Origin of the sequence: Oceanobacillus manasiensis (genome assembly GCF_000724085.1) — a bacterium.
Lineage (GTDB): Bacteria > Bacillota > Bacilli > Bacillales > Amphibacillaceae > Oceanobacillus_B > Oceanobacillus_B manasiensis.
This window is the reverse complement of the sequence record NZ_CCDL010000003.1, coordinates 57,672-173,014: the sequence shown is the minus strand read 5'-3', so window position 1 is coordinate 173,014 and position 115,343 is coordinate 57,672. Positions and strand designations below refer to the sequence as shown.

The window sequence follows — 115,343 nt, the reverse complement described above, 5'->3', positions numbered from 1 at the left end:
TTCTTTGAAGGCAGCTCCGTCAATCATGGTGTGGGTAATACCAGGATTAAGAACACTCATCATATTTAGTGCTTGTACAACGTCTGGGCAGTTATGACATGTAAGACTTACATACGTTTCAAAGTGATACTCACCTTTAACATTTTTCACTTGGTCAATGACACTTTGATCTACTTTGGGAGCTCTTCCGCTAACTTGTAGTAAAGCGAGTACTAATGATGTGAACTCATGTCCAAGCGGAACGCCAGCAAAGGTTACACCAGTGTCTTCACCAACACGATTCACACTAAAACTAGGTGTTCTCTTTAAGCTTGCTTTTTCGACTGTGATCTTCGATGACATAGAAGCTATTTCATCAACAAGCTCCTGCATCTCTTTAGATACATCATCGTCACCTGTATCTACTTTCAGTACAATATCACTTTCAAGTAATTGCAGGTATTGGTCTAGTTGTGCTTTAATGTTTGATTCAAGCATGCTTATCGCACTCCTTAAATTTTACCTACTAGGTCTAGGCTTGGTGTAAGTGTTTCAGAGCCTTCTTCCCATTTAGCAGGGCAAACTTCACCAGGGTTTTTACGTACATATTGTGCTGCTTTGATTTTGTCAACAAGCACACTTGCATCACGGCCAATGCCGTCTGCATTAATTTCTACTGTTTGAATAACACCGTCTGGATCGATGATGAAAGTACCACGATCTGCAAGACCTGATTCTTCGTTTAGTACTTCGAAATTACGAGAAATCGTTTGGGATGGGTCACCAATCATTGTGTACGTAATTTTACCGATTTTTTCTGAAGTGTCATGCCAACCTTTATGAACAAAGTGCGTATCAGTTGATACAGAGTATACTTCTACTCCAAGTTCTTTAAGAGTTGCATATTCGTTTTGTAAATCTTCAAGCTCAGTTGGGCAAACAAAAGAGAAGTCTGCTGGGTAGAAGCATACTACGCTCCATTGACCTTTGAAGTTTTCTTCTGTTACATCTACAAAGTCACCGTTAAAATACGCTTTTGCGTTGAATGGTTTTACTTCTGATCCGATTAAAGACATGTTAAATTCCTCCTATAGGTAAATGTGATTATTAATAATAATTATTCTTATAAAACATAGACTATAATATATTGCTCATTATTGCAAGGGATATGCAAGAAACAAGCATATATTTAACATAATGGACATATTCGCTTTATGAAAGCGTTATCATTTAGTTATTCTAAATGAGACTAACTTGCTATTTTGCCAAATTAATTGTTCTGGAAATAAATGCAGAATTGTTCCATTATTGCTATAATATAAGGAAGGCTTTTAACATACATATTATTGTAGTTAAATTTACTTTTTAATCATTTATTATTAAATTTTGGAGGGTATATAATGGGCTTTCTTGACGGACTAATGGGAAATGCTTCAAATGTAGACAAAAGTGAAATAACGAAGGAATTTGGCAAATTATTAGTAGATGGTGAGGAAGTAAATGTCGCATTTAAGATATTAAGGGATTTATTTATTTTCACGGATAAGCGCTTGATTTTAGTTGATAAGCAAGGGATAACTGGTAAAAAAACTGAATTCCATTCTATTCTGTATAAAAGCATATCGCATTTTAGTATTGAAACGGCCGGAACCTTCGATCTTGATGCCGAACTCAAGATATGGATATCCGGGAACGTAGAGCCGCTTGTTGCAAAAAACTTCAAGAAAGATGACAGCATTTATGATATTCAAAAAGTGCTCGCTGCTGCTTGTGGCTAAATCGTGATAGTACAAACCATATGTTAAAGGGCAGCATATTGTTGCCTTTTTCTATTTTCTCGTAAAATCCCAATAGAAAGGAGCCAATATGCTAAACAAAATCGCAACTGTAATATTAGGATTTATTTTAGTTATCGGTATATCATTAATGTTGTGGGAACATTTTACCACTCTGACCTTTGGAGAGGTTACAAATGGCTTGCTCGCTAGTGATGAATCTATAGAGCAAGTGGTTATTATCGACCGAGATCCTGGTTCTTCGTATCACTCAAAAGAAGCTCATTTAAGTGGAGCATTTTATGATTATATGTTGGAAAGAACTTCGTATACCAAGCTAAAAGAACAAGATGGTTCTACAGTTAGACGGTACTTTATTGAGATTAAAACAGACCAAGGTAACCAGTATCCTATTTATATTAGTGAAAGGGATATTCAAGTGAAAGGTCAAAACTATGAAGTCGTCGGAGAAAATCATATAGTATATTATATAGATTCTACTCATTTTGACTGGGAATAAATTAACAAGTGTTATTATAAAAGTTATTAAACTACTTAATGAGGGCGATTCAGAGAAAGTAGGAGTTATATAATTAATACACCTTGATTATACAATTTGAAAAAAGCATGGCTATTTCTACTCTATAACTAAATAGCCATGCTTTTTAATGCGTCTAAATCTTGAGCGCTAGCCTTTTTAAACGTTCATTACTACCCATTATTAACTAAACGAGTTTTATAATTTCCGTTAGTATTTAATCTGCTGAGCTAGATAGAAAAACAAGGCATGTTGCAGTTGACATTATTTTTTTAGTTAACGCAACTTTTTTTGATTCGTAAACGATTCTATGAAATAATATACATATTATTTGCTACATTACTTATTAAAGCTTTACTGATTATAAGACACGATGGGGGAAAAATATTGAAGCAACTATTTACTAAGAAAAATATTATTATATATAGCATATTAGCTGTTTGTTTTATAGGATCACTACTTTTTGTGCATAACAATTATTCTTTCTATGATCGTACGATTGTAAAAGTAGTAGAAACGAATCTAGAAGATATTACGGAAATATCAGATATGCATCAAAATGAGGATCAAATATATACTCAATCGATTACTGCGGAAATTAAAAACGGCGAAGAAAAAGGACAACTTATTCAACTAACAAATAAATATTCAGATTCAGCTGCTATAGACAATGAATATAAAGCTGGAAAGGAATTATTTGTTAAACTAGACGCCAATCCAGATTCTAATTCAGAATTAACCGGCTCCATCAAGGATATAAAACGGGATAAGTATCTTTTAATCATCACATGGTTATTTATCTTTACATTACTTATAGTTGGAAAGCGACAAGGATTCTACGCTCTAATCAGTTTAGTAATTAGTGCCATTATATTAGCCATTGCTATAGAGGTTTACGTGAATACAGCCAATATCAGTTTATTAGTGATCTGTGGAATCAGTATCATATTATTTACTATCATCTCTTTATTACTTGTTAATGGGTTTAATGAAAAATCATATGCAGCCATCCTTGCAACGCTGTTGGGAACATTTCTTTCATTATTAATTACTTATCTTGTCATGCTGTTCACTTCCGAGCAGGGGCTCCGTTATGAAGAAATGCAGTTTCTAACACGTCCTCCGCAATTAATCTTTATGGCTGGATTACTAATTGGAGCACTAGGCGCTGTTATGGATGTAGCCATTACGATATCTTCTTCTCTTTTTGGACTGTATGAAAAGGATAACAACATATCCATAAAAGCACTTAAAAAGTCAGGGTTAGATATCGGAAGAGATATAATGGGGACCATGACTAATATTTTATTTTTTGCTTATATAAGTGGCTCTATTCCCATGATGCTTTTATATTTAAGAAATGGATCGAACTTATCATTCACTTTTTCTATGAATCTATCTTTAGAATTAGCACGTGCCTTATCTGGAGGTATTGGTATCGTTCTAACTATTCCGATCGGTCTATATACTACGATTTATTTTATTAATAAAAAGAGGTCTAAACCATGAATACATTAGTATGTTTAGCTGCTATTTTATTTCTTCTCATGATTCTTATTGGAGGGAAGAAAGGAGCACGTTCTTTTATTGCTTTATTTTTAAATTTTGGTGTACTCTTTCTCACCATTCTTTTCATGTTGGATCCTAGTGGGAATCCAATCATATTGACATTAATTTCATGCGTCGTAATAAGTTGTATAAATCTATTTTATATAAACAAGGTTAACGTTAAAACGAAAGCTGCTTTCATTTCTACCATCATAACGGTAACTATTCTTATATTGTTTATTGTGGTTACAACAAAGGTAACCATGATACAAGGTTTTGGTGAAGAAGAATCAGATGAACTTAGCATTTATACCGTATACATTGGTGTTGACTTTGTGAAAATAGCTACTTCTGTCATTATTATGAGTGCAATAGGCGCTATTACGGATATCGCGATCTCTATTTCATCACCCATGCGAGAAGTATTTCACCATCATCCAACGATTACTAAAAAAGAATTATTCAATTATGGAATGGCAATTGGAAGAGATATATTTGGAACAAGTGCGAATACGTTATTTTTTGCATTCTTTGGAGGTTATTTAGGGTTGCTCATATGGTTTAACGACCTATCCTATTCTGTTGGAGAGATTGTAAACTCAAAAGTATTTAGTGCGGAAATGGTAACCATACTTTGTGCCGGAATTGGTGTAGCATTAACCTTTCCAATTACATCGTGGGTTAACACCTTTTATTTATTAAAAATGAAAAATGATGATAAAGATTCACAGACCAGTACAGAAGATTAATTCGTCTAGATATGGCTGGTTCAATAAAAAAGATAAAAAAGTCATGGCTATTTTTCACAAGGTAAGCCATGACTTTTTCATTCAACTCACTTATTTCGCATTCTCATCTGGTTGATGAATACCAAATGTGTTTCCTTCTGTATCAATATAATACCCTTGCCAAGCCATTCCTGGAAGTGCATATTTGGGCAATGCTACCCGCCCTCCATGCTCTAAAATCTTTGATTCAGTTGAGTCATAATTCTCTACGTTCATTGTACAAGCAAATCCATTCAACGCTTGATGCGATTCTGGAGGTGGTCCTTGGCGTTGCATTAAAGCTCCATTAATACCAAGCACATTGTCCTCCCCTGTTACAGCACCAACATAAGGCATGCCAGCATATTCACTCCAGTCTTCAAATGTCCAACCAAATACCTCGCCATAAAACTTCTTTGCCCTCTCCATGTCATCTACATGAATCTCGAAATGTACTAATCTACCCATAATATCCTCCTTATTATGAATCGTTTTATTGTTCTCTCCGTAATCTAGTAAGAGTTTTACTATATCTAGAACTCTTATTACATTATGGAAAGGATTCACGAATTTCGTCTTTTTTAGATTTAAGATTTACTAAGAAACCGGCTCTTCGCTACATCTCCAAATAGCTCTTTAACGCGTCTAAGTCTTTAGCGCAAGCCTTTTTAAACGTTCCTGCCATCATCTTACCGAAAAATTTTGCCACGCCAGTGAGCCCCGTAATTTCCCCATACAACGTAATGTCAGAATAATCGCCTGACGATTCAATCATGTATGTAAACAAAAATTCGCCTTTACCTGTGGATCCTTTCGTTCCATCACAACGAAGTACAATTTTATCTGGCTCATGTAGTTCGACAACCTCAAAATGTTCGGTTGCCTTTGTACCATACATCTTTCTCGTTTCTTTCCATTCACTTCCCACACGTATAGGCCCGTTATCTAACCGTTCTATTCCAACTAATCCTTGCATCCATTGTTGGGCAGACTCAAGGTCAATCAAGCCACTGTAAGCTGTTTGTTTGTTCACTTGGATGGATCTATTTACTTGAAAATTGATACTCAAATTACACCCCCCTTTTATATTGATAGCAAAAGCTACTCATTCTTCAATGAACAATTTTGTTATAATTATAAATTCAACATAAAAGACCTTTTCTCCTTCTCGAAGTCCTGCATACATTATTGATTATGTTGTGAATTGTTGGTAACTCTTGATTAGTTGTTGTTAAATTTAATTTCAGATATATACTAAATGTCAATTTTCTACCCGTTCCACTTCCACAGAAGAAATCCCCGTAATTCTTACCACTTGTCCTTCTCTCAATTCAATTTTACTTTCTGTTGAAACGGATTGACTGCCAATCATTTCTAAAATTTCTGCTTCTCCATTCGGACTAAGGATAAAAACGTGTCCTAAACCGCCTACAGGATTTATCGTATAGCTGCCAGGTTCGATATCGGTTCCGACGTGCCAGATTCCGGCAGACAGTTCATTGGAAGGCTCCATTTCCACCCCTACGAAAGCAGCTGCACTCTCCAGTCCATCAATTCTTATAGTATGAGATTCATCCACATCTGCATAAAAACCTCGCACTCCAGGATAGCCGATGATTTCATGGATCAGAAGATGGCCCTCTTCATCGTAGATAAAAATGTTTCCAGAAACATCGCCGGAAAACCAGTACCTTCCCGTTGGTACCGTGAATTCCTCTTCATTCGTTACATCAAAATAATAGTCTTCTTCTATTCCCTGATCTGTCCTGTCCTTCTCGCTTATATCAAATATCGTTTCACTTATATTCATTTCTTCTAGCATTTCTTCTTTTTCTTCTCCTATAATCTCATGGTTTTCCTGGTAGCTCTTTGCTTTTTCAGAGGGTGCGGCCTGGAAAACAGGAGATGTGCAGCTGGATAAAAGTAGCAAGCTACTGAAAAGAATAATGATTACCGATAAACCTCGCACTAATGTCAAACCTCCTCCACTTTCCCGTGTGCTATTAATTAATCTAACTATGAAAATATTTTTCATAAAATTCTATGGTTCCAAGTGGGCCAATTGTAATTTCACGGTTAAACGGAAGAAGCCGATCTAACCATTCTGCCTGACGCTCCATAAGCATATCTTTAATGGGGATACATAATAAATGATTCGCAATATAGTGATGATCATCCGGCAAAGCGTATGTTTTTTTCACAAGCTGATACTGCTCTTCTTCCAGTGAGATTTTAATAAATGCCTCACTGTCTCCATGAAAATGCTGTTCGTGAATAATCTTGCCGTCTTTTAAAAACAGCACCCGATCTGCATATAAATCAAGGTTCTCCAATAAATGAGAAGCTACAAAAATCAATTTATCCTTCTTTTTCATGTCATCTAAACGTTGTGATATTAATGCCACATTGGACAAGTCTAAGCCATTCATGACTTCATCCATAAGCATCATCGGTGTGTCAGCAGCTTCCATCATGGCAAAACACAGTCGTTGCCGCATACCCAGTGAGTATGTTCGCACCTTCTTTTTTACATAATCAGTCATATGTAATGATTCTACGATGGAAGGGAGATGCTTTGTCGTCTTCTGCCACATAGTTGCATACAATTTCATATGATCAAGCCCCGATAATTCTTCAAATAAATCACTTTGATCAGGGAATGTTGCCAGCTGTTTATGGATACGTATTTCTTCTTTTTCCGATCTGTATGTATGTTTTTCCTTAAAGCTTACCGTCCCGCTATTTGGTTTTAAAAAATTGGCGATGACATTAAACAAGGTGGTCTTCCCTGTCCCATTCGGGGCGACTAAACCGATAACTTCCCCTTTATCAGCCGTCAATGAGAGCTTATCAAGCACTTTTTTATCCTTATAAGCTACTGAAACATCTTTTAATTTAAGCATATCGCTTCTCCTCCGTCATATTTCGATTGCTTCCTTTATATGAACGCCACTGTATCAGTTTCAGAGCACCTGAGATCATCACCACGAAAACAGCGAGCCAAATCATCGCATAGCCATAATCTATTTGTCCGTTCCCAAATTGGACAGCTACATCACCTGAGAGAACCCCGGAAATATCAATAATTTTAATCGGGTGCAACCAAGCCGTATTCCATCCGATCATCAAGAACAGGTCGGGGATGTAAAAGATAATAAGTGCTATCATTACAGTGGCATACGAATTTTTAAAAAGGGTATTAAAGAGTGCAGCTGTATAATAAAGTAAGATGACAATAAGAGCAATTGCCAGCAGAATATATATATAATATTGGAATGCAGGTATCGCTACATAGTCATTGTTCATAAAAATCATCACGGGGTAGGATAAATTCCCAAAACCCGCCTCCCGAGCAGCAATATAACCTCCTGCTATAATCCCGGCTGTCAAAAAGACCATCATATACAAAAAGTGAATCATTACTTTTGCGTGTATTTTATTCATAATTGAGAGTGGAAAGCCTTTCATGACTGTCTGATGCTTTTTTTCATACAAAAGTATTTCACTTCCGCTGATTATCATAAATAATAGAAAAAACAATCCGCTGAGTATACCTAATGCATGCATGAGATAATCTGTTGCGACAAAAGGATCCGGCTCAAGCTGGATTTGATTTTCCAACGCATGTTGCAAAAATGCATTGCTTTGTAAAACTTCTTCTTTCGGAATAATATATTGTGAAGGGATTCCCTGGTTGTCCAATTCATGGACACGCAAACGTAATTCATTTAACTTGAGTCCGTTTTCGATATATTCTTCATTCGTCTCATCCAACCCAACGAAGGCTAAATAGTAGAGCTGATAATTTACTAAAGAAGATTGCTCCAGGTAAATTTCATGAATTTCTGCCCCTTCTGGTGTTTCTTCCTGCGACAATGGAAACGAATCAAATGTAGCATTAATCATCTCCTTCTCACTTCTTTTTTCACTTTCAATTGTTTCTACTTCCGTGTCACTGTAATAAAAAAAGAAAATCGGAAAAAAGAGTGCGAGAATTGCACCCAAAAATAAATTTTTACGATTACGGACCATTAATTTTGTTTCAAAAAGAAAATACTTCCAGAACATAGATATTTCCTTCCTTGGCTTAAGTATTGGCGGGCTAAGCGTAAAACCTGCGTTTTTTGATTAGCTTTGATACAAAAAATAAAGTGATTTCTATTAGAACAACTGTAATTAATAATACTGTAATCCCTTTTGCATAAGTGATGGTATCGAGATTAAGAAGAAAGATTTTTTCTCCTTTTACGACATTGCCAAATTCAAAATAGGTTTGCGGAAAGTTGCTGACATCCATTCCGAATAGACTTTTCTTGATTCTGGAATAGTAGAATTGCTGGGAAAATAATACGATCGTTCCGATAAACAGGACAATCCACTGATTTTTGAATAGTAGGCTAAGTACCGTACTTAATCGAGTGAAAAGGTAAATAAGAACAACCATCAGACTAGAGGTTTTCAGGAGAAAATCACCGAAAGCAATAAACGCATAGTCTTCCCTCATCATATTTCCGTTGGTTTTAACAACAGGCACGGAAATGTTAGAAAAACCAAACCCGTTTAAGGCCGTTATAATGCCCATTCCTGCAAGCATTAATATGAACAAGACAGCTAAAGTGTACGTAAAAGAGGTGAATGATTTTACGTTCAACTGCCTATACCAAGGCATGGGAAGCCCCTGTAGCAATGTTTTGTAACCACGATTCACTGTAATGATGTCACTGCTGAAATAAATGACTGCAAATAAAATAAGATAAGTGACTGGACTCAAAAGCGCATTTTGCATCGTTTGTACAGTGGTTTTTTGTTCAATCATAGGGTAGGTTATTGGTTCATCCTGTTCTAAATGCGCCTCATAACTAAACAGTGTTTGCTGATACAAGTGCATCATGTCTTTCACTGGAAAAGGAGACATGGCATATTCAGCTGCCATATCGTCAAAAAAGCTACTGAAACCTGATTCATGGGAATATGTCAGCAGATGTAAAAACCTTGTAAAGTCACCATCTTCATAAGCGTGTTTCATCTTGTTATGTAAACGGTAGTTATACTCTGTTGTCGCATAGATCGAATTTCCGGTAAAATTACCAAAACCTGTCGAGCCTCTGGCCATTCTAGCTTCCTGTTGTGCGGCCATCAGTTCCAGTTCCTGCTCCTGAAGATTGGGATTAAAAGAGTCCGCGGTTTCCTGGTTGGGCTGAATAATAAAGCAGTAAGCAAGCAGTAAAATAAATAGGAAACCAATAAAAATATTGTTTTTCCTGCTTTTTAACATAAGCATAAATTCATGTTTAAATAACGAACGAATCATTTCATTACCCCTTTTTATGCAGAGATATTCTCCGTTGCACCGCACGTAAGTTTTACATGCTTGTCCCGTAACAAAAGCGCTAGTGCCTGCTTTTAGACGTACGGCTTTCGCCCCGAACTATGGTGTGGTTCTACTTATCGAACATTCTTATGTAAAAAGAATGTTAAAATCATAGCTCGTGGCGAAATCTGACAACGAACTATAGTTCAATTTTTTGTCTAAAAAGGGATTTACTGAAGTTTTGTATGTATGTATTGTCGATAACAGAGTCCCATATGTATAAACTTGTAAAATTTTCTCACTATTGCTAATTTACTACATTACGACTGTGATGTATACACCTAAAGACACAAATTCATCTTTGGCATCGTTTGTTCTGGTCCCAACCTAAGATAGTTCACAATGAATATAAAGTGGTTATACATAGAGAATGCGCTTGAAGAGGGAATCTTCTTTCGGAAGTTCTTTAAAGGGGATGTCTTCAACATGCATCCCCTGGAAAACCGCTCCCTTGATAGAGAAAAAAGGCACTTTTTAGCGCCTTGTCTCTACTTCTCACTTATTCATTATGGCATTACAATTTAACGGTGTTGATCGATTAAGATTGGATTACCGTCCGGATCTTCTATTGCAATATATGCAGGTCCTTCTGTTGATCCATCAGCTTCTTGAGTTAATTCGATACCCTCTTCCTTCAACTTCTTTTGTAGTTCGCGTACATCCGTAAAATCATCTAGATTTTCAGCATTGCTGTTCCAACCTGGGTTAAATGTAAGAGCGTTTTTCTCAAACATTCCTTGGAAGAGACCAATTACTGTATGTTCGTTCTTCATGATAAGCCAATTTTGATTAATATCCCCGCCTAGTGTGCTAAATCCCAGTTTTTCGTAAAATGCTTTTGATAGATGAATGTCCTTAACATTTAAACTTACAGAAAACGCTCCTAATTTCATCGTGTCTCTCCCTTTATTTTCGTATTTGTTTATAGAATGTATTGTAAAAGGTAACTCAAAAGGCATAGCTGGCGAGTTACTTCTTGGTACATCTGATTGCTTCTTATACTAAGTCCAACGAAAAGTGAATTTAGTCAAAAGGAAAAACGCTGCGCTAAGGACTAGTAAGACAATGATATTTCCAAACATCGGTAATTTTACATCTAGATCAAACAAGACTTCATGAAAAAGCTCAGCTAGATATGTGAATGGAATGAAATAAGAAATGGTATCAAACACATCTGGTAGGATATGCAATGGGAGCATTGCTCCACTAAGCATGGCAAGTGGAACCATTCCAAAACTTAATACACCTGAAGCTACTTCGGTATTATTAAATATTCCTCCAAACAAAAACCCAAGCGTTAAGATCATCAACAATCCTATTAACCCAATCAAAATGAACGGCAGAACATTTCCTAAACTAATAAAACCCATGAAAAATCCTAGAATAGTAAAAATCAAAATTTGCATAAACCCTAAAATTAACCGAACTAAAATTTGCGAGAGAATAAATGTAAACTCATTAAGAGGTGTAGTGTTTAGCGTTTTCAATATCCCTTTTTGCCTCATCTCAATTAACGGCACAGAAGTACCCATAAAGCCAATAGACAAAAGGGCAAAAATCAAAATACCCGGAAATAAGTACTCGATAAATGATAGTCCTAACTCTTCAGATGGCTCAATTACAATACTCATCCCACCAAACATAGCTAAAAAGAAAAAGGGAAATAATAAAGAGAAAAAGAAAATTTTTGGATCCCTGTAAATCCCCTTCATACCACTTGAAACTAAGTATTTTAAAGCTACTTTATCTACCACCATATTAATCAATCTCCCCTCGTAATGACGAGCCGGTTAAGATTAGAAATACATCCTCTAATGTATCGTTCAGCGTTTTTCTGTATGTATTGATAATTTCCTTCGGTGTTCCTGTAGCAACTATCTTTCTATTATGTAGAATAGAAATACGGTCACAAATTTTCTCTGCTTCTTCCATACTATGGGTCGATAATAATATGGAATAATTCTCTGTTTTAACTTTTCGCAACACTTTCCAAATTAATTGTCTTATTTGCGGATCTATCCCTGTTGTTGGTTCATCTAAAATAATGAAAGAAGGATTACCAATTAAAGAAAGCGCCACTAATAAACGTTGTTTCTGCCCTGTAGATAAACTTTTGATACGCTTATTCTTTATACTCTCTAAATCTAAATCATTTATTATATCGTTATAAGCTAGTGGCTCCCCATAAAAGCTAGCAAACAATTGCATTGTTTCGTGAACAGACAACCTTGGAAACAAATTAGCTTCTTGCGGCTGAATCCCTACCTGTTTGATGATCTCTTCTCTATCTTGTGAAATATCAAGTTCACCAAATTTAATCGCGCCTTCATTGAATGCCCTAAGCCCAACCATACATTCAATTAAGGTTGTTTTACCAATACCATTCCTCCCTAAAATGCCATGGATCTCACCTTGATTAATGGTTAGAGATAACTGGTCTAATACAATATTATCCGCATACTTTTTGGTTATATTTTCAACAATCAAGGATGGTTCACTCGGTAACACTTCTTCATTTGGAATAGTGCTCATATTATCCTCCTCCAACATCATTTATCTTGCGGGAATAACATACAGTCTGATTACCTAAACAGCCGTCCCTTGATTGTTAAGGTTACGTGTATAATAGATTATTAAAAACTTGGAAGTTCTCACAGTTGGTAAGATGTTCTGAGTTGAATAAAAGTGGAAATCTGTTAGCCATAAAGCTGAGGAAGAATTTTCAGTTAACATAACTACAAGTCGGTACTGCTATTATATTGTAAATTTTCAAACATTTAAACCTTATTTTTTATTAAAATTAAAAAACTCTTCTTTCTGTCGACATTTAGCATTTAATAGATGTTGGCTTTGACAGTATGATTATTAGGGTTACTATATAATTAAAATAACTGTTTTCTTAAGTATATAATGTTAGCTTTGCTTGCATAAACACCATAATCAAAAGGCCTTTAACATACATTTTCTGTATATTAAAGGTCTTAAGTAATGCGCTATTAAGATTTCGCAAGTTTAATCTTTTGAGTTCAGTTTATTTCTATTTACCGTAATTGGAGGTTGCTCCATCCAACTATTGTCGATCATCAGATTTGCTCCATCCTCTACATATAACGAAACATCCATTAAACATTTTGCATATAGCATTCCAATATCTTTTCTTCCATTTAGTGATAACCCATTAGCATATTCTCTTATCTTCATCGAAAACATATCTATTTTATGAGCGACCATTAGTTTATCAGAAAATGGAGGTATGGTAGACGACGTTACCATGTGGTCTAGATAAGTAGGTGAAGGTAAGTAATCATCATGAAGTTTCTTTGATAATAATTCAACATGTTTTTTATTAATATTTTTCCCACGTTCTAGATACTTCTTTACACGTTTATCTTGCGCACCTTGGCTAAATCCAATTATAAGCGCTTTACTTGTGACGTCATTGTTAATATTGTCAAATAAATGTGCAACTTCTAGTCCATGAAGTGGTCTTATATCTCCAACATAACCATTTAAAAAGCTTTGGTTATGGAGAAACTCAACTTCTTTCGGATTTGGTACTTTAGGCGCGTTCATGAGCTTCCCTTTTGATTGCAAAATATCATTTGTTTTCCTAATCAATTTAACCGTATCATTTAGACTTTCAACAAAGAAATCTCTTATGTCCTTATTGGTTACGATAGCGATCGCAGCAGTATAAATGCTCATCCCGGCTTTTCCGGTATACTGTAAATAATACAGGTAGAATTCATCAATAAAAAGTCTCGGTGCCTTTAAGTTTACGTCTTCATCCGAAAAACCTACTGGTACAGGAAAACCTTCTTTTTTAAAGAAGCCTTCTATCTTTTTCACAAACATTTCAGCTAAGCCGAAAGCATATTCTAATACCTTTTTAACTTCCTTATCTTCTACATGGTTTAAGTAAAAGCGAAGCACACATTTTGCCATTGTATTCCCAGTATATGTCGCCCAAAGTTTTCCCATTTCTGCTGAAGTTAAATTTGAGATACCCGTATTCATAACAAAAATTCTCCAATCAATATATCCTTTTCATATATTGTGGGCTATTTAGTAAAAAACATGTGTACCAACGAAAAACACTTTCGAAAAAATTTATCATAATTGAGGTTTGCCCATCTGTTAAGGATCTGCTAATCATAGAAGCAAATTACTGCAAATTGTAAAAATATACACCCCTACTAAAAACATGTTTTAGTCCTTCTTGCGTTTTAATATTATTTCAAAGAAGGAAGCTGTGCCATATCCTTTTGTACCTGGAGCGAAAATTTGGACTAATTCCCATCCTTCCTTTTCGTGTTCGTGGATAATGGAATGATAGTCTTCTTTGGGTTCTAGTTTGAAGCTAGATAAATCAACTTTGACAAATTTGTGTTCATACATATTAAGAGCCTCCTAGGTTAGGTGTTATAATAAGTACTTAAACAAAAAAGACTATTTTCCTTCCTATTTTATGATATCTCAAACCTTGACTATGTTGTGCACCCCACGTTTTAAACTTGTAGTGAGAGGAAAGTGAGACCCATGTATAAAATAAGTGAATTCGCAGAAATTACCGGTTTAAGTAAAGAAACCCTCCGCTACTACGCAGAGGTAAAAATTCTAGAGCCAGCATATATTGCCCCACACAATAATTACCGATACTACGATGACGGCAGCTATTTCTTAGCAATTCTTTTAGGAAAACTTAGAAGGTTTGGATTTACAATTCAGGAGATGATTTCTGTCATGGAGGATGAATCTTTCTCTCATTTAGAGGACTTACTATTGCAAAAGAAAGAGAAAATTCAACTGCAAATGGAAGATCTTCGCCAACAAACAGAGGAGATTGATGAATTTTTAAAATCTGGAAAGGAAGATGTAAACGATGATTGAATGGAAAGAAGAAACGATTATTGACAGGGATATTGAAACGATTTGGAGTCTGTTTTCAGACAAAAACATAAAAAAAATCATGCCAAAGGTCGAAGAACACACGTTAGTAGAAAAGACAGAGACAGAAGTAGGCGCAAAGCATCAACAAAGTTATCGTGAAGGAAAAAGAGTCGAAACATACATCGTGGAAACATTAGCATATGAAGTTACACCAATGAAAAAACATAAAAAAATTAGTTTTATTATTGGGAAGGCCTTTGAAATTAATCTTAACTTTACCCTAGAAAAAATCGATGACAACCAGACGAAATTCATTTATTCCGGACATAACAAAGGTGTCAATTTTGTTGGTAGAGCAATGATGAAGCTTGCAAACAAGAAAGGAAACGAGCAAGTTGTTCAAGACTTTCTAGAAAGGGTGAATCGGGAAGCAATGAATCTTGAGTCGTGATGGAATGGAAGATGGTTGCTATTGAGGCATTACATAATAGGGAAAAGACACTAAATTAGCGTCTTTTCCCTACTTTTTTTAATGATCATAACGGTGTTGGTCAATTAAGATTGGATTACCATCGGGATCTTCAATTGTGATATATGCTGGACCTTCTGTTAAGTTGACTTAAATAACAAGAAGCTCTTCTTTTTGTCTACTAAATAACCTCCAGCAATCATTAGACAATTAGAAATACAAATAGCCTAATTCCTAGCCAATTAGCCTCCAAAATTTTATTCTTCTGTCAACAAGACGATATCCTCTAATATATCTTCTTTCTTCACAGGCTTATCAGAGAATGCCATGTCATAAAGGGCGCGTATGTTGCTTTTTTCATCTAGTAAATACATGGTGGTAGAATGATATAACACCGTATCATCCTCTATCTCATATTGCATTTGAAATTCTTTAGCAATTTGCTTTGTGTTTTCCGGGGTGCCCCTTAGCCACTTCCATCCTTTCGTGTCGGCTTGAAAATTTGCTGCATAGTCGGTGATTACTTCAGGGGTATCATTATCTGGATCAAGCGAAATACTGACAAGCTCCACTTTATCGCCAAATAAATTCTCTTCCTTCAACATAGTCTGTAATTCTTTTAAATCGACCATTGTTAATGGGCAAATATCTGGGCAATCCGTAAAGAAAAAGGCTACCAATTTGGCCTTTCCATTCGTTGATTCAAATGGCTCTCCATGGACGTCGTCTAACTGAAAGGCATTCACTTCATCAAGAATAGGCAACCCATCGTTATTTGGCCATAACCAGTAAACGAGGAAAAACCCAGCTATAACCAAACAAACCACAAGTAGCTTACCTGTTTTCTTCATCTTTCATCACCTCCCAGCAGATAGCTGTGGGATAAGTCAGTCTTCATTATTATTTTTTAATTCCAGAAGATGTTTTTCCTTGGAAGCATGAACCCGAATAATTCCCCACATTCCTTGTTCAATATCCCAGCGAATATTACCAGAGCGATACATGTAATCCCCTGGATAGTTATACAAACTACCAGCACCATAGTGCAATGGTAAATCTACTGTATGACCCGTCACAATCTCACCTTCTATGGATCTTACCTCGGAAGAAATATCTTTATCATCATTATTCCAATAGTGTCCATGGATATGGAAGGTATGGGATCGTCGGCGTTCGGATGGATTTACTAACCTTATTGTTATCGGATCACCTGGATACGCTTCAAACAATGGGGTTGAAGGATCGCCAAACACCTTTGAACTGAATAAATCCTTAAGCTCGGGATACTTTAGCAACCTGTTGATTAATCGTTCTGTACGATAATTAAATCCTCTGGAACCATTATCATACGTGTCTACTAAATCATCACTATCTTCTGGATCTACACCACCTAAAATGCCGTCTACCGGGTCAATAATTAGGTTTCCTTTTCGATCGACCAATCGTGCCCCATCATACATAACAAGAACAAACTCCCTTGTGTCTAATAAAAAAGGATTTCTTAACACAACATTAGCACCTGTTTCCACTTCTTCTCCCGAAAAAGGATCTAAATAGACCGTTCCTTTCGGCTCCGCTATAAAGGCACCATACGTACCAAGGGAGCGATGATTTCGAATATCCGCCATATCCCATAACCCACAAGCTCCAACTGGATTGTCTACATACCATTTATAGGTGACGACATCACCAGGTGCTACTGTTTGATCAGGATTGAAGCCAACTGTTTCTCCCGCCGATGTTTTCACATCATAATCAAGAAGCTGAGCATGTAACGATATTCGGAGAGATGGTGGATAAAACGCCTGCTCTTTTACAGGTGGGTATTTCCAAATGCCGTCTGGATACGGAAATTCACCACGCTCCAGTCGAGACGTCAGATTTATTTCCACTACATCACCTTGGTTGGCTCGAATAATAAGCGGCTCGGGATTTTTACCATTTAATATTTCTTCTACATCCTCTTCAAGGGCAAATACAATTCCAAAAGGATCCCGTTCACCCCAGTTACTATAAATAATTGGTGTATGAAAAGCGACGATATTAAAGGATTTTACTGGAGCATTTACAGGTCCTGGCGATGTAACGACCTCAGCCTTTGCTGGAGCTTTTCCCGTCGGTTCCGGAAGGGCCTTCGTGCGTTTGGGCGGACATTGGCGGTCTGGCAATGGAATAAGAAAATCCACTTCTTCATCAAATGCCCGTATTAACCCCCATAAGCCGTTCCATAAATCTTCTTCCGTTTCAAATGTCCACAGATAATCTCCTGCTCTTGGCACATCCATTTGTAATGTAAAGGATTCAGATATACTAATGTGCTGCTGGTCTCTAAGCTTCGTTTCAGAATCGGGATATTCTGCTTTCCAGCGTAATCCATGTACGTTAAAACTGTGTGATTCTTCTTGGGCCCCCTGTAATAGCCTAATCCGAATAGGATCTCCCTCATAGCTATGTAGAATAGGGGTGATCGGATCTCCATGAACAAACGAGCTAAAAGAATAGGCTGGGTCTTTGTCTTTACCTAAACGGAATTGGAGCGGTTCGTTTTTATAGTTGACCCCAAATAAACCTGGGTCATCCTGGGAACTAGGAAATTCCGGTGGTTGGAGTGGACAACCATCCTTATCAAAAAGCAAGGCAAAATCATGCACCATCAGGACCATATCCCGGTAATCAGGAATAAGCGGGTGAACAGCAGTAATTTGTACGCCATGATCCACTTCTTCCCCTGTCTTAGAATCCAAAAATGAGCTGAACCTAGGATGCACAACCCCTGTCCCAAAGACACCATGCTGCTGATGAAAACCCGGAAACAAATGATCGTGAAAAAACCATGCTTTTAACTCCACATCAGCGAAGTATTCGTATCGTATCGTTTCCCCTGATAAAACACTAGAATCATAGTTCCAGCCTACATTTGACCCATCTGAGGCAAGCACATCAAATTTCACAAAGTGAACATGGAATGATGCTTCATACGCTCTTGTCACAAGCTGGAACGCATTCCCAGCCGCCACTTCAGGAAGACAATTCGTAAAGTTAATCCGCACACAGCTGTTGGCTGTCATGTGAAGGACTAATGGTTCCGGTTCCTTCTTCCCGCTTAAAACATCTTCCCTATCCTCATCTAAGACATAGATTCTCCCAATTGGATCATTCCAACCTTGCCTATTGTATACAATAGGCAGTTGAATAAGGGAAACATTAAACTCCTGCACTACTGGGTTCTCAGCTATAGCACAGGCGTCTGCAAATACGGAACCAGGCCTTGGGTTTGGTATCGCTGCATTCTTTTCCAGCTTTGTCATGTCACGTCCGCCAACAATTCCAAGCGGTGGACGCGGTGCTTTACAGCCAAGCTTTCCTGGAATAAAGTTAGGGAAACCTGGTTTTTCTTTTGTTGGCATAGGCGGGCATGGACGGTCTGGCAGTGGCTGTAATTGCGCGATCGGTTCACCATTTGGATAACATTGACTGCCATCCTGGAGCGTATCAAAAATGCGGTTTAATCCCCACATCCCTACACCGAAATGGGGATAAAGATGACAGTGAAGGATGGCATCTCCAAATGCCCCTTGAAGAGAGCCTAATCCGTAATGTGGTTGAACAGTGTACCAGGATTGTGGACTCACCGCTTGTGCATCCAAAATTTCTGACTCCGTATTTTTTGGATCTTTCGACCATTGGTGAACATGGTAATGAAAGGCATGGGTCTCTTTAACACCGGCATTTACAAGCCTAAATTTCACAGGGTCCCCGCGATACCCCCGCAAAATTGGCGTGGCAGGATCACCAAACACCCATGAATCATGGTGGACCTCCTCCCCTTCACAATCAGGGCAAACTACCCCTTCCTCTAATAAGCGAGCCCGGTTTTCCATAGGTTCATAGCGATAATTTATAGCATGGGTCGATTCCCGCTCTTGATTCGTCTCAGGATTTAACGGTCGATTCCCTGTGACATCCTTGGTGGGCATTTCATCGTGAAAAATAAAGGCATATTCTCGGTAGGACGGCAAAAAAGGGTGATGTACATCAGCATAAACCCCACTGTTTAAAGGTCCACCTGTCACAGGATCGGTCCACCATGAGCCACGTGGTTCAACAAATAAGCACCCAAACATCCCATTAATATTGGTTCCCTCATCACTACTATCTGGATCACCTAAATCGGAAAACATATAAACACCTTCGTGATTGACCTTTAGTGTATAAAGAATCTTCTCGCCTGTTTCAGCCAGAGAACTTGGGTTTAAGCCAACATTGGCACCATCGGAATTTAGAACATTATAATCTGCTTCTTGAAAATGCATCCCTGTTGCATAATGGATTTGGTTTTCAAATAAAACCTCCACCTCATCCCCTACATTCGCTCTGATGCAAAGGGGTTCCACCAAGCTGACAGGGCTGAAAGGATTTTTTCTTACTAATTCCTTCACTTTCTGTTCGTTTTCCTTTAAGACATACATCATCCCATCACGGTTGTAATCACCAAAATTATTTAGCACAATTCGAATCGATATTGCAACAACATGATAATGGCGCTTCATATCTTCCCCCCTCGGTGACTTAGTAATCATCCCTTAATTCAGGGATTCTTGGTTGCCCTTTTTGTTGGATATAGAAAACTTCGATCTGGTGGATGTGGACATACCACTGCCGATTTTCTAGTTCAGAAATGGTTGTGACTTTCACATCAACTACAGCCTGGTCCTCAATAACCTCCACCAGTTTTCCAATAAAAATATAGGGAAAGGATGGCGTCATAATGAATATGTTTTTACCAATTCCTTCAATAAACTCCTCTACAAGCGCTTGATCATGGAGTACATTGACGGTAGGGTACTCCCATTCTGTATTAGCTTTTTCTTGACTCATATCTATTCACCCCCCCTTATTACGTTAGTGGAATTCTTTCATTACAATCAAAGTCTGGTGTAAAATGCGCAATTTTTTCTAATGGAATACTTAGTGGTGTGGGAAAGTTAAAAAATGGGGCGTTTACCATTTTGATATTTACTGGAAAAAGTGTAAGCTGACCTTGTTGAACATCCATTATCTCGCCACAAAACACTGGACGAAAGGTTTGACCAAATAAATTCAGCTGATCCGATTCTGTTACTAGGAGTATACTTTCTCCCTTAAGGGCTAATAGTTCTCTAAAAAAACGATCTTCTATTTCTTCATTATCGATAGCTGGTTTCTTTTCCTTTACCATGAAACTCCCCCTCCTTTAAGTTGCCGTTCTTCTATTTTTGTTATAATGCTTAAAACCATATGTTACCAAGCTTAATAAGCGAATGGTTTCCATATATCTTATCTCGCTAAATTCGATTTCTTCCTTTCTCCCCATCAACGTAATAGTTAATTTCTCATCGGAGCCAATTATCTTACCAAGCTTTTTAGCATCTTCATCAAACCAAACATGCACCCACGTGTCTTTCCATGTATTTAAATTCGTCTGTAAGGTTTCTTCAAAGAATTGTTGTTTCAAATTATCACGCTTTGCAACGGTATCTCCGAAGTTACGTAAGAGCTTGGTACGCAGATTATTGTCATAGAGATAATGCTGATGGGTATTAGAATAGGTAGGAATACCGTACACAATATTAGCTGATTCAATAACCGAATAAGGAATCCACACGCGCTCTTTTAAATTGGTGATCATGACAAAATCTCGCCCAACCGTGCTTACTTTCCCCTCCTTGTAATGGGATTCCGTACCAATCGTAAAATAAACTTCCACCTGTTGATTCCGTTTGGATTTAAAGAACTTCCGAAGCGTTAACAGCTTCCCTCGTTTTTTATTATGCTGTGATATATGTAAGATGTTCGCTCGGTCCATATATTCCATTAGTAAGCGTGTCTCTTCTGTCGTTGTAATGGTAGTTGGTGAGGTAAGTCCCTCCCCCCTCCGTTGATTCCGTTCATTAATCACATCTTTCTTTCTTGCTTCCTGTTTTCTTTGTTCAAGTAAAGACTCCGTATAATCATTTAAGTGGATTCTTCTTTTTAATTGGTCCTTATCTTGTTTGGTTTCCAGTCCGTTCTCCTCCTTTCAATACCTCGATCATTCATACTCGCAAAGAATAAAATAACAGACCAAATGTGGTCATAACCAATCCCGTGCCAAACAAACTAAATAGAATCATCGTTTTCTCTACATCGGTAAAATAGGAAGCAGGTAACCCGCATAATGCTGGGTTTTCCACTACAGCCCCAAACATGGTCCCCATGATGGCACCAAGGGTCCCTTGAGAGAATCCCCCCAATAACGACTGGAATCGTACGAGTGCTCCATACATGATTCCTATACTGCCACCTACCAATGTAGAAATGATGGCGAGTGTACTTAGATTGAAAGGAAACATAAAAAAAAGCATCATAGCAAGATTGAAGGAGAGAATGCCACTACCGACCATTGCCATTACCATTCCAAAACGGTCCGTAAATAATTTCCTTTTTTTATACATGACGAAATAAAAGGAAAGACCGAGCATACCGTTCGCAATAAACAGGATGATAAGAAATTGGGTTATATTCAACTACGCGTCTCCTCTCTTATGTATTTTTAGCGGAAAGGAAAACGAGTAGCAGAGAAATCAGGAAAACGACTTCAATAAACACGAGAAAAAAAATACTGTTATTGGCCGCTGCTCCCACCATTGGTGCCATCATCCCCATCATTAAACCATTTATATATCCTGTTAAAAGCGTTTGGTAGTCAAATAACGCACCAAAAATGGCCCCTATAAACATCCCTATTACGACGGTGATCATGGTAACGATGACAAATTTTAATGGAAATTGATAAATGAGTAGGACTCCTGTGGCAATGGCACCAAATCCCCCTACTAGCATGGAGATATTCATCCCTAGTTGAAAGCCAATAAGCTTCCGGATTTTATAAAGGTATAAATAAAATAAGATGATAAGAACGAGGTTTCCATACAACACAAACCCTAAATTCCCCATTATCACTGGTCTTCTCCCCCAAACTTCCCATTTAACCCGGAATAACCGGCCGTTTAAAACATGAAGTGAAACCGTGATGGGAGTAAACGAACGCTAACACGCCGATTTGTTCCACTAACAATCAGTGTGAAGAACGAAACTCCCACTGATTGAAGTCTCACTTTATAATTGCTATGTATTTAGGTGCTTGGACTATTACCAGCAATCAAATCTTTACAATGAACTAATTTAGTCATTTGCCCAACAACAAAATCAACTAATACCCATACACTAGGTGTATGCACAGAAGTAAAGGGGGTTGGTGACAATTCCAACTTATAATAAGGTTTATCCTACTGCTAAAAATTTGAACGATCATAAAGTTTGGGATGATATAGAGTGCTTAGAATCCGAATTCATCCAAGGAAAAAGAGCCTTTAACTGTCCAGAAGTCGTTCCTGCAAATGCGGAGGATGATTTTTGTTTGCCAAAAGACTGCCCAGAACGGCTTCCACAAAAGAAATTCCCATCAGCCAATACTGCCTTCCCTCCTAAAGAATTTGAGGAGATTAGGGAGTGCATTGAAAGGGCGAATGAACTTCTTCTCGCACTTGCTGTGGGTGGAGATGATGATGAGGCTGGTGAGGAGGCCGATGAACCGAATGAAAGAGCACTCCAACAAAGCCTTCGCACGTTACGTAAGCTCTTTGTAACCGTACATTTTAACTGTAAAGGGAAGAAGGAAGAGATATCAGGGTGTTTTATTGATGCGGGGTTAGATTTTATTATTATCGAAAATGCGAATACTGGAAACATTTCCATTATCCCTACTACAAGGGTTCTATCTATTCAGTACGATAAGAAAGAAGAAGCTACTACTCAGCAGCTTGAACAAGAACTACTTACAATTAATCCTTGTTTAAGACGTAAACTAACGTTTCATTTCGGGGAAACTGTTACGAGGAGCCCTTTTTTAGTCAATCTATTTTTTGGCTTGAATTTGAGTATGTTCTTGGAAAGTTATGTAGGGTATTACTGTTATGTAAAAACGGATATTGATAAATATGAATTGGATGGAACGTTAGAGATGGTGAAGGAAAATTTCATGTCGATTAGTAAGTATGGGGAAAAGTACGGGATTGATTATGATGTGGTTTGTGTGATTGAGTTGGAGGAGTGAAATACTACGAAGGCCTAGTAAGATTTATAATTACCGTTCCGGAAATACATTCGCTTTCCGCGGGCGGCTGGTGAGCCTCCTCGTGCTTTACAGCACTGTGGGGTCTCACCTATGCCTTTTAATCCCGCTGGAGTCTTCATGTATTTCCTCCACTTTATATAAGCTCTCACCTATTAACAACATAATAACCGGAATATGATTAGTGGAGAGACCATCATGTTCCGGTTTTTTCTTTAACTGTTCATGCTCAACTAGATTCGCTTGATAGTTCTAACACTACTTTACATCCTTTGTGGCGGAATAGTTTGTAAGGGAGGTCATTGGTTAATCCTGCTAAGCGTAGATAAATTCGCCCATCGCAATATGGGATGACTGGGTCCTTGATGTTGTCTTTTTTGAGGCGACAATGGCAATTTTGATGTTGCCGATGACAATCCGAGCAACGTCGTTGATGTTTTTTGTTATCGCATGTTTTCTCAAGGTCTACATTGTCTAGGCACTTGTTTCTACAATGTGGATCTACCCACTTAATATTCGTAATCCATTTTGTTAACACTCTAATCGTTGTATTATCACTTTGCTGCAAATCTACATAATCCATTCCAATCCTAGAGATTATTCCTTTTTGTTCATAGACACGGAGTGGGGTTGCACCTTGTCTAATTTTCATACTCAACCTCCTTTTCACACTTACTGTAAAGTATGAAATGGAGGGCTTTCTTGTTCATTAGAATACTTTTTTAACGTAAAAGGATTGGAGTCATTGTAGTCTCCAATCCTTTACTATTCCTCTCGATTGTTTGTAATGCCCTAAAAGAATCCGCCAATTATATTGTACAGTTTGATACATGTTAGGACGGTAAATAATAATTCACTAAGCGAAAGGACAATTTTCGAAAGTTTGTCACTTCTAAACGGATTGTCAATTTGCCTAGATATAAGAGATAGATAAGTGTTATAGTAAAAAAAGCATAAATAGTGCACCTAGAATTCCATAAAGGGTGATTAACGCAACAGGTTTACCAAATAAATGCAGTACTATCGGTGGGGAGGTTATCCAAAAAAGATAAAACTTGTAGGACTTTGTTTTGCTAACATCTTCTTGTCTCACTCCAGCGTGGCGAGTGGTTCGGATGAAATCAGTAAACTAATAAGAAGCACAATTCCACACCTCTAAAATTGACGTAAAGGAATAACAAAATAAGACCTAACTCATTAAGAGATAGGTCTCATTTTATACATTTTAAACCTTCACCAACATATTACCAACAAGTTCTAAATGGTGTTTAATTGAATAACGCTTTAGCATTCCTAGACCAGGATAGTTACCATTTTTATAACACTCTAATAATTCATTTATTCCTTCTGTATCAATTAATGCTGTTTCATTTTGGTTATACCAATCTATGAATTTATAAAGAGCTTCACCGAATTTACCCGCTTGGTCAGCCCGATTTTCATTTGAATCCGATACAAAATGCCTCACCCATAAATTCTTCGCTTCATCGGGATAAAGAATATGAAAAGCAACAGCTTTAGCACCGAATCCGCTTTCAGTATATTCTTCACCTACAATAGAATAATCAGAAAAACCTAAGAATCCTTCTTGTTCAAAATCTAAATGGTCTGAAGAAAACCACTCAACTTGATGATTCAGATATTCAGCGTTAGGTGTACGTTTTATAAAAGAATCTCTTAAGATGACTCCATTATTATTTGCAAATCTTCTCTTGAGGGGCTTTATGTCAGCAACAAAATTATACCTTGCTTCATTTTCAGCAAACATTACATCATAAGTATCTAAATGTCTTAAATCACTGTGAAAAACCGCTGTTTCCCGCAGAGTTCTTTCACATCTGTTAACAAGTTGGGGCAATTCTTCTATAGCTGCATTCGAGTTCAAGTAATAACCAATAGTCGCATTCTGTTCTCCCATAAGTTCTAAAATTTCTTCCATTAGTTCTTCATTGTCATTTAAATCGTCCACAAATGTTCCTACACTGGGATTCATTATCATAATCAATTTTCGGTTATCATCAAGTAATCCCCTTACTGTACTCACCAACTGTGTAGAATATTTAACTGGCTCGATAACTGGTAATACTTCTCCTGACAAAACATTAGAATCTTTCAAATCTCTTAGTGCAAATAACTCGTGCTGTTTACCTCGTAAAAACGGAAAATACATTTAAATGCCCCCTTGTAAATTATTTAAGAGCCTTTCAAATTTTTCACGATTTAAATGTGATTGGTAAACTAGCCATCTTAATTCCAAAGGCACTCTCTTTAAATATTCTACATCAAATCTGTTTATCCTTCTTAAAATCTCCTTAAATACTAGTTTTTGGGATTTTTCTAATTCTAATTGTTTATACACGTCTAAGTATGCCGAATATCTGAAGATAGGTTTTACCTCTGGAACTTCTTTGAATTGATTTTCAATTAAGTCCTCATACTCTTCCTTCCTTAAAAGCCTGAAAAGATTTTCATGTTTCAATTTGCTGACGTCATCTTTTGCAAACTTTCTAATACTAATAGTGTTCCTCTTGGTTAATACCATAATTCCTACACTTGTATTTTTAACTAAGCGGTACACTTGATAATAGTAGTTCTCCGAAGTTAGTACATACACTAAAGAAAAGACTTTATAATAATCTTCAATTTGATATATCAATTTGTCTAATGTGTCTAAGTCGGTTTTAATCTCTACAACAAAAGACTTTTTCTTATTAATTATTGCAAAATCTGCCTTTGAATTGTCGATCTCAAATTCACTTAATGCAACTGTTGTATTTAAACTATACCTCCCTAAAACACACTTGTTGAAAAGAGTATTTTTATAGAAGAACTCATTCCTATAAGAAAATGCCATTTCTTTATATAAGCTTTTGGAATTAACTAATTGTTTCGATACTTTCTCATCGATATCTTTTTCAATTAGCTTTGTAATTGTTTTTTTATTAAACCAATCATTAAATTTTGCATTTTCCATCTAACCACTCTTTTCTTTTATGTTATTCATGTTTACTTTTTTCATATTTTTTAATTATTTTATAAAAAGAGTTCTTTTTTAATTGTAATATAGTAGCAAATTGAACTCCTGTAATTATTTTGTCCCTCCACGCTTGATAGTTTTTTTCCAAGTCCATTCTTTGTTTCTTGCTCAGTGTATCTAACTCTAGTTTGGGTCTTCCTAAATGCCTTCCACTTGCTTTTGCATCTGCTATACCTTCTGCTTGTCGTTTTCTAATATTTTCTCGCTCCCGCTCAGCAACAAATGACAATACTTGCAGTACCAACTCACTAACAAACGTACCTAATTGGTCTTTATATTTTGTAGTATCTAGCAATGGCATATCTAAGACTTTTATTTCTGCCTTAATATCTTGAGTAATTTCTTCCCATTCTTTCTTAATTTCCTTAGAGCTACTACCAAATCTGTCTATAGATTTTATATATAGTAAATCACCTTCTCGCAAGCATTGTTTTAGAGCTTGATATTGCGGTCTGTTAAAATCCTTACCGCTTTGTTTATCCATGAAAATGTCACATTCATTTATTCCCAATTTCTGAATTTCTTTCAGCTGTCTAGCTTCATTTTGATCACTGCTAGATACACTTAGATATGCAAAAGTCTTATTACTCATAATTAATCCGCTCCATTAGGCATGTTGTATGTTAATCATATCCATTTAGTTTGTAAATGTATATAATAGTTTATAAACGTTTTTAAATATTACTCATACCTTTATAAAAATTTGTAACTGCTAAACTAAATTGAACTGTTTTTGCTCGTTAGAACTGAACACTTTCTACTCAAATCAACGCCCATCAGTTAGACTTAATTAGTAAACTACATGTTGGAGGGCTGGGAAGGTGTCTTAATTAGAAGTGATTGTATAAGTGCATCAATTGAAGAAGCATGGTTTTAAAATTGCTGCTATAGCTAGAAAATGTAATCTATCGCGAACAACTGTGTATGATTATTTGGAAAGAGATTTTGAAGAAGTTTATAAGTGGGTGGAGGAAATGAAAACGAGAAAGCGAAAATTAACCTTCATCAGGACCAGATTCTAAGTTGATTAAAGGAACATCCTGATCTGGACTATAGTCATAAACACTACCACGAACATTATCATCGATATCATCTTCAGTAGGATCTACGGGAGGTTCGATCGTTTCCTTGAATTCAACGTTAAACCCTAAGACGTTTTTATCCGCAATAGCTTCTTTAATGGTATATGCATGTAGATGTTCACCAAAGATTTCTCGTGTTTCAGGGAATTTTGGTGTACCGGTATAACCAACCCAAGCAGAATTAGGAATAGCTTTTCGGATTGTTTCGAGCATACCTTCCGTCATATTGCTTAACCCTCTCTGTAAAATTCCACCACTCTTTCTGCGTAAAAGTAGGCCCCCGGGGGTCAAAAAATCCCCCGAACATAAGTCCGAGGGAACATAAAACACACTTCAATTTTCACCTAAAGTCTGCTAAACCTATTGATACCAAGCTATTTTAACTCTATCAACGCCACGCACTCGACGTGTGTTGAGTACTGTTAGTAGACAATAAATAAGAGTATTGGAATTCACCTAACTAACTTTTATTGTGAATATTGTTCTTTAATAAAATACATTTCACCCTCAATCATCTAACGTAGGGCCCTACTGTTCTCGTTCAAAAGGGAACACAGCAATAATTGTAGCTTTAGCTGCAAACAGATTCATTAAATTTAACTAATAAAGAGATATTTGGGCTTTACAATCTCATTTTTACTGATTGAACTTTTTTTTAATTCGTCCAGATAATTATCATATGTATAGTCAATAGAATTTAAGATTTCTGTTATTCTATAGTGTGGATTCTCACACATATAATAAATAACTAAACCTATTAAATTGTTGTTGTATTTATATAATCTTAATGCCTTGCAATTTAAATCTGTCTTGGTTTCTCGTCCTGAGTGAATTAACATATTTCTCGCTCTATATATCCGAACTAAATCATAATTGATTTCTTTATTCCTAAGTTCTATTTGTTTTGCTAACTCTTTAGGTTTCTCAAGATATAAACCTATCTCAGCAATCTCTTTCGAGAGTATTGCACTGAATTCTAATTCTGAAATGAGTGATTTACCTTTTTGTGAGATGAACTGTATTAGCTTATTTAAATCGTATTGATAATTATCATCCTTTTTTTTGCATTGAAGAAATTCGTTAACGATAGGGATATCTCTATTTCTTTGATCGTAAATGTGACTCCAAAATACATTTATTTTGTCTTTAAGGAAATATAAACTTACCACTTTAGGAACTATATCTTTTACTTTGGAAATTATACTTCCCCCAGATTCTTTAAATGTAAGCATGTATTCTAGTACCGCCCATAAATTGATTATTTTATTTTCTTGTGATTGAGTTATTTGGCTTTTAATTATGTTTAATGCCCTTTGAATATTGAAAACTTCTTGCGAATTTATATTCTCAGTGAATACCTTCTCTCTGTAACGTATAAAATCCTTAACATCTTGTATCTCTCGATTCTCAGTATTATCAAACAATATCTCTGCGTCATGAGATATCTGATCTTCTTTTATCCTGATATTTTCAAATGTTCCATCTGGTTTGGCACAAATAATTCTATCCATAAACAACTTCATATCTGATAAAGAAACATAATTAATCATTTGAAAATAAGAATTGATTGAATTTAATATGTTATCAAGTCCTTTATAATAATCCTTTGTCTGAATTTCAATGTTACAAATGTTGTATCCTTTAGCATTTTGTAAAAAGGTCTTATTCTCAACTGATTTTAGACCTTTCTCATCTACTTTAGATAATGTAAGATTGAAATCAATATTCAACTTATTTTCTACGAAATACTTGTTCTCTAACACATTAATGTAGTAAACAAATTTTTTATCCTCTTGCTTTAATTGCGCAAACATATTTAACACATTATTTATATTAGGCTCGTCAATATTCATTCTACCGAGGTTGCTATTATACCAGGAGTTTAAATATTTCAAAGAATAGCCGTCATATAATAATTCATTTATAATGAAGTGAATTGCTTTCTCTACTTGACTAAATCTAGTATATTTCTTTACTTGCTCAACTATTTGAGAATAGATATTAGCCCTATCTATTTTTTTAATGAGTGAATTACACAAAGTGAATACTTGAGAATAAAATAAAAAATTTTCTTTTTTATTTTCTAATTGATGTACAAGTAAACCTAACTCCTTGCTGTAGGGACTGTCCTCATATAAAATATTACTTTTAATGTAATAAACCATGGCTTCCAGATGTTCATTTCTAGCATTACTTAGTTTATCCAATTGAAGGTTTGTATTTATATCCTCATGGATTTCGATATAATCAATGAGTAACTCTCTGATACTAGGCATAAATATTTTCGACAATGACTTATTGTCATTCTTTATGTAATATTTAAATCCGTTTATAAAATATTTCTTGGCATTGAAAGCTTCGGACAATTTAAACAATCCTTTCTTTATCCATATAAATAATTCAGAACCCATTGGCATAATATAAGAACAGAAAAGAGTACTTCTCTCTTCTGAAATGGATCACTTCGGTGATTCCCCCAGAAGATGCCAGTGCTCTTTTTATTATAGATTAAATCCTTATTGATTTGAATTAATGTTTACTCATATTTGCGTTTGACAGAGATATATGTTTATGTTATGTTAATAACATAAACAACTTGAGAAAATGAGCGCTTCTCTCCTTTGAAATGGGTCACTTCGGTGATTCCCCCATTGGATGTTAGCTCTCTTAATATTATAAAAAACACCTCTTGTTATAGGTTAACTATAAACAAGAGGTGTTTTTATATTCAAAGCAAAACAACTTTTCAACGATAAAAGATAAATTAATTGAGAGTCATTAAACAACTATCTTATAAATTTCTAAAGATCAGACATATTTTTTAGTATCTTAATTTAACATGGTCCTATATATGATTACCTTCACCACTTTAAGTATCACAGCATTTTTTGTACTTCTTCCCACTTTCACAAGGTGGATAGGCTACACTAAGTTGGACAGATAAAATGAGGGCCTGTAAACTTAGACTATAACTTAAGGGAGCGTGACTACGATGACACGTCAACGTCGAACTTTTACACCCGAATTTAAACTGCAATTAGTGAAGCTTTATGAAAATGGTAAACCGCGTGCAGATATTGCGAGAGAGTATGATATCACGCCTACTGCGTTAGATCGCTGGATTAAAAATCATCAAGAAACAGGTTCATTTGCCGCCAAAGATAATCGTTCTGAAGAAGAGAATGAACTAGCTCGGTTACGTAAGGAAAATCAACGTCTCATGATGGAAAATGATATTTTAAAGCAAGCAGCGCTGATCATGGGACGAAAATAGATGTGATTCGAAATAACGCTCACATTTATTCGATATTAGCAATGTGTGACGTCCTCCAGATTCCTAAAAGTACGTATTACTATCATGCCAATTCACACGGCCGACGTGTGCTTAAAATGGAAGATAAAGAGATTTCTCAAGAGATCTCCCGAATTTTTAAAGAAAGCCGAAACAATTATGGCACGCGCAAAATAAAGAAAGAATTAAGTAGATTATCACAGCCTAAACACGTATCACGGCGTCGAATTGGCCGTCTAATGAATGAACTTGGGCTTGTATCAAACTATACCGTAGCCCAGTACAAACCGCATAAAACATCAAGTAATGAAGCGTTGATAAAAAACGAATTACAACGTCAATATGAACAAGACAAGCCGTTGGCTGTCATCGTGAGTGATTTAACGTATGTCCGCGTTGGAACAAGATGGCATTACGTATGCTTATTTGTGGATCTTTTTAACCGTGAAATCATTGGCCGTAGTGCGGGTGCTAATAAAAATGCAGAGCTTGTCTATCAAGCTTTATCGAGCATCAAAGGTAACTTGAACGACGTTCAAATGTTCCATACAGATCGTGGGAAAGAGTTTGATAATAAGCTTATTTCGGAAGCACTTGAAACATTTGGCATCCAAAGATCGCTGAGCATGAAAGGGTGCCCTTATGATAATGCCGTGGCTGAGGCGATGTTTAAGGTATTCAAAACAGAATTCGCTAACAGTGCCCATTTCTATTCTCTTGAACAGCTCGCTATTGAACTGGATGATTATGTGCATTGGTTTAATAACATTCGAATTCACGGAACGTTAGACTATGTAACACCGATGGTATTCAAACAACAGCCACTATAAATTTGGTCCAGTTTAGTGTTGACATACCAGAAAGATACCTCCCATTAAGAAAGCATGTAATTTTAGTTATATGAGTGCCCACTCATAATTGATTTCTTATCGTAGCAAAAATCAACATTATTAAGTTGATGATTAATCAAGTATGGATTTCTATTAAAGGTTGATCTTCCTTGTTCAGAAATTAAATAAAGATTTTTCTTTGCCCTAGAACCAATTACGTAAAGTAATCTGTTAGAAGCTGAAATTTGCTCATGTGAAGGTTTACCAATAATTTCGTTCCAGTGCGGAACATAGCCCCATAAAAGGCCGAATGCAATTACTGTTTCAAACTCCTCACCTTTTACACCATGACATGAATTAATTACTACCCCTTTGGACGGTTCCATCATACTTCTAAAATAATGAATATCATTTGGAATACCCTCAAACTCTTCAAGCATGTATCTCTCCTGAATTCCACTAAAAAATGAGTTCCATTGCTTCATTAGTTTTTCATGATTATAGATATCAATTTCTAATTTTATAAATAATGAAGAAAATGCTTTTTCTAAATATAGGATACCATCTTGTTCATCTATATAAATACCGTTTACTAATTTTAAAAACTTCCTACAATCATCATTTTCAATTGAGAACGCCGAACCAGTATATAAGTTTAGACTATCAATTACTTGTTTACTCCATCTTAAACGACTCATATACAAATCTGGAGACGGCGAAGATAAAAACAGCCTTGATAACTTAAAAAAGAAATTGTCAGCGTTACGTGGTAATGGGGTTAACCCAGGAGCTTCAAACGGAACATTTGGTAATAGTGACTTTAATTTCTTTGAAATGGACGTTAAAAACACCCACCTAGGTGCGATGATACATATTTCACTTGGTTTTACTCCTTCTTTTAAATTCATGTCAACTATTTTAGCAATTTCTTGGTACAATTGATTCTCGTTAATAGTTTTATTTAAAACAATTGCCCCTTGATCCTCCGCATAACTAGCTAGTGAGTCAATGTATAACCCTGTGGATTGAAAGTTACTAAAAAAATCCACTATTCTTTGAGTAGACCGATAATTACCACTTAATTCTAGCTCGTTAACTCTACTCCCTATTTCTTCTTCAATTTCATACTTATTTTTAGCTATCCCCCCTAATGAACTGTAAATTGCCTGATCAGGATCTCCCACAAGAAACAGCTGGCTCATACCATTCTTTGCTCTGATAATTTCGCCTAGGATAGCATATTGTAAATCTTGCGTATCTTGAAACTCATCCACAAAAATATAAGAAAATAAGCTTGATAGTTGTTTACTAACTTTGGAATTCTCTTTTATAAATATATATGAATAGTATAATAACAAATCAAAGTCTATAAATTTTTCTTTAAGTAGTTTACTATGAAATTCTTTTGCCAAATTGTTTATAGGAGCTTTGCTATTACTATACTTTCCGTACCTATTTAGATTGGTTCTAACACTTTTATAACGTGGTATTGAATGTTGGGCTTTTAATTGATTTAACAAATTAATCGTCATGAATTCATCAATAACTTGGAAACCGTCTTTTAAATCCTTTATATAACCCGCGTATGGTTTCAAAATCCATTGATAACAAAATGAATGAATAGTTCCGGACCATAATTGTTCTGTAGAAATACCAAGTTCATCTATTCGTTTTTGAACTTCTTCTGCAGCTCGATTAGTATATGTTAATGCAATTACATATTTTTTCCTTGTATTCATTTTTTCTAATTCATAAGCAATTTTTCTTGTTAATACCCTAGTTTTCCCACTGCCTGGGCAAGCGATTACTAAAGTATTACCCTGACCTTTAACTGCTCTTTTTTGCTGATCACTTAATCCCTCTAACACCCCTCACATCTCCTCACTTAATAATTTGTAAAAAGATAAAAATTGATCATTAGATGCATGTTTTTCAAACAGTTCAACTAGTAAAGAAACTGTAATCTCATTTTCAGGTATTTTTACTAGCTCATTATGGATAGCAGTCAATTCAGAGTACTTTAATTCCGTACCTTTTTTCACGCGATATGTCCCCATTTTAATTAAATGTTTTATTCCCATGTGACTAGAAGCAAAGGAAATTGCATTTAAAATATAATTAGGAATATAAGTTTTAATAGATAAATGTTCTGCAACTAACAAAGCAAACCATCCTTTTCCAACAACATTATCTGCCAACCTTAGTATTTCTAGACCTTTAACAGAATCATCATCTGAGGTTAGCTTGTTTTTTGATTCTTCAATTGAATCCTCCTTTTTATATATCTGACTTAAACAATTTGTAATTTCCCATTCATTGCCTTCCAAAATAAAGTCAATTTCAAATGTATGCTCTGCGTAAAAAGTCTCTATAAAATCATTATCCTTACAATATTTATCCAGAGCTTCTTTTCTTTCTTGACCTTTCGTTTGGGAATTCCTGAATTTTTTATTTATTCCCTTATCTTTAGAAGAATCCTCTGCTAAGGGAAGAATGGATTTATCATGGTCTGTTATAATTGCACACTTTCTTCTTATCCTATCTTCATGGAATAAATTTGCAACATGAGTAAATACGGTGCTACTCACATTAACAACACTAACACCAATTTCATCAAGCAATAGTCCGGTTACTTCTTTAAACATTGCTGGTATTAAGATGGCTTCCGCATCTCCTTCAACTAATATAATCCCTTTCGCAAACAAAAGTGTACTTCTTATTGCATCAAGATAACGTTCTATACGGACACATTCTTGAACTGTCAAACCATTACTCGGATTGCATACATATGTACTGTTTCTTTCCTTGGACAATACATTAACAGAACTAATTTTGCTGGCTGATGAAATATGTGTTGAATGAGTTGATGTTATAACTTGTGTATTTTCAAACTGATACTTATCAAAGATTGTTTTCTGAACATGCGTATGTATATGCGCTTCTGGTTCTTCAATTAATAAAAAATGTGCAGCCTTTTCTTCAGTTGGTTGCTTGTATTCGTATTCAAGCAACTTAAGGGTTATATATATTAAGTTGGCACCACCAAGACTTAAATCTTCTAATTTCCCTTGATGTTGTAATTCCTCTCCATCATCAACCCATAAAGCCAATGACCCTAATAGTTTTGTTATCTCTTCTGGAAGCTCTGATTTTATACTAACTTTCGGTGCGTATGTATAACCTACGGTGTCATTTAACATAGTACTGACTCTATTCGCAAGTTGTTTTATTTCTCCTAGACCACTTATATAATCATTTAAATCACTCACTTTACTAGTTAGGTCTTTAGATTTTTCAACTTGTATATCATTTGCAGCACCTCTTAATAGATTTAACAAAGGACTCTGCCTTGTTTTTTTCATCTCTGCAGAAACATTTCTAAGTGCCTTAATAAAAGTACAAGCAATTTCATTTCGAATTAAAAAAATTTGAGAAGTTTGAATTCCTAATTGATCATTCGTCTCGTCCTCTGGATTAGGAAAAATTATATTTTCAAAATCACCTACAAAACTTTTGTAGATATCATCATTAGAGAAATCCGCTTTACTTCTAAAAGAATATACAACCTCATAATCATCAATCGTGATTGTTTCTAATATCCCGTTTAACATATCTTGATCTTTTCCCGGATTTTCCGATAACTCGTATAATTGCTTTCTTATTCTCTTCTTTGGTCGATAGTAATAGCAGTAAGAACCACTATTACTAAATTCGTCAATGTCCTCTAGCTTATGAGCCAACATACTGGCGCCCTCACTAGAATTCAATTCATCAAATTCAATCTTAATTATTATCCATTGTCCCTTCCACTGCTCAACTTCTCTATTAAAATCACTTTCTAAAAGCTTTGCAGCGTTTATGGACAAGTTGTTATCCAATAATAAGCGAATAGCATAAAAAGTATTCGTTTTACCAGCTCCATTCTCCCCAATAATCGTGTTTACGCCTTTGTTAAAATGAAATATACTGTTTTTAAAATTACGAAAGTTTCTTATGGTTAATTTGGAGATATACATAGATTTCACCTCGAAATAATAGAATTTTCCTAATATTTTATATCCATATCTTAACATTTTACGTTTGAATAGTATAATGATTAAAACTTTTTATTACTTATTAATGGAGTCATACATAAGCGTGTAACAATGACCGGTTTAATGGATTAGATTATTACCCCAAAATAAATGAACAAATTACCCTCAATTTGCAGAAACACAAATTAAGTACTTACTTCTTATAATAGGCTACTTTAACAATCTACAAATCCACTCTAGAAGCTAAAGCGGATAAGCTTAACGATATACTAGACGTATTTGTTACCCTTTTTGATACAGTAATTAAAAGAGGCGGTACAAAATAACCCTCCTCTCTTAATCGCTAAATATGAAATTAATATTTTAGATAGTAGTATAATGTTAACTAACCTATCTAACGTGCTACCTGTGTAGTGCAAAATAGAAGTACAGAGATGTGCAACCAAAACGTACATAACTCTGCACTTCTTTTTTAGATAAAAAAAAGCCTTGCCAGCCATCCAAAATAACTCTACTGTAGTTGGTGTCGAATCAAAACAGTGGAGGTCGAGAGGATTGCTAGCAATGACTAAGATTAATCATATCAAAACTTTAAGAAATCATGAAGACATATCTATAAATAAAATTGCCCAAAGGGCTCAAGTGAATTGGCGTACCGCCAAGAAATATGCGGACGAAGACCAGGTTCCCCAAGAGAAACAAGTAATGAGAAAAGGAATGATGTATGAAGAACATTGGGGAGAGATTGTCACGGACTGGCTTATTGAAGATCAAAAACTAAAGCCAAAACTGAGAAGGAGAAACAAGACCATTTTTCAAGAACTTCAAACGCATGGGTTTACTGGTTCCTATAGGACCGTTTCCTACTTCATAGCTGAATGGAAAGAGGGAAAAGGAAATTCAGATGACGTTAAAGATAAGAATAGTGAAAGACTAAATCACCCTCCGGCTGAAGCTCAAGTGGATTTTGGAATAACAGAAGCTGTGAAAGATGGAAAATTCATCGATGTCCACTGTTTAATAATGAGCCTGCCTTATAGTAATGCAGCTTTTACCATCCCTCTTCCAGGGGAAAACCAAGAATGCTTTTTATATGGGTTAAAGAAAAGCTTTGAACTACTGGGTGGCGTACCACGAAAGCTTAGAATTGATAACTTGAAAGCCGCCGTAATAAAAGCAAGGAATAAGGATGGCGAAGCCATTTTTACAGATGAGTTTCTTCAATTCGCTAATTTCTACCGTTTTGAAATCCAAGCATGTAATGTACGTAAGGGCAATGAGAAAGGACACGTTGAAAATAAAGTAGGGTATGTAAGATATAACTTTGTAACTCCTTCTCCAGTCATAGAAAGCTATGAAGATCTAACTACTATTTTAAGTGAAAAACTGGCACAGGATCGGCAACGCATTCATTACGCAAAGGAAGTTCGTATTCAAGAACTACTTGATGAAGAATTGAATCATGCCTTAGCTCTTCCGGAGGAAGATTATCCGATTTTCAAAGAAACGAAAGTAACAGCTAACAAGTATGGAGAAATCACTATAGACAGTATGAAAGAACATATTCCAAAAGGATATAATTTCAGTTATCTTCATTTGATACTCTATTGGGATAGATATAAAGTGGTATCTCCTTACGGAGAGATTCTCCATTCAGACTATCGGCCATATATGAACAAAAACCGAAATATACCTTGGCTTTCCATTATGAGAGCCTGGGCTTCTAAACCAAGATCGGTTCCTTACTCAAGATATAATCCATATTTGCCTGGCCGAATAGCAGCTTATCTAAGCATAGAGCCTCTTACATTAAGGAAAGAGCGTCTACATTGGTTAATCAACTTATTAATTCAGTATGATATGGAAGAGGTTAATGACAAGTTTTATGATCTTCTACAACAACAACCAGAAAGAACCTTTGATTCTACTTCTCACCCGTATGACGTTGATTGGTCTAAATACGACCTACTACAACCAGTTGCGCAAGAGGATGGGGAGCAACGAGTATGAATATAAAAGAGATGTGTAAAAGTCTACGCCTAGCCTATGTAGCCGATATTTATGAAAAAATCCCGTTTGAAAATCAAACGCAATACTTGGAAACATTATTCCAAAGAGAATTTGAATTGAGAGAGGAAGCAAAAGCTGAACGTCTTATAAAAAAAGCAAAATTCTCCAATCACAAAAGTCTTGCAGACTTTCAATGGGGAGATCAGATAAGATTTCCCCCTCAGGTCGACCGTACTGAATTGAAAGAACTTCACTTTATATCTAAGAAAGAGAATGTCGTTCTTTCCGGTTCCCCAGGTACAGGAAAGACTCATTTAGCGACAGGGTTAGGCCGTGAGGCGTGCAAGAAAGGATATGAGGTGCGGTTCTATCGGGTATCCGATCTAGTTGATACGTTAGAAAGAATGTGGAGAGAAGGAAAGCTTCACCAGTTTAGGAATCGTTTTAAAAAAGTAGATCTTATCATCTTAGATGAAATGGAGTACATTCCATTCAGCAAAGAAGGAGCGGAGCTTCTATTTCAACTGATCACCGATTGGTATGAGCAAAAAAGCATCATCATCACTTCAAATTTGGAATTTAGTCAGTGGAATCGGATATTCGTGGACTCGAGGCTTACAGCTGCTTTAGTTGATCGCGTTATACATCACGCTCATGTACTTACCTTTACAGGAGACAGCTACCGTGTAAGCCACGCATTATCAAGACAAAATTAATTGAAAGTACCGGCTGGCAAGCTTATGTATTTTTTATTGCATTATTATGTACTTTTCTATTGCAAAACACACTACCCATTTTTCATCATAATGAAGGACTATCTATAATAAGAGTTATTATATTAATTATCGTGTGTGACTACTATCTTAAATTAAATGCATTAAATTATTATAACGAAAAAATCCCTTTATTATAAAGATCTATCTCCTTCTTTGCCCACGCTTCAATAACCTTAGCTTTTGATAGACTCTTTTTTATATTTATCCGTTCAGCTTGACTAATTACTTTTGCAACAGACTTTCTGACCCGAATGTAATCTTTAAGAAGTACAGTCATGTATAAAATAGAAGTATATATACATAAATTAAAAATGGCTACACTGGAAAATGTCCCTCCTGAAGATAGATGAGGATTTACACCAAAAGGCAAAGAATGCATTTCGTTTGATAAAATATCATAAATACCTTGTTCCAAAGATGGAGCTAAGGGAGTGATTCTTCTTTCAATTCTATTTAGAAAAATAAATTTTCTTCCCTTATTAATTTCTTTTTTCTCTTCCTTGCTCAGTTGTTGGTAAAAAATATTTTCACTTAGTGATCGGTATGTCTCTTCAGCTAAAAAATCATTCCAAGAATTCACATTATCTTCGTGTTTATAATGATTAATTTTATTTATAGTATTACGTACGGTTTTGTTTCTATGATGCGACCAGCACCACTCCCTAAATTCTCTCTCCTCTTTACTGATTCCATATTCAGTTAAATAGTTTGTTGTTCTTGAAAGATCAATTAGATTTCTTACTCCACTAGCAATCATTCCATCATCTACAGTGACAAACCCTTCTTTTTCATGGTATTCTAGCAACCTCACAATAGTGTTAAATACACTTACAGTTTTCCTTATAATCCCCTCCAAATAAAAAGTTCTTATAGTAGTTGCCGGAACTTTATTTTCTAATAACTTTTCACCTATTTTTGCTAATTCAACCATTTCACCGATCCTACTCACCGAATAACTCCCTTAAAATAATTTTTCATTGCCTGACTTAGTTAATTCTGACTTAGAAATAAATTATTTTACTTCTATACTTTTTTAAATGAGCTAAATTAAAGTTCTTCTTAACTCTTCAGTAAATTCACACCTGAATCTAGCTTACAGAAGTGGAGATATAAAAATATCAACATCTTGAAGGTTATGGCGTTATCTAGAAACTTCTACTACCCAATCCCTAATAATCGGTTTAATATCCTTCTCAGCCCAAAAAGTAAAGCTTTCTTTTAAACCAAATTCTTTCACTGAATACTTCACAAAATCTTTTCCTACTAGATATCCAAGTCGATTAAGTCCAAATTTTTTTCCCCCTCTAAGGCGAAACCACTCTCTCTGCTTCCATTGACCATTCTAATAAATCATTTTTAAAACTTGTCATTATTTCATTATAATTATTTTTATATAATGTGATCCATTCTTCACCTGACTCATTAAATGACAAATACACCCGTTCAGGTAACCTAGGATTTATCACTTCAGAGAGATACGTAGCGGCACCCTCTAAATATAAGGATGTATATCCATCTAAAGCGAATTTTGAGAAATCGAATCCTACCCTTTTAAGCAATTCATAATGAAAAGTGTGGACCATTTCGTGTGCTACTAATACTTTTAAATATTTACTTTCGTCTGTTAAGGTTTCAACGGCAAAGTGCATTGTACCATCATAGGTTACATAAGCGTTTGAACCAAAACCTCCTACAAGAATTCGAGCTTTTATACTCATTTGGATCCCCAATAATTTTGAAAGATCCTCATATACTTCCTGTAGAATTCCAGGCAATAGGTTAGCTGTTTGCTGCATTGCTTTATATTTCTCTGGGTATCTTTCAATTGCAGCATTTAATCTTTCAGGTGTACGTTGACAATGCGATTTAAAATAAGCTTCAAATACGTCCGGAAATTTATAATAGTAATTTTCAAGATTTTCGATAGTAAATTTTCCATTTTGATTCCATTCTTGAAAAAATTCACGTGATAAATCTTCTACTTCAATATTTTGGGTTTGATACATCTGCTATTTCCCCCTAAATAGGCAAACTCCTAACCTAAACTGAATATAAAAGAAAACTATAAGCCTGCTTTACGTTGTCAAGTATTTAATATTTGAAATCTTTATTTATTTTAACATAAATACCCAAAGAGGGATAAATTCCTCCAGATATTCCCTGTGAAAAAGCGACCAACCAGAAACAACTTGTTAAACCTATTCAATTTCCCAAAATAAAAACATTCGAAATATCCTACGGCCCCATATCACTTATTGCGTTTTACTTTCCTTTATTGAACATTTATAAACCGTGTCTCCAAAAGACCGAATGTCTTTGAGATAATCGTATCCTTCCGTTGAACCATAACGGTTAAACATTCTAACTGCTACTACGTTTTCCTCTGGGATAATGAGCAGCGCTACATTTGTGTAACCGAGTAATTGATAGGAACCTTTTGGAACTGTATCGCCTATTTGATTAAAGATATGGTTTGTGTCTTTTACAAACCATAAAAATCCGTTTTTGTGAATAAGAAGGCTTGGGTCAGGAGTCTGTATAGATGTTGCCATTTGAATGATTTCTCTAGGAATAATTTGCTTTCCTCCCCATTTCCCTTCTGTTAAATGAAGGTAGCCCAACATGGCAAGCTCTTTTGCAGACACATACATATTCATCCCGGAACCATCTACTACATCCGTCTCAGTCCAGAGATGGTTGTCTGCATCTCGAATAGTGCCAGCAATTTTTGAATGAGGCTGACTCATCTTAACCCATTCTGTCGATTCAAAGCCGACCGGCTCAATGACATGCTCTTTTACAATATCAGCAACAGACTTTCCCGTTGTTTTTTTGATAATCGTTGACAACAACTCAATACTGGGGCCTCTATATGCCCACGATTCTCCAGGTTTGTATTCACTTACTAGTTTGCCATCAGCTATTCTAAGTCCATGTGTGTGGGTTAATAAGTGACGAATGGTTACGCCTTCATATGCGGGTAAATAGGAGTCTTCTACAAAACATCGAATCGGATCATCAATGGAAAAGTAGCCATTATGTATAGCGTACGCAGCAGCAAAGCCGATATAAGACTTTCTGACAGATGCAATGTGGAATTGAGTGTCTGCTTTAACATCTCGAGCATGCTTAGCATTCGATTGTTTGCCAAAATATGATTCTATTACAACTTTATCGTTATGAATGATAAAAAGAGCTGCGCCACTGGAACCCAACATTTCGGCACTTTGTTTTACATGAGTATATACATCTTCAAACAAGTTTGAGTCATTATCTTGTAGTAACAATTTATTCACTCTCCTTTTTAAAAAAATGCCCCCAATATGATTGGAGGCACTGTGCAACATTATTGTTTTTAACCATTAAGGACACCAACACAAATTATCTCACTTATGTCACCTGTTTAGTTATTGAGAATGCAGCACATCCTAATAATTTTAGCAATATTTTGTTAATAGACCAAATACTACTTATAATCGCATGCTTTATTATTACATCCGTCAGCTTAACATTGGTAAAACATTTATAACAGGTTCTTCATAAGGATGAACCCTTTTAATTAGTCCTTTAACTTCTGCAATGTTACTCATTAAACACTTGAATTCCATTTTACATTCAGTCCCGAAGGAAATTTCATCTTTACTACCATTAAAAGGGCTACCATTAAAAGGATTTGCTTCTTCTAAAGGTCTCCAGTATCCTTTTACCACCGAATATGAAACAACATTATCGTAATCTCCCACAGTTAAAACGCCAATATCATTTAGCTGAATTCTTAACTCCACTATATATTCTTCTGGTAACAGCACTTCTACTTTTACAAATTCAAACTCCATTCAATCCCTCTATTTCGATTTTATTATTTCACTAAAGCATCCATTACTTTAACTTAAACATCCTAAATAATTCCTAATTCCTTTTGAATCTTATGCTTGTAATCAACATAACCCTGGTCAAAATTTGGATTTTCAGTTTCACATTTGCTCATTTTATAATCCCATTGCTTTATTTCATAACTGAAGATACCATTTTTGACAGTAGGGTCATTGTCAGCAAATGTAATAACCTCTTCTTCCGTTTCTGCATCGATAACTATTGCTCCTCCAGCTGAACCCCCAAATGGTCCAGCTAAAACTATATTCCCTTTATTATATTCAGTTTGAACATAAACAGCGTGTTCAGGCATGAACGGTTGATTATGTAACACAACTCCATCTCTCCACTTCTTTGATGGAGTTAACAATATTAGGTATCTCATATGTATTCCTCCTTTCTCTTTGAATTAAATAAATAGAATCGAGATAACTAGAAGTCAATCTACGTAGATTCACCTTTGACTCGTACCTATTGTCCAACTACTCCCCTAAAGAACGAATAACAGAACAAGTACAAACAATCCCTTTATAAAAATTCTCCACATCAAGATTCTCATTCGGCGAGTGGTTTGCTTCATCAGAATTTGCATATGGTACGATAACAGAAGGTACTCCTAGAATTTGGGTCCATACATAATCTGGCAAACTACCACCTAGGCTAGGCTGTAAGACTGGTTCTTGATGGTAGGCTTCCTTAACTGCCTCCTTAACAACCTTTACAACCTCCAGGTCAGGAGACGTACGAGATGGCTTCATCGATCCATGACTCACCACTTCTACTCCAGGTGCATGTTTATTAACATGTTTAATAAACTTTTCTAAAATATCATCTGGGTCTTGATCAATTACTAGTCTCATATCCATTTTGACCTTAGCAGTAGAAGGTATGATTGTCTTGGCACCATCTCCACCATAGCCACTATGAAAGCCTGCGATATTTAAAGTTGGTTCAAGGGTTAGTTTTCGGTAATATTCCTCACGCGTCATATCAAAACCTTTATATCCAATTTGATCTGCGACTTGTTCAGCATCATAAGGTAGAGTGGATATCAATTCTTCCTCGTTTGCAGTAGGTTTTTGTAGATCATCATAAAAACCTTCTATTAATATATTGCCATCATCATCCTTCATGGTACCTAGAAGATCAACAAGCTGCCAAGCTGGATTTGGAGCAATATTTCCTTTGTTACCAGAATGATTATCCCAATCTGATCCCTTTGCATTTAGTTCTACATAGAGCATACCTCTAACTCCGAGTAAAACAAATGGCGCCCCGCTTTCATGCATTGGTCCATCTGATGTATACACTAAATCCGCTTTTAATAAATCGCGATATTCGGATACGAATTTAGCTAGATTCGGGCTCCCACTTTCCTCTTCTCCTTCAAATACAAATTTAATATTTACGGGAAGATCCCCTATAACTTCCTGGTAGCTTTTAAGTGCCAAAATTTGCGCCATAAGCTGACCTTTATTATCCCCAACACCGCGGCAATAAATCTTACCGTTTCTTATCGTTGGTTCAAACGGTGGTGAATTCCACTCCTCAATCGGGTCAGCAGGTTGAACATCATAATGGCCGTATATGAGTAACGTAAAATCATTATCTTCCTTCATCATTTCACCATAAACTACAGGATGACCATCCGTCTCAATTAATCTACTATCCATTCCGATATCTTCTAACATCTTAAGTAGCATGGCACTTGTTTCTTCCATCCCAATATTTTGGGCGCTAATACTTTTCTGGCGTAACAATGTAAATAATGTTTCTAAGTATTCCTCTTTATTTTTCTCCACAAATTCCCTTACCTGGTCTAAACTCATTACGTATCCTCCTCTATTAATTGTTTACAGCCCCAAGAACTCCATTTGCCTAGGTTAAGGCAATAATAATTTCACATCATATATCTCTCGATCATTTAAATTTACTCGGATTCTCCACCTTAATTGAAGAAACCTCTCCGCATTCACTGCAAAAAGTCAACATGATAAACGAGCCGCCAGATAACTTATCAATAGGCTTAACACTTGTAGCTCCGTTTCCCATTCTTCCTTGGACAAAATGATCACTTCCACATGCTTTACATTGTAAAGGATCCATTGATACTCCCCTCTCTTTTTATTTTGTAATCCGGTTTATTCTCAATACCCGTTGTTAATACGGCAGTCTTACTGTTAGTTATGTAATAAATCTTCCTTATTTCTTTAATCATATATTTACAAGCAATATTATTGAACCTTGCACCCGATCAAACTTTGCTTTTTATTTATTGATGCTTGTAACCGCAAACGTTATCCCTTTTTCCAGACAGTCACTTTCTAAATTCGAAACTTCAACTCCACCGCCACCACCAACTACAGTATCTCCTTCAAGGAAAGTACCATGGTATGGAACCTTAACACCATGTCGATCATTTTCTGTATATGCACTCGTACCCTTTGGCCAAATGGGTACATTAATAGGATTTAGATCATCTTTTATAATGCTCTTAATATACAAGCATTTCGTTTCATTATCATATTCAAGAACACCTTTAAGTTCTGCTTCCATACCACCTTCTAAATCGTGGGTCAAAACAACTGGATCTCCATCGGAAATTTTAAATATCTCATTCCCATCCGACCCACTACATCCGTTTATAACTACTAAACAAATAAATATAACCACACTACAAATTAGCCGCTTCACTTTATGCACCCCATTTAAGTATAGGTATTATTTATTCCGCAAATAACCCAATTGTGGAATACAAGTTAAACATCGATCTTCCACAGAACACTTGAAATGAGATTTCACACTCGACATCTGAATGGGGATTAGATTCTACTCAACAGTATCTAATAACTCCACATCTACATTGTCAGTGTCTTGCCAACTATAATATATTTCTATATGCCATTTTTCCTTTAGCCTTTTATAATAATTCTCTTCAATCCACCGGTGTAAATCATTATAAGCATCGACTATTTTATAATTAGCACCTTTATATCTTGAAACAGCATATTTTTGGGCCGGGACTGTTAGAGTCACCATATCAGAAGGAACATCTTCGTACTCTTTTACTTCAACACAAATCCAGTAGCCATCTTCTTCATCAGTTTCATTTTCTACAACAAAGGCGCCAAATTGTAACAATGGATTAACCACGTGTTTAATTTCATTAATACGACCCTCTAGCCACAGTGATGCTTTAGGTATTTCGTTTATATATTGGTCACCAGAACATAAAACCCGAAATCCTACTAACTTTAACTCTCCGAATTCTTTAATAGTTTTATTTTGTACAAATGTATCTGTCATTTTAAGACCACCTTCATTGCAGCAATTGCAAACGGAAACTTTCTTATTATAAACTCCTCCAATTACAAAATGTCTCTCACTAACACTGTTATTACAATAAGTTCAACAAAACTGATATTTAATCCTTCCTGTTTTAAAAAACCCGTTAGTAGAAAAACAAGCTCATTCTGCTCTGGCATTATTAAAATTCCTTATCAGTTTAAAAATGAAATACGTTGAGAAAAACAATATAATCCCTACCTTGTTAAAATGTAGATATACCTTTACTACATCTACAAACGAATTTAGAGGATAAGAGCCACTAAGAAGCAGAGTCGGAAATACAGTAATCAGCATTGCCAAATAATGAGCTGCAATTTGTTTTAAAAAACTCCAATGGTCAATTTGGTATATTACACTAGTCAAACCTAAGAAAAAAACAATTAGACCATTAAAAAAGTAAGCATTTGAAGTATCTACTGACCCTTGTAACTTATTCCACAGCGAAATTATTACCAATAAAATAAATGGAATTCCACCTCTAACCAAACCCTTTAATAGTAGGTGCACAAAAACTCTTCCTTTCTTCTCAATATCTATTGCTAGGAACATAGGAAACCCAAGAAAATATTGTTGCAAACAAAATAGTAGATAGTAATGCTGCTAGAAATCTTTTCATGATCATCCTCCATAACTTACAAACAATTACACCTTTTTTAATTCCTTGTTATTGCTTGATATACTAATTATTTATTTTCACTATCATCAATTGTCAAACCAACATGGAGGAGTATAAAAAATGGATACACTATTAATCCTCCTATTGCTAAAAGACCAGTTGCAGGATTGAGGGTGTCTCCACCATTAGTTATTGGAAATAAAGATGCGAATACGTAAACAAAAAGTACAAAATAAGGTAGCCAAAGGATTACTGTCCAAAAGTTTGCCTTGCGTCCAACCAACCAATTTTTCGTTAAAAAATAAACTAGTATTGTACCACCTATAATTTCAACAATAATCACTACACCAATCAAAATATTTACCGTGCCAATTTCCCAATTTGTTAATCTGCTAATTCTATATACATTTAACATAAGTTCAAGAGCAACAAAGAACATAAAAGCCCATAGAATACTAACCACATTTAACTTCAAAAAATATTTCATTTAATAATCCTCACTAACATCTGTCTTGTCTTAAACTCTACTGCTGTCTACTGCTCGTTACTTCAATAACTATTAATCCGATTTATAATTTGTACGATATTTGGATTTTAATCGTGCAAAGAAAGGAAATAAAAGCGAAGGGATGCCTATTAATATTAAAAGCGCAAAAGAATAATTACCAAACGACGTATATAATAACTTATTAATTAAAATGAAAATGAAGATAATTATTGGAATTTCTATTATCAACAATACGGTTTTTGAAGAAGTTTCTAAAACATGTTCTGTGTCACATTCTTTGCATGTTATAGGTTGCTTTTTCATGTGAGCTTTGTAAATTTGTTTCCATTTAAACTTCGTAAAACATTTCTCACACTTTTGCATATCAGACTCCCTCTCTTATTGCAGTAACTTTTACCATCAGCATTTAAATTTTCTTAGTTTCTGTAAAAATCCCCTTAAAAGTTATTCAATATTTACTAACGACTCAGTGATAATATTTACAATCTCAGATACACGTAACTCCCCATCTACAATGAGATCAGAATTAGGTTTTACTGTTTTTAACATATTTGAATAGCCTCTTCTTCCACTAACAAGGTAATTATTTAAACCCTCCAATATACTCTCATTAGGGCTGTTTTTAAAATCTCTAATAAGTCTTCGTGCCATTGCCACATCTAATGGAGTATCGATAAACACGGCATAATCAATGAATTTGCTAGTTTTACTATGTAAATAGGAGAATGGAAAATCTAAAATTATGTAGTCAAGAGGTTCATTAAGTAACTTTTGGATATCTTTAATAAGTGGTAATAAGTCCCATTCATCAGGATTACTTCCATTATCAATCCACTCAACAAAATCATCTGGTCCGTTAAAATCGTAGTCATCAAAGAATAAGGCTTTACAATTATGTATCTTACGTTTTAATTCAGAAGTTACCGCTGTTTTCCCCCCACCGGAAACCGCAGCAATTGCAATTACAATCGGCAATTTTCTTATCATAAACTCCTCCAATTTATAAAACGTCTTTTACTAACACTCTTATTACAATAAGTTCAACAAAGATGACAATTAATCCTACCTGGAATAAAAAAACTATTGGTTAAAAAACGGGTGCTTGAATTTCGAACTACCCATACCACAATAAACACAATCAATATTTAGAAATTTCCAAATCTATAGTTTGGTTTATGCTATACTTTTCTTAAACTAAGACAAGGAGGACTAGTCCAATGGTAAAAAAGTAATCAGAGAAAATCTTAAATTATTTTAGTAACTTTAGAATAAACATGTAGATTTTCTTTTTCATAGAATAAATAAGCAGAAAAGAGGAAAATAACATGTTAAATAGATTAAGTGATACGATTTATTATTCATCAAATGAAGATGATAGAGAACGACCAACATTAGGATTGGTATGTGGTGACCGATATAGTTTAGTTATAGATGCTGGTAATTCTCCTCAGCATGCTCAGGACTTTTTACTAGAAATCGAGAACCTAGATGTACCACCAGTTAAATATGTTGTTATTACCCATGCACATTGGGATCATTTCCTAGGGATGAATGAATTTGATGCAACTGTTATAGTTAATAGTCAAACAAACGAAATGCTAAAAGAATGGCAACATTTGTCCTATGACGATCGTTCACTTCAAAAATATGTGACTGCTAATCAGATGAGTCCTATATGTATGAAGGTTTTACAAACTGATATGCCAAACAGGGAGAGTTTTCAGTTGAAGTCTCCAGATGTAATCTTTGAAAACACATTAACGATTAATTTAGGTAATAAAGTTTGCATACTTGAAAGAATCAAAAGTACTCATACTGATGACGCTACAATCATTTATATTCCTGATGAGAAAGTTATTTTTTTAGGTGATTGTGCATATGGGACAACCATAAATTCTTTATTTCATTACAAGCAATCACTGTTATCGCCTATGATCAAAGACATACAAAAATATGATGCGGAAATGTTCCTACTTGGTCATGAGTCTATCTGTGATTTAAATGAGATGAATGTGTATTGGGAAGAGTTAACAGCAGCAAGTCAAGTTGTAAAGTCCACTTCATTAGAAAATGCATTAGAGTCCTTTGAGGCAGTAAATATAAGGAACCCTAATGAAAATGAATTATTTTTCATAAAAGCATTAGTTAATGACCATATTGTTCAGTCACAATAATTTTATAGAATAAAGCAATCAGATATAAAAATAAGCCATCTCATTATAAATTGAGGTGGCCTTTATTTTTAAATTTATAGATTTTGAACGTTTTCAAGTGCAAAATTAATACTCCCTGCCTAATTTAAGTGGCCCATAAAACCCACGTTTAACATTCAATCATTAAATAAAAATGAAAATATAAACTCTAACTAATACAAGTACAATAAGCGGAACGATATATTCCTTTTCTTCTCTGATAATTAATTTCCTTAACAGGTGCAGGAAATAGCGATAAATACTACTAAATTAGGAGTTGAAATACCAACTATAAAATCCCTCAAATCAATCAATTTTTTAGGTTAACAAGGAATGATGTTCTTTTAAAAATACATTATATTCTTTAACAAATAGCTTTGATTCTTCTATAAAAGGGTAATGATTGCTTTTCTCAAAGATAACTATTTTTGATTTAGGTATTAGCTGACCCATTTCAATAGAGTATATTACTGGACACTGTACGTCATATCTGCCACAAATTATTAATGTGGGAACTGATATTAATCCCAATTTTTTCGTTACATCAAATACCTGTACTTCACGATTGAAATAGCTCATACGAATTGCCGGCATATCCTTATGAATGTTTCGTGAAAATAATTCTTTATATTTCTCAGGTTCAAATAAAGATAACTTCATCCGTTCTTCCTTTAGTTCATTTCTTTTCTCTGATAATAGATCGGATTGGTTTAAAGTTTCAATTAGTTCCTGCATTCTATAATATTTAGGATGTTCTGGATTAAAAATACAATCCTTTGAGAATGTCGCGTATTCTCTTGCAGCAGCTCCAACAGTCACAATAAAGTTTAAGCTATTTGAAAAATGAATACCATAAATGATTCCAAGCATACCTCCAGTTGAATGCCCAGCAAATCCCCACTTAATAATTCCTAACTCTTCACGAATAGCTTCTAAATCAAATATCGATTCGACCATACTTAGTTGAAAAGGCTCAATTGCTTTCTCTGAATGTCCAGCCTCTCTTAAATTTACTAAAAATACTTTGTTGGTATTGGTAAATGTATCAGCAAAATAATCACCTGTCTGATTAAATACTGAATAATGGTGAGTAATACAAAGCGGTTCCCCTTCTCCCTTTATAAATATTTCAAAATCCCCACGGGGTGTTTTTAGTAATTTTCTATTCCAATTCCCCATCCTTATTTTCCTTTCTAACTTAAAGATCACTGCCCGTTAGCATAGAGTCATTTTAGAACTTATTTAACGAAATTTTTCGAATTCCCCCCAAAAAATACAGACCACCAATATGTTGATCTATTATTCTAAATGTCTTTCATTCCATAAACTAGACTAGATTTTTAAAGTCGACTTTGATATCACTTCGTGGCTTACTTAAATTATAAAAAAGCGTTAAACTAACTACACCCATCACTCCTATTAGTATAGTTAAAATAATGGGTGGTAACCAACTACTTATAATCATAAAAATCCCTGCTGTACTAACACCAAGAATGGTTGCAATTGAATAAAATGCCATATAAGTGCTACGTGCATAATCAGGGACCATATTAGATAGCATGGTTTGTGAAACTGGAATATACATAATCTCACCGATTGATGCAAGGAACATAGCCAAAACTAGAATAATTGGCGTTTGGCTTATACTTATTATGGTATACCCAGCAAAGAAGAGAAACAAGCCAATCATTAATACACTTCGATCGTTTCTTTTACTTATGAAACGTGTTAATACCATCGTGAAACATACTACAAGAATGGTATTTTCTGATTTCAATATACCAAGGAGATTAACTCCATCCAGTTCCAATGAAAGAAAAGAAGCAAACTGAGTTGGATTGGGAATCTCGTTTGCAAGACGTACACCAATGTAATTCGTTAACTGTTCTTCAACTGAAATAAAAAGAAGACTGGCAACAGAAAAAATAACAAAAATTCTATTTCCTATAATTTTAATATATGACGTTAACATTTCGAGTGAACTACTCACTTTTTGATACTTTTCCTGTGAAATTGGGATATATGTTTCTTTAATAAACAAATAAGTGATAAAAAAGGAGAATAATGTCGTCACAGCTACTCCTAGAAACAAATAAAGAAGATAATCAAAGAATAAAAAAGCACCAACCATACTACCAATAGCTGTGCCTATATTACGTATCCAATAGGAATATGTATAAATTGATTTTCTTTCTTGTGGGTTACTCATATCAATAATTAAAGCCTGATAAGCAGGGTTACCCGCGCCTTGACTAAACTGAATTAAAATAAAAAAGATAAATGTAATATATGGAAAGACTCCCCAGGTAGAGTTCGTAAATGCTACACCGATATAACCAACAAAAATAGTTAACTCGGAAATGAGTATAATCTTCTTTCTCCCTGTTTTATCAGAGACATATCCTCCCAATAAAGACCCTAATACATTAGAGATCATGACGATTAAAAATAAAATACCAGTCATTAGACTCCCGACATGTTTAGAAAAATATATAATTAAATAAGGAAGTACAGCCATAGTTGAAGTTGTAGATATGAACATTAACAATAACCGAATTTGAATTATTTTATTAAAAGAATTAAATTTCATTTATTAACCTCCTACAAACGATCGATTAGTCAATCATTCTATTTGTAAAAAGAAAACCTATTTATAAATAGGTCCCAAAAGATTCATTATAGATGAAATGTAGCTATCCCATGCTTCACTAAACCTAGCATCTGTAGTGTTTAAACGAATTCCAATTAAAAGGCTTGTATATAAGGCCGCAACCGTGAATGGATTTTGTTGGATTAACAATCCTTGGTTCTGTCCATTCTTTACAAGACGACTAACCTTATCCAATAGTTTATTATGAAATTGATCAAGTTCACTGAATATTTCAGGGAACTTATTATGCTGTCCAATTACTTGAACAACAAGTGTTAGATATGTATTCATTCCTGCAAATACATGAATGTGAGTTCTAATTATTTTTTCTAGCTCTTTCATTGGATCATTCGTATCTGGATTAAAGTCAAATAATGCTTCAGAAAGATAATTCAGCGGTTCTAAGACGACTGTACGAAAAAGTTCCTCTTTATCTTTGAAATAAGTGAAGACACTGCCATAACTAATCTCAGCAGCTTCAGATACTTTTTTAATTGTTGTTCCCTCGTACCCTTCAGTCGCAAAAAGAACAGTCGCAACTTCAAGAATTTTTGCTCTTCTTTTTTCCATATTTAATTTTTGCTCTTCAGATAAAGGCATGAATTCACCTACTCACTTCACGGATGATTGATTAGTCATTCGTTAAAATTATAGCTCAAGCTAATCATTATGTAAACCAAGAAACATTGTCACTTAATCAATCAAGCAAACCATTATTCTTCATTCCACCTTAAAATAATAATTCAATCAGTCACCTTTAGGATCAATACTTTCCGACTTAAATCTACATCCGCACCAAAATGCTTAAGAACATCTAATTCTAAACTACTTCGTTGCCAATTTCTAAGTTGGACAGAATGAGGTACAATCTTTTTTTAAATCATTTCTCGAAATTTGGGCACATCTTCTTTAGTTAAAATACCTCCTTACTGTTTAGTGAAAATATAAAAGGCACGAGAAATTTAATTTATATGATATCATAAAAAAACAGACGATTCAGATTAAAAACTAAAAAACAAGAAAGGACGAAAAAAATGGTTGTCCTGTTAATTGTGTTGTTCCTTCTAATTATATTCGAATCAATTTATATACTGTATTACAAAAGGCAAATTAAAGAGATTGGCGAACAACTAGCTTTTATTTCGAAGCATCATTCTTTTAAATTTATTCAAACCCAGATGAAGCCAAAAGAAATCTCTCATTTAATCGACAGTTGTAACGTCATGCTTAGGACTCAAAGAGAAATGAATCAACAATTCATTAGGAAGAATGAAGAAATGAATGCAACAATCGTTAGCCTCTCACACGACATAAGAACCCCTCTTACTTCGCTGGATGGATATCTACAGCTTGCCACTCGTACAGAAAGCACCCAAGAAAAAACGCATTATATGAAACTAGCCCAAACTAGAACAGAACGAATTAACAAACTGCTAGATGAACTATTTTTATATACGAGACTCGAACACAAAGAATATTTACTGGAGCTTGAACGTATGGATGTAGTCAATATATTGAAGCGGCGTTTATTTACGTTTTTCGACGAGTTCTCAGAAAAAGGTTATGAACCTACTATACGCTTCCCTGAAGCGCCTGTTTACATTATGGGGGATAGTAATGCGATTGAAAGGGTTGTGGAGAACATTATCAAAAACTATTTCGTACATGGTGAAGGAACAATGGCGATTCATTGCGAGGAAAAAGGCAATGCATTTATCGTAGACTTTTCAAATGAGATAAGAGATGCTAAATCGATTAATCTTGATTCTATATTTACTCCTTTTTACAAAGGGGATGCCGCACGCACAAGCCATTCATCTGGTCTAGGACTTTTTATTGTCAAAACGTTAATGGAAAAGATGCAAGGTGATGTGAGCGCAGATATCCTGCAAGAACGATTCCACCTGCGTTTGTGTTTTCAAAAAGCAACGAAGGAGGAGAACCATGGCGAACGAGCAAAATCAACTAACTATATTAATTATTGAAGATGATGAGCATATCAACAATGTGATATTTAAAGCACTTAGCCAAGAAAAACTCCTGTGCACACAAGCATTTTCCGGAAGTGAAGGGATGATTCACGTTACGCAGCGTGACTACGATTTGGTTATTCTTGATTTGATGCTGCCGGGCCTGTCCGGGGAATCTTTTATACAACAATTAAGAACAGAACTTCAGTCGGATATTCCTGTCATTGTATTGTCAGCAAAGGATAAATTGGATACCAAGTTAAGTTTATTCGCGCTTGGAGTTGATGATTATGTCACAAAGCCTTTTGAGATTGAGGAATTGCTAGCCCGAATTCATGTGCATGTGAAACGGAAAGGAATTAACAAACCTGTAACGTCATATCAACATAAAAACTTAATTCTTCATGCGAATACGAGAAGTGTTGAGGTTAATGGTACAAAGCTAACCTTAACGAAACAGGAGTATCAAATTCTCGAAGTACTACTGAAAAACAAATCCAGAGTGTTCACTAAACAAGATTTGTATGAACTGGCATGGGAGGATCATTATATTGGTGAAGATAAAACCATTACCGTACATATAAGCAATATCCGCAACAAGTTAAAGCAATGTGACAAAGAGTCCTATATCGAGACGGTTTGGGGGATCGGATTCAGGTTAAGTCCCTAGTTTTCTTTGAAATATCTTAACCTTTTCTTAGCTATTTATTAACTTTTTTCATGTTTATTTAGAGTATGGAGGTGAGAAGATGTCAGGTGCCATAATTGAACTGAAGGGGCTTACGAAACAGTTTAAAATGAAAACCGCTGTGCACAAGGCCTCTTTCAAAATAAACAAAGGCGATATATTTGGTTTAATTGGTCAAAATGGAGCTGGTAAATCAACATTACTTAAAATGATTGGCGGCCTACTTTATCCAACCTCAGGTGACATTCATTTTTTTAATGAAGCATCAGACAAAAACCAATTATATTTTGAAAGAATGGGACTCTTAATTGAAAGCCCAGGGCTGTATCCCGCTTACACAGCATACCAGAACCTTAACCTTATGATGATTGCATATGGAATCAAAAATTCCAACGAAGAAATCAATAAATTGCTACAGCTTGTTGGATTAGAAAATGAGAAAAAATTAAAGGTGAAAGAATTTTCAATGGGGATGAAACAGAGGCTCGGTATTGCGATTGCATTACTCGGTAGTCCGGATGTTCTTATTTTAGATGAGCCAATTAACGGCTTAGACCCCCATGGTATTAAAGAGGTTAGAGAATTAATTTTGGAGCTTAATAAAAACGGCTTAACGATCATCATCTCAAGCCACATTCTAGAAGAGTTGTCTAAAGTAGCGACCCAATATGCCATTATCCACGAAGGTAAAATTATGGAAACCATCTCAAAAGATGAGCTCCTGCTTAAATGCGAAGAACGAATTGAGCTAGAAATAGATGATGCAAAAGAAGTTACCCCTGTTTTAGAAGAAACATTGAACATCAAACATTATAAAGTAAATGACCAAAATACTATCTATATCTATGATTCACAAGTAGAAAACCATCAAATCGTTAAGCATCTCAGTGCCAAGGGTATAGCTATTCATTCTATTAGCAAACATAAGCAAGGATTAGAGCAATACTTTTTGGAGCGTACAGGAAGAGAGGCGGCATATAGTGATCAATTTATTTAAAATGGATTTCCACCGCTTTGTAAGAAATAAAACTATGTATTTGCTCCTGCTCATCTATAGTGCCTTCCAAATCTTCGGGGTATTTATGATGAGTCTGTATGAAGAACCAATGGCTGAAACTGGGACACTGATAAGTAAGATGAATGCAAGTGAGTTTATCCAATCAGTCTTATCACAAACACCGTCATGGATGTTATTGTACATTATGGTATTTACCATTTATTTTTATATAAGTGAGCTGAACTCAGGATATTACAAAAACTATATCACCATGAAACATGCACGTATTCACTCCGTAGTCTCCAAAATTATCATGCAAGCCTTCTTTACACTATTAATGCTCGCAACGCTCATTATATCTGATTTTATTGGTCGATATTTATTTCTGGATAACAGTTCGATCGGTGATCTCGGCTTCTTCTTAAAATTACTTTCTAGCCAATTTCTACTGCAATGGGCGTTTTCTGTCCTCATATTGTGTGTCGCCATGATTACAAAGAAGATGTTAGTTAGTTTAATAGTTGGCTTTGTTTTTGCACTTAATATATTCGGTATGATTTTGAGTAGCCTAGAGTCTGTTCTATTTGATAAAGCATATGTTTCCGATTATCTATTAGTTAATACCATTATGAGAATTAAAGACTTTAATGACCTAAATGAATTGATCGTTGTGTTAGGTATTGGTTTGGTCTCTCTCATTATCTTTATTACAATCGCGACCACATATAAATTAAAAGAGGATTTGAAATAACTTGAAGGGAATCTCTTTTGAGACGAATACACTCACAAACGATGGTGTCCTACTGTTTGTGAGTGTTTAATTAGATTGTTGTGTGCTTGAATAGTTCATCATGTCATAACTATTTTTCTATCGCTTTTATTAAGATACATATTCTGGTCTGCTTGTGAAAATAATCGAGTCATTTCTCCTTGCGAATTAGATGTAAAAGCATAGCCAATTGACAGCCTTATTTTTAGATTTGACTCTTTATTATTATAATCTACCTTATCTCTAATCTTCTTTACCAAGTTATCAATTTCTTGCCCATTTTCTCTTTCCACAAATAAAATAAATTCGTCTCCTCCGATTCTTGCAACAGTAATAGAATGCGATGAGAAATGGTTTAATAACTCAGCAGTTCCTTTTATAAGAACATCGCCTTGTTTATGCCCGTAATTGTCATTTACAAACTTTAAATCATCTAAGTCACACAATATAATTGCCACAGGCCTATTTATTTCTTCATTATATTTCTTTAAAACCAACTCAAAATGTGCCCTGTTATAAATATCGGTTAATGTATCATGATATAACTGATAGTTTAATTTTTCCTGTAAAACGATTCTATCGTCAATATTTCTGAGCACTCCTTGAAGAGCAACTAACTTTCCATTTGCATAGGTTGGAGTAGCATATTCCTCAAACCATCTATAATTTCCGTCTTTATCTTTCCACCGTTGAATTATCGGTTTAAAATAATCAATATCACCATTTATCTTCTTAATTAGCACCCCATAATCATCTGGATGAATATCATTGAATGCGACTTTAGAATCTAAATACGCACCTACGTTGGAACCTTTTCCAAAGAAGTTTTCAGCTGAAGGACTAAGATATTCAAATTTTACCTCTGGAACGACTTTCGCGTAATAAATAAAATCATTAGGGGTTTCTATCAAATGGACAATACGGTTATGTTCTTCCGTCAAAGATACTTGCTGTCTTTTATTTCTCCTATTCACTAAAATATTTAGAGTTATTCCTATTATCATTGCTATTAAAAAACCTGTAGCGAATTGTAAGTTAAACATGAGACCCTTTATGTCAGCTCCCTCGAAGTATTTTCACACTAACTATACTTCGAACCACGAACACTTACAATATATTAAACTTTACTTTTTTGGTCTGGATCGTAGCTTATGTCATCAGTTATCATCATCCAACTCCATTTCATAATTAATACCTACACCTAAGAGAGCCGTTTTAAAATTTACAATTAATAAGCAAAGGCACCTCGCCCACTTTTTACTAGTGGCTTCAATTTCACATTCGTGCTATAATGATTGAGCGATGAGCTGATTTGTGTAAGACGAGGAATGCAATACATGTGAATGTGAACACATAATTCTTCGCCACAAATATACGTAGAAAACGCCTGTATTTATACAGGCGTTTTTTCTATTATCTCATTCTCTCTCCCCTTATATTTCGCTCCATCTCCATCTTTTCTTTCCGGTAGCACCACATAATTCTTCTGGCTCTTATCACGTCACTTTTCTTTACTTTAATGTAAACGGAGCATTTTTTATATCCAAATTGAAAGAAGTTTTCCCAATTGTACGGAATGTGATATTTGAAAGGAATATTGTTGTCTTTTAAAATCCAGTAGTATTCATTAGCCTCACTTAACGTTGATTCATCCCCTTGATAAATGGTCACGATTTGCTGTTTTTCTCTAAACATCCACATTAATCCAATAGTTGCAATGATTAATAATACCTCGTAGTACATCATACAGCCCCTCTTTATCTGGTTCTAGTCGATTTGCATATTTGGAATTAAATCAACATGTTTAGAAACCAGTTTACCCATATGAGTAAATCGCTAAAACACGAAATAAAGGAAAGTGTGAGTGCGAGATCAGTTTCCCCTTAGCTATTACAAGAACGATAAACACACAACAAAAAGTAGGGACAGTCCCTTGTAATTTCATGTACTTGGGACTGCCCCTTTATTTCCACAACATTCACTTCACATGCTCTGCTTCCCATTCTTCCATAAATGCTTGTAGTGATCTATTAACGTCTTCCTCATTTGGAATACTGCTCAATATTTCATCTTGATTATACGCTTTTCCACCTTTAACAACCAAATCGATCTCTTTAGTATGTTTAATATTCTCTAATGGGTTCTTGTTCAAGATTAGGAGGTCTGCAGTTTTCCCTTCTTGAATTGTTCCAATGTCATCTAGATTAATAGACTTAGCTGCATTTACTGTTGCTGCTTGTATAGCCTCTAATTCTCTAAAGCCGATTTCCACAAATATCTCTAGTTCCCGGTGCAAAGCCATCCCTGGGTACGTATATAGTAAGGCTGGTGTATCAGTACCGGCGACTACTGTTCCGCCCATATCATAATAAGTTTTTGCAATAGCTTTCGTTAAGTTGTTTACAATAGCATTACTCTCTTTTATAAGTTCTGCTATTTCTTCTTGGCTTTTCCAATATTCCATAGGCTTCTGTCTATTTTCAATCGATTCAATCACTTTATTTTTAGGGGACCAGATAGCTGGAAAACGCATAGCTTGGTCAAAGAGAACCATGGTCGGGCATAGTTTAACATTGTATTCAAGGATTTTTGCACAAAGCTCGTGTACTTTTTCATGATCTGGTTCTTCCCAATTAATATGACGCCACGCGTTTTGGTCTACCATTGGGTTCCAACCTTTGTACAATTCTTGAGCAAATCCAGATGTATGTTCAAGCCAGTTTACTCCCAATTCCGCTGCATCTAAAGCAGTTAGATCCTTTGAATTGATTAAATCACAAGCAACTTCTACGTTATGTTTCTTCGCTTCTTCTGCAGCTGCTCTCATGACATCTCTTTTGATCCATCCATATAGCTTTACAAATTTCGCTCCTACTTCAACTTGTCTACGAACTTCTTTTCTTGCTTCCTCTGGATCGTCTGTTACGAAGTTCCCATAGCTAGTTGGTCCCCATTGTCCAGGTGTCCCATCAATCATTCGATCTGATGCGTACACTCTTGGTGTCGGTGCATCTGTAGGTTTTTGAATTAAGTTATTAAGTAACTTAACATTACCTGCCGTATTACGCACGGTCGTTACCCCCGACGCAACGAAATGAGCTGCAAATTCCTCATGGACATGACAATGCATATCAATTAAGCCTGGCATAATATATTTACCTTTTGCATCAATTGTCTCTATCCCCTCAGGTAATGCTTCATCCTGTTTTATAATTCTTTTAATTTTATCCCCTTCTATTTCAATAGCACCTATAAAAGAGACTCCATTCACCACATCGATAACCGTTCCATTTTTAATTAATATTTTTTTCATCATTGCTTCCTCCTATATTAAATGTTCTGATTTTATTGTATATTGGTTAAAACGATTGGTTTGTAAAATTATCATATAGTGGAATTTCTTTTGCAGTGGAGGTGAAACGGTGGTCGAATACGGAATTACAATAAGGATAATTCGAAAACAAAAAGGGATAACTTTAAAAGAACTAGCAGATGGAGTCTGTTCTGTTTCTTTTCTATCCAAGTTTGAACGGGGAGATTCTGATATAACACTCGGACTCATGACAAAAATATTAGAAAAGCTCATGATGAACTTTGATGAGTTTCTTTACATACATCATGATTTTCAGCCCGACAAACTAGAGCAGTTTTTTAAATCAGCTGGATCCGCCTATTTGAATAGAGACGTGAAACATCTAAAGCAATTAAAAAGTGAACAACTAAAGAAAGGCCAGCAATATGGAGTGGAAACCTATCATTATAACGCTCTATTAATTGAAGTGTATGAAAGTCTTGTAGATGCGGAATATCAAGGTGAAGACGTACAAGAAACTGATATACGCCTTCTTGCTGATTATTTATTCCGCGTAGAGGTGTGGGGATATTATGAGTTAATGCTTTATAATGGAACGCTGTTATTACTTGAAGCAGATATGGTCATTATGCTATCAAGAACTGCATATGAGAAAAGTGCTCGTTTTAGAGGCTATCCGAAAATACATGATGCGATAACAGCTGTGCTTTTTAATACGATTATTTATTTGTGTGGACCTGTGAATCGATTTCATGAAGCATTTACATATCAAAATGAATTCAGTGAGTTTATTTCGTATCTGGAGGAGGTTGCCATTCCAGAAAGCAACTTAGTGGATAGAGTCCATATCCTTCAGTTAAAGGGTACTTATGAGATCCGGACTGGAAACAAAGAAGAAGGGATTGTAAAAATGAAGAAAGCAATTCAATTATTAAGGAATCTGGATTCTACTAAGCTGGCACATAATATTGAGGAATATCTTTTGTTGATTGAGTAGTGAGGAGCAAAAACCTAGTATGCAATGGTAAGTAATGATCTATCCGAGTTATGTCTAAGAAAGCAATGTATGCAGATATTTCGGTTTAAAAAAATCATTTGGGTAATGAAGTCAATAATTAAAACACCAAACGCATTAAAGTAAAATGGCTGGTTTAAGTTCAGCGCAAACCGAACTCAAACCATATAAAGGAGTGATGCCAGAACTATCTCAATATCAATAAATAACTTTTGAACTTCTGCGTCTATCTCACAATCCAAACCTGTGTGATACTTTCAAATCAAATTGCCTGTATCGTTATACGTATCTTTTCATTGAGTCTTGGAAGTTTTCTATAACACCATCTAAGAAATCAATGGTTTTCTCATCTGTTAGGTTCCCTTCCGCGTCAAATTTTTCATGAACTGCGCCTACATACACTTCATTCCCTCCAAGAACTGGAGAATTTAGTCCCACCGCAAACAAGATGTCACGTAAATGCATCTGTGCTTTTACCGAACCTAAAATTCCCATTGAAGAGCCCATAATAATAGATGGTTTACCATTCATCACTCTATCAACTCGACTTAACCAATCGATCGCATTTCCTAAAACCCCTGGAATAGATGAATTGTATTCTGGTGTTATCCAAAGAACAGCGTCAGCTTCTTTCACTTTCGCTTTAAAATCAAGTACCTCTTGTGGTGCATCTAATTCGATATCTTGGTTATACATTGGAAGAGGAGCTAAATCTAGAATCTCTACTTCAAATTGTTCTGCATACCGTTTCTGTACATGTTTTGCAAGTTGTAAATTATATGAATTTTTACGAATACTTCCTACAATTGCTATCACTTTCATTTTGTTTACCTCCAAATATTAATCGTTGATGAAGGTCTCGATCTCCTTCGTTATGGCTTTACTCCCTACATGTAGCTTCTTAGCAATATGTTTAATATCGCCACAGGAGATTTGACCGACTGGTGCTGCTACTGATAAAGCTGCTATTACTTCTTGATTACGGAAAATAGGAACGGCTAAACACCGAGCTCCGACAATACGTTCTTCATCATCAAATGCATAACCTTCATCACGAATTGCTTTTAAATGATATCGAAAAAGATGTGGATCGTGAAACGTATTTGTGGATTGCCCAAGTGACGTTTTGCCAAGATAATATGTTAATGAATCTTCTTTTAAATGAGCTAGGATGACTTTTCCAATTGCGGTTTGATGTAATTTAGATCGATTTCCAATTTCAGCTTCAGCTGAACGCTGAAACGGAGCGTGTAATGCTTGAGTCATCACAAGATTATTTCCGTCCATTTTTCCTACATAGGTACTCATTTGCATCTTGTTCGCTACTTGATAAATAGAGTGTAATGACGCCCAATCCATTTCTGAACGCTTTTCAAAACTTTCGCAGAACATTTTATGATGAACAAAATATTGTGTTTGAAGTTTATAAACATACTCCATTTCTTCTAGGGTTGATAATATTCGAAAAGCTGTAGATTTACTTAAATTTAGTTCATGCATTACTTCTTTTAAGGTAATCCCTTTACGCTGTTTTACCATTTCCAGAACAAGCAGACCTTTTTTTAATGTCGATACTTCATTTTGGGCCATATGATCACCTCATCTGCTGGTAGTATAAATGTTTATTATATTGAATTCAATATTTTTAAAAGTAGTTTCACTATATGGAACTTCTTTCACGAAATTTGAGGATTTTATTTAAGGATACTATGATAAGGCTATCAATAGATAGGAGGAATTAAAAATGAAAATTGGAATAATTGGAGCAAACGGTAAAGCAGGAAATCTTATTTTGGAAGAAGGAATTAGTCGAGGACATGAAGTAACTGCTATCGTAAGGGATGCATCGAAACTTCAGAACCAGAATGTTACAGTGATTGAAAAAACAATTTTCGACCTTACATCAGAAGATTTAAAACAATTTAACGTAGTGGTGAATGCATTTGGTGCCCCTGTAGGTGAAGAACAGGCTCACGTCGATGCAGGAAGTGCTCTCATCCAAACCCTAAAGGGAACAGATACTAGAGCAATTATTGTGGGTGGAGCTGGTAGCCTGTACGTAGATGAAAATAAAACGGTTCAAGTAATAGAAACAGCTGAGTTTCCAGATTTATTTAAGCCGACAGCTAAAGGGCAAGCACGAAACTTACAAGAATTAAAGGAAACATCAGATATTAAATGGACATTTATTAGCCCTTCAGCAGAATTTGATGCGGATGGAAAAAGAACGGGATCCTACCAATCTGGAAAAGACCATCTACTAGTTAATTCAAAAGGTGAAAGCTATATAAGCTATCAAGACTACGCAATTGCTGTTTTAGATGAAATTGAAGATCCTAAGCACTTAAACGAAAGGTTTACTGTTGTTGGCGAAAAGTAATTTTCGATGTAACATTAATAATTTCTAAATTCATTAAAGGAAAGACACTAGCAAAGGGGATTTCAATACGAAATATCGCTGCTAATGTCTTTCCTTCTGATTTTTTCAATACCACAAAACTTTGGAAATATAGTTGAACTTACACATATCTACTATTTCAATAATGATTCCGTCTATACTCTTGCAACTTTCACATATGTTAATCACTTATTCTTCTTGACGGGATTGCTATTCGACACTACAATAGGTAGTGTGAGGTGGTAATGCAGTGAAAATTCGGAAGTTTAAAATCAATGAAAGTGGATTGAATCGTTTTTTTGGGCCTCTTGAAGCAAAAATTATGGACATCCTTTGGAATGGTGAAGAAAAGACAATTAAAGATGTCCAACAGATTCTTGAACAGGAGAAAGCAACAAATTTTAACACTGTCATGACTGTCATGAATCGTTTAATTGAAAAGGGTATTCTTCAAAAGAGAACAGAAGGAAAATCCTCTTTATATAGACCAGTTCAATCAAGAATTGAGTTCTTAAATACACAGTCAAAAGAAATGACAAATGAACTCATGGATGAATTCGGCAATGTAGTCGTAAGCCATATGCTCAATGCACTTGAAGAAGCTGATGAGGACCTTGTCGCAAAACTCGAGCAAAAAATTAAAGCATTGAAAAAGGGTATGTAACTTATGTCCAAGCGTCAATCATCTCTTATATTTTTTGTATCGCTTGTCATTTTAGGCACCATTTTGCTTCAAATGGGGTTATATGTAATTTCAATAATTGTAGGCTGGAATATGAAATTTAACCTTGTTGCAGTATGTCATAGCTGGTTAAAAGCATTTGGACTATCATTTCTTGAGTATACGCTCGATGGGCTTATCATATATACGTTGTTATGTTCACTATGGAAGATTGGATTACATTTGTTCCAAACTATCAAAATGAAAAAACGATTCCAGCAGTACACAGAGGAAAAACTCACAATAGAAATGAATCAGGTATATGAAAGTGAAAAAGAAGAAATATTGGTTCTTTCACACCCGACTCCAATTGCAATTACGATGGGATTTATAAGACCTAAAATTATTTTCACAACAGGTTTAATAAACCTCTTAACACATGAAGAATTAAAAGCCGTTATTTCTCATGAAAAATATCACAAAGATAATCGAGATCCACTTAAAGTATTTTTGCTATCACTTAGCTCTTCCATTATATGGTATATTCCAATTCAAAAGTGGTTTCATCAAAAATATAGAGTTATTCAGGAAGTATTGGCAGATGAATTTGCTATCAAACAACAGGAAACATCTGTGAATTTGGGCAGTGCTCTCCTGAAAATGTTGAAAACTGGCAAGCAGGAAAAAATGCCTTTCACTTACGTGTCATTCGCTGACACATCCGTAAATTATCGGATTGAATATATCCTGAATCCAATAAAGGATGCCCAACTGCAAATTCCATTAAGAATAATAATCATATCGTTAATAGTCTTTAGTTTGATCTGTGGATTATTTATTTACGCGCTTGCGTAATTTTTTTACACCATTACACTACATAGTGTAGTTAAACATAGGGAGTGTTCATTTTGACAAAGAAATTATTTTGGTTCATTGGTATATTAGCTATAATTATAATAGGAATTATCGTGTTAAAAGATGTTCAACAAGAGTCGGCTGTCATTGATTATGAAGATCAACCGTTTTTAGGTGAAGAATCAGCACCTGTTGAAATTGTTGAATTTGGTGACTATAAATGCCCCCATTGTAAAGATTTTAATGACAGTATTTTTCCTGTTATTAATGAAGAATTAGTGAAGACTGGGAAAGCAAAATTTTACTTTATGAATTACGCATTTATAGGTCCTGATTCAAAGACATCTGCCCAATTCGCAGAAACTGTTTATCAAGAGCTAGGTAATGAAAAATTCTGGGAGTTCCATCATTTATTGTTTGCAAATCAAGTATCTGAATCTGGACAAGCTAATCTTTTCACTGATGAATTTTTGGAAAGAGTTTTAGCTGAAGTTGCAAATCCCGAAGAAACGGAACAAGTTATGCTTTCATACACGGAAGGTAATGGAAATGCGGCTTTGGAAAAAGATACTTCCACTGCAAATAGCTTGGGTATTCAATCAACACCAACAATCTATATTAATGGAAAGTTATTTGATGGCAAAAGTACGGATGATTTAATTAACATGGTGGAGGAAGCGAGTACAAAAAATGAATAAGTCTCTTTTATTTGCATGGATTGTATCCATAACCGCAATGGGAGGAAGTTTATTTTTTAGTGAGCGTATGGGGTTTATACCTTGTACATTATGTTGGTATCAACGTATATTAATGTATCCACTTGTTATTTTTTTAGGCATAGCTTTTTACCGGAATGATAGGAAAATTTATAAGTATATTTTACCAATGTCGGTAATTGGTATGATTGTTTCCAGTTACCATTATGCATTGCAAAAAATCCCTTCTTTAGATGAATTCAGCACATGTACAAGTGGCGTGCCATGTTCGGGTCAATATATTAACTGGTTCGGTTTTGTTACAATTCCCTTCCTGGCACTCATTGCTTTTACACTGATTACAATTATGATGCTAATACATTTGAAACGTAAGTAATGGTTTGTTATCCAAATGGTGAAGTTATGTGCATCAAAGATTTAGGTTTTATTTCTCTTAATCAAGTTGTTAGTAAATCTAAGTCACATCATTTATCAAGAAAAACAGTCAGTGTATTGGATAGTAAAGATACAAATAATGGAGTGAGGAGAATATATAATGCAAATACATTGGACTAAAATAAATAAAATTATTGAAGAAGCGCCTGAGGTTAAAACATATTTACTCGACTGTCCCGCAGGCTTCACATGGGAAGAAGGTTCTCACGTCCACTTAGCATTTGAAGGGTTTAATGCCGGAGAGAAACCGAACCGTAGCCTGATTCGCCATATGTCAATCTCCACTTTACCATACGAAAAATCAATTGGTATCACAACACGCATTAAAGAACAGTGTTCTGAGTTTAAAACGATTTTAAGAAAGCTTAAAGTCGGCGACGAAGTAGCAATCTTTAAAACGCATTCGAATGTACCCCTTCGTAGAGAAGAAAAAAATGTTTACCTGCTGTCATCGGGCGTTGGATTGGCAACTTTCAGACCGCTTGTACTTGATTATTTCAAACGTGCTGACAACGTCAATCAAATTCATTCTCTAAACATCGATTCATCAAAAGAATACTTATTCACTAATATTTTTGCATCCGCACCTGAAAAAAGGTTCACATCACAGTTCGTCGATAACCGTAGAGACTACTATCTAGAAGTGGAAAATCTTGCTGCAGACAAGGATGGACTCTTCTATATTGTCGGAAGTGATGAGTTCCTCATGCAAACCATTAACGTACTGTATGAGCAGGGCATCAAGCCAGACCAGATTATGCTTGACAAGCACGAACAAGAACTGCCTAAGTTTTTATCACTTGATGTGTCAATTTAGGCAATACAATATATTCTTTTGTTAAACGTATTAAAGAAACTTTTTTGGAATAAGAAGGTTTCTTGAAATTCCTACACTTTAAGAGAGAATACGGTCTGTTAAGAAATAAAACTATGAATAATCTTGACTATCTGATGTGGTAGTTAAGATTAGTATATAAAGTCGTATTTAATATTTTTTTAAAGAAATAAGTTGCATGCTTCATGTTCCTTACTTGGAACATGAAGCAAAATTCCCTCTTGATTATATCTGCTTTTTAATCTTCAACGACAATGTAAATCCTCCCTTCGAGTTCCTTCTGTCTCTATTTCCATCTTCATAATCGCATCAAAGTGAGGCTTTAATAGCCCTAAAAAAAAGAAACCTTGAAAGACATCCCGCCAATCAAGGTTTAGTATCTCTGTATTAACTTTTATTACACACTTCGGAAAACCAGCTCTTTACTAGAAATCAGTGTTTATGATTCAACACCTTTTTCAACTGCCAATATTTAGCCAACTTTCTTATTCTATATACGTAACACCTTTCCAGAAGATCTGAAAGGAAATTTGCGACGCACGATGGAAACTTTCTGCATTCTCATAAACAAGCTGGATGACCAAGCCATCAAACAGTGTAATAAAGCTGGTGGCCACTTGCTCCATGCTGCAAGTGATGATAGGGTCATTCGCAAGATTCATAATTTGCTGTTTGAATACATGTAAATACTCATGATAATAGGAAATAATGAGGTCGCTCGTCTCCAAGGGTGCTTTGAATGACATACTTTGCAGAAAAGCAACAGTAGGGTGTTTGTAGTATCGCTGTTGCGTTTCCTTAAGGAATTGAATAAGCGTTTCCTTCGTCTCAAGAGATTTAGCTCTTTCGAAAAATGACTTTAAAAAAGTAACCTCTTCTTTCACGGCATTAGCATACGTATCGGTCAGCAGTTTACTTTTCGAAGCGTAATGATAGGATAATGATTGTTTCCGTATTCCCAGTTCTTCGGCAATTCGGTTCATTTTGACACCTTCATAGCCGTGTGCATTGAAATGACGGACCGCTGTATGTCTAATGGCTTCTTTCACTTTATAAACCTCCGATACTATTATTACCTCTTCTTTGATTATACAAGATATACAAATAAAGCAGAAGAAAAACGATATAAAAGGCAATTCCAACAAGATAGACAACACCATAAGAGAAATGGGCTGCTAGAATTCCTAGCAATAAGGAACCACCACCGATTCCAAAGTCAAAGAAATTGAAAAAGGTCGACATCGCATACTCATGTTCATGTTCTTCAACAAGGTTAATGCACCAAGTCTGTATGGCTGGAAAAATGGCTCCGAACCCTAACCCATATAGTACAGCTGCTAGATAGAATGTGGAATCTGCATGGGCTAAATACAGGACAACGAATCCAATGGTTGCCAAGATAGATCCGGGTATAAGAATGACTGACGGACCATGTCTATCAAATAGCCTACCAGATACCAGCCTAACTAAGAAGCTCGCCAAAGCGATAATAAAAAAGAACCAACCAATGCCACTAAAATCCTTTTCTATAGCGTATAAGGAGAAGAATGACATGATTCCAGATGCTGCAACACCAATTAGCATCGTCAGCAATGCGGGCATTAATACACGTTTCTCCAATATCTTGACCTTCAAGTGCTGTATCTCATCTGCACCATCCGCTTGCTTAGGAGTTTTCGTAAGTGCTGCCATAAGAGCTGCCAATAGTAATACGGCCAATCCGCCAATAAATAGTCGTGAATAATCGAAAGCCTCCAATATCATGATACCAATCATTGGCCCAACCGATATAGCAACTGTCTCACCTACTCCAAAGTATCCCATTCCTTCTCCACGTCTTTCTTTAGGAATGATTTCGGCGACGAGTGTTGCAAAATAAGTTGTGGCCAAACCAAAGCCTAAACCATGCACGAGACGAATAATCAGCAATATATTGACAGTGTCTGCAAAGTAATACATCCCTGTTGAAATGGCATTAATGATGATACCAAGGATGAGTAGATATTTCTTATTAACCAACTTTAGTAAATAGCCCGCAAAAGGGCGAATCAGAATTGCCGAGACCATGAACACACCTGTGACAAGACCGACATCTGTAGCGTTTCCTCCTATCTCATTGACAAACAAGGGAAGCGTGGGGAGTAACATCTCAAATATCATGAACAGCAAAGCATTCGCTATAATTGCAAAAACAAAAGATAATGACCATAATGTTACCCCTGTTTTTTGTACTTTATTTGAAATCATAAAATTTTCCTTCTTTCTTAAACATTTGACCAAAGTCAGATTTTATATGTTAATAACACCAATATATCCTAACACTTTAATTAATACCTGTCTATAGTCAGATAGATAAATATTAGGTGGAAGTATCTGCCACAGAAAAATAGATAATAAAAAGAGGGTCCGCAAGAAATAGCAGACCCTCTTTGATTAAGTTCCATTCATCAAGTTTGTCATCCAGTTAGGAATAGAAACATAGGAATTTGGCTCAAAATTTTTATACCGGAGAAACTTTATTATAAATATCAGTACTGTCCTCAAAAGGAGGAATGGAACATTTAGCTTAAAGTACCTCTCAATCACCTCTTACATAGCCACTATTATCGATCTTCCACTACCACATAACAAGCTTTTATCGGTCCATGGAGACCAACCACTAAGTTCATTTCAATGTCTGCACTATTACTGGGACCTGTAATAAAGTTAATGCAGGAAGCGATTTGTTCGCCTTTCTCTACTTGTTTATGAATCTCTCTAGTAGCTTGGGACATCCTCGGGACAATCGTACTTTTAGGTACGATTGCGATGTACGTTGCTGGAAGTAAACTAACAGAACGACCTTTTCCTTTATCATTGAATAACACAACAGTACCGGATTCAGCTAGTGTAATATCACTAAATGTAATCCCAACATCTGCTTTTTCAGCTAAACGAATACTTTCTTTCCCGTTTTTTGCGTCCCATTTGTCTACATGGATCCCTTCACCTTTCCATTCACGAAAAGCTTCCGTAAGAGCGTACTCTTCAAAGCGTGGATCATACCATGTCATCACAGACTCGCCACCGTACTCCTTAATTACCTCTAGTAATGCCTCATTTAGATTACTAGCGTCCGTGCGAACTAGCGATGTATGAATCGATTTACATTGCTCTACTAATACATCAAGCAGTTCATCATTGATCTTCCCTTGAAGCACCTTCCATTTTGTACATGATGGATCCAGTCAGGCTTTTGAACAGGTGTTCTGCGGCGTTCGCCGCCTAGTTCTCCCCCCTTTTGCTATAGGGGATAATACATATATATTTCCTCAATTTAATGTTCCCTTCTACCTGATCCTCCTTCATTTCTTTAATGTAGGAATGAAATAATCTTCTGATTTTCTGTTTAACCTATGCTAATTCTATCTTTATGACTCTATTTTTTTACTGACTAAGCATTATGTACTTTGCTAAATATCATAGGTTATTTCTAGCTTGAAGTGTAATCGAACATATAAGCTCCCAATTTAATACTTCATGGTCATTCTTTCTCACATTAAGTAAACTAGGCTTCCCTATATTCAAAATAATCAAAATCTGCATATTTTCTTTTTCTATAAGAATCTTGACAGCAAATCCCTACAAAGGCACCAGTAAAATGACCAGAATTAGAGTATTCATCCGAGCATTTACTCGCATCAAGTTCTGGGCCAACTTGTATCCAACCATTCCCATCTGGTGAAGCGAAAAAAATCAATTTACCATTTTTAATTGATGCCCTAAGATAGATTGTGTTCCACCCTTCTATTGGTGTATGAGAATCAGAAAGTTCTATTCTTTTTCCATTGTCTGCATAAAGAACACCTAGACATTTGGCATGATATGTTTCGCTATAATATACCCTCAAATAATAAAACATGTTCTGATCATAAAAAAGTGTAAGTCCAGCCATTTCATGAAAATTATCTGGTTCAAATTCTACACATGTTTCCACTATTACATTTATTGATTGTAAGCGTCGAGCGACTAAACTTTGTTCATGTAGAGAAAATAAAGATTCCCTTCCTCTTATTCTCATGAATCCTGGTCTAGCTTTTAATGATACCCAAGAATCATCTGGCGCAACTCGAAGTGTATTGAGGTGAATGTTCCACATATCACTATCAAAATCTTCACGAACCGGTGCATCACTATATGGATGGTGAGGTAATTGGGGTGATCGTACCGATAATTCTGCCATTTGTCCTCCACTGGCCAATCGAATCCAACCATCATCGGTCCATTTACACCGTTGGATAGCTGTCTCTCTACCAAGCATACTACGAATCTCAGGTAGGATAGGTCTAGCGCATAAATGAGCTATATACCACTCCCCTGTTTGAGTTCCTACTAGTGAACCGTGTCCACTTTTCTGAAGTACTGAATCAGGATTGAATTGGTATGGTTTTAAGTAATCATCAACACCCTTTCTGTTTAGATTTACTTCTTTCGCTGAAGTAATAATCGGATTACATGGATCGGGTTCATATGGTCCCAGCAAATTTTCAGACCGTGAAATTGCCACACCATGACCAAATCCAGTTCCACCTTCAGCTGTCATCAAATAATAGTATTTCCCTCTTTTATACATATGTGGTGCTTCCATGCATCCCATGTTTGTTGCTCCCCGTGAAATACTAAGAGGTGAACCAATAAGGGTTTTTTCCTTTATATCATATTCTTGAATAACAATTGATCCAGGATGCTCGTAACCTTGGCGAAAATCCCACTCAAGATTCATAAGCCATTTTCTTCCATCTTCATCATGAAATAAGGAAGGATCAAATCCTGAACTATTTAAATAAATCCGTTTTGACCATGGACCTTTAATGCTTTTTGAAGTAACAATATAGTTGTCAAGATCGAAGGCACCACCATTTGTATTACGCATAATGGTATAGACCAGATAAAAAGTTTGTTTCACTTCATCATAGGATAGACAAGGCGCCCAAACACCACCTGAAGCTTCTATGCCCTTTAAATCAATTTGGGAATCGTGAACAAGTGCATGAGTTAGCAACTGCCAGTTTACCAGGTCTTTTGAGTGATGAATTTGAACACCTGGAAACCACTCAAATGTTGAAGTGGCAATATAAAAATCATCCTCTACTCGAATGATAGAGGGGTCTGGATTAAATCCCCGAAGAATCGGATTTTCTATCATGAATATTATTCCTCCTGCCTATTAGAATTTTCTTAAGAACCTAGTAAATCGGGTAAAAAAAGCTGATTTTGCGTTCTGCATTATTCCTATCAGCTAAAACAACTGTTTCTCTGCTTTACGAGAAACAGTTGTTTAATTAACAATACTTATATATCTTAATTTTTTCACTTGCTATTTTCGGATTTTAGAACAAATACTGCTAAATTAATTCTAGTTTGAGGAGATATAAGTGACTTGCCATATCATTTTCCTATATTATTTCTTCTTTTTTCCCTTAGATTCTTTATTGATAAGTTGAATTGTGTCAACACGAATATCTTTTTCATCGAAAACAAGATATAAGTCTGATGTGCCCGAGGTAGGTTTTATCGGCTTAGAAATTTCTACATATGCCATTTCATGAAGTGTTGCACCACTACCATCCTTACTTGGTACTTTATAAGTGGACTCACCTGTTTCTTTAAACTTTAATTTTGCTAGCCGTTCTCCCGTTGGTGAACCTTTTCTAACTTCAATAGTTGATTTTGGATTTTCGGAAGCGACTCTTAATATAATATTTTTTGCATTAGTCATCTCCACTTTGGGTATTCCAACCCACGATTCAGATCCAGTTGACATTACTGCATAATATTTTCCGGCATAGGTTGTTGTTCTTTCTTTAGACACTTCTCGATAAACGAGGTTGTTGTTATGGAAGGCATGATCCCATACGTTTGCAGGTTCAGATAAGTTTAGATTACCCAGGGTTTGACCTTTAACTGAAATGGATTTAGATAAATCGATATCGGCAGAATTCTGGCCAACCATTAATTCATAGGAACCGCTCTCTACAATTTTTTGTTGTCTATTCACATCCCATAATGCAAAATCTTCCGGATTCACTGTTATGGTTACTGTTTTTGTTTCATTTGCGGGAATATACTCTTTTTCAAAAGCTGCAAGCTGTTTTTTAGGAACGTTTGGACCATACTCAGATGTATTATTCGTAACGTAAAGTTGAATAACCTCTGACGCCCCAACAGATCCTGTATTTTTCACGTCAACTTTCACGTCAAAGGTTCCATCTGCATTTACACTGTCTGGTGCTTGTAGATTACTATAGTCAAATTTAGTGTAGCTCAATCCATACCCAAATGGATAAGTTACCTCAGCGTCAGAATAACGGTAGGTAAGCTTCGCTTCAGCTGGATCAGCATTCGTCATATCCACGGTAAATCGAGGATCAACTTGATCTAAAGAGGTAATGGCTGTATCACCTTCCGGCAAGCTGTAGTCGCTTATGGATGGGAATGATGAGATATCTTTATACCAAGTACTTTGAAGGTGTCCATTTGGTACTATTTCTCCAAACAGTACTTCGGCTAAAGCAGTTCCATCGAATTGTCCACCATATGGAGCAAATAGGATAGAATCTACATTATCATCATTTTGAATTTGATCCATTCCCACTGGGTAGCTTGAGCTGATAACTACAACTGTTTGTTTCCCTTGTTTTTTAAACTCTTCAGCAGCCTTCTTAGCTAGTTCTACTTGTTCTTCTCCCATAGCTAGTCGCGCACGGTCTACGCCTTCACTTGTATTGATTTGAGCTGGCGAACCAATCACAATGATTGCATAATCATTGGATGTGGCCAAGTCTTTTGCGACATCTCCAGGCTCTTGTACTTCGACTTCCTGTAGTGTCACAGAATTTTTGTCTGTTAAAGCTTTAAAGGACTCAACATCCGTGTCAGCTGTAACGGAATCTTCGGACACAGTCAAATAGTGGCCATCTGTTAAGAAAGATGTCTCAAAACCACCAACGAAAGACCCTTTAAACCCACCTTGTCGAATACTCTTATCTTCCCCAAGATCTTCATAAGAGAAAACCGCATTCACGTATGGGTTAAAAGGAAGTAAAGTCGTAGGTCTGTTCCCATTTAACTCAATCGTAGCATCTCCACTATTCCGCATTAGGTATCTGCCATTTGCTAACGATGTAAAACTATATGCATCTTGACCCCAGTCATAAACTTCGAAAACTTCATTTTCCGAAACATATTTGCCATCCCCTACCGCGTAGGTATTTGTTTCATCTGAGGTTGTAGCAGGTACTGCACCAGATGTTAACAACCCATTGTCTGTGCTAAGATCAGCTGTTAAATATTTTCCATTAGTGTTAGACTTCCATGCTACTAACTTACCACCAGAACTAACTTTGACTTGGTCATCTCCAAGTTTTTCCGAGATTGCATCTGCAATTGTAAGATTTGAACCAGTCAACTTAGGAGTATTAGCCGAATATAATGTTTTGTTACGAAAATCAGCAAATTGCCCCATTACAGCTACATTTTTACTATCATCGAGCGGTAAAGTATCATTATTTTTTAACAATACGATACTTTCTCTTGCTGCCTGTAAAGCAACTTCCTGATTTTCTTCATCATTAGCTTTTACAGGATTCTGTATAAGGTCATTATATGGATATCCGATTGGAAGGCCATTTTCATCACGTTCATTGAAATAACCCAATCGCACATACAATTCAAGTATAGGACGTACAGCTTCTTTTAACTTATTTTCATCTACACTAAAAAGCTCTCGGCTTAGTCCGTCAATTGATTGGACTTTATTTGGATTCCCTGGACTCCCATCAAACGTGGAGTTTCCCCATGTAGAGGCAATGTTTGCTAAGAGTGCTGATAAGTGAGCATTGTCTGGAACATAAGTTGAGTCAAACCCATTTCCAAATCCAGTAACTAAATCAGTAACAGATCCATAATCAGTAATTAAAGAAACACTGTAAGGTGAAGCTTCTCTAGCAATCTTAATATTTGGAGAAATAGAATTAGGAACCCCGTTCATTCTTCCATAAGAAGTCATAAATCCAGCGACAGAACCACTTTTAATTTGACTCAGAAAAGTTTTCAACTGATAATCATGTAGGGCTCGCACACCAACGTTATTACTAGTATTGTGTCGAAACCATTGCGCATTATAGACTGCAAAGTGCTTACTTTGAATTCCAGTTTTAAGATAGAAGTCGTTATCTGTGGCCTGATCATTCAAGTTAACACCTGTAATTCCTGCCCCCATGGAAGTACCTAGAATGCTAGCCAAGTGGGGATCTTCGGAAAAGCCTTCATCGTATCGACCACTAAGCGGATTATTTCGAATATCACCAATAGCAGACCACATTAATGCCCTGGAACTATCCTCGATGGAAACACTACCACGTTTTTCGTCCCCAATTATGTTGCCTACCCGACTAACCAATTCCTCATTCCAAGAGTTGCCTAATCCGATAAATGATGGAAAATCCGTGTACACACCTTGTACATGATCAAGTCCATCCAGATAAACCGGTAAAGAATACCCCGCCTTTACCTCTCTTTCTCGGATGGTACTTCCTTCCTCATCTGTGTAAGTTTGTCGTCCATTTGAGAAATAAATCAAATCTTCAACACTCATATCATTATCCATTATGAAATCCACAAAAGGTGTTAAGTGCTCAGGTCGTCCATCAAATATTGGGCGGCCATCCGCTCCACGTTTAGGCTCGTAGGGTGTTGAGCCCATTGCAAAAGAAAGACTTTCTCCTAAGCAGCCGTACACAATTACAAAAGCCATGAACAAGGACAGAGATTTACGCAAATTTTGTTTCCATCTTCTTGTCACCATAGATTCACTTTCTCCCTTCTTTTTTAAAAGCGCTTACACAAAACAATATAGCATGGTATGACAGCTCTAACAGTAGAGAATAGTAATGAAAAGTTTAATTTAATAAAATATTATGAATTGCAATTAAATAATTAAGGCTCAAATTGTGATTAAACCAATTTGAGCCTTAATTATTATATTTCTATCCTTTTACTGAACCTGCAGTAACCCCTTTTGTAATCTGCTCATTGAAGATCACATAAATAATAATAGCTGGTATAGAAGTCAGTACCATAACGGCAAATTGAGATCCATAGTCAGAGGAATATTGTCCAGCAAAATTCATAACAGAAAACGGTAAAGTCTTTAAACTATCGTCACTTATGAATGTATAGGCCATAATAAACTCATTCCAAACATTAAGGAAGGTTGTAACAATAACTGTAACTATTGCTGGCTTTGTAAGTGGTAGAATTATCTGGAATACAATTCGATATATACTTGCTCCATCCATTACAGCTGATTCTTCGACGGCTCTAGGAATACTTCTCATAAATCCAGTTAAAATGAACGTACTGAAAGGTACAGAAACTGCTGTATATGGAAGAATCAATCCCCAATAAGAATCGGTCAACCCAATTGACCTAAATATCGTAAAATTAGGTAATAAAGTGGCATGAATTGGAATCATGATACCAAGTAATATTATTACAAAAAAGAATTTGTTCCATTTCCATGTCATTCTCGTAAAGGCATATGCCATGGATAAAGAAATACCTACTGTCAATATAATAGTAACAGTCGAAACTAGAACAGTATTAAATAAGTATCTAACAAAATTCCCATCGATCCAAGCGTTAATATAGTTTTGCCACTTCAAAACTTCAGGCCATACTAAAACCTTATCCGAAAAAAATTCATTTGCATCCACCAGTGAGAAATTAATTAACCAAACTAGAGGAAACAACTGAACACCTGCAACCAGGAGGAAAAAGATCCAAAGTATCGTCCGGTTAAATTTCGACATCATCTTCTCTCCTTATTAAAAATCTAGATTTTTGTTTTTAGTTAGTTTGTTTAACACATAAGTAATAATTAAGCAGACAACGATAAACATAATGGAAATCGCATTTGCATAGCCATAATTGCTGGCAGAGAAAGCTTGATTATATAGATACACTGCCAGAAATTGAGTTGAGTCTCCTGGTCCTCCGTTTGTTGTAAGGAAGACGGTTTCCATTTGTTTTAATGCCGTAATCATCGCCAACACCACTTGAACTGAAATTACTGGAGAAAGCAGCGGCAAAGTGATATTGAAATGTAATTTAAATCCTGTTGCTCCTTCTATCCTAGCTGCTTCGTACAACTCCTCAGGGATTCCCTTAACCCCAGCATAGTAAAACAATAATGCCCATCCAAAACCTGCCCAGATTAGAATGACGAGTAAGGATCCAAGTGCAGTTGATTGATCGCCGAGCCAAGCATGCTGTAGAGAACCTAATCCAATAGAATCTAACATTTTATTGAATATTCCGAATGTAGGATCTAATACAGAAAGCCACATTCTAGAAATTACAACAAACGATAACACACAGGGAATAAAGAAGATTGTTCGAAACCATTTTTCTGCTTTACCTCCCATTTTATCTAGTAGAATAGCAAAAAAGATGGCAAGTGGATGTTGGATTACTATAAAACCAATACCTAGTATTAATGCATTTCGTAAAGCCAGCCAAAAACGGCTATCAACTAATAATTCTTTATAATTGTTTAGTCCTACCATATCTACCGGTGTCCCAGGTGCTAACGTATTCGTAAATGAATAATATCCACTTAAAATGATAGGTGCAACAAACATAAGCAAGAAAAACGCTATCCCTGGAAAGACGAAGATGAATATAGCAAGCTTATCTCTATATACCTTGTGCAATTGTGACACTCCTTCCGAATAATGGTTAATCATCATCCAACCTTCATTTAATTAAGCTTGTTTTTTTCATATTATCAATCAGATGGGGTTTAGTAAGTAGAAAAAAAGATGCAAAGGTTTAGAATTATCAAATTTAACATTACCGAATAAAAGAGATGCTGATTTACAATTTGCTATAATTAATGAAATCATTTTTAGTCTTTATTAGCACACAAAAAAACTCACCTACGATTCAACTGTGAGTTTTTTAGTCTTTTAGTTTTAATGCAGTGAAGATGGATATTCTTTCGGAGCCGTTGTTTGGTGTTCGATATCAATGATGAGGCAAATTTAACGAGAGTACCATGAAACGTTTTATAATTCCACTAATTAGTTAAAACTTTATTCTATTGTATTATCGACTTTTATAAAACTTTTTGGGGATTCCCCCATCGTTTTTTTAAACTGCCTTGAAAAAATACTTGGATCATCATACCCGACTTTGCTTGAGACACTTTTAACCGAGTACCCATCATTTAGTAAGCGGCCAGCATAACGAAATTTAGCATTTAACCGATACTGAATTGGAGAAATACCTACTTCTTCTTTAAACAATTTTCTAAGCTTTTCATAGCTCATATTAAATGATGTAGCAATATCTTCAAGAGAGATGGACTTATCATAGTAAAGGGATAGCATCTGCTTTATTCCTGCGATTACGTTATTGTAAACAGTATGTGTATTATCAATACACTCTTCATGTAAATTTATCAGCAACTTTTGCGCATTGAAAAGGACTTCAGTAGTGTCAGAAGAACTACTCGCGTTTTTAAGCTCAAATAATATACCTTTAAACCATTGTTCCATAAATGGTTTGGTATGTATTAAAAATACTGGTTCTTTAATATTCAATAGATTTAGTGAAGCTAAAGACTGAAAAACAACCTCTCCAATACTAAGATAAAACTCATACCAAAGAAGGGGTGGTTCTATTGATATGGTATATTTCTTTTTAGGCAATAATTGGCAAAATGTATTAGGAATCAATTTGTATTCTTTTCCTGTTTCGTCAATAAGACTACCATATCCATGAAGTACAACAAAGCAGCTATAATGTTCATTTTGAATAGTTCGCGATGGCTCTTCGGGCTCTCGACACAAAAATCCACACGAAAAAATGCCATCTTTTGAATTATCTACAAAATATCGTGTATAAGAATCTGATTTAATCTGACTACTTTTCAAGATTATCTCTCCTTCCACATATATTTCAACGAGGTATAGTTCCCCAAAAATATCATTTTTAATTCTGGAATCTAGTTTTTCTACTAATTGCATTATACCAAAAATAACACGAAATAAACTCCTCATGTTATGTAAACGCTTCAAATATGATGTTATTATTTAACAAATTAACTATTAACATCAATTTAATAGTGATTAATAAAAACCATTTCTAATAATTAGAGACTACTAGTAGTAAAAAGTGTTTTTGCATTTTGTTATTAAGAAGTTATAAAAAATAACATTAATGGGAAGAAAGAGCTGAGTCCACTTATGCGACGATATTTTTTTGATTTAAACTTAAAAACCAAATTAGTCATTATTATTATGCTGTCAACGTCTCTTATCACTATTATTTTAGGGTATTATTCCTACTCCACCTCTAAATCTCATGCAGTCGACAAAGTAAGCCAATCAAACCTTGCTGTTATTAAAGTCATTGACCAAAACATAACAAACATGCAGAATTCCATATCAGATTGGATAACTGTATTTCTAATGTCCTCAGTTGTTCAGGACAGTCTGCAAGACCTAACCACTAATTCCTCTTATTTAGAAGCTAATTTATACTCAGGCGAAACTGCTTCCATGATGGATCACATGCTTGTGACTGGTAATATCGATTACTTAGCTCTTTATGGAAAAAAGAATGAACCGCTCTATCAAGTTGCAAGAGATGGTAGCAGCGGCCCCAGTAGTATGGATACCATTCGTCACACTCAGGCCTATCAACATACTTTAAATTTAAATGGAAGTGCATACTGGTTCCCATTAACAGAGCATAACAATTTGTTTATCGAGAATAACCGGAAGGAGAAACTAGGTATGAGCCGCATAGTTCGAAGTACGTTTAACGGTGAAAAGTTGGGTTATATCATGACTGGAGTAAACCACCAAACTATCAAACAGAATTATTTGAGAAATTTATATGATGAGAATCATGGCATTGTGATTTTAGATCAGGCTGGTTTTCCACTTTTTAAGGCAGGCAGAGAATTTTATAGTTCAACGATACTTCCATCATCCATTATTGATAGTAATAATAGTGAAGGATCTATCATAAGAACAACTGGGGACGAAGATTCTCTCATAACATATAATAAAACCAAAAATGGATGGTTGATCATGTATGCCGTACCTATTAACCTATTAACCGAGGAAATAGAATCTATCAAAGATCTAGTGGTACTCATAATCGTTTCCTGCATTATGATGAGCTTTATCTTAAGTATGCATCTTAGTACATTAGTCAGCACCCCTATTGAGCAACTGCTTTTCTCTATGAAACGTTTTCAAAAAGGGGTGTTTACTGAAAGGGTTAACATTAAATATCAAGATGAAATTGGCCAACTTAGTCAAGGTTACAACACCATGGTTGCTAACATAAAATCCTTAATTGATGAGACGTATATACTTCGTATAAAGGAGAAAGAGGCTGAGCTCAAAGCATTACAATCTCAAATAAATCCACATTTCTTATATAACATGCTTGACATGATTTATTGGGAGGCTGAGCGTTCTGGTCAAACAATATTAGGTGAAATGGTCATTTCCCTTTCCAAATTGTTCAGATTGAATTTAAACCAAGGAAAAAGTTTTACGAGCTTAGGAAAAGAAAAAGATTTTATTCGTTTATATCTATCTCTTCAGCAAATGCGATTTAAAGATAAATTGACCTATCAAATAGACATTCCCGATGAACTCGAATCATATGTCATCTTAAAACTTTGTTTGCAACCTTTTGTAGAAAATGCTCTATATCATGGCATTGAACGTAAGAGGACTGGTGGATTTATTCACGTTACTGCTGCTTTAGAAGGTTCGTATCTTCATTTTGAAATAAAGGATAATGGAAGTGGAATGAGCCCAGAGACTCTTAAGGAAATAACTGTTATTAATGACGATTCTGATATTTATACTGGTCAAGATACTGGAGGATATGCAATACAAAACATTAATCAAAGATTACGCCATTATTACAAGGATAATTATGTTCTTAGTTACAAAAGTGAGCTCGGAAAAGGTACATTAGTAAAACTTGTTATTCCAGCATATAACATACAGGAGGAATATCATGATTAATTTAATGATTATCGATGATGAAGAACATGCAAGAAATGGGATAAAGTCACTGATTAACTGGCAAGATTATGAAATCAGTGTGATAGTCGAAGGATGTGACGGTGCAGAAGCACTGGAGTTACTAGAGACCAATCATATAGATATTTTAATAACTGATATTCGCATGCCCGAGGTTGATGGTTTCAAGTTAATTAAAAAAGTGAATGAACAGTATTCTCACGTTAAATGCATAATAATGAGTGGATATAATGATTTTAATTATGCAAGACAAGCAATAAAGATAGGTGCAAATGATTATTTATTAAAACCAAGCTCAAAACAGGAAATTCTGGATAGTGTATTAAAATTGGTACATCAAATACAAGTAGAGAATAAACAGCATACCCACTTAAATCAGCTAAATAAAGGGTTCCGTGAAAGTTTACCTTTATTAAAGGAAAATTTATTAAGGAATTTGGTCCTATCAGATGATAACTCTCATGAACAACTGTTAAATAAACTTAAAATTAGCGGTCTTTATTTTTCTAATCCATTTTTTAGTTTAGTAAAAATTCAAATTGATAACTTTTATTCTCACCTGAATTTCTATGAAACATATGATATTGAAATGTTAAAGTATGGCCTCAAAAACATCAGTGAAGAAACGCTATCTAAAGTTGGCTCATGTGGTACGTTTGAAGAGCAAGATAACATTATTGTTATTTTAAACAATGCACAAAAATTTGATGTTTCTCATTTGCTACATTTCGTCAATGAACTTAAAGAAAACGTCGAGCAATATTTGCAACTAAGTATTTCTGTTGGGATTAGCGGATTAGATAAGCCAATTAACCAACTAAAAACTGCTTATTTACAGGCGACGAATGCATTAGATTCAAAATTTTTCGAAGGCCCTGGCAAGGTCATTGACTATGAGAAGGAACTTAAAAATGCAGAATCCTTAGAATCAACTTATCCCCTTGAATTAGAAAAGTTAATCCTTCAATCAGTCCTATCTAGAGAGGAAAGTAATATTAAAAAAAACATTAAGTTTTTCCAACTTTTTCTGAATAAAGAGAGGAGTTTGAAAGATAAAGTCGTAAAGTTTACTTTTAATTTATATTTTTCGCTTTATCACCTTTGTATTGAGAGAAACCTTGACCTCCACGAAATTTTCAAACAAGACCTTGATTATATCAATCTAAAATTAACCAGGTCGAATATAGAGGACATTTATGAGGAATTGTTAAATACTGCACTGCTTATTAGCAAACAGTTAGATAAGAAAAAAAGCACTCACAAATTATTAGAATCAGCTTTAGAATTTATCAGACAAAATTATGATAAAAATATTAGCAGAGACAGTGTGGCCAGTGAAGTTTATATTACTCCAGGTTATTTAAGTTTATTATTTAAGCAGCATCTCAACATGAGTTTTCTAGACTTTTTACACAAAATAAGAATTGAAAAAGCATGTCTACTCCTTAACGATCCTAGTAAAAGAGTAGCCGACATCGCTCTTGAAGTGGGTTATAATGACGAGAAGTATTTCTTCCAAGTGTTTAAAAAGTATATTGGTATGACACCTAAACAATTTCGAAATACTTCTCCCAACTAACTACTTGAAAATAGTAAAACGCCGTCCCAGTTTGATTCGGCGTTTTCTAATTTAGAATTACTGCTCCTCAATTATTGCAATGCCCCAGCGGTCTAGTTCTACTTCCTGAGAACTCACTATCTCCCGATTCGCTAATAATTCCTGACCACTAGCATGTGGGTATACAAATGAATTTGATTCGTTTGAATAATTGAAATAATAACGTATTGTCCTGTTTAAGTCATTAACACCAACTTTTACAATTAACGGAAACTGTAATGCTTGATCGGCTCCCCATAATTTTGCTTCCTTAGCAGCGCGCTCTAAAACTTTTTTGACAACGGCAGGACTAGTCATACAACCTATATAGGTTGCTCTTCCTTGGCCATACTGATTTGTTGTTATTCCCGCATACTCACCCCAATTTGGGTGGTCATACCAAGATAATACTTCAGCTGTTGTAGGCTTTAATAATTCCATCCAAGTGTGGACCTCAATATTATCCAATCCAACCTCGAATTGGTCAGTTTTTAATGTTACATTTTCAGGTTCAACGAATTGACTATACTGAATACCGCAAGCTTCACTGATTATTCCTGGTTGTGTAACAGTTCTTACCTGATTATTTTCATTTGAAAATCCGCTCTTAAATGTATAAACAACATGCCCACCATTATGTACATATTCATTAAGCTTTAGCAATAGCTCATCAGAAGCTGTGTACATAGCAGGTACCACAAGTAAATCGTATTTATTAAATGAACCTACAGAAACATCAATAACATCGCAACCGATATTCATTTCGTAGAGCCCATCGTACATTAAACGTACAATATCATTATAGTTAAACTCTCCCCCTGGCAATGGAAACCATTCCATTGCTGTAAGTGCCTCATTACTTACCAGCAACGCTACTCGATTAGATTTGCGAAGGTTAACTAAATTAGGTGAAAGTCTGGCAAAATCAGTACCAACCGTTTTTGCTTCATTGTAAGTTGGATTTTCCCCTAGATCGTGACTCAATAAGCCTTTCCAGTATGTTTCAAAGGAATTGTGAATTGAATGCCAATGCCAATATTCCACCATATTGGCACCAGAAGCGAGATGGCTGAAGGCTTGGAGGCGAAGTTGCCCCGGATATGGCGTCCAATCAGGGAATGCTTGAGCCTGTGTTTCCAATACAAAATAATTGCTCTCTTTTAATGACCGGGTAGAATCTCCGCCAAAGGAAATTTCTTTACCCGTCAACTTCCCCTGAGAAGGGTGATAGATATCAACACCTGCTATATCTAGAGGTTTCGATGCCTCATAATGATTTACGTCAGGTTGAACACCAAAGGAATAACCTCTCCATTCAAAATCTAAGTTATGTGTGATAAACTGACTATCATTCTTGTATTCATTAACAATTGAGGCTTGCCATGATAAAAAGTCATTTACCAGTGTACGCTGAAATTTTGCAAATTCAGCACCAAGACTTCCATTTATAGTTCCTATAATGGAAGGGAAATCTTCCCAGCTATTTATTCGGTTACTCCAATAATCAAGTCCAAATTCACGGTTTAATCGTTCCAACGTGCCGAATTTCTCGCGTATATATTTGACAAATTGAAGCTGTACATTGGGACCAGCAGTATGATAATGCTTCGTTTCATTATCAATTTGGTAACCAATAACTGCTGGATGCTTGTGAACCCTTTCTATAAGCTTACGAATAATTCGCTCCGCATAAAACAAATATACTGGGTGTGTAATGTCCATAATCTGTCGAGCACCATACTTACTTCGCCCCTTCGACGTTTCAGCTAAAACATCGGGGTGCTCCTCAACCAACCAGGTAGGTACTGCATAAGTTGGTGTACCTATGATTACTTTAATACCCGCTTTATACATTGCATTTAACACTCGATCCACGCTCGAAAAATTAAAGACACCATTTTGTGGTTCGTGTGTGCTCCACGTTGATTCCGCAATACGAACAAGATTAATTCCAGCTGCTTTCATCATTGCAATATCTGTTTCCAATCGTTCATATGGCATATATTCGTCATAATAAGCAACACCATAGAAAATTTCTTTTGTCATTATCTCTCCCCCTCATCAATTTGAAGTTCAATTAATCGCTATTTTAACGTTGGTACTAGAATAAAACAATAGAACTTGCTAAGGATTCGATATTTTCAAACTATATTAAACTATTTTCTACTGACTTATATAAATTACATTTGTTATTGTTACTAATATGAACCCCCTTAAGCGGTTCAAAATTGTATAGAGGAGGAAATTAGAAATGTTTAAAAAAGTTAATTGGAAGCGCTTAACTGTTCTTCTAAGTTTTGTCTTTGCAATGTTAATAGTTCTATCCGCATGTAACAGTTCTAATAGTACCAGTAGCAATGACAGCAACAAAGAAGATAATAACGAGGAAGAAGAACAAGTTACCCTTCGCTTATTCTCAAACCTGCCCGACCGTACTGCTGGACAAGGGCTTGCTGAACAGACTGTCATCGACAACTACATGAAGGAAAACTCAAATGTTAAAATTGAAGTTGAAGCACTTGCTGAAGAACCGTTTAAAAACAAATTAAAAGCCTATATGTCCTCCAATGAAGCTATTGATGTTACAATGGTCCACGGTGGTGCTGAGCTTGCAACACTAGTGCAAGCAGATTATGTTAAAGAAGTACTCCCAGAAGAGTATGAAGGTGAAGAATATAACTTTCTTCCTGGAGTTTACAAGTCATTTACATTTAACGATAAACTATACGGATTACCCAGAAATAGTGACTATGAAGTAATTTACTATAATAAAAAGCTTTTTGAAGATAATGGTATACAGGTACCAACTACATTTGATGAACTTTTAGAAGCTGTAAAAGCATTTCGTAATAATAATATCATGCCTATGTCTATTAACGGTAAAGACTTATGGAGTTTTGGCGGTTTGTATCAATTTATAGTTCAACGATACAGTGGTGACCATAACTTGATCCTTGATGCAGTTTCAAAGGATATTAAATTCACTGATGATGAAAACTTCCTAAAAGCAGCGGAATATATGGTGAAACTACGTGATGCAGGTATCTTCCAAGATGGTTTTATGACAGCAGATTATGGAAGTTCACAGAACTTGTTCACCCAAGGTAGAGCTGCAATGTGGTTTATGGGATCTTGGGAAGCAGGTATGGCTACAAATGAAAGCTTGTCAGAAGAATTCCGGAACAACTTATCAGTTGCTAAATTACCAATTGCAGAAGAAGGTAAAGCCCAAATTAATGATTTACTTGCTTGGAATGGTGGGGGATATGCACTAGTAAAAAACTCTGAACACCCAGAAGAAGCTAAAAAATTCTTTGATTACCTTTTCCAAGCTAATCAATGGGCTAAAGTTGCCTGGGAAACTGGGGCTGCAGTTCCAGCTCAAAAGTATGAATTGAGTGGAAATGAAACTGAAATTCAACAGGAACTAACAGATATTCTAGTAAATGCTTCTTCAACAGCAGGTGCTTTTGCACTGGACCATGGCACACCTAAGTTTAAAGATGACGCTCAGAACGTTTTTGGCAAATTCTTTAGTTCGGATATGTCAGCTAAAGATCTCGTTAAAGAATTACAAACTGCAGCAGACAATCAGTAAGATGACTGACATTATAACCCCTTGATTTATAATGAACATAAAAAAGTGTAGGCAGTACGGTACCCCCTCGAAAGTTAGAGTCAAAATATAACTTTCGGGGGTATTTTCATGGCCAATATCGTCCATATCCAAGATTTCTGTTCAAATACTCGGTAACAAATTTACTTTTTGCACATTCACCGTATTGCTGGACAGCCAATTCTTTTCTCCCAATAATAAAGCACTTCATTGCCCTCTATGCAATATTACTATCTTTTTCTAATTATCCATCCAAAAGAAAGTCTTCAATTTACGTTTTCTGAAATGCCAAATTAACCAATTTACGATTTTTATTTATGACCACAAGCGCAACCCTTCTTATCCATGTCAACCATCGTAGGAAAGCTACAGCTGAATTCGCTCAAAAAAACTCCCTTCAGGATCCTTGATACCAGACTAGTGACCTGTGCAAGTTTCTTAAAGTAACTTTTTTATTACTAGTAACTTTCCACGTTACGTTACAAGTCTATCAAAAACGATGCCTTATTTAAGGCATCGCATTGTTTTCAAATCCCCATATCTACCCCTTAAAATTGATCGTACACCGTATATCTCTTATTCACCCATCGCTATCGATCTTCCACTACCACATAACAAGCTTTTATCGGTCCATGGACACCAACCACTAGGTTCATTTCAATGTCTGCACTATTACTTGGACCTGTAATAAAGTTAATACAGGAAGCAATTTGTTCTCCCTTTTCTACCTGTTTATGAATCTCTCTAGTTGCTTGGGACATCCTCGGGACAAGCGTACTTTTAGGTACAATGGCAATATAGGTTGCGGGGAGTAAGCTAACAGAACGACCTTTTCTTTTATCATTGAACAACACAACCGTTCCGGATTCTGCTAGTGTGCTATCACTAAAGGTAATGCCGACATCTGCTTTTTCAGCTAAACGAATACTTTCTTCCCCGTTTTTTGCGTCCCATTTGTCTACATGGATCCCTTCACCTTTCCATTCACGAAAAGCTTCCGTAAGAGCGTACTCTTCAAAGCGTGGATCATACCATGTCATCACAGACTCGCCACCGTACTCCTTAATTACCTCTAGTAATGCCTCATTTAGATTACTAGCGTCCGTGCGAACTAGCGATGTATGAATCGATTTACATTGCTCTTCTAATACATCAAGCAATTCATCCTGGGACTTACCTTGAAGCACGTTCCACTGAACTTGATGATTCCAGTCTGGCCTTTGAACAGGAGTTCTTTGGCGTTCTCGGCCTAATTGGTTTGCAATTTGATCAAGAAAGGCATCTCGATTTTGAATGTCACCCTTTGCCATGGTCACTGTCCCCTTTCTCTCTATGCTTAAACCAATCTCGGAATCTTTCTTTTGCTGGTGCAGGGAAATTTCTGGAGTCTGTCCAGGCTTTAACTGGTCCTGGACCCTTCGAAATAATTCCATCCTTCACAAATGGCGTAACAAGGAATGGTGCTGATTTTGTTGCAATTCCGAACAATGTTTTGGAGCTTGCCATTCTGCCAAATCCTTTCATTGCCAGCCTTTCTCCCCAGTCCGACTTTTTCTCTTCCTCTACAATCTTTTGACGGTGCTGGATTAAGTATTCATGTAGTGGAATTTTAACTGGGCATACCTCTGTACACGCTCCACATAGGGACGAGGCATATGGCAACTCTTTGTAATCCTCGTATCCACCTAATAATGGCGTTAAGACCGCTCCAATCGGACCAGGATAAATAGACCCGTACGCATGACCACCAACGTGACGATACACTGGGCAAACGTTGATACAGGCTGCACAACGAATACAATGGAGGGCTTCTTGGAATTCTGTTCCTAGTATTTTAGACCGTCCGTTATCGACAATCACTAAGTGGAACTCTTCTGGGCCATCCACTTCTCCTTCTATCCTTGGACCAGTAAGCGCTGTCACATAACTCGTTAGTTTTTGTCCTACTGCTGCTCTTGTTAATAGACTAACCATGACATCTAACTCTTCCCATGTTGGGACGATTCGCTCCATTCCCATGACGGTAATCTGTGTTTTAGGGAGTGTGGACACCATCCGGGCATTTCCTTCATTCGTAACCAACGCGAAAGAACCAGATTCTGCGACAGCGAAATTACACCCTGTAATGCCGACATCTGCTGATAGGAATTCTTCTCTTAATTTTTCACGGGCAAATAACGTTAACTCTTCTGGCTTTTCCGTGTTTGTGTAGCCTAGCTTTTCTTTAAATACATCACGAATTTGTTCTTTGTTTTTATGCAAAGCTGGTGCAACGATATGTGATGGTGGATCATGGTCATCAATTTGCAGAATATATTCACCTAAATCTGTTTCAACAACATCACAACCATTCGCTTCGAGTATGTCATTAAGCGCAATTTCTTCTGTTACCATTGATTTAGATTTAGCGATTTTCTTAGCGTCTTTCTTGGCAATGACATCACTAATATACTGATTCGCATCATCAGCTGTTTTTGCAAAATATACATGCCCACCTAATTCTGCAATTTTATCGGTTAACTGCTCCAAATAGTAATCTAGATTCTCCATCGTATGATTCCGAATTTCTTTACCCAGGCTACGCCATTCTTCCCAGTCGCCGAGCTCTTCTGCAGCTTTGGCACGATTGTTTTGTAGTCTACCCTGCGCAGAACGAACGGCACCACGCATGAAACCATCGTCTAGCCCTTTGTCTACTCGGTTCTGAAAGTCTTTTTCCCCAATATGCATTGGCATTATACTTCCCCCCGACTATTTAAAATTTCTGCGATATGCATCACTTTCACAGGCTTTTTCTCCCGCGTTAGTCGTCCACCAATATTCATTAAACAACCACCATCTGCTCCGATCAGTATCTCTGCTTCTGTTTCTTCAATATGCTGGACTTTCTCATTCACCATCTGCTCCGAAATTTTTGGCATTTTGATAGCAAATGTTCCACCAAATCCACAACAATCATGACGATTCGGTAAATCTATCATTTCTAAGCCTTTCACATGACGCAATAGTTTTAATGGAGCTTCCTTTACGCCAAGTAATCTCGTCATATGACAAGATGTATGGTAGGTTGCTTTTGCATGAAATTCTGCTCCTGTATCCTCTATTCTGAGCACATCTATTAAAAATTGGGTCAGCTCATAAGTCTTTACCTTTAATGCTTTCGCTTTTTCTTGCCAATCAGGTTCACCTTTAAAAAGCGACTCATATTCATGAAACATATAGGCACAAGAACCAGATGGACTAACTACATACTCTGCGTGCTCAAATGTTTGAATCATATGTTTAGCCGCTTTTTTCGTATCTTTATGGTACCCACTGTTATATGCCGGCTGTCCACAACAGGTCTGTGTCTCAGGAAAGTCTACCTCACAACCAAACCGCTCCAATAATTCCACTGTTGCCTTCCCTGCCCTCACATAAAAAACATCACTAAGACACGTGATAAATAAGGAAACTTTCATATTCGTCTCCCTCCCCATTCTTAAAAAGTCGCCACTTTGTAACCTCATGTCCAAAGTCATATGGCGAGGATAAAAAGTTATTTCATGCTTTATTTCATTTTTCCAGGACTTTAATGACATGAAGTGATTTATCTTCCAGTTGTTGAATAGTAGCTTCATCCACCTTACTATCCGTGATGATATGCTGAACATCGTCTAGCCCACTTACCCGGGAAAAAGCTTGTTTACCAAATTTACTATAATCAATCATGATATACGTCATTTCCGCACTATCTATCATCTTTTGTTTAACCCGTGCTTGCTGTTCATCCGTTTCGCTTAGACCACGTTCAAAATGCAATCCTTTGCAGGAAATGAACGCTTTGGTTACGTGATACGTATCTAATGCTGATTCCGCGAGTGGTCCCACAAATGATAAGGATTCAGGTAATAACGTTCCACCAGTAGAAATAACCGTTATTTCTTTCTTCTTACTTAACTCCATTGCAACCTTAATTGAATTGGTGAGAACAGTAACGCGCTTATTCGGTAAAGCTCTAGCCATATACCATGCTGTTGTGCTGGCATCAAGAATAACTGTATCTCCTTCTAATACCTGTTTCACAGCCTCATTGGCAATCTCTTTTTTCTCCTTAACGTTTGTTCCCTCACGTTCTGTGTAGGGAAGCTCCATGTCATCACGATTCATGCTAAATGCTCCACCATGACTTCGAGATAACTTTCTATCTGCTTCAAGCTTTTCAAGATCTCTTCGAATTGTTTCTTCCGTCACAGAAAAAAGCTTACTTAATTCTGTCACCCTTATACTTTTACGTTCATTTACTAGATCCACTATTTTTTGTTGTCTCTCTGCAATAAGCACGATCCTGTCCCTACTTTCATTTAAAACCTTTTCTTCTATTTTAATAATGGATAGGAAGTATAGCAACTCCCTATCCACATAACGAATTATCTAGTAAATGCTGCAGCAACTCCCCCATCAACTGTTACCATACAGCCTGTAGTTTTAGCAGATTTTGCAGATGCAAGGAAGGCGATGGATTCCGCAATATCTTGTGGTAATATATTTTCATTTAAAATGGTACGTTTACGATAATGTTCCTCTAATTCGTCGGCACCAATTCCGTATGAAGATGCACGCTCTTTTTTCCAGTCAGAATCCCAGATTTTCGATCCACGGATCACAGCATCTGGAAGGACGGAGTTGACACGGATACCGAATTGGCCTCCATCAGCCGCAATGGTACGAGCAAGGTGTACTTCTGCTGCTTTTGCAGTAGAGTATGCCGCTGCATTTTTACCTGCATAAATAGAGTTTTTCGATCCGACAAATACCATATTGCCTCCAATTGCTTGCTCTTTCATCAACTTGAATGCTTCTCTCGCCACAAGAAAATACCCGGTAACAAGAACATTCATATTTAGATTCCATTTATCTAATGTTGTCTCCTCAAAGGGACTTGAGCTTGCTAGTCCAGCATTGTTAACGATGATATCTAATCCACCATACGTTAAAATAGCGTCCGCAATTGCAGCTTGCACTTTTTCTTCTTTCGTAACATCCATTTTTACTGCCTTCGCACGATTAGACCCAAAACGTTCATTGATTTCACCTGCTAATTCTTCAGCCCCCTCTAAGTTAATGTCGGCAACCACCACATGTGCACCTTCATTCACTAGACGGATACATGTTGCACTGCCAATTCCACCTGCACCTCCAGTGACAAAGGCAACCTGTCTAGAGAAGTCAGCTTCCGCTGGAGCTAAGCTTAGCTTGTAAAGTTCAAGGGGCCAATACTCAATCGCAAAGGATTGCGCTTCATTAAGAGATACAAAGTTTCCTAGAATGGTGGAACCTCTCATTACCGCAATGGCACGGTGGTATAATTGCTCACTAACATTCGCAGATTTCCAGTCTTTCCCTGTATTAACCATACCAATGCCAGGAATCAATACTACTCGTGGTGCTGCTTCCACCATTTGATCGCCTTCTGATTTATTTTTCTCGAAGTATGCTTTGTATTCTTCTTCAAAAGCTGCAATTCCCGTTTTTATGCTTTCTATTAGCTCTTCGATATTATTTGTGCTAGGATCCCAATCCACAAATAGAGGGGTACGCTTCGTATGTACAAGGTGATCAGGACAGGCTGCGCCGACTTTAGCTAACACTTCTGCATCATTGCTATTTACAAAGTCTAATATATTCTCACGATCATCATAGGTAACGAGCATTTTTTTATTTTTACTTACTTGGCCACGAATGACTGGCAATATTTTCGCTAACACTTCTTTTCTCTCTTCAGCCGGCAATGCCTCATGTTTCTGACCACCAAACAATGTTTGCCCATTTGCTTTTGCTTCGATATAGCTTTCCGCTTCATTGATAATATCAACAGTTTTGTTGTAAGACGCTTCTGACGTCTCTCCCCATGTCACTAAACCATGCTTTTCCATGATGACTAACTCTGCATTAGGATTGTTCTTCACACCCTCTGCAATCATTTTGGATAGTTTGAAACCTGGACGTATATAAGGAACCCATACAAATCGGTCACCATAGATTTCTTCTGCAATTTCTTTTCCATTGTCTGCACATGCAATGCTAATAATCGCATCCGGATGTGTGTGATCCACATGCTTAAATGGTAAGAATGCATGTAATAACGTTTCAATAGAAGAACGTGGATGTGTTGCGTCAATCATACAATGCGCTAAATAACGTACCATTTCCTCATCAGACATATCGTCCTTTTCAAGAAGGGGGCGAATATCGTCTAATTTTAATCCGGTAAAATTCTGCGCTTTCATTGTAGCAAGATCAGACCCGCTCCCTTTCACCCACATTACGTCAATTTCTTCACCGCGGAAGTCGATTACTTTTGTTTTTGTGGAAGTATTCCCGCCTCCAAAGTTGGCAACAGCACGATCAGATCCTAATAGATTAGATCGATATACCAACTCACCTAAACCGCTTTCAAATTTACCATTATCGCTATTCCAATTGTTTTTAACCATTGCTTTTCATCCCCTCTGGTTTATCTAAACCAATAGTAACACAAACCTTTTAACTTTTGAATATGTTGTTTTAACTTTGTTTACGTTTGTTTAAACTGTTGTCTTGCTATCTAAACAGAAAAGCAGGAGAATCCCCTGCTTCTTACTTATGTTCTTTTAGATAATACTTCCTTTTCATAAGCCTTTACTTCTTCTAACCATGTTTCTTTTACTGGTACACCCATTTGGTCGCAATAGTAATCCCAAATGGCACCGAAAGGATATGTTTTAAATTCTTCCAGTAATGCCAGACGGTCAGTGAAATTACCTTCTTCCTGAAGTTGCTTCAAATAATCATTTGGCATCAGCATGGCAGAGAGTAATGCTTTAATCATGTTACGCGTCCCAATTGTCCATGCTGCGACACGGTTAATACTCGCATCAAAGAAGTCTAAGCCTATCATTACGTTGTCTAAAGCATTATTACGGACAATTTCTAAACCAATTTCCCGCAACTCATCATCTAAAATAACAACATGGTCACTATCCCAACGTACAGGGCGAGATACGTGAAGGGCTAATTTTTCACTATACAACAGCATGGCAGAAATTTTGTTTGATACCATTTCTGTTGGATGATAGTGTCCAGTATCTAATAGACAAAGCTTATTATTCTTAAGTGCATAGCCCATGTAAAATTCATGAGAACCTACCACATATGCTTCCGAACCAATCCCGAATAGCTTACTTTCTACTGCATCCACATTAAATTTTTCATCAATTTCTACTTGAAAAATTTGGTCCAATGAATCTTTCAACCTTTGTCTTGGTGTTAGACGATCACTCGGAATATCCTTATAGCCATCAGGGATCCAAATGTTTGTTAACGCCGGTGTGCCTAGTTCTTTCCCAAAGTACTCTGCAATTTCACGACTTGCGATACAGTGTTTAATCCAGAAGTCTCTAATTTCTTTATTCGGATGTGCTAAAGTCAATCCATCATCTGTTTTGGGATGAGAGAAAAGCGTTGGGTTAAAATCTAGTCCATTAAGCCCTTGCTCTTTTGCCCAGCCCACCCATTTTTCGAAGTGCTCCGGTTTAATCTCGTCTCGATCGACAACTTCTCCATTTGTTTCCCCATAAATCGCATGCAAGTTAACACGATGCTTACCAGGGATTAGAGATAGGGCTTTTTCCAGGTCACTTCTCAATTCTTCTGGTGTCCTTGCTTTACCTGGATAATTTCCAGTCACGTCAATTCCACCTGATAACTCTTGTTGATTCACTTCAAAACCACCGACATCATCACCTTGCCAACAATGGATAGAGATTGGAACTCTTTTTAATGTTTCCAGGACCGCCTCTACATTTATTCCCCACTTTTCATAATCCTTTTTCGCAACTTCAAAGTTTTCTTTAACAGACATGTTTATTCCTCCAATTTTACGTATTGCATTACCTAAGCCGTTACACGCACGTATTTTTTGATTTCAAATGATTGCTTGATTACGTTTCTAGCTTGTTCCAGTCCTTCTAACTCTCCAGTGGCAATCATTTGTGCAACAATATTACCAATCGCTGTTGCTTCCACTGGTCCTGCAAGAACTTCCTTATTGGTGATATCTGCTATGAGCTGGTTTAACATTTCATTTTTGCTTCCACCACCAATTACGTTAATGGTAGAAAACTCTTTTTCATAGATTTCTTCAATTTGCGTAATGGTACGTTGATAACTATCTGCGAGACTATCAAATACACATTTTGCAACCTCACCTGGTGTGGATGGGATAGTTTGCCCCGTTTCTACGCAATACTTCTGAATTTCTTCGACCATGTTATCAGGCTTTAGAAAACGATCATCATGTACGTTAACTTTAGAAAGGAACGGCCTTTCCTTATTGGCCAGTTCAACAAGCTCAGCAAAACTATATTGGTCATCATAATTTCGCTTGACTTCTTGTATCATCCATAGTCCCATGATATTTTTCAAAAAACGAAAGCGGTAATCCATCCCACCTTCATTGGTAAAATTGTAGTCTAGTGCTTTGGTGACACTAATCGGAAAGTGATTTTCTACCCCCATTAATGACCATGTTCCAGAACTAAGATAAATCGTGTCATTGGCTTCAGGGACAGAGATAACAGCAGACCCTGTATCATGGGTTGCTGGCAAAATCACCTCTAAGTCATACCCAATTTCGTCTACTACCTTTTTCTGCAAACGACCTAGCTTTGTTTTAGGAGGGAGAATTTCATGAAACATCTCTCTGTTGATTCCAAGCTTATTTAATAAGTCTGTATCCCATTTCTTCGTAAAAGCATTTACTAATTGCGTTGATGTAGCATTTGTGTATTCATTTGCTTTTACACCAGTTAATATAAAATTAAGATAATCTGGTAACATTAAGAAAGACTTCGCTTTCTGCAATATCTCTGGATAATTCTTTTTTAGATAATACAATTGGTAGATTGTATTAAATTTTTGAAATTGGATTCCTGTTTCTAAGTACAATCTTTCTTTGCTCACAATTTCAAAAACCTCTTCCATCATCCCATCTGTTCTTGGATCACGGTAAGCAACAGCATCTGTTAGTAACTGATCCTTTTCATCTAATAAGACAAAATCCACTGCCCACGTATCAATCCCAATGCTTGTTGGTCTTAACTCCATTTGTGGGCACTTTTTTAGACCAGTTATTATTTCTGCATAAAGCTTCTCGATGTCCCAGCAATAATATTTTCCGTTCTTCACAAGCCTATTTTCAAAGCGATGAATTTCTTCTAACTTCAATTTTCCTTCTCTTAGGCTACCAGCCATTAAACGGCCACTTGATGCACCAATATCAACTGCCATAGAGCATTTGCCCATTCCATCACCTCTCAATTGAAAGCGTTAACATTATATTGTTAATAGTATGGCATTTCTTAGCTTTTAAAAATATCGCTATTCACCTTTTTATTGTCCTTATTTGCCAGGGATGAAAAAAAGTGTAGCGCTGCTTTTTCATAACAGCACTACACTCCTATGTGCTCCCATATTTCATTCGAAACTGTTTGGGAGTCATACCATATTTACTTTTAAAAATTCTATAGAAATAGCTGATGTTATCATAGCCTACTTGCTCTACAATGGTTGATATTGCTATTTCATTATTTTTTAGTAAATCCCTCGCCACACTTAATCGCTTTTCTTGCAATAACGCTTTAAATGTCCGATTTGTCACTTTTTTAATGTTTTTGCTTAACCAATAATGGGTTTGATTAAGCTTGTTTGCTAATTCATACAAACTTGCCGTTTGGTAGTTTTCTTCAATGTACTTTAGCGATTTTATAATTAACTGTTGTTGAATACTACTGTCATCAAGCTGTCTCATTTTATCAGTATGCTTTACGAGTTCAATCATCAATAGGCCCATGTATAACTTTATGGAGGATTGAGAGAATGTATTTGGTCTCATAATTTCTATCATAATTTTTTGGATGAGTTGCTGGATGGACTCCACTTCAGAAACGGCATAGTATAAAAATTGACCGTTTTGTGTTTGCTCAAATAAGCTATTGATTAGAAAATCATTAATATTATTCTCAGCGTTTTCCGCTGATAAATAGGTAAAGATATATTCAAAAAATTGGGGGCGAATAATGAAATTAATGATGATATCTTCACGTTCGCAAGCCTTAATCTCGTGTTCGATAAATTGGTTTAATAAAAGTAATTCTCCTTTACGCAGCAAGATGGGGACATCTCCAACCTTTTGTTCCAATTTACCTCTGTATACATAGTTCATTTCAATATAATCATGTTTGTGTTTCGGAAAGTCTACAAACCTAGTATGCTTTCTTACTTTGATCATTTCTTCAGGGTCCATCAACTTCTCACTTTGAATTATGAAGTCACCTTGATTTGTATACAGATCCATTTTCACCATGTTATCTAATTGTAGAATCGACTTCTCTTCATCCGTTTCTTGTAGTAATTGGTTGTATAAATCAGCTGCCAAGGACTCTCATCCTTTCTAAGATACGCTTTAATTACTATATATTATAGCAAGAATATTAAAATAATAGTGGATAACAATGTAAAAAGAGATGAGGGTTGGACATAACACATCATCAAATCAATAAACAAAAGATAAAGTTCTAGTAAGATTACTAATCAACACTTCAGAAAGAAATAAACTTCGCTTTTATCGGGCGGCAGGTAAGTATCCTCGTGCTAGGCACACTTATTGAATAAGCTGTAGATGGCTATTCCATTATTAGCATGACTCTTATGACATCCGTTTTTTGTGATCATCCCCCTACTTATCCTTCAACTGTTGGACATATTAAAAGACGCCTTCTTATTCAAGAAAAGCGCCCTTAATGAAACTTATATTTTATATTTACCAAGAAAACTTAAATAGAGGTATCTAATGATAAAAACTCAGGGAGTTGTTGTTCATGCTTGTCGAGCATAATCTGTTCTGGCTTGATACCCTGTTCAAGTAGTACTATAATGTTCTCCTTAAGGAACTCATCACTACCAACAACATAGAAGAGTCCATCCTTATCTGCAGCAAGTTTTTCTACTTCTAAATAGTAGTCTTGACGATTATCGACAAACTGTGATGTGAACTTTTTCTCAGGTGCAGATTTAAAAACGTTAGTGAATAAAAAATCTTTTGATGAATCGATGTTCAAGGAATGTATTTGGTTGACATTGTCAGCACGTTCCAAATAATCAAGCACAAGCGGTCTGAAAGTTGCCAGGCCAACACCTGATGACAGCAGGTAAACATTTTTGTTTTCTCTTTTAAGTGGTACATTCGAATGTGTTTTAAATATTGCAACCTCATTGCCGACTTCAAGATTTCTTAAAATTGTTTTAAACTCGGAGCATTGCTCTCTAATTCGTGTGGTGATACCAATTGATTTTTCGTTTGGTAAAGTAGAGATTGACATATGGCGGATCAGACTACGGTTCGGTTTCTCCCCGGCATTAAACCCTTCAAATGCAAAGTGGGTGTGGGAGCCTTCTTCCCACTTAAAGTTTTCCGGACAGTCAAGTAGATACGTTTTAACCTCCGGTGTTTCTTCAATAATCTTATTTATTTTAGTCCAGTATATTTGCATTATATATTCTCCTCACTTCATTGTATGAGCCCTTACTGTCTACTATACAACAATTGATAACAATTCTCAATTAAATGGATTGGTTTTTTTCAGATTATTTATGTGACACAAATAACCAAAGGCGCCTCCCTATTATAGGAAAGCGCCCAATTGTAATCTACTTATTGCTTTTCTACTAACATAGCATACTTTCGATAAGCTTTATAGTAACTACTTAAAAGGAAAACTGCCATAATTGCGGGTACCAATTTCAAAAGTACAAACGGCGTTTCAAATAGGATTGCCTTCCAAAACAAGGAACCATCCATACTCCAGAGGCCTTCATGGTATAAGTTCATATCACTATACAGCATAAATGCATATGCTAAGCATATCACACCTAACCAAAAAGAATAACGCGCTAATCTTTTGTAATAATTACCCTTTGATTGACGATCCGAAAAAATCTCATTTTGACCATTATCTTCTTTTTGCCAATATCGTATTCCACTAAATCGGGATCGCTGTATATAGTTCCAGCCATAATCCTCATATATCTCTTTGTAGTCCTCAAGCTTTTCTTTTGATAAATGATCTTGATAATCAAGCCGCATTACATATTTCTTATCCGTATTTTCGAAAGTATATACCCCTAACCCGCTAATATCCGTACAGTGATAACCTTTTTGTAATTGCTCATTAAGCCACTGTTCTTCCTTTTCAATGTTAAAAAATACTTTAAACCTCTTCATTTAAATCACTTCCTTCATACAAGGATAAAATATGCTGAAGCCTTTCTTTTTCCATTTTCAACACGGTGCTTCCTTCTTTGGTAATCATATAAGTTTTTCTCCGGCCGGAATTTCCAACAGGCTCAATCCAACCATGTTTATGCAAGTTTTCAATTGCGCCGTATAATGTCCCAGCAGCTAAAATAACGGATCCATTGCTAATTTTTTCTATCTTCTGCATAACGGCATAGCCGTGCAGTGGCTCACGAAGGGCCAATAAAATATAATGCATCGTTTCAGACAATGGCAATAATTTATGTTTCATACACTCATCCTCTATTCAGTTTAACTATACAGTCTAACTATATATAATGTAATACAGTTCAACTGAATAGTCAACAGTTTCACTAAACATTGTATCAATTAATCATCTATACGATAGAGAGGCTCTGAACATACGTGGTGTATACTCACTAAAAAACACCCACAAATAATTGATCTTGTGAGTGTTTTAAATGATGATCGTCCTTATATAACTCTACCCAGCAAGCAATCATGCAATTGCACTGTTTAGTTTCTTTCGTTTCAGTACTTCATAAAAACTACCGACAAACTGTCCAAAGATTTCATTCCAGGATAGTGTTTCTGCAAATAAACGTGCTTCAGATGAAAAAGAATTCCGTAATGACTGGTTTTCTAATAACAATGTCGTTTTTTGAGCAAATGCTTTACTGTTCTTCTGTTCACATAAGAAGCCACGTTTTTCATTTTCCACTAGGTTTTTCACACCACCTGCATTAGCACCAATGACTGGTAATCCCGATGCTAAAGCTTCTAAGACAACATTCCCAAATGTTTCTGTTGGCGAGGGAAATAAGAAGACATCGCTTGATGCATAAACCCTAGCTAACTGTTCTCCTTCTAAGAATCCAGTCCACGTAATATTTTCTTGATGCTGTTGAGAGAGGGTTCGATACAATGGCCCATCTCCAACCATGACTAAATGTGTATCTTCTCTTACATGTTCGGCTAAAGAATAATAGCTTTCTAAAACAATATCAATATCTTTTTCAGGCGACATCCTTCCAACATACAGAATAATCTTTTTAGCCTGGATGCCATAATGGTCTTTGAAAAAGTCTTTCATTCTTTTTTTAGGTGAAAAAACGTGACGATCCACACCGCGTCCCCATACACTAATGTCTGGATGCAGCTGCTTCGCTAATAATTTATCTCTTGTAGTTGTGGTTGGAACATAGACTTTTTCGAAAGGACTATGAAACCAGTACATATACTTCCATAACCATTTTTTTAGGAAAGATAAAGAATAGTAGTCTAGATAATTATCAAAATGTGTGTGGTAAGAGGCTATCATTGGAATGTTGTGTTTCTTTCCATAGTGGAGACCATATAGCCCAACATTAAATGGTGTAGCGATATGGATTAAAGTAGGTTGAAATGTATCTAATATTTGTTTAATTTGTGTTGTATTCGGAATAGCAAATCGTAGGTCACGATATAGTAAAAAGGGGATGCTATTCAGTCGCTCGACTTGAGGAAAGCTTGAAGGTTGTTTATTCACGGTTGGAGCAAATAACCGGTATTCAATACCTTGTTTTTCCAAGTAATCTGTATAACGCCTTAACGTTAAAGCTACGCCATTAATCTCAGGAGCATACGTGTCAGTGAAAATTGCGATTCGCATTCAACCACTCCCCTTTTTATATAACTTAATGTATCCAACGCCACAAATATAACAAATTATTTTTGAGGTAGTGTTGAGTTTTCTTTAAGATAAAATTTACAAGGTGGTTTTCACCGTCACATCAGTGTTCATGATCTTGATCAATTTGCATAACAATAACAGCAATATTTCTACGTTAAAGAACGATTCACTTAGACCGTACTTCTGAAAAGCAATCCTAATAGCTTAGATAATATGCCCTGTTGAAACTTGTATAACCAAATACGTTCAATTCTTCACCCTCCTGTTACGGAAATTTTAATTTTTGTAACGCTTTTTAACGAATAGCGAGTATTATACGACCGTCTCTTGTAAAAATACAACTCATGATTTATTAACCCTATGCACTAAAACGACACCCTTTCGTTCTCGTTAGTTTGTTAGCTATTCCATGTCATAACCATCCCTGCCATATAAAGTGTCATCTTGCCCCTTTCTCGTTCTTGTCAGTTCTTCCAAGCATTAAAACGATACTCCATGATGGTACAACTTTCATGAGCTTTCGATTTTAATGTAAATCATTTTCTTTTTGGCTCACTCAAAAAATCTCACTTTCTTTTTATTCACTAGATTTATGTATCTGTATCGTTACCCCTTTAGCATTACGAGTTTTGTCATTTTCATTAGTATGTGTGTTTTGCAGTATCATAAGTCCTCTTGGCATGTAAAATGTCATCTCGTCTGGTTATCGTGCTTCTCGCAAAATTCAAATATTAAATATACTCCATTATGGTACTACCTTCATGAGCTTTTGAATTTCAAACTGGTCTCATTCATGTTGTTCTTACCAAAACAAAAGCACCTGTTGCCTAAAAGGCAACCAAGTGCTTTATAGTTTACTTTTCTTCAAATTCCTTTATTCTCTCTAATAAATCAAAATCTAGCTGTTCTTTATTTTGACTTATATATTTATATTCAAAGTACTTAATTCTATCTGTTGGACCAAATTCACTTTCATGCCAATTTGTATAATCAAAATGTACGTTTAATTTACCTGCATCATTTAATATTAATGTCACTGAAAACCAAGGGTCTTGGTCATTATCAGTAAAAACTTTTTGGAGTTCAACAGTAAGTTGAAATAATTGATGTAGTTCTTTATTATAAGCCCTCTTATCTACACTATATAATTTTGGAATATAATGTGAAAAAATGTGTTGGTCCTCACCTTTTGGCGTAAAAAAGAAGAAAACTCCTCCTTCTCCTTCCTTAACTTCACCATTAAAATAGAAATTATCCCATTCAGTTGGAATCATATCATTAACCTGTTGTGCAATTTCTTTATATAACTCGTTTAATTCTGTTTCAAAACTCATCAATATCAGCCTCCTGATTTATTTGCAATCTCGCGAATCACTGGAAATTGGCCTTCAACTTCATATTCGACCATAAACGAATATGGTCGCATTGAATTATTAGAATAGATCGGTTCAATACTAACAGAGACTTTCTTGGGCGGTACCTCTTTCAATGCATTAGCCCATTCAGTCTCCATTTCGTACCAAACTCCTCCCCTCCTATTTATTTGACTATTTTGTGGTACAAGATTATCAATATCAGGAGGACCATTAAATTGTGCTCCTACTAAATGTCCGCCATCATCATCTGTTAATCTGTCTTTCCCCCCTACATTTGCCTGAGCGTATTTATTTCTATTAGCCTTTTTCAATACAAGTTCGGGAGCATCTACATTTACAATACGACCAAGTTCATCGGTAGTATATTTGTAGTTATCATTGGTTACGTACTTAGTATTTGGGTGTAGTTGTTTCTTACCATTTTCACCTTTTATTATGTGCTTTCCAAAATCAATTTCTTTAACTTCGTTGACTATATTACCATTACCCGTACTCTCATCAGAGTTTTTAGTATTACTATTATCACTACTCTTTCCACTTCGATTACCGTCCATTTTAACTAAATGATAAGCTCCTGTCGAATCTTGTACAAGTCCGATTTCTGGCATTTTTGTTCGAAACCACTCGCGGATATTCGTCAGAGTTGGTAATTTCCCATTGTTGTAAGTAATGTTATTGGAAACAGTAGAACTTGTTGAATCTTTGTCTTTTTTTGATGCAGTTTTATCGCTTGATGGTTTGTTATTTGGTGTAGAAACACTCGTTTTAGGACCTGGCTTACGTATGAACATAAACATCCCCATCGAGATGACATGGGCAATATGTTCTTTGGAATTTGGATCATCTGGGTTTACCGCACCCTTCACTAGATCAACGCCCCCCATGGTTATCCAGTTCGCAAAATCGGCAGGAGAGTTTAACATGTTATCCTTATAACCTACCATCGAATCGTACGTATCTTTTCCAGCATCTAACGCTCCTATCGTTGCGTAGTTTGCAAAGTCATAAAATGAATTCATTTTATTGGCATTTAAATCTTTTAAATGATGGCCAAATCCTTGAACGGTGTCCTTCCCTAACTCAACAGTAGAGTTCGCCATTTTCTTGAATCCATTACCTAATCTCGTAAGGAACTTTTCTTCCGGCTCTTCCACCGGCTTCAATCGGTCCTCTGGAATACTTTCTACGAAATGATATTTCATCACACCATCTTGGTTCAAAAAGGAACGCACAATTCTACCATCTTGCAATGTAAGATAATTTCCAAAGTATTCGCCTTTATAATCCCGTACTGATTGACTGCTCACTACTGTCGCATCTATGCTATTAAATGCGTCTTCTGACATGGGAGACCCCGTCTCGACGATAGTTGCTAAGGCGCGCATCCGATAATTCATGGTCATACTCATGGTATCATCTAATCCTGCACGTACAATCGATGCCAAGGTGTCCCCTATGGCGAGATAGCTAGAACTTGCTAGTGATGTAAGAAGATCTAAGGCAAATTCTTTCGGAATGGCCTTTTGCATGAGTCCGCCAATCATTTGCTGATGGACGTCGAGCTGTTTAATAGCGTTTGCTTGATAACTCGTCATGGTCAATTGGTGGTTTTTGGTTAACGATTGGATGTCGTGGAGGTAGTTTTCTAGGAGGTTCACATCGTTTTTTATCGGTTTTAATTTATGGGTCGCTTCCTCATCAAATTGATGGACGCTCTCAATTGTTTTATTTACCTTTTTTTCTGCCGTCTCCACACTATGTAGAACCTCATCATCGGATAGAGCAGACAGATGAATAAGGTCACGCACAGACCGTAAGATGTGATTCACTTCGTCGTTTAGTTCTTCTGTTTGTTCTTTTGTTTTTTTGAGGTGAGATTTTACATCTACATTGAGATAATCTTCCTCTATCATGGCTTGTTCAGACCTGTCTAACTCATACAGCATCTGTTGAATTTGTCGTAGGGTATCGTGATAGTTCCGAACAATGCCTTCCAAATATACGGCTAGTGGTACATGAATATCTTTATAAAATGCCCGAATGGAAGAGGCTGCTTGACCACTAAACACGGACTCAGTGTGCAATATCCCCGCAATTTTCCCTTGCACATCTGCTACTTGATCGGCCAAACCGGATAAAAGCTTTGTCGTGTTTTCAATTCCTTCATGAATCGTTGAAGCTTCTACTGTCTTCATTTTGCGTTAAACTTCCCTCCTACTCCCCACTAGGATTTCAACATTTCAATCCCTTTAGCAGCCATTTTCTCTTGTTCTTCTAACCCATCTAACGCACGGTAGGCAGATGCAATATGTTTTGTTGAAATCTCTTGAAATTGTTGGGTTAGCTCTTCCAAACGTTGATTGAGCTGGTTGATTTGCTCAACAACTTCTACGCTGTTCCGCCCACGTATACCTGATATTCCATTCAGCTTCACCTGATGGACTGTGGTTTCATAGTGTTGAAATTGTTGTTCAACCGGTCCACGGTTCAATTTTATTTCACCCATGTCTTTCCTCCTTCAACATGTGAGTATACGCATCTTATTTCATGGTAAAATTTAACTTGTTTTGATCTCTTTCTAGTATAAACATCCTTACTCCCGATTCGAAGGGGAATATTCTCCTGTTTTTTTAGAATTATATTATTATTAAAGGCTTATGAACTAGTTCGAAAGTTGTGTAAACCTTCGACTTTTTTCACGTACTTTTTTATTTTTACTACAGAGATATAGTCAGCAATTGTATGAGCAATAGATAGTTATCGGGCGAGTCATACATTATTAAGACAAAAAGAATTGGATAAATCGGCTGCATGGCATATGTATTTTTTTATCGCTTTACTACGTATATTACAAAACTCAAATATATTACGCGAAAAGACGCTTTCTTATTAATAAAAAAGCGTCTTGATTTTGTTTAGATAAGCTGCCTTTACGCATAAATTAAATTGTAATAATAATTTTTCCTTGTAAATGTCCATCTAAAGCATATTGAAATGCTTCTGGGACCTCACTTAAGGAAAAACTCCTATCGATAATTGGTTTAATTTTTCCTTCTTCGATCAAGTCTTTTATAAACAGTAAATCTTTTGGATTAGGCCCCTGTGAAAATGTCCTGTATTTCTTTTTTCCAAAAATAGATAACCATGATCCCAGAGTGGTCGTTTGAAACAATTGACTACTTTTGCCACCAATATGAACGAATATACCATTATCTTTTAGTTTTCTTTTATAAGTAGAAATAGACTGAGACCCATTCGCTCCTATAATCAAATCAAAGGTTCGGTTATCGTTGTGTAATTCTTCTGTTTTATAGTCTATTATATAATCAGCACCAAGAGACTTTGCAATGTCTATGTTTCTAGTACTTACTAATGCAGTCACGTTTGCTCCAAATGCTTTTGCAATCTGAATGGCAAATGTCCCAACACCGCCTGAAGCACCATGAATCAGTACTTCCTGTCCTGACCTTATCATTCCTTTATCTCTTATAGCTTGTAATGCTGTTGAAGCAGCCATTGGCACAGCGGCCGATTCTGTAAATGAAAGGTTACGAGGTTTTAAAACTAATTCTTTTTCATCAACTACTACATACTCTGCAAAAGCGCCCCATCCGCTGCCAGACAAGTCTCCGTATACCTCGTCTCCCACCTTGAGCTGGTTCACTTTTTCACCTACCGACTCCACCACTCCAGCTATGTCTCCACCAGGTATTGGATATTTGGGTTTTATAAGACCAAATGCTAATCGGGCTGGAAGTGGTTTTCCGGACAGCAACACAAGGTTACCAAAATTAATTGAAGAGGCATGTATTTTTACTCGCACTTGATTTCCAACAGGAATCGGTGTTGCCAGTTCTCTAAGTTTAAGTGTATCTGGAAGGCCATATTTTTCAGAGATAATTGCTTTCATCTTCATCCTCCTATAACTTTTTAGAGAGATTATAGTCGGAAATTAAAGTTGCTGCATTGACTTAAGTTAAGATCGTTACATAAAGATCCTCTATCCCGGAGTAAACGGATGTTAACACCCCGATTCGTCAACAACAATCAGTGGGCGAAGAACGATGGCCCCTACTGATTGGAGTTTCACTTTATTGAATTCGTTTTTTAATCCTACTTAATGACTCTGGGGTCATACCTAGGTAGCTTGCTAATTGATGTTGAGGTACACGTTTGAGGAGATCTGGTCGACTTTGAGTGATGGTTTTATAACGTGCTTCTGGTGAGGAGTGAATAAATGTTGTGAATTCGTCTTGTGTTTGGCAGAGGTAGTTTTCCATCATTCGGTGTGTCATCGATTCAAGACCTGAGTATTCCATATACATTTTCTGTTCGGATTCTAAATCAGCAACTACCAATACACAGTCTTCTACACATGTTAAGGCATATTTGGATAAATGATCAGCGTCTTCATAGTTCAACAAAATGGCTTGTTCTTCGGTATAGAAATTAGAAGTGATTTCATTTCCCGCTTCATCTAAATGATATTGTCTGACACAGCCTTTCAATACAAAAAAACATTTCTTCGTTGTAAAGTCTTGTTGTTTAATTAGGTATGTTCCCTTTTTGAATTTCTCTATTACCAGTTCTTCCATGATGGAATGTTGCTGTAATTCACTTAATGATGTGTAGTCGGCCATATATTTAATAAGGATTTCTTTCATCACATGTCTCCTTTATTTATGGATTCAAGTCAATAATACCATTTTAACCAATTTTAGAATGTAAATTTTTGAGACGCATAAGTTTTGAACTTGCTAAAGAAAAAGTATAATGGATTGATCTCGGAGTTGACTGGTGAGGACATAACTTTGTTTACTTTCTAATACCCGATAACAAATTCGTTTTTCTGATGGATTACTTAGGACTGACAACAGTGTCAGCATCAGGGAATGCTTTCACACGAGTTTTCGACTCACTTTCGCCTTTGTTCCACTGAGAAAATTCTCTGAAATATAAAGGGACACCTTTCGTATTATAAAAGTCCGTACTATTCATTGCTTGTATATGAATATGAGGTTGCGTTGAGTTTCCAGAATTCCCACAATTAGCGAGATGTTGTCCCTCAGAAATATCCTGCCCTTCCTCCACTACAATTGTATCTAACTGTAGGTGAACGATGGCAATATATAAATTAGGATTCTCTGGTGCAATTATTACGTAATTTCCAGCAACTGCTACCGGGCCCTTACGAATTCTACCAGCTTGCCCCAACATATATGGTATTAATGTAAGAAGTGAGCGCCGTGCTTCATGATCAGGTTCGCCATTATGAACTCCGACTACTTTTCCAGAAACAGGTGAGAAAACCGGCTTCCCAAATGCATAGAATATTTCAGGAGACTCGGTACCTACGAGTGTACGCCAACTTGTTGAGGAACTTGTTCGATTATGTTCATCAACTGCAATAAAGTCAATTGCATAACCTACCCCAAACATATCCGTACCATGACTCGGTATTCGTTTTGCTGGGGTAGAACCCACTAACCACCTTCCATCAAAAGGAAGAGACCCTGTTATGCTAGGACCACCAACATGTTTTGAAACAGAAGCTTCATTATTATACATACTAAACACCACTCCTTTCATTGCAACAAACAAAATTGCTAGAGTTCTTTTTTCATAGACCTATTATTTAGTATATCCTTTTTTGACTATCTTTGCTCTTCCTAAACAATTTGATAACGCCAATAATAAAAATATTTAGCCATCATGTTCCACATCAGAAAGAAAATTAAGTGATGATATTTGAAAATATAAGTGACGAGACACAAGGGCCAAAATAGTCATAGCCCAAGAACAAACAGTTATAATAAAAGCGACTTTAAACCAAAATGAACTTGTAGTTGATATCTTATATACAAGTCTTCTCCAAAGGTAGTAGTGAAGAACGACTACGATAGTCAATAATGATTATCGCAATTACAGTTTCGGTCACCTCCTGTAAAATGCCAAATGAATTGGGAGCATAAAGCTGATTATTAATCTCCTTTATATGGGTAAAATAAAATTCATTACCTAGTCGTGGAATGTTGATATCCTTGTCTTTCATTGTCGTATCACAAGACATACCTAATTGTAAGCCCATTGGAATAATTAGCATCAAAATTAAAGTGAATTTTATTATCCAAAAGTAAATAAAACAGTTCAAACACCGATAAGATGGAACTGCTTTATTTTTTGGGTTTACTATGATTACATTTATCCTTTGATTTTTTCATTTAACAGTAAACGTTAAGATATAATATCTTAGTAGCATTAATTTTATAAAGTTGTATGTTTTCTTTTATCGAAAGTTCAACATCAACTAATGACATCTCTCCTGAGTATGAGTAAAATCGACGCTCCAATGAATACTAGTGTATATGCTAGAAGTGCGAATATCGCCTGAGTCCCGCCTACAATATCAACAACACCCATTACATAATCTGCAATTGCGGATGGCACATGAGTTGAGGCAAGAGAACTAGCGTTAACTCCGGGCAATACTTTCGCTATATTCTTAATTACATCTGACATCTCTATAGATGCGCTAATCATATTCTCAATCACCAAAATATATACTAGACCAAGTCCTACTGCTATTGCAGTTCCCCTAAATAGAGTGGCCAATAAAACGCCAAACATTGCAAACATGATAAGTATAAACCAGCCTGCAAAAAATGTCTTCACAATATCCACAAACGATGGCCAAGTTATTGCTGAGTTTTCCGCATTCGCAATCAAATAACTAATAAGTAAATCAACTGCAAATACCGCAATAAGAAAAACTAGAAGGACCATAATTATTGCCAATAACTTACCTGTTAAGACCTTCCATTTCTTTGGCTGATGAATAAATATTGTCTTAAACGTCCCCCATCTAAATTCACTGCCAAGAACAATCGCTCCAAATATAACAGCGATCCCCCCCCCTAATATTGGTAAACCCGCAATAATATTCCCCATTGAATTTTCCGGTAACACTAGAGCAAGCATTGCTTCTTGTACGTCAACCGGCGTGTTGGGAGGGGGATTCTTATAGATTAAATAAGATAATCCGTAACTAGAAAGCGCAGACAAAATAACAAATACCAGACCAAATACCCATGTTGCGGGTCTCCTCACCAATTTGTCCATTTCAGCCCTAAAACTATTTAGCATTTTACAGCACCTCTTTTTTGTGTAATAAAGTTTCACTCTCTGTCAATTCTATAAATATATCTTCTAAAGAACGTTCAAGGTTCCTTAATTCACTAACCTCTATTTTGTTCTCTGCTAACTTATGGGAAATGCTTCCTGATAAGGAAGGATCAGTAGTAACATAAAACGCACCGTCCTTCTCTTGAACGTCATCAATATCCTTCATCCCCTTCAAAACTCGTAGTGCTGATTCCGCTGGAGTAGCTCTAATAAATAATTTCACCTGACCACGCAAATCTTCGACAGTTCCTTCTTTTACCAGTTTTCCATTCTGAATAACACCAATACGGTCACATATTTGCTCTACTTCTCCCAGGAAATGACTGGAAAGCAACACCGTTCGTCCTTCCTTACTTAACTTACGGATAAGTGAGCGAATTTCTGCCATGCCCTTTGGGTCCAAGCCATTGGTCGGTTCGTCAAGTACTAATAATTCCGGATCCTTCAACAACGCAGCAGCAATTCCGATACGCTGTTTCATACCTAGGGAATAGGATTTAAAGTTATACTTCGCACTTTTAGTCATCTCAACCTCCTCCAAAACAACATCTACTCGAGACAACGGAGTACCGGAGTATTTGGCCATAATAATTAGATTTTTCCTACCTGACAGGTACGGATAAAAGGCGGGATATTCGATTAGACCGCCTACCTTTGCGAGTCCATCGCTGCTTCCAAGTGGTTTTCCAAGAACCTCACCTGTTCCGGACGTCGGGCGTGTCAATCCCAACAGCATGCGTAATGTAGTTGTTTTACCTGCTCCATTAGGTCCCAGAAATCCATAAACCTCCCCCTTGCGGACATTCATATTCAAATGATCTACAGCAATACTTTGTTTCCCATACCTTTTAGTTAAGTTTTCCACCTTAACGATCGTTTCACCCATTTATCATTACTCCTTTCACTTTTGTTTGAAGACTATCATTATTCATCCTTTCAGATAATACAGGATATTAAATATTGGCAAGCTTTAATCCAACGATTTTATATTCCATTCAGAATAAAAAGTTTTATTTATCGCAATTATCAATGGGCATCAAATTTACTTTATTTATATTGATAGTGAAAGATGAATATCTTGGCATGCAAATCGAACAAATATAAGTGTCAATAATCCAGGAGAAGACTTTGTATTGTAAAAATTGATCAAATTCACTTATATATCCCCCATTAACCTTTTCAATACTTTTCACTGAAAAAATAGACAATGGAACGGTTAAACCAGTTTTCATTACTTTAGATATCGCTTCTTTTACCGTCCATAAAAGTGTAAATCCTTCTGATTTTTCTAAGTTTGTTAAGTAAAGGAGGGTTTTTTCGTTATCGGATAATTGCTTAGACAAAGCTTCCAACTTATCATCCGATATTTTTTCAATATCGATTCCCATTGGGTGTTCTTCCGGAAAAACAATTGAAACGGCAATATTGTTGACATGACTGATACTAACTTGAAGTCTTTTTGAATCTTCCGAGCTATATACTACAGGCTGATTAAAAACTCCCCTACCTATTGTTATCTCATTAAGATTTTTATTCTTCAAAAAATGGATTACGCTTTTTTTAGCAATATATCTTCCAAATGAATATTCAACCATCCGTTTTTTGTATTTATGTGTGTTATACTCTTTTAATTCATCGATACTCAGGGTTTGAACTAAGTTTGATTCCCCACCTAGATTTTGTCCCATTACAAAATATGCGTGATATATTTTACTCTGTCTAGCTAGTTCAATACTACAACTGGTTTCATATATCACCCTCTTCACCTCTCAAAAAATGAATGAATTAAGCCAGGCCATTTCTAATCGTAAACATACATAATGAGCTACTCTTAATTTTTTAGTTGAATGATGATTAGCCCAATTCATTCAAACAATTAGTTACTAATTAGTTTCTTATTAATCACTCTTACTATATCTCTCCATACTTCATTCAAAAAAAAGTGCCCACCGTTAAACTCATAATACTCAAATGACTTCTTAGTAAATCGCTCCCAATTGATTATACCGGGTTTATTAACTAAATCATCATTATCGCTATAGAAAAAAACTATATCAGAGTCAAAGATGATTTTCCGGTCTAAGAAACTATAATTTTCAATGATACGGTAGTCATCACGAAGAATAGGTAAAAATGCGTCAATCAACTCTTGAGAATTGAAAAACTTTTCCGGTGTCCCGCCAATATCTTTAATCTCTTGGAGAAAGTCTTTCTCCGACATCTTGTGAAAGTTCTTGTTTACATATTGGTAATCTGGTGGCTGACGACCAGATAAAAATAGAGCATGGGGCTGTGGAAGTCCAGCGGTACAAATAGCTACCACCAATTCATACGCTATAATAGTCCCCATACTATGAGCATATATTGCATAAGGACGATCCTGAATCCGATTCCGCATGTTCTTGAGTAGATCTTCTACAACGCCATTAATATTAGAATGGAAAGGTTCAGACATCCTTTTGCCATGCCCAGCCAATTCCAATGGCATTAAATTGATAATGGGGGCCAGCTCTTGGGCCCATTTACCATAGATGGCACTTGCAGATCCCCCGGCATAGGGAATGCAGAATAAATCAATTTCACTCATATGCTATTGTCCGCTTCCTTTCCTGCATGTACATGCATCAAATGATCCAGTTCTTCGTTGAAAACTTCACGAAGTTGCTCCATATCCTTCATGAATTTAGAGAAAACTAAGAATTTCAACTGATTGTTTGAAGTCGTGAAAAGGCCATAAAAATCACCATAATTCAGTTTCGACTGATCTTCGTCATCCAATTGTGCAAGGTGGTAATCCCATATTTTGTCATACTCCATCTCTGAAATCCCTACAAAGTTCAAAAGACATGGAGAATAAAAGATGGGATTAAGCGCCCCGGTAGCTTTAATTATCTTACGCCAACGTAATATCGTTGGAATGTTTCGTAATAAGTTACCGAAATTAATATTATGTTTGTTTAACATTCCAATTCTCTCACGAATTAAAGCAGTCATACGCGATGGATTATCACGATCGACAGGAATCAAGAAAGGCACAGGATCTAAAACAAGACCTACGACATCAGAAAAATTCTTTCCTTGATATCTACGATTCTGAAATAATAAATCATAAGGGACTGCGTCAATGTTTAATAACCTAGAAATCACAAGAATATAAACTTGTACTCCAATTTCAAAGGCCCCATTTTCGTTTTCGCTGTTTTCCAAATGGAAAGAGTTGAGATCGACACTAAATTGTAAAGTTCGAATTCGCCCAGTATCAATTTTCTTGAATTTTGATTTAACAAGACGTTTATACTCACTGTATCGTGCCAAATCAAATTTGGAGTGCAATTCTTCAGGACTTATATCAATAGGCCCCAGATGAATTTGATTCAAATATTCTTCATAGCTTGCTGATGCTTCCATTGCCGTTCTAACACCTTTCTTCAGGTCGTTGTACCGCTGAAATACTTGACGCCGAATAGTTGCTCCTGAAGATGCATCAAAAATGGAGTGATCGAATTGAAAAAACAAATTATAATGTTGCTCGTTTAACTTGATTAGCACAACATGGTACATGAGTTTGTCGGCTATTTTAAAATCTGCACCCCATTCTGTTTTTGCTAGCCAGTCCATTATCCGTTCCTGGGCTTTTAACGTTAAGTTTGAGATATCCAATTTCGGAATCGAAGTCTTTTGAGGAGGAGCATACTCTCTCCATCTAAATTTCCCCAAACTCTTTTCCAAGCTGCTTCGTAATAATCCATGACTATCAATGACATCACAAAAGGCTTGTTCCAATCTTGACGAATCTACCATTTCGTGAAATTCAATCAAGTAAAATTGTAATCGCACTTCTCCTCTAAAGTGAGCTTTTTGTATGCTGCTTAGATTATAACGTTTTGTAATTGGCTGACTAAAAATTGCGTTCTCAAATAACTGCTGATCTCTATTTATATTTTCTATTATATTTTGGAGTTGACCTTTTTCTAAATTAGACAAATAATCTAATTCAGATAAGTCTCTAACATCTTTCAAATCCTGCAACTCTTCCGTGTTGTGAAGTGGAAAAATATAATGTGGCAGCATCTCATTGGATACATCAATATTTCTCAGCTGGTCCCGTACGGTATCAATAGTTCCAGTGGATCCTTTTTCATTCACTAATAACACATTCAGTGGTTTAGGCCCATTTACAACCTGAAAGGAGCATGAAATCTTCGTTTGTTCATACAAATAGTCTTCCATATCTTTAGGAGTAACGATGCTTTGATTATTCTTATTACTTTTGTCATTTATATATTTAGCCAAGGAACGAATAGTAGGGTAATTGTATACTTCATTCATCAACACTTTATACCCCTTATGCTCTAAATTCCCCGTCATCTGAATTAGTTTAAAAGAATCACCTCCTAATTCAAAAAAGTCCGCATCAATATCAATTTCTGTTCGGCCAAATAATTCTCCCCAAATCTGACTAATTAATATCTCCATATTTTTTAATTCTGTAACTTTCTCTTTTCTAGAGTCTTCTTGTCTTACTGGTTTCACTGTAAAAAAAGGATGATCGCCTCCATTAATAACAAGTTGTCTGATTCCAGATTTCAGCATTCCTTCCATTATATTGGGAATTCTATTAATCTGGTAATTTTCTCCATCGGGAACGTAGATTCGATGAGAAAACGGATTTTTATCTATTTCTTCATGATTAATTGTCCATTCTGTTATGGATGAATCCCATTTATGGGTCATTGGGACCTTGGAAACAATCATCCCTGGTTTTTTAAAATTAGTTGCGGTTTCAATTACATAACTGTTTACGCAGTTAGCAACCTTTACTTCTTCGGGAACAATCGGACTAATACGTTCAAATTTATTTATTCCCTTCCTGAGTTCATCCCACAGTACAATTCCTTGAATATCAGGAATGTTCCGTAATTTTTGATCAAGAGCCGATTTTAGAGAAGCCAGTGTAGACTCAGCTACCGTCGGTAAGATTGTTCCATTACCCGCCCCAGGAAGTCTATTTTTAGTCCCTAGGTGATTATTACTGACAGGCCTCTGGCCGACAATTATTCCCACATCTAAATTAATGCCCAAATTAGTATCCTCAGGGAAGGAAGTTATAGCTTCCAATCCAATTTGCTTAAACTGATGTATCCACTCATCGATGGAAACTAGAGGTGACAATTCTCTTTCACGCTTATCAAAATGCCACCAACCTTCCAACAAACCCCAAATCAAATCTACATATCTACGAGTTGTAGTCCGTTCCATTACACATAACAATGCTCCTGGTTTTAATAGACTTTGGAGATTTTTTAAACTGGTTGAAAGACTTTCTGTTGCATGAACAACATTATATCCATATACTAGGTCAAAAGATGCTAGAGCTAGGCCTTGTTCCATAGGTTCCTTCGTAATATCAAAGAGGCCAAAATGCATAAAGTCTAATTCTTCCACCAAAGCATATTCCCTAAGTGCCTCTAAGTAAGAATTTCCTATGTCTGTAAAATAAAATTCTACATCCATTTCTTTTAATAATGGGGCTACTTCTCGCACCATTGTTCCGTATCCGCCACCAACCTCAAGGATACGAACCTTTTCCTTTCCTTTACGGTCAACTATTTTTTTAATCATAGAAGCAAAAATTTGTTTAGTAAAAATTTCTTCCTTTTCTTGAATCGTTTCACGATGTGATTTTAGTAGCAAATCTTCCTTCCCTTTTTCTGTTGGATACAATACTTTCAAAGAAGGAATCTCGCCTCTAAACGCTGGTCCAAAGTTCCTGACACTGTGTTCCAATAGATCTAGTTGACCCGTAAATAAAGGTGTTAAATTTTCAATTTCATTCCGAATTATATTCGGGGAACGCAAAGAATAAATATTCTTTGTGATCCTATATCGATCTTCCCCAATACTGTCCACAATCCCGTCTTCACTGAACATATGTAGGAAATAATCCACATACCGCTCCAATTGAGGGATGACACCTAATTTTTCTTTAAATTCTTTTCTGTTAAAAGTTTGGCCGATATCCATAGGAAAAACCGAATTTACGAAATCAATAGATAAACGAACAGCATATTCATCCATTTTATGATATAAGACATTCAGATTATCAGGTAAATCTTCTCCCCTGAAATCCAATAAATATTCGGATTGTTCGGAATTAATTTCTTCCAACATGTTAACAATTGCTTTCTCATTGTACGAACTAGATTTAATTCGATAAGGTAAAATGCTTACCCGAGCCCCTGTTTCATTTTCAAGGCTTTGTTGAAAGACAACAGAGTCATCAAGCATGTCTTCATGGCTAAACAACACCAAATGTCCCTTGTGAAACAGTGATTTCATACCGGTATTATCTGCTTCTATCTCTCTGAACTTTGGCACAAGGCGTAAACCATCCACATAAGATACAACAGGATAACGGTTCGTATTGGGATCCATTTCCCGTTTTAATATTGTCGTCCATGTTTCGAGAGCATTTTCTTCTCTTAAAGGACATCCGGCATCAACTAAACGTATGCTTAAATCAGGATACTCTATAACCAATCCCCTAACCATCGTGACTAATTCCAAGTCATTGGAAACAGGAGAAACCGGGCTTATGACGACCACCTCAGGTATGTTATCTATCCATTCTGTCATTAAAGCATAAATCAATGATCTGAGTGCACTTTTTATTTGTCGGACCATTGAATGTGCAATGATAATAGTATTGGGCATCATTGCCTGTTCACGAAAGTCCCGAATCAAACGACCCATATCCATGGAATTTCCATTCCTAATAGTTCCACCAAGAGTCCCTTCATATCGATATTGATCACTGTCCCGAACAAGAAAACTTCTCCATCGAGGCAAGTTATCCATCAATTTACGAACACCCCCCGGATCATTCGTCAACACCAAACATGTCCGTTTTTGTTCGGAAGGATGTAATGAAGGCAGTAATGTTGATTCCCAAAGCATCTGTGAGGCTGTAATTCCATTGACCTCTTCAATTTCAGGATCAGTATCAACAACTTCACTTGTGGCTACAATTTTTGCTTTCGATGAGTTGATTGATTCCACC

107 protein-coding genes and 1 pseudogene (2 of these 108 cut by a window edge) are annotated in these 115,343 nt (G+C 36.0%); 26 read left to right on the top strand and 82 right to left on the bottom strand.

All coding sequences use genetic code 11. From position 1 onward, the window contains the following. Both ahpF and ahpC read right to left on the bottom strand, forming a co-directional pair. A protein-coding gene (ahpF, locus tag BN985_RS14405; RefSeq protein ID WP_042224281.1) for an alkyl hydroperoxide reductase subunit F crosses the window boundary here: on the bottom strand, nucleotides 1–477 show its beginning. Its footprint begins 1,095 nt before the window's first position; the window shows 477 of its 1,572 coding nt (coding positions 1–477); its start codon is at nucleotides 475–477; the stop codon falls past the left edge of the window. A 14-nt stretch (nucleotides 478–491) separates the two neighbouring features. Further along, the gene (ahpC, locus tag BN985_RS14400; protein ID WP_042224280.1) at nucleotides 492–1,055 is read right to left on the bottom strand and encodes an alkyl hydroperoxide reductase subunit C; all 564 of its coding nucleotides are present in this window, start codon (nucleotides 1,053–1,055) and stop codon (nucleotides 492–494) included. A gap of 324 nt (nucleotides 1,056–1,379) precedes the next feature. Here ahpC and BN985_RS14395 point away from each other — a divergent pair, with 324 nt between their 5' ends. From BN985_RS14395 to BN985_RS14380, 4 genes are all read left to right on the top strand, one after another. Continuing rightward, nucleotides 1,380–1,757, top strand: a complete 378-nt coding sequence (locus BN985_RS14395) for a PH domain-containing protein (RefSeq protein ID WP_042224279.1) — start codon at nucleotides 1,380–1,382, stop codon at nucleotides 1,755–1,757. A gap of 88 nt (nucleotides 1,758–1,845) precedes the next feature. After that, entirely contained in the window at nucleotides 1,846–2,274 is a 429-nt protein-coding gene (locus tag BN985_RS14390; RefSeq protein ID WP_042224277.1) for a hypothetical protein, read from the top strand. A 405-nt stretch (nucleotides 2,275–2,679) separates the two neighbouring features. Beyond that, nucleotides 2,680–3,801 carry a YibE/F family protein gene (locus BN985_RS14385; RefSeq protein WP_042224276.1) on the top strand — a complete coding sequence of 374 codons (1,122 nt, stop codon included), beginning with the start codon at nucleotides 2,680–2,682 and terminating at the stop codon, nucleotides 3,799–3,801. Beyond that, nucleotides 3,798–4,589, top strand: a complete 792-nt coding sequence (locus BN985_RS14380) for a YibE/F family protein (RefSeq protein WP_042224274.1) — start codon at nucleotides 3,798–3,800, stop codon at nucleotides 4,587–4,589. The genes BN985_RS14385 and BN985_RS14380 overlap by 4 nt, the downstream gene beginning before the upstream one ends. A gap of 90 nt (nucleotides 4,590–4,679) precedes the next feature. On the opposite strand, the gene BN985_RS14375 is transcribed toward BN985_RS14380, so the two are convergent. From BN985_RS14375 to BN985_RS14325, 11 genes are all read right to left on the bottom strand, one after another. Then, complete coding sequence (locus tag BN985_RS14375) at nucleotides 4,680–5,075, bottom strand: VOC family protein (RefSeq protein WP_042224272.1); 396 nt, start codon at nucleotides 5,073–5,075, stop codon at nucleotides 4,680–4,682. Between the two features lie 148 nt (nucleotides 5,076–5,223). After that, on the bottom strand, nucleotides 5,224–5,676 hold the full coding sequence (locus BN985_RS14370) for an SRPBCC family protein (protein WP_042224270.1): 453 nt from the start codon (nucleotides 5,674–5,676) through the stop codon (nucleotides 5,224–5,226). Nucleotides 5,677–5,868: 192 nt separating this feature from the next. Then, nucleotides 5,869–6,576, bottom strand: a complete 708-nt coding sequence (locus tag BN985_RS14365) for a hypothetical protein (protein ID WP_042224267.1) — start codon at nucleotides 6,574–6,576, stop codon at nucleotides 5,869–5,871. A 43-nt stretch (nucleotides 6,577–6,619) separates the two neighbouring features. Beyond that, entirely contained in the window at nucleotides 6,620–7,510 is an 891-nt protein-coding gene (locus BN985_RS14360) for an ATP-binding cassette domain-containing protein (protein WP_042224265.1), read from the bottom strand. Then, nucleotides 7,503–8,675 (bottom strand): ABC transporter permease, encoded by a 1,173-nt coding sequence (locus BN985_RS14355; protein WP_042224264.1) that lies wholly within the window; start codon nucleotides 8,673–8,675, stop codon nucleotides 7,503–7,505. The genes BN985_RS14360 and BN985_RS14355 overlap by 8 nt, the downstream gene beginning before the upstream one ends. Nucleotides 8,676–8,709: 34 nt before the next feature. Then, on the bottom strand, nucleotides 8,710–9,918 hold the full coding sequence (locus tag BN985_RS14350) for a hypothetical protein (protein ID WP_042224263.1): 1,209 nt from the start codon (nucleotides 9,916–9,918) through the stop codon (nucleotides 8,710–8,712). Between the two features lie 581 nt (nucleotides 9,919–10,499). Next, nucleotides 10,500–10,871, bottom strand: a complete 372-nt coding sequence (locus tag BN985_RS14345; protein WP_042224261.1) for a VOC family protein — start codon at nucleotides 10,869–10,871, stop codon at nucleotides 10,500–10,502. Nucleotides 10,872–10,979: 108 nt separating this feature from the next. Further along, nucleotides 10,980–11,735, bottom strand: coding sequence for an ABC transporter permease (locus BN985_RS14340; protein ID WP_042224259.1), 756 nt, complete (start codon nucleotides 11,733–11,735; stop codon nucleotides 10,980–10,982). A 1-nt stretch (nucleotide 11,736) separates the two neighbouring features. After that, entirely contained in the window at nucleotides 11,737–12,510 is a 774-nt protein-coding gene (locus BN985_RS14335) for an ABC transporter ATP-binding protein (RefSeq protein WP_042224257.1), read from the bottom strand. Between the two features lie 480 nt (nucleotides 12,511–12,990). After that, complete coding sequence (locus BN985_RS14330) at nucleotides 12,991–13,995, bottom strand: DUF3231 family protein (RefSeq protein ID WP_042224256.1); 1,005 nt, start codon at nucleotides 13,993–13,995, stop codon at nucleotides 12,991–12,993. A gap of 192 nt (nucleotides 13,996–14,187) precedes the next feature. After that, nucleotides 14,188–14,376 (bottom strand): DUF4177 domain-containing protein, encoded by a 189-nt coding sequence (locus BN985_RS14325; RefSeq protein ID WP_042224255.1) that lies wholly within the window; start codon nucleotides 14,374–14,376, stop codon nucleotides 14,188–14,190. Between the two features lie 141 nt (nucleotides 14,377–14,517). Here BN985_RS14325 and BN985_RS14320 point away from each other — a divergent pair, with 141 nt between their 5' ends. Next, nucleotides 14,518–14,868: a MerR family transcriptional regulator gene (locus tag BN985_RS14320; RefSeq protein ID WP_042224253.1), complete on the top strand. Its 351-nt coding sequence runs from the start codon at nucleotides 14,518–14,520 to the stop codon at nucleotides 14,866–14,868. Beyond that, nucleotides 14,861–15,319 carry an SRPBCC family protein gene (locus tag BN985_RS14315; RefSeq protein ID WP_042224252.1) on the top strand — a complete coding sequence of 153 codons (459 nt, stop codon included), beginning with the start codon at nucleotides 14,861–14,863 and terminating at the stop codon, nucleotides 15,317–15,319. The genes BN985_RS14320 and BN985_RS14315 overlap by 8 nt, the downstream gene beginning before the upstream one ends. A 275-nt stretch (nucleotides 15,320–15,594) precedes the next feature. Here BN985_RS14315 and BN985_RS14310 read toward each other — a convergent pair whose 3' ends face one another. The 7 genes from BN985_RS14310 to BN985_RS14280 all read right to left on the bottom strand — a co-directional run bounded on the left by BN985_RS14310 (nucleotide 15,595) and on the right by BN985_RS14280 (nucleotide 22,312). Continuing rightward, nucleotides 15,595–16,188: an SCO family protein gene (locus BN985_RS14310; RefSeq protein WP_042224251.1), complete on the bottom strand. Its 594-nt coding sequence runs from the start codon at nucleotides 16,186–16,188 to the stop codon at nucleotides 15,595–15,597. Between the two features lie 36 nt (nucleotides 16,189–16,224). Further along, a complete protein-coding gene (locus BN985_RS14305) occupies nucleotides 16,225–19,887 on the bottom strand; it encodes a cupredoxin domain-containing protein (protein WP_042224250.1) in 3,663 nt (1,220 codons plus the stop codon). Between the two features lie 19 nt (nucleotides 19,888–19,906). Further along, nucleotides 19,907–20,215, bottom strand: coding sequence for a hypothetical protein (locus tag BN985_RS14300; protein ID WP_042224249.1), 309 nt, complete (start codon nucleotides 20,213–20,215; stop codon nucleotides 19,907–19,909). 19 nt (nucleotides 20,216–20,234) lie between these two features. Further along, complete coding sequence (locus tag BN985_RS14295) at nucleotides 20,235–20,555, bottom strand: hypothetical protein (protein ID WP_042224248.1); 321 nt, start codon at nucleotides 20,553–20,555, stop codon at nucleotides 20,235–20,237. Nucleotides 20,556–20,570: 15 nt separating this feature from the next. Beyond that, entirely contained in the window at nucleotides 20,571–21,275 is a 705-nt protein-coding gene (locus BN985_RS14290; RefSeq protein ID WP_232225597.1) for a hypothetical protein, read from the bottom strand. 136 nt (nucleotides 21,276–21,411) lie between these two features. Beyond that, on the bottom strand, nucleotides 21,412–21,882 hold the full coding sequence (locus tag BN985_RS14285) for a hypothetical protein (protein ID WP_232225596.1): 471 nt from the start codon (nucleotides 21,880–21,882) through the stop codon (nucleotides 21,412–21,414). A gap of 16 nt (nucleotides 21,883–21,898) precedes the next feature. Continuing rightward, nucleotides 21,899–22,312, bottom strand: a complete 414-nt coding sequence (locus tag BN985_RS14280) for a hypothetical protein (RefSeq protein ID WP_042224244.1) — start codon at nucleotides 22,310–22,312, stop codon at nucleotides 21,899–21,901. Between the two features lie 301 nt (nucleotides 22,313–22,613). On the opposite strand from BN985_RS14280, the gene BN985_RS14275 reads away from it, so the two are divergent. Beyond that, nucleotides 22,614–23,471: a hypothetical protein gene (locus BN985_RS14275; RefSeq protein WP_042224243.1), complete on the top strand. Its 858-nt coding sequence runs from the start codon at nucleotides 22,614–22,616 to the stop codon at nucleotides 23,469–23,471. 247 nt (nucleotides 23,472–23,718) lie between these two features. Here the strand turns inward: BN985_RS14275 and BN985_RS14270 are convergent, their stop codons facing one another. The 4 genes from BN985_RS14270 to BN985_RS14255 form a co-directional block, all read right to left on the bottom strand. Continuing rightward, a complete protein-coding gene (locus BN985_RS14270; RefSeq protein WP_042224242.1) occupies nucleotides 23,719–24,141 on the bottom strand; it encodes a hypothetical protein in 423 nt (140 codons plus the stop codon). A gap of 573 nt (nucleotides 24,142–24,714) precedes the next feature. Next, nucleotides 24,715–25,659, bottom strand: coding sequence for a sce7725 family protein (locus tag BN985_RS14265; RefSeq protein ID WP_042224240.1), 945 nt, complete (start codon nucleotides 25,657–25,659; stop codon nucleotides 24,715–24,717). Further along, nucleotides 25,660–26,463 (bottom strand): sce7726 family protein, encoded by an 804-nt coding sequence (locus tag BN985_RS14260; protein WP_042224239.1) that lies wholly within the window; start codon nucleotides 26,461–26,463, stop codon nucleotides 25,660–25,662. A gap of 22 nt (nucleotides 26,464–26,485) precedes the next feature. Then, nucleotides 26,486–27,118 carry a recombinase family protein gene (locus BN985_RS14255; protein ID WP_042224238.1) on the bottom strand — a complete coding sequence of 211 codons (633 nt, stop codon included), beginning with the start codon at nucleotides 27,116–27,118 and terminating at the stop codon, nucleotides 26,486–26,488. A gap of 256 nt (nucleotides 27,119–27,374) precedes the next feature. On the opposite strand from BN985_RS14255, the gene BN985_RS19585 reads away from it, so the two are divergent. Further along, nucleotides 27,375–27,548 carry a terminase gpP N-terminus-related DNA-binding protein gene (locus BN985_RS19585; protein WP_084157566.1) on the top strand — a complete coding sequence of 58 codons (174 nt, stop codon included), beginning with the start codon at nucleotides 27,375–27,377 and terminating at the stop codon, nucleotides 27,546–27,548. On the opposite strand, the gene BN985_RS14245 is transcribed toward BN985_RS19585, so the two are convergent. Both BN985_RS14245 and BN985_RS14240 read right to left on the bottom strand, forming a co-directional pair. Continuing rightward, entirely contained in the window at nucleotides 27,522–27,833 is a 312-nt protein-coding gene (locus BN985_RS14245) for a hypothetical protein (RefSeq protein WP_042224237.1), read from the bottom strand. The genes BN985_RS19585 and BN985_RS14245 overlap by 27 nt on opposite strands. 371 nt (nucleotides 27,834–28,204) lie before the next feature. Further along, nucleotides 28,205–29,974, bottom strand: a complete 1,770-nt coding sequence (locus tag BN985_RS14240) for a hypothetical protein (protein WP_141231383.1) — start codon at nucleotides 29,972–29,974, stop codon at nucleotides 28,205–28,207. 626 nt (nucleotides 29,975–30,600) lie between these two features. Between BN985_RS14240 and BN985_RS14235 the strand changes: the two genes are divergently transcribed. Further along, nucleotides 30,601–31,730, top strand: a protein-coding gene (locus BN985_RS14235) for an IS3 family transposase (RefSeq protein ID WP_141231384.1) whose coding sequence is annotated in 2 segments (ribosomal slippage) — nucleotides 30,601–30,847 and nucleotides 30,847–31,730 — 1,131 coding nt in all. Because the reading frame shifts where the segments join, the coding sequence is not laid out codon by codon here. Between the two features lie 62 nt (nucleotides 31,731–31,792). Here BN985_RS14235 and BN985_RS14230 read toward each other — a convergent pair. Both BN985_RS14230 and BN985_RS14225 read right to left on the bottom strand, forming a co-directional pair. After that, nucleotides 31,793–33,598 carry a UvrD-helicase domain-containing protein gene (locus BN985_RS14230; protein WP_042224232.1) on the bottom strand — a complete coding sequence of 602 codons (1,806 nt, stop codon included), beginning with the start codon at nucleotides 33,596–33,598 and terminating at the stop codon, nucleotides 31,793–31,795. Nucleotides 33,599–33,601: 3 nt separating this feature from the next. Next, a complete protein-coding gene (locus tag BN985_RS14225) occupies nucleotides 33,602–35,746 on the bottom strand; it encodes an AAA family ATPase (protein ID WP_052360703.1) in 2,145 nt (714 codons plus the stop codon). Nucleotides 35,747–36,328: 582 nt separating this feature from the next. On the opposite strand from BN985_RS14225, the gene istA reads away from it, so the two are divergent. Continuing rightward, nucleotides 36,329–37,774, top strand: a complete 1,446-nt coding sequence (gene istA, locus BN985_RS14220) for an IS21 family transposase (protein WP_232225537.1) — start codon at nucleotides 36,329–36,331, stop codon at nucleotides 37,772–37,774. After that, a complete protein-coding gene (gene istB, locus BN985_RS14215) occupies nucleotides 37,771–38,490 on the top strand; it encodes an IS21-like element helper ATPase IstB (protein WP_042224230.1) in 720 nt (239 codons plus the stop codon). Before istA ends, istB begins: the two co-directional genes overlap by 4 nt. A 169-nt stretch (nucleotides 38,491–38,659) precedes the next feature. On the opposite strand, the gene BN985_RS14210 is transcribed toward istB, so the two are convergent. The 13 genes from BN985_RS14210 to BN985_RS14150 all read right to left on the bottom strand — a co-directional run bounded on the left by BN985_RS14210 (nucleotide 38,660) and on the right by BN985_RS14150 (nucleotide 47,882). Then, on the bottom strand, nucleotides 38,660–39,481 hold the full coding sequence (locus BN985_RS14210; protein WP_156960144.1) for a hypothetical protein: 822 nt from the start codon (nucleotides 39,479–39,481) through the stop codon (nucleotides 38,660–38,662). 373 nt (nucleotides 39,482–39,854) lie between these two features. After that, on the bottom strand, nucleotides 39,855–40,556 hold the full coding sequence (locus BN985_RS14205; RefSeq protein ID WP_052360702.1) for a DUF5700 domain-containing putative Zn-dependent protease: 702 nt from the start codon (nucleotides 40,554–40,556) through the stop codon (nucleotides 39,855–39,857). Nucleotides 40,557–40,802: 246 nt separating this feature from the next. Then, entirely contained in the window at nucleotides 40,803–41,846 is a 1,044-nt protein-coding gene (locus BN985_RS14200) for a serine hydrolase domain-containing protein (protein WP_232225595.1), read from the bottom strand. A gap of 204 nt (nucleotides 41,847–42,050) precedes the next feature. Continuing rightward, nucleotides 42,051–42,386 carry a cytochrome c biogenesis protein gene (locus tag BN985_RS14195; RefSeq protein ID WP_042224227.1) on the bottom strand — a complete coding sequence of 112 codons (336 nt, stop codon included), beginning with the start codon at nucleotides 42,384–42,386 and terminating at the stop codon, nucleotides 42,051–42,053. Between the two features lie 62 nt (nucleotides 42,387–42,448). Further along, complete coding sequence (locus BN985_RS14190; RefSeq protein ID WP_042224226.1) at nucleotides 42,449–42,808, bottom strand: YciI family protein; 360 nt, start codon at nucleotides 42,806–42,808, stop codon at nucleotides 42,449–42,451. Between the two features lie 97 nt (nucleotides 42,809–42,905). Beyond that, nucleotides 42,906–44,252: a M20/M25/M40 family metallo-hydrolase gene (locus tag BN985_RS14185; RefSeq protein ID WP_042224225.1), complete on the bottom strand. Its 1,347-nt coding sequence runs from the start codon at nucleotides 44,250–44,252 to the stop codon at nucleotides 42,906–42,908. Between the two features lie 91 nt (nucleotides 44,253–44,343). Further along, nucleotides 44,344–44,529, bottom strand: a complete 186-nt coding sequence (locus tag BN985_RS14180; RefSeq protein ID WP_042224224.1) for a hypothetical protein — start codon at nucleotides 44,527–44,529, stop codon at nucleotides 44,344–44,346. Between the two features lie 162 nt (nucleotides 44,530–44,691). Continuing rightward, a complete protein-coding gene (locus BN985_RS14175) occupies nucleotides 44,692–45,117 on the bottom strand; it encodes a hypothetical protein (RefSeq protein ID WP_042224223.1) in 426 nt (141 codons plus the stop codon). Nucleotides 45,118–45,252: 135 nt separating this feature from the next. Beyond that, nucleotides 45,253–45,729, bottom strand: a complete 477-nt coding sequence (locus tag BN985_RS14170) for a GyrI-like domain-containing protein (RefSeq protein ID WP_042224222.1) — start codon at nucleotides 45,727–45,729, stop codon at nucleotides 45,253–45,255. 162 nt (nucleotides 45,730–45,891) lie between these two features. Continuing rightward, on the bottom strand, nucleotides 45,892–46,320 hold the full coding sequence (locus BN985_RS14165; protein WP_042224221.1) for a DUF3021 family protein: 429 nt from the start codon (nucleotides 46,318–46,320) through the stop codon (nucleotides 45,892–45,894). Nucleotides 46,321–46,454: 134 nt separating this feature from the next. Further along, entirely contained in the window at nucleotides 46,455–46,874 is a 420-nt protein-coding gene (locus BN985_RS14160) for a hypothetical protein (RefSeq protein WP_042224220.1), read from the bottom strand. Nucleotides 46,875–46,946: 72 nt separating this feature from the next. After that, complete coding sequence (locus BN985_RS19580; protein ID WP_042224219.1) at nucleotides 46,947–47,258, bottom strand: TIGR04104 family putative zinc finger protein; 312 nt, start codon at nucleotides 47,256–47,258, stop codon at nucleotides 46,947–46,949. Between the two features lie 81 nt (nucleotides 47,259–47,339). Further along, nucleotides 47,340–47,882: a nucleoside/nucleotide kinase family protein gene (locus BN985_RS14150; protein WP_042224217.1), complete on the bottom strand. Its 543-nt coding sequence runs from the start codon at nucleotides 47,880–47,882 to the stop codon at nucleotides 47,340–47,342. A gap of 338 nt (nucleotides 47,883–48,220) precedes the next feature. Between BN985_RS14150 and BN985_RS14145 the strand changes: the two genes are divergently transcribed. Further along, nucleotides 48,221–49,069, top strand: a complete 849-nt coding sequence (locus tag BN985_RS14145; protein WP_042224215.1) for an MBL fold metallo-hydrolase — start codon at nucleotides 48,221–48,223, stop codon at nucleotides 49,067–49,069. Between the two features lie 336 nt (nucleotides 49,070–49,405). Here the strand turns inward: BN985_RS14145 and BN985_RS14140 are convergent, their stop codons facing one another. From BN985_RS14140 to BN985_RS14130, 3 genes are all read right to left on the bottom strand, one after another. Further along, nucleotides 49,406–50,266 (bottom strand): alpha/beta fold hydrolase, encoded by an 861-nt coding sequence (locus tag BN985_RS14140; protein ID WP_042224213.1) that lies wholly within the window; start codon nucleotides 50,264–50,266, stop codon nucleotides 49,406–49,408. A 148-nt stretch (nucleotides 50,267–50,414) separates the two neighbouring features. After that, nucleotides 50,415–51,677, bottom strand: coding sequence for an MFS transporter (locus BN985_RS14135; protein WP_042224211.1), 1,263 nt, complete (start codon nucleotides 51,675–51,677; stop codon nucleotides 50,415–50,417). Nucleotides 51,678–51,734: 57 nt separating this feature from the next. Next, nucleotides 51,735–52,337 (bottom strand): TetR/AcrR family transcriptional regulator, encoded by a 603-nt coding sequence (locus BN985_RS14130; protein ID WP_042224210.1) that lies wholly within the window; start codon nucleotides 52,335–52,337, stop codon nucleotides 51,735–51,737. 434 nt (nucleotides 52,338–52,771) lie between these two features. Here BN985_RS14130 and BN985_RS14125 point away from each other — a divergent pair, with 434 nt between their 5' ends. The 4 genes from BN985_RS14125 (at nucleotide 52,772) to BN985_RS14110 (ending at nucleotide 56,143) form a co-directional block, all read left to right on the top strand. Continuing rightward, entirely contained in the window at nucleotides 52,772–53,722 is a 951-nt protein-coding gene (locus BN985_RS14125; RefSeq protein ID WP_042224209.1) for a sensor histidine kinase, read from the top strand. Next, nucleotides 53,682–54,377, top strand: coding sequence for a response regulator transcription factor (locus BN985_RS14120; protein WP_042224207.1), 696 nt, complete (start codon nucleotides 53,682–53,684; stop codon nucleotides 54,375–54,377). The genes BN985_RS14125 and BN985_RS14120 overlap by 41 nt, the downstream gene beginning before the upstream one ends. 79 nt (nucleotides 54,378–54,456) lie before the next feature. Continuing rightward, nucleotides 54,457–55,392: an ABC transporter ATP-binding protein gene (locus tag BN985_RS14115; RefSeq protein WP_042224206.1), complete on the top strand. Its 936-nt coding sequence runs from the start codon at nucleotides 54,457–54,459 to the stop codon at nucleotides 55,390–55,392. Further along, entirely contained in the window at nucleotides 55,376–56,143 is a 768-nt protein-coding gene (locus BN985_RS14110; RefSeq protein WP_042224204.1) for an ABC transporter permease, read from the top strand. Before BN985_RS14115 ends, BN985_RS14110 begins: the two co-directional genes overlap by 17 nt. A gap of 98 nt (nucleotides 56,144–56,241) precedes the next feature. Here the strand turns inward: BN985_RS14110 and BN985_RS14105 are convergent, their stop codons facing one another. From BN985_RS14105 to BN985_RS14095, 3 genes are all read right to left on the bottom strand, one after another. Continuing rightward, complete coding sequence (locus BN985_RS14105) at nucleotides 56,242–57,204, bottom strand: sensor domain-containing diguanylate cyclase (RefSeq protein WP_042224202.1); 963 nt, start codon at nucleotides 57,202–57,204, stop codon at nucleotides 56,242–56,244. A 370-nt stretch (nucleotides 57,205–57,574) separates the two neighbouring features. Then, nucleotides 57,575–57,907 carry a hypothetical protein gene (locus BN985_RS14100; protein ID WP_042224201.1) on the bottom strand — a complete coding sequence of 111 codons (333 nt, stop codon included), beginning with the start codon at nucleotides 57,905–57,907 and terminating at the stop codon, nucleotides 57,575–57,577. A gap of 232 nt (nucleotides 57,908–58,139) precedes the next feature. Next, complete coding sequence (locus tag BN985_RS14095; protein ID WP_042224200.1) at nucleotides 58,140–59,474, bottom strand: amidohydrolase family protein; 1,335 nt, start codon at nucleotides 59,472–59,474, stop codon at nucleotides 58,140–58,142. A 109-nt stretch (nucleotides 59,475–59,583) separates the two neighbouring features. Here BN985_RS14095 and BN985_RS14090 point away from each other — a divergent pair, with 109 nt between their 5' ends. Continuing rightward, nucleotides 59,584–60,471: a helix-turn-helix domain-containing protein gene (locus tag BN985_RS14090; RefSeq protein WP_042224199.1), complete on the top strand. Its 888-nt coding sequence runs from the start codon at nucleotides 59,584–59,586 to the stop codon at nucleotides 60,469–60,471. A 297-nt stretch (nucleotides 60,472–60,768) separates the two neighbouring features. Here the strand turns inward: BN985_RS14090 and BN985_RS14085 are convergent, their stop codons facing one another. Both BN985_RS14085 and BN985_RS14080 read right to left on the bottom strand, forming a co-directional pair. After that, a complete protein-coding gene (locus tag BN985_RS14085) occupies nucleotides 60,769–61,311 on the bottom strand; it encodes an NADPH-dependent FMN reductase (RefSeq protein WP_042224198.1) in 543 nt (180 codons plus the stop codon). Between the two features lie 18 nt (nucleotides 61,312–61,329). After that, on the bottom strand, nucleotides 61,330–62,079 hold the full coding sequence (locus BN985_RS14080; RefSeq protein WP_042224195.1) for an IclR family transcriptional regulator: 750 nt from the start codon (nucleotides 62,077–62,079) through the stop codon (nucleotides 61,330–61,332). A gap of 154 nt (nucleotides 62,080–62,233) precedes the next feature. On the opposite strand from BN985_RS14080, the gene BN985_RS14075 reads away from it, so the two are divergent. From BN985_RS14075 to BN985_RS14050, 6 genes are all read left to right on the top strand, one after another. Beyond that, nucleotides 62,234–62,869: an NAD(P)-dependent oxidoreductase gene (locus tag BN985_RS14075; protein ID WP_042224194.1), complete on the top strand. Its 636-nt coding sequence runs from the start codon at nucleotides 62,234–62,236 to the stop codon at nucleotides 62,867–62,869. A gap of 268 nt (nucleotides 62,870–63,137) precedes the next feature. Then, nucleotides 63,138–63,551, top strand: a complete 414-nt coding sequence (locus BN985_RS14070; protein WP_042224193.1) for a BlaI/MecI/CopY family transcriptional regulator — start codon at nucleotides 63,138–63,140, stop codon at nucleotides 63,549–63,551. A gap of 3 nt (nucleotides 63,552–63,554) precedes the next feature. After that, the gene (locus BN985_RS14065) at nucleotides 63,555–64,403 is read left to right on the top strand and encodes a M56 family metallopeptidase (RefSeq protein ID WP_042224192.1); all 849 of its coding nucleotides are present in this window, start codon (nucleotides 63,555–63,557) and stop codon (nucleotides 64,401–64,403) included. Nucleotides 64,404–64,456: 53 nt separating this feature from the next. After that, entirely contained in the window at nucleotides 64,457–65,101 is a 645-nt protein-coding gene (locus BN985_RS14060) for a DsbA family protein (protein WP_052360699.1), read from the top strand. Next, complete coding sequence (locus BN985_RS14055) at nucleotides 65,094–65,495, top strand: disulfide oxidoreductase (protein WP_042224190.1); 402 nt, start codon at nucleotides 65,094–65,096, stop codon at nucleotides 65,493–65,495. Before BN985_RS14060 ends, BN985_RS14055 begins: the two co-directional genes overlap by 8 nt. Nucleotides 65,496–65,654: 159 nt before the next feature. Next, complete coding sequence (locus tag BN985_RS14050; protein ID WP_042224189.1) at nucleotides 65,655–66,371, top strand: bifunctional nitric oxide dioxygenase/dihydropteridine reductase 2; 717 nt, start codon at nucleotides 65,655–65,657, stop codon at nucleotides 66,369–66,371. 503 nt (nucleotides 66,372–66,874) lie between these two features. Here BN985_RS14050 and BN985_RS14045 read toward each other — a convergent pair. From BN985_RS14045 to BN985_RS14010, 8 genes and pseudogenes are all read right to left on the bottom strand, one after another. Continuing rightward, complete coding sequence (locus BN985_RS14045) at nucleotides 66,875–67,438, bottom strand: TetR/AcrR family transcriptional regulator (protein WP_042224187.1); 564 nt, start codon at nucleotides 67,436–67,438, stop codon at nucleotides 66,875–66,877. Nucleotide 67,439: 1 nt separating this feature from the next. After that, nucleotides 67,440–68,636, bottom strand: coding sequence for an MFS transporter (locus BN985_RS14040; RefSeq protein WP_042224186.1), 1,197 nt, complete (start codon nucleotides 68,634–68,636; stop codon nucleotides 67,440–67,442). A gap of 356 nt (nucleotides 68,637–68,992) precedes the next feature. Next, a pseudogene (locus tag BN985_RS14035) lies at nucleotides 68,993–69,657 on the bottom strand (LutC/YkgG family protein); the annotation flags it as partial. A gap of 279 nt (nucleotides 69,658–69,936) precedes the next feature. Beyond that, a complete protein-coding gene (locus BN985_RS14030; protein ID WP_042224184.1) occupies nucleotides 69,937–71,574 on the bottom strand; it encodes a glycoside hydrolase family 43 protein in 1,638 nt (545 codons plus the stop codon). A 255-nt stretch (nucleotides 71,575–71,829) separates the two neighbouring features. Further along, on the bottom strand, nucleotides 71,830–75,234 hold the full coding sequence (locus BN985_RS14025) for a glycoside hydrolase family 3 protein (RefSeq protein ID WP_042224183.1): 3,405 nt from the start codon (nucleotides 75,232–75,234) through the stop codon (nucleotides 71,830–71,832). 181 nt (nucleotides 75,235–75,415) lie between these two features. Then, a complete protein-coding gene (locus BN985_RS14020; RefSeq protein WP_042224182.1) occupies nucleotides 75,416–76,240 on the bottom strand; it encodes a carbohydrate ABC transporter permease in 825 nt (274 codons plus the stop codon). 15 nt (nucleotides 76,241–76,255) lie between these two features. Further along, a complete protein-coding gene (locus tag BN985_RS14015) occupies nucleotides 76,256–77,152 on the bottom strand; it encodes a carbohydrate ABC transporter permease (RefSeq protein WP_232225605.1) in 897 nt (298 codons plus the stop codon). Nucleotides 77,153–77,524: 372 nt separating this feature from the next. Then, nucleotides 77,525–78,367, bottom strand: a complete 843-nt coding sequence (locus BN985_RS14010) for a helix-turn-helix domain-containing protein (RefSeq protein WP_198030022.1) — start codon at nucleotides 78,365–78,367, stop codon at nucleotides 77,525–77,527. Between the two features lie 312 nt (nucleotides 78,368–78,679). Here BN985_RS14010 and BN985_RS14005 point away from each other — a divergent pair, with 312 nt between their 5' ends. Together BN985_RS14005 and BN985_RS14000 are read left to right on the top strand one after the other, a co-directional pair. Beyond that, nucleotides 78,680–80,488: a sensor histidine kinase gene (locus BN985_RS14005; protein ID WP_042224181.1), complete on the top strand. Its 1,809-nt coding sequence runs from the start codon at nucleotides 78,680–78,682 to the stop codon at nucleotides 80,486–80,488. Continuing rightward, nucleotides 80,481–82,085, top strand: a complete 1,605-nt coding sequence (locus tag BN985_RS14000; RefSeq protein WP_042224180.1) for a response regulator transcription factor — start codon at nucleotides 80,481–80,483, stop codon at nucleotides 82,083–82,085. Before BN985_RS14005 ends, BN985_RS14000 begins: the two co-directional genes overlap by 8 nt. Before the next feature lie 57 nt (nucleotides 82,086–82,142). Here BN985_RS14000 and BN985_RS13995 read toward each other — a convergent pair whose 3' ends face one another. Further along, nucleotides 82,143–84,149 carry a beta-galactosidase gene (locus tag BN985_RS13995; RefSeq protein WP_042224179.1) on the bottom strand — a complete coding sequence of 669 codons (2,007 nt, stop codon included), beginning with the start codon at nucleotides 84,147–84,149 and terminating at the stop codon, nucleotides 82,143–82,145. 205 nt (nucleotides 84,150–84,354) lie between these two features. Here BN985_RS13995 and BN985_RS13990 point away from each other — a divergent pair, with 205 nt between their 5' ends. Next, nucleotides 84,355–85,701, top strand: a complete 1,347-nt coding sequence (locus BN985_RS13990; protein WP_042224178.1) for an ABC transporter substrate-binding protein — start codon at nucleotides 84,355–84,357, stop codon at nucleotides 85,699–85,701. A gap of 608 nt (nucleotides 85,702–86,309) precedes the next feature. Here the strand turns inward: BN985_RS13990 and BN985_RS13985 are convergent. The 24 genes from BN985_RS13985 to BN985_RS13875 form a co-directional block, all read right to left on the bottom strand. Beyond that, the gene (locus BN985_RS13985; RefSeq protein ID WP_042224177.1) at nucleotides 86,310–87,029 is read right to left on the bottom strand and encodes a LutC/YkgG family protein; all 720 of its coding nucleotides are present in this window, start codon (nucleotides 87,027–87,029) and stop codon (nucleotides 86,310–86,312) included. Further along, nucleotides 87,016–88,455, bottom strand: coding sequence for a LutB/LldF family L-lactate oxidation iron-sulfur protein (locus BN985_RS13980; protein ID WP_042224176.1), 1,440 nt, complete (start codon nucleotides 88,453–88,455; stop codon nucleotides 87,016–87,018). Before BN985_RS13980 ends, BN985_RS13985 begins: the two co-directional genes overlap by 14 nt. Then, nucleotides 88,455–89,180 (bottom strand): (Fe-S)-binding protein, encoded by a 726-nt coding sequence (locus tag BN985_RS13975; protein WP_042224175.1) that lies wholly within the window; start codon nucleotides 89,178–89,180, stop codon nucleotides 88,455–88,457. The genes BN985_RS13980 and BN985_RS13975 overlap by 1 nt, the downstream gene beginning before the upstream one ends. Nucleotides 89,181–89,274: 94 nt before the next feature. Continuing rightward, nucleotides 89,275–90,042, bottom strand: coding sequence for a DeoR/GlpR family DNA-binding transcription regulator (locus tag BN985_RS13970; RefSeq protein WP_042224871.1), 768 nt, complete (start codon nucleotides 90,040–90,042; stop codon nucleotides 89,275–89,277). Nucleotides 90,043–90,128: 86 nt separating this feature from the next. Next, the gene (locus tag BN985_RS13965; RefSeq protein WP_042224174.1) at nucleotides 90,129–92,195 is read right to left on the bottom strand and encodes a bifunctional rhamnulose-1-phosphate aldolase/short-chain dehydrogenase; all 2,067 of its coding nucleotides are present in this window, start codon (nucleotides 92,193–92,195) and stop codon (nucleotides 90,129–90,131) included. A gap of 146 nt (nucleotides 92,196–92,341) precedes the next feature. After that, entirely contained in the window at nucleotides 92,342–93,601 is a 1,260-nt protein-coding gene (gene rhaA, locus BN985_RS13960) for an L-rhamnose isomerase (protein ID WP_042224173.1), read from the bottom strand. Nucleotides 93,602–93,633: 32 nt separating this feature from the next. Beyond that, nucleotides 93,634–95,043 (bottom strand): rhamnulokinase, encoded by a 1,410-nt coding sequence (rhaB, locus tag BN985_RS13955; RefSeq protein WP_042224172.1) that lies wholly within the window; start codon nucleotides 95,041–95,043, stop codon nucleotides 93,634–93,636. Nucleotides 95,044–95,197: 154 nt separating this feature from the next. Then, entirely contained in the window at nucleotides 95,198–96,175 is a 978-nt protein-coding gene (locus BN985_RS13950; protein ID WP_042224171.1) for an AraC family transcriptional regulator, read from the bottom strand. Nucleotides 96,176–96,572: 397 nt separating this feature from the next. Continuing rightward, nucleotides 96,573–97,289, bottom strand: a complete 717-nt coding sequence (locus BN985_RS13945) for a bifunctional nitric oxide dioxygenase/dihydropteridine reductase 2 (protein WP_042224170.1) — start codon at nucleotides 97,287–97,289, stop codon at nucleotides 96,573–96,575. A 161-nt stretch (nucleotides 97,290–97,450) separates the two neighbouring features. Then, nucleotides 97,451–98,020: a DUF2812 domain-containing protein gene (locus BN985_RS13940; protein WP_042224169.1), complete on the bottom strand. Its 570-nt coding sequence runs from the start codon at nucleotides 98,018–98,020 to the stop codon at nucleotides 97,451–97,453. Then, a complete protein-coding gene (locus tag BN985_RS13935) occupies nucleotides 98,007–98,324 on the bottom strand; it encodes a PadR family transcriptional regulator (protein ID WP_042224168.1) in 318 nt (105 codons plus the stop codon). Before BN985_RS13935 ends, BN985_RS13940 begins: the two co-directional genes overlap by 14 nt. A gap of 228 nt (nucleotides 98,325–98,552) precedes the next feature. Beyond that, entirely contained in the window at nucleotides 98,553–99,704 is a 1,152-nt protein-coding gene (locus BN985_RS13930; protein ID WP_042224166.1) for a glycosyltransferase family 4 protein, read from the bottom strand. An 875-nt stretch (nucleotides 99,705–100,579) separates the two neighbouring features. Further along, the gene (locus BN985_RS13925) at nucleotides 100,580–101,059 is read right to left on the bottom strand and encodes an immunity protein YezG family protein (RefSeq protein WP_042224165.1); all 480 of its coding nucleotides are present in this window, start codon (nucleotides 101,057–101,059) and stop codon (nucleotides 100,580–100,582) included. A gap of 5 nt (nucleotides 101,060–101,064) precedes the next feature. Further along, the gene (locus BN985_RS13920; protein ID WP_084157561.1) at nucleotides 101,065–103,296 is read right to left on the bottom strand and encodes a T7SS effector LXG polymorphic toxin; all 2,232 of its coding nucleotides are present in this window, start codon (nucleotides 103,294–103,296) and stop codon (nucleotides 101,065–101,067) included. 29 nt (nucleotides 103,297–103,325) lie between these two features. Further along, entirely contained in the window at nucleotides 103,326–103,607 is a 282-nt protein-coding gene (locus tag BN985_RS13915) for a YwqI/YxiC family protein (protein WP_042224164.1), read from the bottom strand. A gap of 435 nt (nucleotides 103,608–104,042) precedes the next feature. Beyond that, entirely contained in the window at nucleotides 104,043–105,011 is a 969-nt protein-coding gene (locus BN985_RS13910) for an NAD(P)-dependent alcohol dehydrogenase (RefSeq protein WP_042224163.1), read from the bottom strand. Nucleotides 105,012–105,192: 181 nt separating this feature from the next. Beyond that, nucleotides 105,193–105,765 carry a Crp/Fnr family transcriptional regulator gene (locus BN985_RS13905; RefSeq protein ID WP_042224162.1) on the bottom strand — a complete coding sequence of 191 codons (573 nt, stop codon included), beginning with the start codon at nucleotides 105,763–105,765 and terminating at the stop codon, nucleotides 105,193–105,195. A gap of 193 nt (nucleotides 105,766–105,958) precedes the next feature. Beyond that, complete coding sequence (locus BN985_RS13900; protein WP_042224160.1) at nucleotides 105,959–106,669, bottom strand: M23 family metallopeptidase; 711 nt, start codon at nucleotides 106,667–106,669, stop codon at nucleotides 105,959–105,961. A 286-nt stretch (nucleotides 106,670–106,955) separates the two neighbouring features. Next, nucleotides 106,956–107,153 (bottom strand): hypothetical protein, encoded by a 198-nt coding sequence (locus BN985_RS19070; protein ID WP_198030021.1) that lies wholly within the window; start codon nucleotides 107,151–107,153, stop codon nucleotides 106,956–106,958. A 251-nt stretch (nucleotides 107,154–107,404) separates the two neighbouring features. Next, nucleotides 107,405–108,244, bottom strand: a complete 840-nt coding sequence (locus BN985_RS13895; protein ID WP_042224158.1) for an ABC transporter permease — start codon at nucleotides 108,242–108,244, stop codon at nucleotides 107,405–107,407. 1 nt (nucleotide 108,245) lies between these two features. After that, nucleotides 108,246–109,169 carry an ABC transporter ATP-binding protein gene (locus tag BN985_RS13890; protein ID WP_042224157.1) on the bottom strand — a complete coding sequence of 308 codons (924 nt, stop codon included), beginning with the start codon at nucleotides 109,167–109,169 and terminating at the stop codon, nucleotides 108,246–108,248. Between the two features lie 124 nt (nucleotides 109,170–109,293). Continuing rightward, on the bottom strand, nucleotides 109,294–110,040 hold the full coding sequence (locus BN985_RS13885; protein ID WP_052360696.1) for a 4'-phosphopantetheinyl transferase family protein: 747 nt from the start codon (nucleotides 110,038–110,040) through the stop codon (nucleotides 109,294–109,296). Between the two features lie 119 nt (nucleotides 110,041–110,159). After that, nucleotides 110,160–110,870, bottom strand: a complete 711-nt coding sequence (locus tag BN985_RS13880; RefSeq protein WP_052360695.1) for a thioesterase II family protein — start codon at nucleotides 110,868–110,870, stop codon at nucleotides 110,160–110,162. Beyond that, nucleotides 110,867–115,343, bottom strand: partial view of a type I polyketide synthase gene (locus BN985_RS13875; protein ID WP_052360694.1) — the 3' portion only. Its footprint extends 2,672 nt past the window's final position; only the last 4,477 of its 7,149 coding nucleotides appear in the window; the start codon falls outside the window, past its right edge; the stop codon is at nucleotides 110,867–110,869. Before BN985_RS13875 ends, BN985_RS13880 begins: the two co-directional genes overlap by 4 nt.

What these genes read in the sequence shown, in the direction of transcription:
- ahpC (WP_042224280.1), bottom strand. Translation starts at nt 1,055, where the DNA reads ATGTCTTTAATCGGATCAGAAGTAAAACCATTCAACGCAAAAGCGTAT.
- BN985_RS14395 (WP_042224279.1), top strand. Translation starts at nt 1,380, where the DNA reads ATGGGCTTTCTTGACGGACTAATGGGAAATGCTTCAAATGTAGACAAA.
- BN985_RS14390 (WP_042224277.1), top strand. Translation starts at nt 1,846, where the DNA reads ATGCTAAACAAAATCGCAACTGTAATATTAGGATTTATTTTAGTTATC.
- BN985_RS14380 (WP_042224274.1), top strand. Translation starts at nt 3,798, where the DNA reads ATGAATACATTAGTATGTTTAGCTGCTATTTTATTTCTTCTCATGATT.
- BN985_RS14375 (WP_042224272.1), bottom strand. Translation starts at nt 5,075, where the DNA reads ATGGGTAGATTAGTACATTTCGAGATTCATGTAGATGACATGGAGAGG.
- BN985_RS14360 (WP_042224265.1), bottom strand. Translation starts at nt 7,510, where the DNA reads ATGCTTAAATTAAAAGATGTTTCAGTAGCTTATAAGGATAAAAAAGTG.
- BN985_RS14355 (WP_042224264.1), bottom strand. Translation starts at nt 8,675, where the DNA reads ATGTTCTGGAAGTATTTTCTTTTTGAAACAAAATTAATGGTCCGTAAT.
- BN985_RS14350 (WP_042224263.1), bottom strand. Translation starts at nt 9,918, where the DNA reads ATGATTCGTTCGTTATTTAAACATGAATTTATGCTTATGTTAAAAAGC.
- BN985_RS14345 (WP_042224261.1), bottom strand. Translation starts at nt 10,871, where the DNA reads ATGAAATTAGGAGCGTTTTCTGTAAGTTTAAATGTTAAGGACATTCAT.
- BN985_RS14340 (WP_042224259.1), bottom strand. Translation starts at nt 11,735, where the DNA reads ATGGTGGTAGATAAAGTAGCTTTAAAATACTTAGTTTCAAGTGGTATG.
- BN985_RS14335 (WP_042224257.1), bottom strand. Translation starts at nt 12,510, where the DNA reads ATGAGCACTATTCCAAATGAAGAAGTGTTACCGAGTGAACCATCCTTG.
- BN985_RS14330 (WP_042224256.1), bottom strand. Translation starts at nt 13,995, where the DNA reads ATGAATACGGGTATCTCAAATTTAACTTCAGCAGAAATGGGAAAACTT.
- BN985_RS14325 (WP_042224255.1), bottom strand. Translation starts at nt 14,376, where the DNA reads ATGTATGAACACAAATTTGTCAAAGTTGATTTATCTAGCTTCAAACTA.
- BN985_RS14320 (WP_042224253.1), top strand. Translation starts at nt 14,518, where the DNA reads ATGTATAAAATAAGTGAATTCGCAGAAATTACCGGTTTAAGTAAAGAA.
- BN985_RS14315 (WP_042224252.1), top strand. Translation starts at nt 14,861, where the DNA reads ATGATTGAATGGAAAGAAGAAACGATTATTGACAGGGATATTGAAACG.
- BN985_RS14310 (WP_042224251.1), bottom strand. Translation starts at nt 16,188, where the DNA reads ATGAAGAAAACAGGTAAGCTACTTGTGGTTTGTTTGGTTATAGCTGGG.
- BN985_RS14305 (WP_042224250.1), bottom strand. Translation starts at nt 19,887, where the DNA reads ATGAAGCGCCATTATCATGTTGTTGCAATATCGATTCGAATTGTGCTA.
- BN985_RS14300 (WP_042224249.1), bottom strand. Translation starts at nt 20,215, where the DNA reads ATGAGTCAAGAAAAAGCTAATACAGAATGGGAGTACCCTACCGTCAAT.
- BN985_RS14295 (WP_042224248.1), bottom strand. Translation starts at nt 20,555, where the DNA reads ATGGTAAAGGAAAAGAAACCAGCTATCGATAATGAAGAAATAGAAGAT.
- BN985_RS14280 (WP_042224244.1), bottom strand. Translation starts at nt 22,312, where the DNA reads ATGGGGAATTTAGGGTTTGTGTTGTATGGAAACCTCGTTCTTATCATC.
- BN985_RS14270 (WP_042224242.1), bottom strand. Translation starts at nt 24,141, where the DNA reads ATGAAAATTAGACAAGGTGCAACCCCACTCCGTGTCTATGAACAAAAA.
- BN985_RS14265 (WP_042224240.1), bottom strand. Translation starts at nt 25,659, where the DNA reads ATGTATTTTCCGTTTTTACGAGGTAAACAGCACGAGTTATTTGCACTA.
- BN985_RS14260 (WP_042224239.1), bottom strand. Translation starts at nt 26,463, where the DNA reads ATGGAAAATGCAAAATTTAATGATTGGTTTAATAAAAAAACAATTACA.
- BN985_RS14255 (WP_042224238.1), bottom strand. Translation starts at nt 27,118, where the DNA reads ATGAGTAATAAGACTTTTGCATATCTAAGTGTATCTAGCAGTGATCAA.
- BN985_RS14245 (WP_042224237.1), bottom strand. Translation starts at nt 27,833, where the DNA reads ATGACGGAAGGTATGCTCGAAACAATCCGAAAAGCTATTCCTAATTCT.
- BN985_RS14225 (WP_052360703.1), bottom strand. Translation starts at nt 35,746, where the DNA reads ATGTATATCTCCAAATTAACCATAAGAAACTTTCGTAATTTTAAAAAC.
- istA (WP_232225537.1), top strand. Translation starts at nt 36,329, where the DNA reads ATGACTAAGATTAATCATATCAAAACTTTAAGAAATCATGAAGACATA.
- istB (WP_042224230.1), top strand. Translation starts at nt 37,771, where the DNA reads ATGAATATAAAAGAGATGTGTAAAAGTCTACGCCTAGCCTATGTAGCC.
- BN985_RS14210 (WP_156960144.1), bottom strand. Translation starts at nt 39,481, where the DNA reads ATGGTTGAATTAGCAAAAATAGGTGAAAAGTTATTAGAAAATAAAGTT.
- BN985_RS14205 (WP_052360702.1), bottom strand. Translation starts at nt 40,556, where the DNA reads ATGTATCAAACCCAAAATATTGAAGTAGAAGATTTATCACGTGAATTT.
- BN985_RS14195 (WP_042224227.1), bottom strand. Translation starts at nt 42,386, where the DNA reads ATGGAGTTTGAATTTGTAAAAGTAGAAGTGCTGTTACCAGAAGAATAT.
- BN985_RS14190 (WP_042224226.1), bottom strand. Translation starts at nt 42,808, where the DNA reads ATGAGATACCTAATATTGTTAACTCCATCAAAGAAGTGGAGAGATGGA.
- BN985_RS14185 (WP_042224225.1), bottom strand. Translation starts at nt 44,252, where the DNA reads ATGAGTTTAGACCAGGTAAGGGAATTTGTGGAGAAAAATAAAGAGGAA.
- BN985_RS14180 (WP_042224224.1), bottom strand. Translation starts at nt 44,529, where the DNA reads ATGGATCCTTTACAATGTAAAGCATGTGGAAGTGATCATTTTGTCCAA.
- BN985_RS14170 (WP_042224222.1), bottom strand. Translation starts at nt 45,729, where the DNA reads ATGACAGATACATTTGTACAAAATAAAACTATTAAAGAATTCGGAGAG.
- BN985_RS14165 (WP_042224221.1), bottom strand. Translation starts at nt 46,320, where the DNA reads ATGTTCCTAGCAATAGATATTGAGAAGAAAGGAAGAGTTTTTGTGCAC.
- BN985_RS14160 (WP_042224220.1), bottom strand. Translation starts at nt 46,874, where the DNA reads ATGAAATATTTTTTGAAGTTAAATGTGGTTAGTATTCTATGGGCTTTT.
- BN985_RS19580 (WP_042224219.1), bottom strand. Translation starts at nt 47,258, where the DNA reads ATGCAAAAGTGTGAGAAATGTTTTACGAAGTTTAAATGGAAACAAATT.
- BN985_RS14150 (WP_042224217.1), bottom strand. Translation starts at nt 47,882, where the DNA reads ATGATAAGAAAATTGCCGATTGTAATTGCAATTGCTGCGGTTTCCGGT.
- BN985_RS14145 (WP_042224215.1), top strand. Translation starts at nt 48,221, where the DNA reads ATGTTAAATAGATTAAGTGATACGATTTATTATTCATCAAATGAAGAT.
- BN985_RS14140 (WP_042224213.1), bottom strand. Translation starts at nt 50,266, where the DNA reads ATGGGGAATTGGAATAGAAAATTACTAAAAACACCCCGTGGGGATTTT.
- BN985_RS14135 (WP_042224211.1), bottom strand. Translation starts at nt 51,677, where the DNA reads ATGAAATTTAATTCTTTTAATAAAATAATTCAAATTCGGTTATTGTTA.
- BN985_RS14130 (WP_042224210.1), bottom strand. Translation starts at nt 52,337, where the DNA reads ATGCCTTTATCTGAAGAGCAAAAATTAAATATGGAAAAAAGAAGAGCA.
- BN985_RS14125 (WP_042224209.1), top strand. Translation starts at nt 52,772, where the DNA reads ATGGTTGTCCTGTTAATTGTGTTGTTCCTTCTAATTATATTCGAATCA.
- BN985_RS14120 (WP_042224207.1), top strand. Translation starts at nt 53,682, where the DNA reads ATGGCGAACGAGCAAAATCAACTAACTATATTAATTATTGAAGATGAT.
- BN985_RS14115 (WP_042224206.1), top strand. Translation starts at nt 54,457, where the DNA reads ATGTCAGGTGCCATAATTGAACTGAAGGGGCTTACGAAACAGTTTAAA.
- BN985_RS14105 (WP_042224202.1), bottom strand. Translation starts at nt 57,204, where the DNA reads ATGTTTAACTTACAATTCGCTACAGGTTTTTTAATAGCAATGATAATA.
- BN985_RS14100 (WP_042224201.1), bottom strand. Translation starts at nt 57,907, where the DNA reads ATGATGTACTACGAGGTATTATTAATCATTGCAACTATTGGATTAATG.
- BN985_RS14095 (WP_042224200.1), bottom strand. Translation starts at nt 59,474, where the DNA reads ATGAAAAAAATATTAATTAAAAATGGAACGGTTATCGATGTGGTGAAT.
- BN985_RS14085 (WP_042224198.1), bottom strand. Translation starts at nt 61,311, where the DNA reads ATGAAAGTGATAGCAATTGTAGGAAGTATTCGTAAAAATTCATATAAT.
- BN985_RS14080 (WP_042224195.1), bottom strand. Translation starts at nt 62,079, where the DNA reads ATGGCCCAAAATGAAGTATCGACATTAAAAAAAGGTCTGCTTGTTCTG.
- BN985_RS14075 (WP_042224194.1), top strand. Translation starts at nt 62,234, where the DNA reads ATGAAAATTGGAATAATTGGAGCAAACGGTAAAGCAGGAAATCTTATT.
- BN985_RS14065 (WP_042224192.1), top strand. Translation starts at nt 63,555, where the DNA reads ATGTCCAAGCGTCAATCATCTCTTATATTTTTTGTATCGCTTGTCATT.
- BN985_RS14055 (WP_042224190.1), top strand. Translation starts at nt 65,094, where the DNA reads ATGAATAAGTCTCTTTTATTTGCATGGATTGTATCCATAACCGCAATG.
- BN985_RS14050 (WP_042224189.1), top strand. Translation starts at nt 65,655, where the DNA reads ATGCAAATACATTGGACTAAAATAAATAAAATTATTGAAGAAGCGCCT.
- BN985_RS14040 (WP_042224186.1), bottom strand. Translation starts at nt 68,636, where the DNA reads ATGATTTCAAATAAAGTACAAAAAACAGGGGTAACATTATGGTCATTA.
- BN985_RS14030 (WP_042224184.1), bottom strand. Translation starts at nt 71,574, where the DNA reads ATGATAGAAAATCCGATTCTTCGGGGATTTAATCCAGACCCCTCTATC.
- BN985_RS14025 (WP_042224183.1), bottom strand. Translation starts at nt 75,234, where the DNA reads ATGGTGACAAGAAGATGGAAACAAAATTTGCGTAAATCTCTGTCCTTG.
- BN985_RS14020 (WP_042224182.1), bottom strand. Translation starts at nt 76,240, where the DNA reads ATGTCGAAATTTAACCGGACGATACTTTGGATCTTTTTCCTCCTGGTT.
- BN985_RS14005 (WP_042224181.1), top strand. Translation starts at nt 78,680, where the DNA reads ATGCGACGATATTTTTTTGATTTAAACTTAAAAACCAAATTAGTCATT.
- BN985_RS14000 (WP_042224180.1), top strand. Translation starts at nt 80,481, where the DNA reads ATGATTAATTTAATGATTATCGATGATGAAGAACATGCAAGAAATGGG.
- BN985_RS13995 (WP_042224179.1), bottom strand. Translation starts at nt 84,149, where the DNA reads ATGACAAAAGAAATTTTCTATGGTGTTGCTTATTATGACGAATATATG.
- BN985_RS13990 (WP_042224178.1), top strand. Translation starts at nt 84,355, where the DNA reads ATGTTTAAAAAAGTTAATTGGAAGCGCTTAACTGTTCTTCTAAGTTTT.
- BN985_RS13985 (WP_042224177.1), bottom strand. Translation starts at nt 87,029, where the DNA reads ATGGCAAAGGGTGACATTCAAAATCGAGATGCCTTTCTTGATCAAATT.
- BN985_RS13980 (WP_042224176.1), bottom strand. Translation starts at nt 88,455, where the DNA reads ATGCCAATGCATATTGGGGAAAAAGACTTTCAGAACCGAGTAGACAAA.
- BN985_RS13975 (WP_042224175.1), bottom strand. Translation starts at nt 89,180, where the DNA reads ATGAAAGTTTCCTTATTTATCACGTGTCTTAGTGATGTTTTTTATGTG.
- BN985_RS13965 (WP_042224174.1), bottom strand. Translation starts at nt 92,195, where the DNA reads ATGGTTAAAAACAATTGGAATAGCGATAATGGTAAATTTGAAAGCGGT.
- rhaA (WP_042224173.1), bottom strand. Translation starts at nt 93,601, where the DNA reads ATGTCTGTTAAAGAAAACTTTGAAGTTGCGAAAAAGGATTATGAAAAG.
- rhaB (WP_042224172.1), bottom strand. Translation starts at nt 95,043, where the DNA reads ATGGGCAAATGCTCTATGGCAGTTGATATTGGTGCATCAAGTGGCCGT.
- BN985_RS13945 (WP_042224170.1), bottom strand. Translation starts at nt 97,289, where the DNA reads ATGCAAATATACTGGACTAAAATAAATAAGATTATTGAAGAAACACCG.
- BN985_RS13940 (WP_042224169.1), bottom strand. Translation starts at nt 98,020, where the DNA reads ATGAAGAGGTTTAAAGTATTTTTTAACATTGAAAAGGAAGAACAGTGG.
- BN985_RS13935 (WP_042224168.1), bottom strand. Translation starts at nt 98,324, where the DNA reads ATGAAACATAAATTATTGCCATTGTCTGAAACGATGCATTATATTTTA.
- BN985_RS13930 (WP_042224166.1), bottom strand. Translation starts at nt 99,704, where the DNA reads ATGCGAATCGCAATTTTCACTGACACGTATGCTCCTGAGATTAATGGC.
- BN985_RS13925 (WP_042224165.1), bottom strand. Translation starts at nt 101,059, where the DNA reads ATGAGTTTTGAAACAGAATTAAACGAGTTATATAAAGAAATTGCACAA.
- BN985_RS13920 (WP_084157561.1), bottom strand. Translation starts at nt 103,296, where the DNA reads ATGAAGACAGTAGAAGCTTCAACGATTCATGAAGGAATTGAAAACACG.
- BN985_RS13915 (WP_042224164.1), bottom strand. Translation starts at nt 103,607, where the DNA reads ATGGGTGAAATAAAATTGAACCGTGGACCGGTTGAACAACAATTTCAA.
- BN985_RS13910 (WP_042224163.1), bottom strand. Translation starts at nt 105,011, where the DNA reads ATGAAAGCAATTATCTCTGAAAAATATGGCCTTCCAGATACACTTAAA.
- BN985_RS13905 (WP_042224162.1), bottom strand. Translation starts at nt 105,765, where the DNA reads ATGAAAGAAATCCTTATTAAATATATGGCCGACTACACATCATTAAGT.
- BN985_RS13900 (WP_042224160.1), bottom strand. Translation starts at nt 106,669, where the DNA reads ATGTATAATAATGAAGCTTCTGTTTCAAAACATGTTGGTGGTCCTAGC.
- BN985_RS19070 (WP_198030021.1), bottom strand. Translation starts at nt 107,153, where the DNA reads ATGAAAGACAAGGATATCAACATTCCACGACTAGGTAATGAATTTTAT.
- BN985_RS13895 (WP_042224158.1), bottom strand. Translation starts at nt 108,244, where the DNA reads ATGCTAAATAGTTTTAGGGCTGAAATGGACAAATTGGTGAGGAGACCC.
- BN985_RS13890 (WP_042224157.1), bottom strand. Translation starts at nt 109,169, where the DNA reads ATGGGTGAAACGATCGTTAAGGTGGAAAACTTAACTAAAAGGTATGGG.
- BN985_RS13880 (WP_052360695.1), bottom strand. Translation starts at nt 110,870, where the DNA reads ATGAGTGAAATTGATTTATTCTGCATTCCCTATGCCGGGGGATCTGCA.